The following is a 115,343-nucleotide window of genomic DNA, read 5'->3' as shown; positions in this document are numbered from 1 at the left end:
TGGCGGTTCCTTTCAGATGGGTGCCCGGTGCGGGCCTGGTCTCCCTCGCGCGGGCGGGTGCAGGACGAGTGGGAGGGTTCGTGGGGCGAGGCGGCGGCATCAGCAGCCCCTCGCGCTGATGACGGCCGGCTGGGTGACGGCGGTCGAGGGCCCCGACGCGACGCCGAGCCAGCGCTGCAGGTCGGGTCGGACCCGCCACTGGTAGCTGCGGCCCTCGCCGAGTCGGTCGTCGGTGAAGGAGGTGGCGCTCGCCGCGGGGGTCGCGACGACGATCCAGGCGCCGGGCGTCGCCCCGGCGAGCCGGCGCTCCAGCGTCCAGCCGGTGGCCCCGGGCGCCGCGGACCAGCTGACGAGCGTGCTCGGGCGGTTCGCGGTGCAGCTCGCGACGGGGGTGGCGACGACGGAGGAGCGGGTCCAGGAGCCGAGGCCGATCGCTCCGCTGGTCGTGTCGGTCCCGGTGAAGCCGCGTGGGGTGAGGGGCGCCGGATCGACGAACACGGTGATCGTGCTGCTCGCGGTCAGCGCGCCGTCGCTCACCGTGTAGGCGATCGGCACGGTCCCGGTGAAGGCGGCGGCGGGCGTGTAGGTGCAGGTCGCGCCGGCGCAGGAGAAGGTGCCGCTGCTCGCGGTGCCGACGGCGCCGAGGGTCAGCGTCGTGCCGGCGTCCTCGTCCGTGTCGTTGGCGAGCGGTGAGACCGTGACCGCGGGGCCGCCGGCCGTCGCGACGGCGCGGTCGGGGCGGGCGACGGGCGCGCGGTTCAGCGCGGTCACCGTGATCGTGACGCGGACGTTCCAGGTGCCGTACGTGCCCGAGAGCGCGTAGTCGAAGACGTCGGTGCCGACGAACGCCGCGATCGGCCGGTAGGTGCACTGGCCGCGGGTGGCGCCGCTGTCGACGCAGGTGACGGAGCCGGAGACCGGGGTCGCGGGGGCGGGCGACGCGGCGCCTCCGACGACCTTGGGGGTCGCCGAGAGCTGGGCCCGCGAGAACGTCGCGCCCGTCGCGGCCGCGCCGTCGTTGGCGAGCACGTCGACGACGACCGAGCCGCCCTGGACGACGGTCGCCGCGTCGGGCAGCGGATCGGGGATCACCGAGATGGTGACCGCGGCCGTGCGGGTGATCGCCACGCCGGTCGGCGGGGTCGCGGTGGCGGTCGCGGTGTTCGAGATCGTGCCGGCCGTGACGTCCGCCGCGGTGGTCGTGTAGGTGGCGGTCGCGGTGACGACCTGGCCGGGGGTGAGCCGGCCGGCGGTGCCGGGCCAGGTGAAGGTCAGCGCCGAGAGGCCGGACTTGGGGTCGGTGATCCCCACGCTCGTCAGCGTCGTGTTGCCGGTGTTCGTGGCGCGGAAGGTGTACGTCACGACCGTGCCGGCCGTGCTGATGAAGGCGGGGTTCGCGGTCTTGGTGAAGGCGAGGTCGGCGGCGCGGGTGAGCGTGACGGTCCGGGTGGCGGTGCTGGTGACGGCGGCGCCGGTGGGCGGGGTGCCGGTCGCGGTGGCGGTGTTGACGACCGAGCCGGAGTCCACATCGGCCTGGGTCAGCGTGTAGGTGGCGGTCGCGGTGACCGACTGGCCGAGGCCGAGCTGGCCGGCGGTGCCCGGCCAGGGTCCGTAGACCACGGTCGCCTTGGGGTCGTTGATCGCGACCGCGGTGAGCGGCACGTTGCCGGTGTTCGCGAGGGTGAAGGAGTAGGAGATCGTCGAGCCGGCCGCGGCGGCGCCGTTGAGCGTGCCGTTCTTGGTCAGCGCGAGCGACGGGGCGTAGCGGATCGGCGTGGTGGTGCTCGAGCTCGCGCTGACCGTCGCGGGAGTGGCCGCGAGGGTGCGCCCGGTGACCGTCGCCGTGTTCGGGATCGCGGTGCCGGCGTTGATGTCGGCCTGCGTCACCGTGTACGCGGCGGAGGTGAAGGTGGTCTGCGCACCGGGGGCGAGAGCGGCGCTCGCCGGGGTGATCGAGGCGACCTTGGTGTCGGTGACCGCGACGTTCTGCAGGCTCACGTTGCCGGTGTTGCGCGCGACGAAGGTGTAGACGATGCGCTCGCCGACGTCGGCCTGCGCGTTGCCGTTCGTGTCGGTGAGGGCGCCGGACTTCACGAGGGTGATCGCGGGGGCGGGCGTGGTGATGGGCGCGGTGACGCTGGCGGTGCGGCTGGTGACGGTGACCGTGGTCTGGCCCGGCGCCGTCTTCGTGGCCGACGCTGTCGCGGTGTTCACGAGGTTCCCGGCGACCGCCTCGGCCGCCGTCACCGTATGGCTGCCGGTGCAGGTGACGGAGGCGAGCGGGGCGAGCGTCGTCGTCGGGCAGGTGACGGTCGGCACCTTCGGGTCCGAGACGGAGACGCCGGTGAGGGTGCCGGTGACCGAGCCGTTGGTCACGACGAACTGGTAGGGGATGACCGAGCCCTCGGGGTAGGTCGCCGGCTGCGTGGTCGTGCGGTCGATCTGCTTGACGAGCGAGATGTCGTCGAGGTCGTTGATGGAGGAGACCGAGACGTTGCGGATCAGGTGGGTGTCGCTCGATCCGCCCGTCGATGCGGTGAAGCCGAGCTTGTAGGTGGAGGGGGCGGCGGTCGTCATCGTGAACTGCAGCGCCTGGGTCAGCGCGGAGGCGGCCATGCCGGCCGAGGCGCCGTAGTAGACGGTGACGACCGGGAAGGCGGCCGGCGAGACGGTGACGCGGATGGTGCGGCCGGCGCCGGCGCCGGGAGCGCCCGTGTCGCTGAGGTTGACGGTCGGGCGGAGGGAGGCGAGTACTCCGGGCGGGGCGGTGCCGGCGATGTAGCAGTAGCCCGTCCTGCCCTGCCCGGGGCCGCGGGCGACGATGCGGTTGGCGGCGGAGCCCGGGGGCGCCGGGGTGCAGCCTGCGCCGAGCCCGCCGCCGGAGCCGGAGAAGTTGCCGAAGACGTCCAGGCCGATGCCGAGGTAGCCGCCGTTGACGCCGTCGACGGTCGTGGACTGCCCGTAGCCGAGCGATCCGCCCGGGGCGCCCGCCGCGGTGAGGCTGCGCGAGCCGTCGGTGAGGAAGAAGCCGATGCCGTCGGCGCCCTGCAGGCCGAGGGCCGCCTGGTACTGGTACTGGTCGAACTGGACGTCGAGCCCGCCGGTCGCGGGGATCGGGCGGTTGAACACCGCGCCGCCCTTCGCGTTGGTGCGGGTGTCGGTGAGCTGCAGGAAGCCGGGGGTGGTCGCGGGTGCGGGGGCCTGCGTGCGGTTGGCGCAGACGCCGAGGGTGGAGGTGCCGGCGGGTGGGGCCACGGTGGCGCGGGTGATGCAGGCGCTGTCGAGGGCCTGCCAGGCGGGGTCGACGACGCTCGTGCCGCCGAAGCCCTCCTGGACCAGGACGGTGGCGGCCTCGGCGCGCGGGGCGGGGAGGACGACGAGGACGGCGGCGAGCAGGACGAGGATCAGCGTCAGGGCGAGGGAGCGCGGTGCCGCCGTGATCGGGTTCTGCGGGGCCGGTCGACGGTGGCGGGCGAGCGCGCGCACTTCCGTCATGATCCGATCCCTCCGGGCTGCTCCGTCGGGCCGTCCGGGTGGAGCAGGGATCAAGATACGTTTCGGGTCGGGCGCTCTTGGCCCCCGGAGTGGGGACGTTTGAGACCCATCCGATCGTGAGTTCTCAGGATGCGCTCAGGCTGCCATCAGGCGCCGGGGGTGCTCGGGGGAGCGGCGCCCGGGGCGGGGATCCGTGCCTCCCGGTCGGGGGACGTCGGCGGCGGCGGACCCTGCTGCCCGCGCCCCGGGAATCCGCGGCCGTGCGGGGGTGCGGGGGGCGTCGAGGGCGTGCGGGAGCGGCGCGCTGCGCCGGCGCCGTCCGCCCCTCACCCGCTCGCGGTGATCGCGCTCTCCCGCGCTGTCGGCCCGATACAAGCCCCACCGATGGCGGAGATCGGCAGCCCACTGGCGCCGCACGGCGGACGGCCCGGGCGGGGCGCGCGTCGCGCACCCGTCATCCTGCGCCGTCGTACCGACGGGGGTGCCGCCCGCGTGCTGATCGAGTCGCCCGCTGCGCGGGCAGCATGCTGATCGAGTAGCCCGCGGAGCGGGCGTATCGAGATCCGCCGACGTCCGGACGCGGGCCTGCAGCGCCGCCGTTCTGCACAGGGTCGGTCTCGATACGCCCCTGCGGGGCTACTCGACCAGTATGGGACGGGCGGAGCGCGCACCACCAGGCAGGAGCGGGCCGCGACCAAGCCTGCAGGAGCGGGGCGCGACGCGTCCATGCTGATCGAGTAGCCCGCCGACGGCGGGCGTATCGAGATCCCCGCCGTGGAGTGCACGCTCACCGATCATGCTGATCGAGTAGCCCGCCCCGCGGGCGTATCGAGATCCCCCACCATGGAGTGCACGCTCACCGATCATGCTGATCGAGCAGCCCGCTCGGCGGGCGTATCGAGATCCGCCGCCTCACCCGCGCCGGCGGATCCGCCGCGGCAGCGCCAGCCAGATGGCGCCGATCAGCACCGCCGTGATCGACGCCATCGTGATCGCCAGCGGCCGCGTCGTGACGACGTCGAAGATCAGCAGCACGGTGCCCGTGAGCACCAGGGCCACCGCGATCAGCGTCAGCCGCAGCAGGACGTCCGCCGCGCGCACCAGCGTCCTCTTCGCCCGGCGGCGGAACAGCTCGCGGTGCAGGCTGACCGGCGCCAGCCCGAGCATCGTCGCGAGCACGGACCCGCTGACCAGCACCAGGTACACGTCGGTCTGGAACACGTCGAGGTCCTCGAAGCGCTGCTGGAACGCGATCGCCAGCAGGAACCCGGTGAGGATCTGGGTGCCGGTCTGGATGACGCGGAGCTCCTGCAGGATCTCGCTCCAGTTGCGGTCGAGCCGCTCGTTCTCGGTCTCGTCGCGGCCGTCCCCCGGGACGTCGTCGCGGAGTTCGGCGGCGGGCTCGGGCTGCGGATCGGCGGAGGGGGTCGACACCGTTCCATTGTGCCCGGAGGCGTCCGCCCCTGCCCTGCCGCGTCCGCCCCTGCCCTGCCGTGTCCGCCCCCACCCGCGGCACCCGTTCGCCCGCTGTTCGCCGGATCGCTGCCCTCCGCTCTGGCGTTCCCGCCGAGGACGGACGAGTGTGGTCGCATGACGAAGCGGTGGTGGCTCTCCCTCGCGGCGGTGGCCGCGACCGGTCTCGCCGTGGGCGGCGCGACCCTGTTCAGCTGGACGATCAGCGAGACGCAGTTCGACCGGCCCGACCCCCGCTTCGATCGCTTGACCGCCCAGGTCGCGGACCTCCCCGGCGTCACCGCCCCTGAGTCCTCCCGCTGGGTCGAGGCGCCCGTCTTCGCGGACCCCACCTCGTGGATCGGCGTCGACGTCGACCCGGCCGGCCTCGCGGCGCTCCTCGACACGGCCTGCTCCACGGACTACGGGGACCCCGTGTCCTGGTCGGTCCGCGTGCAGACCGACGCCGGCACCACCCTCGCCGTGAACAGCCCCGCAGACGAGCGGCCCGCCGGCGCCCGGTGCCCCGACTTCGGCGTCGACCCCGCTGGTCTGCTCGCTCCGCTCGACAGCACCGTCCGCGGCCTCGAGCTGCAGGCCGCCGTCTGGCCGGACTCCGGCGGAGGCGGGCACCTCGCCCTCACGGCCCTGGAGGATCCCGCGGACATCGCCGACCTCCTGCCGCTCGTCGCCCGCGCCGAGGACCTCCGCGCCGCCGCCGGAGTCGCCGCAGGCAGCCCCGTCGAGATCAGCGGCGTCGACCTGAGCGTCCTCGTCCTGCCCGGCGAGCAGGAGCGCTACGCCGAGCTCCTCACCGAGCTGGTCGCCCGGCACGGCGTGACGGGCTACTTCGCCGGCGCCCCCGGCACGCAGATCGACGGCGTCGACAAGGTCCAGCTCGTCGCGCCCGAGAGCGAGCACGCCGCCATCGAGGAGCTGATCGGCCGCTCGGGCCTGCACGTGGCCGAGCTGCCGGTCCGCTTCCTCCCCGAGAGCTGAGGCCGAGGCGCCGCTACAGGTGCAGCAGGCTCCAGTCGATGACCACCGCGAGCGCGGTGAACAGCGCGGCGACCGCCCCCACCGCCTTGCCCGCCCGATCGAGGTCGCTGCGCGGCCCCGGCCGCATGTCCGCGACGACCCGGAGCAGCGCCCCCAGCAGCGCGATGACGGTGACCGCGAGGATCCACACCTTGAGCGAGAGGTGCGAGTCCACATCCAGCAGCGTCAGCGTCACGATCGGCACCAGCACCGCCAGCACCGACCCCACCACCAGCAGCACCCCGCGCCGCGCGAGATCGGTCGGCCCGTAGGACCCCTCGCTCAGCCACACGCGCAGCGGCCTGCGGACCGCGCCGCCCTCGGCCTGACCGTCGGCGGTCTCGACCGGCGTCGTGCTGGTGCTCACGTGCGGCGCTCCTGAGGGGACGTGCGGGAGTGGCGCTGCCGCGGACGCAGAGGGATCGCCCGAGTCTCGCAACGCCGCGCCCCCGCGCGGAAGAGCCGCAAGCGGACGTGTCCGCTTGCGGACAGGGGGGATCAGGCCAGCGGCCACAGTCGGGTACTCGCTGACGAGAGGAATGCCCGCCCGCCTTTGTTCACGGTGATGCCGAGGGCTGAGAAGCGAAGGATCGGCGAAATGAGCCGGGGTATTCGTGACGACACTCATGGATTCGATCGCGAGTGAAGGGGAATCTCTGCGGCGTCGCCTGTGTCACCATCAGGTCATGCCCGGCTCACTGCATTCCCACATCGTCGAAGGATCACGTCTCCGAGTGGATGTCGTCTCCGATCAAGGGGCGACGCTGTCCCTCGTCGGCGAGTACACGGATCTGGAACCGAGTGTCGAGATCGGCGGTGTTCTCGAGGAGAATCTCGCACTCCGCAGCAACCTGTGGGCCTATGCCAAGACCTGGCACGCGGCTCGGACGGCGTCGAATCTGGACGCACTCGGCATCGCCGATCCTGCGGAGCAGAAGGCCGCTTTGAAGGTGCTCGAGATCGAGCGGAAGACCGCGGAGAAGCGCGCGGACGAGTACGCCAAGACGGCCCAGTGGATCGCCGACGTCGCGGACGACGTCTCACTGCTGACGACCGAGCGCGGCTGGTGCTCGTCCTGCTTCTTTCAGACGGAGCACCGGAAGTCGAACCGACCCGCGGGCCAGCTCCCTGTGTACGTCTGCCAGGGCTGCGGCTCTCCGACCCTCCCGTGCATGGCTCCGGGCTGCGACAACATGGCGGTTCGGGATCGCGGTGCCCTCCGCGTCCCGCAGTTCTGCGCGGAGCACAAGCGCGAGATCCCGGGCTTCGAGAAGGCCCAGGGCTCCTTCGGCGAGCTTCACGACTACGAGGACTTCCTCAAGTACGAGAAGCCGGACCTCGATGCGATCTCGAAGATCGCTGTCGGCAGTGTCGTCGCTCTCGGCGTCGCCGCTCCGCTCGCTCTCGTCGCCGCGCCCGCCATCGGCGGAGCGCTGGGGTCACTGGGAGTGTTCGGCGGCCTGTCCGGCGCTGCCGCCAGTTCCCACGGCCTGGCGCTGCTGGGTGGAGGCACTCTCGCGGCAGGTGGGCTCGGGATGGCCGGCGGCACGGCGGTCGTCACCGCGGTCGGCGCGGCGGTTGGCGGGGCGCTGGGCGCCTCGGTCTCCAACGCCTATCTGCGCGAGGACAAGTCGTTCCGCATCGAGTTGCTCCGTCCGGGCAAGGGTGGCGTGCCGGTGATCGTCGCGAACGGGTTCCTCACCGACAGCAAGAGCGAGAAGTGGGGTGGCTGGAAGGCGATCGTCGATGCGCGCTACCCGGACTCTCCCGTCTACCGCGTCCACTGGGGCTCGAAAGAACTCGACGACCTCGGTGATCTCGTGGCGGGAATGCTGGGCAAGGCGCGCGGTGCGGGTCTCGTGAAAGCCGCTGCTGCCCTCGGCACCAAGGCCGGAGCGAAATTCTTGGGAAATGTCGTCGCTCCGGCGTTCATCGCCGCGGATCTCCTCAAGAACCCCTGGCATGTCGCGAAGAGCCGTGCGGACAAGACGGGTGTCATCGTCGGGGATATCCTGGCCCGGACCGACGCCGAGTCCTACGTGCTCATCGGGCACAGCCTCGGAGCGCGACTGATGGTCGTGGCGGCTGAGGCACTCGGCACCAAGCCCGGTGGGCCACGCATCGAAGCCGCGCACCTGCTCGGCGCCGCCATCGGGGCGAAGAGCAACTGGGACTCCCTGACTGCTGCGGTCGACGAGGCCGTCTACTGCTACCACTCCCGGAACGACGCGGTCCTCAAGTACGTCTACAGGGCGGCGCAGGCGGGCGAGACGGCTGCCGGCGTCGCGGGCTTCAGCCCGGCCTCGAGCAGACTCCAGAACATCGACGTCACGGATCAGGTCCGCACGCACTTCGACTATCAGAACGAGGTCCGCCTCCGCGCCGCTGGGTGACCGTCGGAGCCCGAAGGGCGACTGAGTCGCCCGAGAGGGCTCGTTCTCGGGGGTGGGAACGAGCCTTCTCGGGCGAGTCGGCGGCGGGCGGCGCGGAGGAGGGGCGCGCTAGGCGGGCGGCGCGGGCAGCGCCAGCGCGCGGCCGCGGCGGAGCCGCGTGCGCAGCGCGTCGGCGCCGGGCTGCGCAGCCCGCCCCGACAGGAAGACGACGTCGTCGAACGGGCCGTCGATCGACTCCGCGACGAGGAACGCGGCGAGGTGGCAGTAGGAGGACGCCCCCGCGATCCGCTCGTTGGACGCGTCCTCGAAGACGACCACGGACCCCTGCTCCGCGAGCGCGCGGACCTGCGCCTCGGCGTCGGCCCTCTCGTCCGCGGTCAGCAGCGCGACCTCGCAGACGACCGCCGTGCGCGGCGCCCGCCGCGGCGCGGCCACCGAGCCGTCCAGGAGTGACCGGTACACGGCGATCGTCGCCTCGGCCACGCCGTCCCACGTGGTGGGGATGGTGCCGGACAGCGCCCGCAGCTCGGCGCGCAGCGACTCGTCCTCGAGACCGCGACGGATGGCCGCGGCGATCGAGGCGTCGTCGTGCGGATCGAACCGCGCGGCGTCGATCGGCACCAGGTCGATCAGCGACGAGTTGTCGGACACCACCGCCGGCGCGCCGCTGACGAGCGCCTCGGCCACGGGCAGCCCGTAGCCCTCGTAGAAGGAGGGGAACACGAACAGCTCCGTGCTCCGGTACAGCGCCGCGAGCGTCTCCGACTCGACGTACCCCGTGAAGAGCACGTCGTCCGCGATGCCCAGCTCGGCCGCCATCGTCTCGTAGTGGTGCTGGGTCGGGGGATCGAGCCGGCAGACCACGCAGAGCTGGTGCGCCCGCCGGGTCTCGCTCGGCAGCAGCGCGTAGGCCCGCATGAGTCCCGCGATGTTCTTCCGCAGGTCGCTTCCTCCCGTGTACATCAGGAAGTCGGCGCGGAGGCCCTCGACGTCCGCCGCGGCGCGCTCCCAGGCGGCCTCGGCGGGCACGTCCTCGGCGAAGTGCTCCTCGACCGCGATCCCCGTGACGGCGACGCGGCGGGGATCCAGCCCGAGCCGCTCGATCGCCTCGTCCGCCGCCGCCTGCGAGATGCACAGCACGCGATCCGCCTGCCGCACCAGCTCCACGTGCGCCAGGTAGCGCGCGCGGGCCGACGGCAGCCGGAGGTACTCGTCGTCGAAGACCAGCGGGATGATGTCGAAGAGCGAGACGACGTAGGGGACGCGTCGCGGATTCAGGATCCGGAACGGGTCGTGGGAGGTGTCGAAGGGCGACGGGATGTGCCAGAGCCGCGCGTCCTGCACCTCGCCCGGCTCCCTCGCGACGACGCGGCCGGACTCCTCGAGCCCGGACGGCAGCGCCGGAGTGCCCGCGCCGGGATCGAGCACGAAGGCCTCGACGAAGCCCGGCTCGAGTGCCTCGATCGCGGCGAAGAGGCCTCGCGTGTAGACCGCGATCCCGCGCTCGGAGTGCAGAGCATCCTGCGTCGGGGTCAGGTCGACGAAGACGCCGCTGCTCACCGACCGGCCTCGTCGTCCGCGGCCGAGAGGGAGACGGCTCGCCCGAGGAGGGCGACGGAGTCGATCAGGGCCCGGTGGACCTCGGTGTTCTCGCGGGCGGTCTCCGCGATCAGATCCTCCAGGTGCCGAGCGCTCTGCTCGGTCGCGGAGGTGATCTCGGACAGCCGCGCGCCGTGGCGCTCGCCGCCGGCCTCGACCTCGGCGAGCCGGCCCTGCAGCACCTCGACCGACGTCGCCACCTCGGCGAGCCCGCGCGACACCTCGGCCAGCCGGTCGAGGACCAGCCGGTGGCGGGTCTCCTCCACCTCGGCCCGGTAGGCGCGCTCCTCCTCGGCCCGCGTCGAGCTGGGGCGGCTCGCGACGTCGTAGACGCGCACGAGTCCGCGTCCGACGAGGCGACGGCCGCGGCCGAGTCCTCGGCCGAGCGGCGAGGCGGGATCCGGACGTCTCACGGTCACCGTCCGCCCCTCTCGTCGGGGCGCGGGACCCGGTCGGTCGTGCGGTCGATCTGGTACGGAGAGGAGGACATCGTCGGAGTCACGGGTCTCGCAAACTGGTCGGGCTGGTCGTACACGCCGACGAGCGGCGCCCGGTCTGCGCAGGCGTCGGGCGTCGAACCGCCCGCGTTGCGCGTCGGAACATGATCACACGGACCGCGCGCGTCATGCTGAGCGGTTCGCCGCCGTCCGTCCCCGGGGGCCGAGTGCGGACGCTGCCACCCGCCCCCAGGGGCCGGGTGCGGCCGCCGCCGCCCGCACCCGGGAGCCGAGTGCGAACGCCGCCGCCCGCACCCGGGAGCCGAGCGCGGGCGGCCGCGAGGTCAGCGCCGGCTGGCCCAGATCGCCCGGCCGTCGCGCGAGTAGATCACGAGGTTGCCATCGTTCTGCATGACCATCCGGGCACCCGGGTTCCCGCTGCTGTTCGTCGCCCAGCGGGAGGCGCCGGTGGAGGTGTAAACGACGGCGTTGCCGTCCGACTGCATCTCGAGGCGGTTGCCCGCCCCGCTCGTGCCGGTCGCCCAGCGGGGAGTGCCGCGGGTCAGGACGACGAAGTTGCCGTCGGTCTGCATGACCGCCTCGCTGGTCCCGTCGCTCGAGCGCAGCTTCTGACCCGAGGTCAGTCGTCCGCCGCCCGGCAGGGTGTCCCCGCTCGCCGGCTTCGAGGCCGACTCGCTCGCCCAGAGGGCGCGGCCCGACGTGGAGTAGACGACGAGGTTGCCGTCGTTCTGCATGACCATCCGTGCACCGGGCTGCCCGGCGGTCTCGGTCGACCAGATCGCCCGGCCGGAGGCGGTGTAGATCACGGCGTTCCCGTCGGACTGCATGACGAGGCGGTCGCCGTCGCCCTGCGTCCCGGCCGCCCAGCGGAGGCCGCTGCGCGAGTAGACCGCGAGGTTGCCGTCGCTCTGCATCGACGCGCGGGAGCCGCCGTCCGCGGAGGTCAGCTGCTGGCCCCTGCGGAGCTCGCCCCCGGAGGTGAGGACGTCGCGGCTGGTGCTGTTGCCGCCCTGGTACTGCACGGAGGAGCAGCCGAGGTCCTTCGAGCCGGGGCCGCGGGAGTCGCCCGTGCCGACCCAGCGGTTCCAGGCGACGGAGGCGGCGCTCGCGCAGACCGTATAGGTGCCGGTCGCCGAGGCGGGGGCCGTGGCGGTGTAGCCGTGGCGGCGGCCGGCCGCCGGGTACTCCCGGGCGGAGATGTCGCCGCGGTCGCCGTCGGCGGTCACGGTGCGCACGGTCCGCGTCCCGTTGGGAGCGGTGATCGTGACGGTGGTGGCGAGCGCGGCCTGCTGCGTGGTCGGGTCGACGGTCCAGCCGTTCGCGGTCAGGGTGCCGTTGGAGATCTGCGGACCGTCGACCTGGCCGACCGGCGCGATGCCCGCGTTGGCGAGGGTGCCCGCGGGGTTCCACTCGCTGAAGAGGAACCAGAAGTTGATGTTGCCGTAGGTCGCGCAGGAGGCGTCGCCCTGCCCGTTCAGCGCGTAGCTGTTGGGCTGGTACGGCGTGTAGTAGTAGAGGTCCGAGGTGGCCTGGTTGCGCACGGTGACGGGCGAGGAGCCGCAGCGGGTGTCGGGGTAGTAGGAGATCTGCGCCGTCTTGCCGGGCGCGAACGCCGTGAAGTTCGAGCCGGATCCGGGCGGGTTGGCGTAGCGCTTGAACTGGCGGGCGGCGCTGTAGACCTGGGTGAAGAAGCCGGCCGAGCCCGGGTCGCAGGGGGCGGTGTCGGGGCAGTTGAAGCCGGTCGCCTTGTTGTAGTCGTTCGCGGTCGGCTTCGTCGTGGTGACGAGGCTGCGCTCCTTCTGCACCAGCACGACGAGCACCAGCGGGTTGATGCCGCAGGCCGCGCCGACGCGGGTGAAGATCGACGCCGCGCTCTCGCTCGCCGCTCCGGCGTAGGCGCTGCACATCGCGTCCGCGGGCTTGGAGCTCGTCCGCTGCGAGAAGTTCTTCAGGCAGGGCACGTCCACCCCGGTGGAGCAGTTGCTGCCCTTGTCGTTCAGGAGGGTCTGGACCTGCTGGGTCGTCATCGCGTCGCTGTCGAAGAAGTTCGCGTCGCTCACGATGAAATCGGCGCGGAAGCTCCTGGTCTGGCTCTCGCTGTAGACCTGGGTCGTCTGCGGCGGCAGGCCCTGATCGGCGCGGTCGAGCGACGGGTCGAGCACGCCCGTCTCGACGGACTGGGTGGTCTGCGTCGAGGTCGTCGTGTCGTCCGCGGCGGTGGCCGCCGTGACGGGGACAAGGGCACCTCCGACCCCGACGGCGGCGGCGAGAAGTGCGGTGAGCAGGCGGGACGAGCGGCGGTGATTCCCCATGATCGTGCAGCCTACAAGCGGCCGGAGACCCCGTCCGACCCCCGTCCGGCGGCCACGCGACGCACCCGCCCGTCACGTTCGCCCCACCCCGCGAGATGCCACTTGTGCACGCTTTCCACGGCGTGTCGCGTGCACAAGTGGCATCTCGCGGGGCGCGGGCTGCGGCGCGCCAGGCGGGGGTCAGGCGCGGGGTCAGGCGCGGGGGTGGGGGAGGGAGGGGAGGAGGAGGGCTGTGCAGACCAGGGCGGCGCAGAGGAGGGCGACGGCGGCCAGGGCCGCGGTGACGCCGAGGGGCGCGGCCAGGAGGGGGGTCGCGAGGACGGCGAGGGCGGCGGGCAGCACGAGGGCGGCGCGGAGCGGACGGCGCTCGCCGAGGGGGAGGTGCACCGCCCACAGCATCACCAGGAACGCGGCGACCGGCACGGCGACCGCGCCGCCGACCACCGTGTCGCTCGCCTCCAGGTGCCCGGCCGTCGCTGCGACGGCCACCTCGAGCCCGGCGCCGAGCGCGCCGAGCGCCGCGAAGATCACGAAGTGCGCGTAGCCCCAGCGGAAGGAGAGGTCCCGCCGCCGCTCGAGCAGCTCGCCCGAGGGGTGCAGGAACGACAGCCACCACAGCGCGAAGACGATCACCAGCGCGCAGGCCGCGACGACCACGAGCGGGACGCCGACGCCCGACTCCGTCACCGCCTGCTGCACCCCGTTCACGCCGGCGAGCACTCCCTCGCCGAGCAGGATGATCGTGAACAGCCCGTAGCGCTCCGCGATGTGGTGCGGATGCCAGCTCGACTCGCCCGCCCGCAGCGCCCAGAGCGGGACGGCCAGCTCCGCCAGCACCAGCACCAGGAAGCTCGGCACCCCGACCTCCTCCGGCAGCAGGAGCCGCAGCAGCCAGCCGACCTGCACCAGCGAGAACCCGCCCGCGCTCCGCAGCGCCGAGACGCGCTGCGCCGGCGTCGAGACCGCGACCCGCAGCCACTGGCTGACCAGCGCGAACCGCATGATCGCGTAGCCGACGGTGATCGCCGTGTAGTCGCCCTCCTCGAACGCCGTCGGCACACCCGCCGCGAGCACGAGCACGCCGCCCATCTGCGCGAGCGTGAGGAGGCGGTAGGGCACGTCGTCGGTGTCGTAGCCGGAGGCGAACCAGGTGAAGTTCATCCAGGCCCACCAGATCGCGAAGAAGACCATCGCGAAGGGGAGGACCGTCTCGCCGAGGTGCCCCTCCTCCGTCGCGTGGGCGAGCTGCGCGGCGATCTGCGCGATGGCGACGACGAAGGTCAGGTCGACCAGCAGCTCGAGCGGCGACGACACGCGGTGCGGCTCGTCGACGGCGCGCGGTCGCATCCGGACGCGGAGGAGGGTCATGCGCTCATCCTGCACCCGCCGTCGCGCTCGTGCCGGCGGTGCGGGAGGCGAGGCCTGGACGGCTGTCGAGGCGACCGGTGCCTGCTCCGCACGACGCCGCTCCGCACAACATCAGCTGAGAGTGGGGGGCATCGCCCCAGGAGCGACGGACCCCCTTCTCAGCTGATGTTGTGCGGCGACCCGCCCGCGTCACGAGAAGAGGCCGTCGCACGGGCTCCGTCACCAGCGCAGTGACACGCGCCGAAAGTCGGAGAACGATCATTCTCCATTCGCTTGCATCGACACCCGTCGCACGTCTACCTTGATCATCAAGCAACCCGATGCTGATTGATCTGCTGCGTGCCGACATGCTCACCCGAGAGCAGGCACGTCCCCTCATCATCACTCTCCTCCGGTGACCCGAATCGCCTGCGGAGTGTCTTCGGCGCGCCTGCCCACCCCCGAAACACCCGAAGACTGAGGATCCTGGCCTTGATCGCGCACTCCGCGGGCACCCTGCCCGCTGAGCCGCCGACCCCTGCGCGGAGCACCCCGCCGCGCAGGGGCGACGAGCTCACCACACCCCTGCCCGCCCCCTTCACCACCCGCTCCGCCGCCTCGACCGAGGCCGTGCCGATCGGCTACGCCCCCACCCGCGAGCGGTCCTGGGCGCGCACTCCGGCCCGCACCGCACCGGCCGCCCCCGCCGTCCCGGCCACCCCGCCGGCCCGCGAGGGACGCCACACCTCCACGCCCGTCGGCCGACTGGTCGCCGTCCTCCCCGCGCACAACGAGGAGGAGGGCATCGCCGCCGCGATCCTCGGCCTGCAGACCCAGACGTCGCCGCCGGACCGGATCGTCGTCGTCACCGACAACTGCACCGACCGGACCGCGGAGATCGCGATCGAGCACGGCGCCGAGGTCTACGCCACGACCGGCAACACGGCCAAGAAGGCCGGCGCCCTCAACCAGTTCCTCGAGGTCCTGCTGCTCGAGCTCGAGGACGAGGACCTCGTCCTGGTGCAGGACGCGGACTCGGCCCTCGACCCCGACTTCCTCGCGATCGCGCGCCTCAAGATCGGCATCGCGCGCATCGGCGCCGTCGGCGGCGTCTTCCGCGGCACCCCCGGGGGCGGCCTGGTCGGCCACCTCCAGCGCAACGAGTACGCCCGCTACGCCCGCGACGTCCGCCGCCTGAACGGCAAGTGCCTCGTGGTCACCGGAACGGCCGCGGTCCTGCGCGGCGCTCTGCTGCGCGAGATCAGCCGTGCCCGGCGCGACGGGCGCATCCCCGCCGGCGACGGCCGCGGCGGCATCTACGACACGACGGTCCTGACCGAGGACAACGAGCTCACCTTCGCCATCAAGCACCTCGGCTACGAGGTGCTGAGCCCGGCCGGCTGCACACTCGTCACCGAGATCATGCCGACCTGGCGCGAGCTGTGGAACCAGCGGCTGCGCTGGAAGCGCGGCGCCGTCGAGAACTGCGTCCAGTACGGACTCACCCGCGTCACCTGGCCCTACTGGGGCCGCCAGCTGCTGACCATGGCCGGCTGCTTCGTGACCTACGTCTACCTCGCGACCGTCGTCTACGCACTGGTGATGGGCGGGCTCTCGATCCAGCCGTTCTGGCTCGCCGTGACCCTGATCTTCGTCGTCGAGCGCGTCGTCACCGTCCGCGACCGGGGCTGGCGGCACATGCTGCTCGCCGGCCTGATGTACGAGCTGTTCCTCGATCTGTTCCTGCAGATCGTCCACACCAAGGCCTACCTGGACGCGCTGACACGACGTCAGCGCGCCTGGTGATCGAAGGAGAAACCCATGTACAACAACATCTCGTCCTCCGCCGGAGCCGGGGTGGGCGCCGGTGCGCTCGCCGCGACCGGGTTCGACTCGCTCTGGTGGGGTCTCGCGGCGTTCGCGCTCATCGCGGCCGGCACCGCGGTGATGCGCATCGTGCCCCGACGCCGCGGGGAGCACAGCTGACGCGCTGAGCACTGTTGAGGCCCGGAGCGCGGCCGACGCGTTGAGGCGCGCGGCCGCCCGGATCAGCGCACGACGGCGGCGGTCGCGCCCGAGGTCCGCACCGCGGTCGTCCAGCCGGTCTTCGTGCCGGTCACCGAGACGGTGATCCGGGCTCCGACCACCGAGGTCGTCGGGACGTAGGTCGCCGCCGTCGCGCCGGCGATCGCGGTCCCGCCCGCTCGCCACTGGTACTTCAGGGCGACCGGGGCGGGTCCCCAGGTCCCCGTCTTCGCGGTGAGGGTCGAGCCGACCTTCGCCGTCCCCGTGATCGTCGGAGTCGGCGCGGTCAGCGTCCCCTTCGCCACCACCGCGGTGGGCGGCGCGGTGCGGCTCTCGGCCGGGAAGCCGGCCTTCGCGCCCGTGACCGTGACGGAGATCCGCTTGCCGACGGTGCCGCTGGTCGGCGTGTACGCCGCGGCGGTCGCGCCGCTCACGGCGACTCCGTCGGCGCTCCACTGGTACGCGAGCGCGACCGGCGCGGGCGTCCACGCGCCCGGCTGCGCGGTGAGGGTCGAGCCGACCGTCGGCGACCCCAGGATCGTCGGAGTCGGTGCGCCGAGCGCGGCCGGCGCCTCGGACCGGTAGACGGCCACGTGATCGACGCTCATCGTTCCGCCCGAGGTCTTCGGCGCGCTCGCGCTGTCGCAGCCGCAGACCCCGTTCGGCAGGCCCCCGCCGATGGCGAGGTTCAGGATGAGGAAGTAGTCGTTGCCGATGGCGGCGCTCCACGCCTCGGCGCTCATGCCCGCCTGCTCGACGGTGTGCCGCACCTCGCCGTCGACGAGGAACTGCAGCCGCTCCTGCCCCGCGACCCGCCGGTCGACGAGGGCGGAGTAGGTGTGGAAGGTGCTCAGACAGCCGACGCAGTCCTGCAGCCCGCTGGTGAGGCCGTACGGCTCGTCGCACTCGCCCGCGTCGACGAGGTCGCAGTGGAAGGTCTGGATGACCTGGGACGTGCCGTTGACCGCCTCGAGGATGTCGATCTCGCCCGTCCGCGGCCAGTCGATCGCGCCGTTCTCGTCGAGGCCGAGCGCCCAGAACGCCGGCCAGTAGCCGGTCGCCTGCGCGGGGGACGGCTGGCGGATCGACGCGGTCATCAGCAGCTGGCCGCCGGCCGGGGCGGCGAAGGACTTCTCGCGCGTGATGATGCGGCCCGAGGTCCAGGCGCCCGCCTGGTCCCTCAGCGCCCGGATGCCGAGGTTGCCGCCGCCGTCGAGGAACACGTTGGCCGTGGAGTCGGTGGTGCGGTCGACGGCGCCGGTGCCCCAGGTGCCGAGCTCGTGGATCCACGCCGGGCCGACGGGGCTGCCCGCGGCGCCGTCGAAGTCGTCGGAGAAGACGGTCGTCCAGCCGTCCGCGGCGGCGGGGGCGGCCAGCGCGACGGCGGCGGCGGGCACGGGCGCGGCGCTGACGGATGCGGCGGTCGCGGTCGCGGCGGTGACGGATGCGGTGCCGGACGCGGCGGTGCCGGATGCGGCGGTGCCGGACGCGGCGGTGACAGGCGATGCGGTCCGTGCGGCGTCGGACGAGGTGCCGATCGCGCCGCCGAGGAGCGACGCGGTCAGTGCGAGCGCTGCCAGCGCGGCGGGACGGGCCTCGAGACGGCGCACGGCGACCTCCACGGGATCGGCGGAGCGGGGTGGTCCGATCGCGCCGGTCGTCAGGCTAGGAGCGGTGCCCCTGCGCTGCTCCCTCTCGCGACGGGGTCCACGGACCGAAGGAATCCTCACCTCGGGGCCCGCCTACGATGGTCCGGATGACGATCGACCAGGCGACCGCCACTGCCCGCGGCGGAACGGCACGGCGCGGCGCGACGCCGCCCGGGAGCGGCCGCGGGGTCCTCGCCCGCCGGATCGCGCTCGGCCTCGCCCTGGTCGCGGCCGCCGCGCTGCTGCGGGTCCTCTCTCCCGAGGCCGCGGGCGACGTGCTCTCCGACGCGGTCCGCGACTTCCTGACCCTCTCGATCAGCGTCGTCATCGAGTCGCTGCCGTTCGTCTTCCTCGGCATCGTGCTCTCGATCGCGGTGCAGCTCTGGGTGCCGGAGGCGGTGCTGCTGAGGATCCTGCCGAAGCGCGCCCTGCCGCGGCGCCTGGTGATCTCGCTCCTCGGCGTGCTGCTGCCGGTCTGCGAGTGCGGCAACGTGCCGCTCGCGCGCGGGCTGATCGTGAAGGGCCTGTCCGTCTCGGAGTCGATGACCTTCCTGCTCGCGGCGCCGATCGTGAATCCGATCACGATCATCACCACCTACCAGGCCTTCGGCTGGGCCGACGGGATCCTCGTCTGGCGCATCGTCGGCGGCTTCGTCATCGCGAACCTGGTCGGCTGGATCTTCAGCCGCCACACCGACCCGATGGCGCTGCTCACCCCCCGCTTCCGCGCGGCCTGCGAGGCGGGCGAGCGGCCCTCGCGCACCCTCCGCGCCAAGGCCCGCCGCAGCGTCCTGCTCTTCGCAGAGGAGACCGGCGCGATGCTGCCGGCGCTGTTCGTCGGCGCCGCGATCGCCGGCCTGATCCAGGTCGGCGTGTCCCGCGACGTGCTGACCACCCTCGGCGGCGACCCGCTCTGGTCGGTGCTCGCGCTGATGGTGCTCGCCTTCGTGATCTCGATCTGCTCCAACGTCGACGCGTTCTTCGTGCTCTCCTTCGGCTCGACGTTCCTGCCCGGCGGCATCATCGCGTTCCTCGTCTTCGGCCCGATGATCGACATCAAGATGCTCGCGCTGCTGCGCACCACCTTCTCCGCGCGGACCCTCGTGCGGATCACCGCGCTCGTGGGCCTCGCCGCCGCGGTCCTCGGCCTGGCGGTGAACTATGCGCTCTGAGCGCCTCCTCGCCCGCTGGAAGGGCGTCGTCCTCAGCCTGATCGGCGTCGTCTCTACGCTGTGGCTCGCGGCGACCGGCCGGCTCGGCCTCTACATCCACCCGCGCTACTTCGAGTTCTCGGTGATCCTGGCGGCGGTCGCGGCGGTGCTGCTGATCTGCGCCTTCGCGATCGTGCCGGGGGCGGAGGAGGAGGAGGGGCACGGGCACGGGCACGGGGATGCGGACGGCCATGCGGAGGACCGCGGTGACGACCACGTCGAGGACCACCTGCACCCGGCCCCGCGCCGGCGGTGGCGCGCCGGACTCGCCGCGCTCGGCAGCGTCGCGGTGATCGCCTGCGCGGCCGTCGCGCTGCTGATCGTGCCGCCCGCCGCCCTGACCGCCTCGACCGCGACCCAGCGCGAGGTCAACACGAGCGCCGTCGACGCCTCGGTCACCGCGCAGGCCCCCACCGGCGACACCGCGTCGTTCACCGTGCGCGACTGGGCGACGCTGCTGCGCCAGGGAGCGAGCGAGCAGTTCCTCGCCGGTCGCACCGCGACGGTCAGCGGCTTCGTCACCCCCGACGCGAGCGACCCCGAGAACGTCTTCTACGTCGCCCGCTTCATCGTGACCTGCTGCGCCGTCGACGCGCAGCCGGTCGGCGTGCCGATCCACCAGCCCGGCTGGGCCGACACCTACACCGAGGGGGAGTGGCTCGAGGTGACCGGCGGCTTCGGCGCGAACCCGAGCGTCACGAGCGCCGAGGCGGTCGTCCTCGAGCCCGACACGGTCGTCCCGATCGACGAGCCGGCGATGCCGTATGTCTACTGAGCGCCGTCCTCGCGGGCGCCGTGCTCCTGGTGAGCGGAGGGGCGGCGAGCGCGCCTTCTCCCGCGTCTTCTGGAGCGCCACCGCGGTCCTGGTCCTCGCCGTCGGCGGTCTCACCGCCGCGACGATCGGCAAGGGCCCGCGGGTCGCGTCGCTCGAGGTGAGCACCTCCGGCGTCGTCGAGCGCGACGGCGGCCGCGCCCGCGTGCACCTCGACCAGGCGGTCGAGCCCGACGCGCTCGACCGGGTCCGGATCACCCCCGAGGCCCCGCACACCGCGGAGCTCGAGGGCGGCGTGCTCACCGTCACCTTCGACGACACCCTCCGCTACGCCACCGAGTACGAGATCGCGATCGACGGCGCCCGCGGCACGGCGACCGGCGCCGAGTCCGACCTCTCCGCCGCCTTCACCACCAAGGACCCCGACCTCTACACGCTCGACCGGACCGCCGCGGACCCCGCCCAGCCCGACGCGATCCGCGTGCGCCCGCTCTCCGGCGGCGACACCCGCGTCCTCTACACGGCGGACCGGATCCAGGACTACGCCGTCGTCGGCCCGGTGCTCGTCGTCGTGACCCTCGAGCCCGACGACACCACCCTCATCCGCACGCTGACCCTCGACACCGGCTCGGAGGGCGTGATCCCGCTGCCCGGCCCCGGCGTCGTCCGCGAGCTGCACGCCTCGCCCGAGAAGGGCGTGCTCGGCTGGACCTTCACCGGCTCCGCGCCCACCGGCCCGCTCGACCGCGCGCTCTACGCCTACGACCTCACCGACCAGAAGGCGGAGGCGGTGCCGATCACCGGCGTCGACGGCGGTCCGCTGCGCGCCACCGACTGGATGTTCGTGCCCGGCACCACCTCCGTCGTCACCCACTCGCTCGACGACACGGTGCTGCTCGTCGACCTGCTCACCCCCGGCACGATCAGCCCGCTCGGCCAGCACGCCGAGCTCCGCGGCTTCGTCCCCGGCGCGAACCGCCTGGTCGTCGCCGACCCCGACTCCGGCTCCGTCATCGACCTCGCCGACGGCTCCGTCGAGACCCTCGCCCTGCCGCCCGCCGACGTCGGCCCGACCACCTCGCCCGTGCAGCTGCTCCTCCTGGACTCCTCGAGCTACATCGAGCTCGAGGCCGACTACTCGCCCGAGACCGGCACCGCCCAGTACTCCGTCGTCCGCGTCGATGCGAGCGGCACCACCGAGATCTTCCGCACCTCGCCCACCGGCCGGATCCGCAGCATCTGCCTCTCGCCCAACGGCCAGTTCGCCGCCGTCGAGGCCGTCTCCGCCGAGGGCGTCCCCGACGACTACCCCGACGTCCCCGGCTTCAGCGCCACCTCGACCGTCCTCGTCGACCTCGCCACCGGCGACTCCTCCCGCAGCGTCAACGGCGTCTCCCGCGACTGGTGCGCGTAGCCGCCCGTATCGCCCGGCTCTCGGCGGCGGCTGCGGAGAGGGCGCGGCGGCCCATCGCCATGCCGGCGCCCCTGACCTTCGGCTCGCGGTTTCACCTCCGGCTCGTGAGATCTGCTCGTTCCTGCGTGCCGGAGTGCGTTTCGCGTGCCGAACCTCCACCCCGATCACCTCCGGCTCGTGGAATCACCTTCGGCTCGCGAGAACCGGCAGATTCCGCGTGCCGGAGGCTGTTTCACGTGCCGGAGGTGACCCGCCCCGGCAGTCGCGCGTCCTTGTGTCGCAGGGCCGGCCGCTCGACCAGCCACCAGGACGCCGCCGCGAGCAGGAGCGTCACGACCGTGACCAGCGCCAGGTTCGCCGGCACCGGCAGCCGCCCGAGCACCTCCAGCACCAGCTGCTGCACCGGGTAGCTCCACAGGTACAGGCCGTAGGAGAAGTCCCCGAACCGCGCCGCCCGCCGCAGCACCGGCAGCGAGCCCAGGCCGACGACGATCACCAGCACCGGCAGCGCCACCCACAGCGCGACCTGCTGCAGCGCAGTCCCGGCCGCGAGGAGCAGCACCGCGAGCGCCGCGACTCCGGCCGGCCAGCGCAGCCACGCGCTCGGCACCAGCAGCCGCACCGCCGCGGCCGCCGCGAAGAACGCGCACAGCTCGGCGGAGGAGCCGATGGCCCCGCCCAGACCCGTCACCAACGCGAGCCCCACGAGCGCCGCCACCGCGAGCACCCCGCGCAGAGGCACCCCGCGCACAGCAACCCCGCGCACAGCCACCCCGCGCGCAGCCCCCGTCCCCACGCGCCAGCGCCCCGGCACCCACCGCAGCGCCAGCGCCCCGAGGTAGCAGCAGAACTCCACCCCGAGCGTCCACAGCGACCCGTTCACCGCCGGCCGCGCGTGCACCGCCGAACCGAAGACTCCCGGCAGCTCGTACTGCGCCAGCAGCGGCACGTTCAGCGCGTACGCCCACGTCTGCGGCGACCCGAAGTACGCCCCGACCGGCAGCGACGTCACCAGCGGACCGAGCACGAGCATGCTCACCGCGACCACCACGATCAGGGCCGGGAAGATCCGCAGCACCCGGTGCCACAGGAACCGGCCGGCACTCGGCGCGCGCTCCATGCTCCCCGCGATCAGGAAGCCGCTGACGCAGAAGAACACCGAGACGCCGAGCGAGTGCACGGGCAGCCCGAGCAGTCGCGGCGCCGGCTCGCCGAGCAGCACGGCGCCATGGCCGACGACGACCATCAGCGCGGCGACCAGCCGCAGGGCGTCGAAGTCGTTGCCGCGCGCAGTCACGCCCTCACCGTAGGGGGCATGGACGACCCGCGCGCGCGTCAGTCGAAGCGGGCGCCCTCCGGCCGCGGCGGCAGCACGAACAGGATCAGCAGGAAGACCGCCCCCGCGATCGGGATGAACAGCGCGAGGATCCACATCCCGCTGTAGTTCACGTCGTGCAGCCTGCGCCAGATCAGCGCGAGCGACGGCACCAGCGTGGCGAGCGCGATCGCCCCCGCGAGCAGGGCGACCCGCGGCGTGTCGAAGTCCAGCTCGCCCGAGCGGAACGGCGTCATCGACAGCTGCACCCCCGGACCCGTGCCGTCGAGCAGCTGCAGCACCACGTTCAGCAGGGTCACCGCGAGGATGACCCACCAGTACTCCGCGCGGCTCGACCGCCCGCGGAACCGCGCGTACTGCGCGAAGAACCGCTGCACCGCGGCGAGCGGGGGTGCGCCGTAGTAGGGCCGGCCGAGGGGAGGAGTCGTGCGCAGTTCCATCCCTCCACGCTATCCGGCACTCGTCGGGGACGTCGTCGTCCGCTGGAGGGACCCGCCTCGCTCTAGCGGACCGCCGCGGCCTGCTCCCGCCGCACCGCCGCCGACGCGCGTGCCTCGACGATCAGGCTCACCACGAGGCCGACCGCGATCATCACGATCGCGACCCACGGCAGCAGGTCGAGGCCCGCCGCGTCGATGGTCAGCCCGCCGACGATCGCGCCGCCGCCGATGCCGATGTTGAACGCCGTGGTCTGCAGCGCCGCGGCGAGGCTCCGCAGCTGGAACGACGACGTGCGCAGCATCCGCGTCTGCAGCATCGCCGGGATGCCGCCGAACGCGATGTTCCAGACGATCGCCGCGACCACGATCGCGACCGTGGCCTGCGAGCCGGCGGCCAGCCCGAGCGCGACCAGCGCGGCCACCACGGCGACCGCCGCGACGACGAAGCCGGAGCGGGGGAAGCGATCGGTCGCGAAGCCCGCGAGCACGAGGCCCACGGCACCCGCGCCGCCGAACGCGAAGAGGAGCAGCGGCACGCTGTCGGAGGAGAACGACGCGTTCTCGAGCCACGGCGTGATGTAGGTGGAGAGCGTGTTCTGGCCGATCAGCACCAGCAGGATGACGACGCAGACGCCGATGATGCGCGGCAGGCTGCGGTCCTTGCGCGCGGGCAGCCGGATCTCGCCGGTGCGCAGCGGGATGCTGTGGTCGACCGCCGGCAGGAACTTCACGACCAGCAGCGCGAGCAGCAGCACGATCGCGCCGAGGATCGCGAACGTCGGCCGCCAGCCGAACGCGTGGCCGAGCGCGGTGCCCACCGGGACGCCGAGCACGAACGCCGCCGAGCCGCCGCCCGCGGTGATCGCGGTCGCCCGGCCGAGGTGCTCCGGAGCGACGAGGTGCGCGGAGTACGCGGCGACGATCGCCCAGAACAGCCCGTGCGCCAGGCCGCCGAGGATGCGCGCGCCGACCAGGAGCGCGAAGGTCGGGGCGAGAGCGGCCAGCACGTTCGCGACGGCGATCGTGCACAGCGCGACGAGGAGCAGGCTCTTCCGCGAGAACCGCTGCGTCACGAGCGTCAGCGGCGTCGTCGCGATGACGACGGTCGCCGCGAAGATCGTCACCAGCTGGCCGGTCAGCGGGATGCTCACGCCGAGGTCCCGCGACATGTCCGGGATGAGCCCGGTCGGCAGGAACTCGCTGGTGACCGACACGAAGACGGCCCCGGCGAGCGTGAGCAGGCCGATCCAGGGGAAGGTGGCGGTGCTCGCGGGCGGGCGGCTGCTGGTGTTCTTGCTGGTGCGCTGAGGCGTGTTCACGGTGTCCTGAGGGAGGGGAGAGCGGGCGGCGACCATCAAGCCTCGCACGCCCGCGCCCCCCTCGGGTGTCCGGGGGGTTACGTCCGGACGCTCCTCCTACTTGACGACCGTCTTGGCCGCGCTCGTCTTCGCCAGCGTGGTGAAGCCGGCCTTCGTGCCGGTGACCGTCACCGTGATCGCCTTGCCCGCGTCCGCCGAGACGGTCTTGTAGGTCGCGGAGGTGGCGCCCGAGATCGCGGTGCCGCCCCGCTTCCACTGGTAGCTCAGCGCGACGGGCGCGGGGCTCCAGGTGCCGGGGACCGCGGTGAGGGTCTGGCCGACCTTCGCGGTCCCGGTGATCGTCGGGGTCGCGCCGGTCAGCACGCCGCCGGTGACGAGCGCCGTGGTGGCGCTGGTCTTGGTGGCGGGGGAGTAGCCGGGCTTGGTGGAGGTGACGGAGACGGTGACGGTCGCGCCGGCGTCGGACGCCTTCAGCACGTAGGTCTTCGCGGTGGCGCCGGAGATGTAGACGCCGTTGTTCTTCTTCCACTGGTAGGTCAGCGTCGTGCCCGCGTCCCAGGTGCCGGCGTTGGCGGTGAGGGTCGAGCCGACCTTCGTGGTGCCGGTGATCGTCGGGGTCGGCATGAGCGTCTGCAGTGCGGCCTTCGCGGTGACCGCGGCGCTGGTCTTCGTGACCGCCGTGTAGCCGGACTTCGTGCCGGTGACGGCGACGGTGATCGCCGCTCCCGCGTCCGCGGCGACGAGCGTGTAGGTGCTCGCGGTGGCGCCGCTGATCGCGGTGCCGTTGCGCTTCCACTGGTACGCGAGGGTCACGGGAGAGGGCGTCCAGGTGCCGGGCACCGCGGTGAGCTTCTGCCCGACGGTCGCGGTGCCGGTGATGGTCGGCGTCGCTCCGGTGATCACCGCGCCGTTCGTGACGGCGGCGGTCGTCGCGCTGGTCTTGGTGGCGGGGGAGTAGCCGGGCTTGGTGCCGGTGACGCTCACGGTGAGCGTCGCGCCGGCGTCCGAGGGCTTCAGCACGTACGTCTTCGCGGTGGCGCCGGAGATGTACGTGCCGCCGTTCTTCTTCCACTGGTAGGTCAGCGTGACACCGGAGTCCCAGGTGCCCGGGTTCGCGGTCAGCGTCGAGCCGACGGTGGTGCTGCCGGAGATGGTCGGCGTCGGCATCAGCGTCTGCAGGGGCAGACCGACCTGCGTGGCCGAGCTCGTGCGGGTGGCGGTCGTGTAGCCGTACTTCGTGCCGGTGACGCTGACGGTGAGCGCAGTGCCGGAGTCGGCGGAGGTGACGACGTAGCTGCTCCCCGTGGCGCCCGCGATCGCGGTCCCGTTGCGCTTCCACTGGTACGCCAGCTCGACGGGCGCGGGCCCCCAGTTGCCCGGGTTCGCGGTGAGCGTCCCGCCGACCGCGGACGAGCCGGTGACGGTCGGCACGGAGTTCGTGAGCGATCCGGCGGTGACGGTGGTGGCGGTGCTGGTGCGCTTGGCCGTCGCATAGCCGGCCTTGGTGCCGGTGACCTCGACGGTGATCGAGCCGCGGTAGTAGTCGGAGTCGGTGACGAGGTACTGCGGCCCAGTGGCCCCCTCGATCGCATAGCCGTTGTTGAACCACTGATAGCCCAGGGTCACCGGCTGCGGACCCCACGTGCCGGGCACGGCGGTCAGCGTGTCTCCGACGGCTCCGGACCCGCTGATCGTCGGCGTCGCGGGGGTGAGGGTGCCGACGTTGGAGACCTTCAGGACGAAGTCGCCCTCGTCGAAGCTGAAGTTGCCGACCTGGAGGAAGTACGTCTTACCCGCCGTGACAGCGAACTCGACGTTGGCGCGGTCAAAGGAGTAGTCGTAGCCCTGCGGTTCAGCAGACTGCTCCCCGCAGTCGAGCATGCTGCCTGGTGTGATGCCGTCCGAGTCGTAACTGGCGATGTTCATCGGCGCAAAACTCTCGCCGACGTCTGCCCGCACAGTCCCGGACGTCGTAGCGCGGTACTTGTACCAGACCGAGCCCATGAAGGGATTCCAGTCGCAGCCCTCGTATGGCTCGTACCAGTTGCTGTCGATCTTCGTGGTCGATCCTGCAACCGTGGCAGGCAGCGTCGAGATGACGGACGCCGATCCATATGTCGTATTGGGGATTGCCGCACTCGCGGAAAGAGAGAACTCCGCGGTTCCGGCCGCTACGCCGGACGAGAGGAAATCAGAGGTGACCTGGAAGTAATAGGTCCGCCCGGCCTCTGCCTGAAGGAAGTTCGCGTTCCGGAAGCCGAGCTCTGCGCAGCTGATCCGCGTGGCGTCCGTGGTCGGGCCCTCCGGGAAGGCACTGACGATCTGCGTGTATCCCGGCGAGGATCCGCTGAAGGTCAGTGTCTGCCGCTTGGTCGACGTGTACTTGAACCAGATCGAGCTGTCGCCGCCCTCGAAGTACTCGGTGTAGTCCGGGTCGGTCGTCCGGCAGGTCGAGTTCTCGCCCTCCGACAGGGTCGCTCCGACATAGGGGACGCCGTACGCGGAATACGGGAGCGTCGTCACGACGGTCGCGTTCTCGCGCAGGTCGTTCGCGGGCGGGGTCGCGGCGACCAGCGCGCGCGGCTCGACGGCCTGCGGTGCGGCCTGTCGGGCGGCCGACCGATCGGTGTGCCACTCGCCGGAGGTGGTCGAGACCGGCGCGGGCGCGGCCTCCGCGGCTGCGGCCGCCGGGGCGACGAGCAGTCCGACGCCGACGGCGAGGGCGGTGGCGAGGGCGAGGACCCGCGCGCGGGCGGGACGGGGTTCGGGCATGACGACTCCAGGACGAGCGGCGATCGGGTGCGGTGCTGCGCCTGCGAGACCCGAGCGCGGCAGAGCCACGTCCGTCGAGGAGGCTCCTCAGTGTGATGAGAGTCACAGGGAGCGGGTACCACCCTTTCGGGGCGGTCTGGAGGGAACTACTCAGTGCCGACCTGCCTGGCGGGAATCCGCCGGGCGGTGGCCGGGTGCTACTCGAGCGGGTACGCGCGCCCGTTCACGAGCAGCGTGTCGCCGGCGCCGGTGTCCGGGCCGAGGTGGTCCTCGAGCGACGCGGCGGCCGTGTCTGCGGCGGCGCCCTGGGCGGCCACTCCGGTCGAGAGCAGCAGGCCGCAGGCCAGTGCGGTGATCACGGTCGTGCGGTTGCTGGGTATGCGGTTCATCGGCGTCGTCCTTGGCGTCGTGGGGGTCGCCGTCCCGGGGGTGTGGGAGCGGTGTCAGAACGACTCGAGCCTAGGGCGCCGACCCGATGCGCCGCCTGTCACCTTTCTGGGCTTCTTCTGTGCGCGGCGGTTCGGCCGGCGGCCGTCGGGACCTCAGTTCGGAGGAGGGAATGCCTGATCGAGGCGGGTCTCGATACGCCCTGCGGGCTACTCGACCAGCATGCAGTGGCGGCGGGTCTCGATGCGCCCTGCGGGCTACTCGACCAGCACGCAGTGCCCTGCGGTTTGCTCGACGGCATGCAGCGCGCTGCGGGTTGCTCGATCCGCATGCAGTGCCCGCGGTTCGGGCGTCCCCCTCCGTTGGTCGAGTAGCCCCGCAGGGGCGTATCGAGACCCACCCGTGCAGACCGGCCGCCCCCGTCTTCAGGCGTCGGCCTCGTAGGGTGGAGGGATGACGTCCCGGGTGCGCCTCCTGCTGGCGTCGTCGCACCCCGGGCCGACCGTCACCGTCACCGTGCTGGCGACCGTGCTCGCCGCCGCGTCCGGCCATCCGCTCGGGATCGTCGTGCTCGTGGCGCTCGCCGTGCTCGCGGGACAGCTCTCGATCGGGCTGGCGAACGACTGGATCGACGTCGACCGCGACCGCGCCGTGGGCCGCACGGACAAGCCGGTCGCCCTCGGCCGGATCAGCGTCGGCGAGGTCCGGGCCGCCGCGCTCGGCACCGCGGCCGTCGCGGTCGTGCTCTCACTCCTGCTCGGGCCGGTCGCCGCGGTCGCGCACATCGTCCTCGTCGCCGCGGGCTGGGCCTACGACGCCGGGCTCAAGCGCACCGCGTTCTCGGTCGCGCCGTTCCTCGTCGCCTTCGGGCTGCTCCCCGTCGTGTCGGTCGCCGCGGGCGGCGGGCAGCTGCCGGCCTGGTGGGCGGTCGCGACGGGCGCGGTCTTCGGCGTCGCGATCCACTGCACCAACGTCCTCCCGGACCTCGTCGACGACGCCGCGACCGGCGTCCGCGGCTTCCCGCACCGGCTCGGTCTGCGCCTGTCCGGCGTCGTCGCGTTCGGCTCGCTGATGCTCGGCGCGGTCCTCGTGCTGCTCGGCCAGGTCGTCGGCGACGATCCGGTGGGCGGCGCCGGAGTGGTCCTCGCCGTCGTCGCGACCGTCGCGGTCCTCGTGCTGGCGGCGGCCGGCATCCGGCTCGTGCTCACCGGTCCACCGACCCGCACGCTCTTCCGGCTGGTGATCGCCTCGTCGCTCGTCCTCGTCGTCGAGCTCGGCCTGGCGGGCGCCCGGCTGGTCGCCTGAGCAGCGCCCCCCGAGGACAGACCCGCAGCGGCCCCTACGACCAGCGCATCGAGTACACCCGCGCGAGCACGTCCGAGGTCGGCAGCGCCAGCAGTGCCCGGAGCAGGCTCTCGCGCCCGCGCAGGCCCGCGCCCCCGGTCGGCCGCCCGGCCGCCATGTTCAGCTCGGCCTGCCGCGCCGCGCGCCGCGCCGCCCGCGTCCGCCGCCGGGCGAAGGCGGGGAACGGCCCCGCCGAGCCGCTGCGCACGGCGCCGGCGAGCAGCGGCGCGAGCTCGGCCGCGTCGAGCCAGCCGAGGTTCATCCCCTGCCCGCCGATCGGGCTGATCTCGTGCGCGGCGTCCCCGATCAGCACCACCCGGCCGACGCCGATCCGCTCGGCCGCGCGCCGCCGCACCTGGAACCCGCTGAGCATCGTGCAGGTCGCCGGGTCCGGCTCGGCTCCGGTGCGCGCCCGCACCACGGCGCTGAGCGCGAGGGCGGCGGCCGGGTCGGGCGCCGCGTCCGGGCGCCACGCGGGCGCCTCGAGGTCGTCGCCGGCGAGCGCCACGTAGCGCCGCCGCCCGCCCGGCAGCGGGAACGACTCGATCACGCCGTCCGGTCCGACGTCGACGAGCGCCGAGGCCGCGCGCGCGGGCGGCTCCGGGTCGGCGAAGTCGCCCATGACGTAGGAGTCGGGGTAGTCGCGGCCCGTGCTGCGGATGCCGAGCAGCTCCCGCACCGCGCTGCGCGCCCCGTCCGCGCCGACGACGAACGCGGTCCGCACGGTCACCGTGGCGCCGTGCTCGTCGGTCCCCGTCGCGTCGACGTGGTCGCGCTCGCGGGCGAGCCCGGTCAGCGTGAGTCCCGAGCGCAGCGCGTCGGGCGCCGCGGCGCTCAGCCGCTCGCGCAGGATCGACTCGGTGCGGTGCTGATCGAGGGTGACGACGTAGGGATGCGTGCGCGAGGCCCGCGCGAAGGACAGCGAGCCGAGGGTGCGGCGGCGGCTCACCGCGACGCCCTCCGCGACCCGGACGCCCTCGGCGAGGATCCGCTCGGTCGCGCCGACCTCGGTCATCGCGTCGAGCGAGGGGGGATGGATGCCGATGGCCCGCGACCCGGCGGGCACCGCGGCCCGCCGCTCCCACACCTGCACGTCGATCCCGCGGCTGGCGAGCAGCGCGCCCAGCAGCACCCCGACCGGGCCGCCGCCGACGACGAGCACTCCGGTGCGCGGCGGGTCCTGCTCCGGCTCGGCGCTCATCCCTCCATGCAAGCAGATGCGGGCGGTCAGCGCGCGCGCAGCAGGGCGAGGAACTCGTCGGCCATCGCCAGCTGATCCTCCAGCTTCGCCCGCCGGAGCGACGCCTCCTCCTCGAACGCCGCGAGCTGCGCGCGGATCGCCGCGGTCTCCTCCGGGGTGCTCGCCGCCTCGAGGCTGTCGACCACGCGCAGCAGCTCGGTCATCGCCTCGAGGGTGTAGCCGAGCGGCTTCATCCGGCGGATGAGCAGCAGGCGGTCGAAGTCGCGCTCGGTGTACAGGCGGAAGCCGCCCTCGGTGCGGCCGCTGGGGGTGAGCAGCCCGACCTCGTCGTAGTGCCGGATGGTGCGCAGCGACAGCGAGGACCGGTCGGCGAGCTCGCCGATGCGCATGGTCGCCTCGACCTCCTCGGCCGTCAGCTCGACTGCCCGTCTCTCCGTCATCGTCGCTCCCTGCCCGGTCAACCCTCACGTTGCGGTAGGTTTGCTGCCGAGGGTCCCGCACCATTCTCCGCGGTCGAGGGCCCGGCTCGCGCGACGCCGCGCACCTCCCCGACCGCCGCTCTCGCCGAGCCCGTCCGCCCTGGAGACCGTCGTGTCCGTCCCCACCACCCCCGCCGCCGGTCTGCCCGACGGTCCCGCGCCGGTGCACCGCGCGATCACCGTCCTCGACGCCCTCCGCTCGCCGCGGCAGCTCTCCCGCGAGGTGCTCGCCGGCATGGTGACGACGCTCGCGCTCGTGCCGGAGGTCATCTCCTTCTCCGTCGTCGCCGGGGTGGACCCGATGGTGAGCCTCGTCGCGTCGATCGTCCTCGCCCTGACGATGTCGATCCTCGGCGGGCGCCCCGGCGTGATCACGGCGGCCGCCGGCTCGGTCGCGCTGGTCATCGCGCCGCTCGTCTCCGAGCACGGCGTCGAGTACGTGCTGCCCACGGTGATCCTCGCCGCGGTGATCCAGATCGTCTTCGGCTTCGCGGGTCTCGCCCGGCTGATGCGCTTCATCCCGCGCTCCGTGATGATCGGCTTCGTCAACGCGCTCGGGATCCTGATCTTCCTGGCGCAGGTGCCGCACGTCATCGGAGTGCCGTGGATCGCCTACGCGCTCTTCGCCGCGACCCTCCTGATCATCTTCGTGCTGCCCCGCTTCACCACCGCGGTGCCCGCCCCGCTCGTCGCGATCGTCGTCGTGACGGCCGTCGTGATCCTCGCGAACCTCGCCGTGCCCGACGTCGCCGACGAGGGCCCGCTGACCGGGCAGCTGCCCGGCATCACCCCGTTCCTCGTGCCGCTGGACCTCACGACCCTCCAGCTGATCCTGCCGACCGCCCTCAGTGTCGCCTTCGTCGGCCTGATGGAGACGCTGCTCACCGCCAAGCTCGTCGACGAGATGACCGGCACCCCCTCGCACAAGGGCCGCGAGTCCTGGGCGCTCGGCGTCTCGAACCTGCTCGCCGGCTTCTACGGCGGCATCGCCGGCTGCGCGATGATCGGCCAGACCGTGCTCAACGTGAAGACCGGAGGCGCGCGCACCCGGATCTCGACGATCGTCGCCGGCGTCTTCCTGCTCGCGCTGGTCACCGGCCTGAGCTCGGTGATGGGTCGCATCCCGATGGTGGCGCTCGCCGCGGTGATGATGATCGTCGCGATCAGCACTGTCGACTGGCACAGCCTCCGCCCCTCGACCCTGCGCAGGATGCCCGTGCCGGAGACCCTGGTGATGGTCGTCACCGTCGTGGTCGTCGTCGCGACCGACAACCTGGCGCTCGGCGTCCTCGTCGGCGTGATCCTCGCGATGATCCTCTTCGCCCGCCGCGTCGCCCACGTGATCGCGGTCGAGCGCGCGGTCGCCGACGACGGGGAGTCGGTCCGCTACACGGTGACCGGCCCGCTCTTCTTCGGCAGCAGCAACGACCTCGTCGACCGCTTCGCCTACTCCGACGACCCGTCCGCCGTGGTGATCGACCTCGGCCGCGCCCAGATCTGGGACGCCTCGACCGTCGCCGCCCTCGACTCCATCGAGACGAAGTACCGCGACCACGGCGCGACCGTCGCGATCGAGGGCCTCGACGAGCGCAGCAGCGGCTTCCACCGCCGCCTGACCGGCCGCCTCGGCAGCTGACCCGGCGGTCGCTCCGGAGGCCCCGCCCGGCAGGTCTCCCGGGAGAGACCACCGGGTGCACAGGGGGCCCAACCATGCTGATCGAGCAGCCCGCGCAGCGGGCGCATCGAGATCCACCGCCGTCCGAAGTCGGATCTGCAGACCCGTCCTGCTCGTGACGGCGGGTCGCGCTACGCCCCTGCGGGGCTACTCGACCAGCATGAGGCGGGTGCGGCTCGACACAGCATGAGGCGGGTGCGGCTCGACACAGCATGAGGCGGGTGCGGCTCGACACAGCATCAGCCGAGAACGCCTTCCATCCGTGATGAGCGATGAGAGTCGCTCTCAGCTGATGTTCTGCTCGCCGCTCGCGCGAGCGGGCGTAGCCTCGCGCGTGACACCACCCACCGCAGAAGGAGCACGACCATGACCGACGACGCTCAGGGCTTCACCCTCACCCGCCTCTTCGACGCGACTCCGGAGGAGATCTGGAGCGCGTGGACCGACCCCGACGAGATCGCCGAGTGGTGGCACGCCCGCGGGCTCACCACGCCGCGCGAGTCCGTCGAGGTCGACCTGCGGGTCGGCGGCCGCTACGCCTACACGATGGTCTCCGCCGCCAGCGAGGAGACCTACCCGACCGGCGGGGAGTACCGCGAGATCAGCGCGCCCGAGCGGCTCGTCTTCACTTGGGGCGAGCCCGGCGACGCCGCGGCGCCGGTCGCGACGGTGTCGATCCGCTCGGCCGGCGAGCTCACCCGGCTGACCTTCGAGCTCGCCGGAGTCGACGGCGAGCAGGGCGACGACTCGTACTACGACGGCTGGGACCAGGCGCTCGACGCCCTCGCCGACCACCTCGATCCCGCCGCCTCCGTCGCCGGCTGACCCGCCTCTCCCTCGCCGCGCGGGGCCGTCAACCCCCTGTGGCCGACGCGGGAGCGCGGGGTTGTCTGGTCTGTCCGGGCGGTTCCGAGAGGCCCGGGGGAGACGGAGACGGCCTTGGGCCAGCACTGCACCACAGACCACGGCATCGCCGCCATCGAGACCTACGCCGACGGCGACGGCTGGGGCAACCGGATCGCGGGCGCGGCCGTTCCGCTGACCCGCCACGAGTCCCGCGAGGAGGCCGAGAGCGTCGGCGCCGAGATGGCGCAGCAGCGCGGCGGCGGGCACCGGGTGCTCGCGTGACGACCACCGAGAAGAAGGGGACGTCGCTCCGGCGCCGCATCACCGGACCGCTGCTCTACTTCTTCATCCTCGGCGACGTGCTCGGCGCCGGGATCTACGCCCTGATGGGCACCCTGTCGGCGGAGGTCGGCGGCGCGGTCTGGATGCCGCTGCTGCTCGCCCTCGGCCTGGCCCTGCTGACCGCCGGCTCCTACGCCGAGCTGGTCACCAAGTATCCGAAGGCGGGCGGCGCCGCCGTCTTCGCCCAGCGGGCGTTCAAGCGGCCGATCGTCTCGTTCCTGGTCGGCTTCGCGATGCTCGCGGCCGGGGTCACCAGCGCCGCCGGCCTGTCGCTCGCCTTCGCCGGCGACTACCTCGGCACCTTCCTCGACGTGCCCGCGGTGCCGACGGCGATCGTGTTCCTGGTGCTCGTCGCGTGCCTCAACGCCCGCGGGGTGGCGGAGTCGCTGCTGAGCAACACGGTGATGACCGTGATCGAGGTCGGCGGCCTGCTGATCGTCATCGTCTGCGTCGCGCTGATGATCGCGGGCGGCGGCGGCGACCTCGGCCGCACGGTCGAGCTGAGCTCGGAGCAGGCACCCGTGCTCGCGGTGCTCGGCGCCGCGATCATCGCCTACTACTCCTTCGTCGGCTTCGAGACCTCGGCGAACATCGCCGAGGAGCTGCGCGACCCGAGCCGGATCTACCCGCGGGCGCTCTTCGGCGCGCTGCTCACGGCCGGCGGCGTCTACCTGCTGGTCGGGCTCGCCAGCTCGATCGCGGTGCCCGCCGACGACCTCGCCGACTCGTCCGCGCCGCTGCTCGACGTCGTGACCGCGAGCGGCGTCGGAGTGCCGGCGGGCCTGTTCAGCGTCATCGCCCTGATCGCGGTGGCGAACGGCGCCCTGCTCACGATGATCATGGCCAGCCGCGTCACCTACGGCATGGCGAAGGAGGGGCTGCTGCCGGGCGTGCTCGGCCGCGTGCTGCCGAAGCGCCGCACGCCGTGGGTCGCGATCGTCGTGACGACCGTCGCCGCCGCGCTGCTGACCCTGATCGGCGATCTCGCGACCCTCGCGCAGACCGTGGTGCTGCTCCTGCTGCTGGTGTTCATCAGCACGAACGTGTCGGTCCTCGTGCTGCGGCGCGACCGGGTCGAGCACGAGCACTTCCGCATCTGGACCGCGATCCCGGTGCTCGGGGTCGCCTCGTGCCTGCTCCTGCTCAGCCAGCAGGAGCCGGTGGTCTGGCTCTCCAGCGCGGTGCTGCTCGTCGTCGGCGTGCTGCTGCACCTGATCACCCGCCGCCGGAGCGCCCGCACGGACGCCTGACTCCACCACCCACCCCTGACCCCACCATCCACCCCTGTCGAAAGGAGAGACCATGTCGACCACACCCTCCCGCGAGGACCTGCCGCTGCCCGACTGGAACGACATCCCGCTCGGCACGCTCGCCGAGCGGATCCGCCCGCTCGACGAGGACGCGCTGACCACGCTCCTCGCCTACGAGGAGGCGCACGGCGACCGCCTGCCGATCACGACGATCGTCCGCTCGCGCCTCGAGCAGCTGCGCGGCGGCGCCGAGCCCGCGGGCACGGTCGCCGAGGAGCTGCCGGAGACGTCGCAGTCGTCGTCGGGGTCGCGGGTCGGCCCGCAGACGGCCGCGGCGCCGGCCGATCCGGCGCCGCACGGGCTCGACGCGCCGCGGCAGGGCGACCGCCTCCCCGACCGGCGAGGCTGAGCGGGCCGCGCGCTGCCCAGGGCCTGCCCAGGGCCCGGTGGCAGGCTGGCGGAGCCGATGACGGCGACCGGACGAGGGAGCAGTACCCGGAGAGCGACAAGACTGACTCGGAGGAGTGAGTCGTCGTGTCCTGGATCGTCCTGATCGTCTCCGGTGTGCTCGAGGCCGTGTGGGCCACCGCCCTCGGCAAGTCCGAGGGGTTCACCCGGCTCTGGCCGACGGTGGTCTTCGGCGTCGGAGTCGTCGCCAGCCTGTCCGGCCTCGCCTACGCGATGCGCGACCTTCCCACCGGCACCGCGTACGCGGTCTGGGTCGGGATCGGTGCCTCGCTGACCGTGCTCTACGGCATGTTCTTCGGCGGCGAGGGCTTCTCGCTGGTGCGCACGCTGCTGGTCCTCGGGATCGTCGGCTGCGTGATCGGGCTGAAGCTGCTGCACTGAGCGACGACCCGTCCGCGGACCCGACGCCAGGCGCCTTCCCAGGCGACGTGGGGCGTCGGTGCATTGCAGGAGAACGAGCGTTCCCCTAGGCTCGGAATCCCAGGGAGAACGCCGGTTCCGCAGGCGCTCCCCGCCCCGAAGGAGGAACCATGCCCACTCGTTCTGCACGCACCGCCTGGAACGGCTCGCTCGAGACCGGCGAGGGCCAGGTCGAGCTCTCGAGCTCGAAGCTCGGCACCTACGACGTCTCGTTCCCCAAGCGCGCCGCCGACGACGCGAACGGATCGACCAGCCCCGAGGAGCTCCTCGGCGCCGCGCACTCCGCCTGCTACGCCATGCAGTTCTCGGCCGTCCTGGGCGAGGCCGGCGGCACGGTCGAGGCCCTCGACGTCCGCGCCGACGTCTCGCTCGGCCCGGACTCGGCCGGCGGCTTCAAGCTGACCAAGATCGCCCTCGTCGTCAGCGGTGAGGTCTCCGGCATCGACGAGGCCGCCTTCCTCAAGGCCGCCGAGGACGCCAAGAACACCTGCCCCGTCAGCAAGGCGCTCACCGGAGTCGAGATCACCCTCGACGCCACCTTCGAGGGCTGAGCCTCCTCGCACACGCACAGGAGCACCCCGTCGCGCACTGCGGCGGGGTGCTTCCGTGTCTGCACCGCGGGTCTCGATGCGCCCGCTGCGCGGCCTCCTCGCTCAGCAGGGGCGCCGTCGGCCGAGCGGATGCAGAACATCAGCCCGGAGCCCTTCTCATCGCCCATCGCGGATGAGAAGCCCTTCCGGCTGATGTTCTGCCGCCGGTGCCGCGCACAACGTCAGCGGAGAAGGGGGTCCCTCCTCCGTCGGGGGAGGGCGGGTGCTCTCAGCTGAGGTTGTGCGCGGATCTCGATACGCCCGCTGCGCGGCCTACTCGATCAGCATGGGTCGACCGCTGCGCGGGCTGCCCGATCAGCAGGCGTCGCCGCCCCGTTCATGCTGGTCGAGTAGCCCCGGAGGGGCGTATCGAGACCCACCCACCGTGCATGCCGGTCGAGGGACCCGCCCGTCACGCCTCCGCGCGGTGGCGGAAGCCGGCGCCCAGGTGCTCCTCGGGCAGGCGGTCGCCACGGCCGTGCAGCTTCTGGCGGAGGCTGCCCTCGACGTACTCGTCCGGGTAGGCGCCGCGGCGGCGCAGCTCCGGCACGATGAACTCGACGACGTCCTCGAAGGTCCCCGGCGTGATCGCGTAGGCGAGGTTGAAGCCGTCGACGTCGGTGTCCTCGACCCACTCCTGCAGGTGGTCGGCCACCTCGGAGGGCGAGCCGACGACGAACGGGCCGAGCCCGCCGATCGCGCCGAGCTTCGCGATGTCGCGGACCTTCCACTCGCTGCCGTCCTCGTTCGCCTCCTGGAAGTTGGCGACGGTCGACTGGATGGCGTTGCTCTTCACGTTGCCGATCGGCTCGTCGAGGTCGTACTGCGACAGGTCGATGCCCATCCAGCCCGACATGAAGACGAGCGCGCCCTCCTCGCTCGCGTAGGAGAGGTAGTCCTGGTGCTTGGCGTGCGCGGCCTCGCTGGTCTCGGCCGTGATGATCGTCAGCAGCGTGTAGATCTTGGCGGAGTGGCGGTCGCGGCCGGCCGCCTCGAGCGCGTCGCGGATCCGCGAGACGGTGGCCTTCAGGCCCGCCTTGGTCGAGGACGCGACGAAGATCGCCTCCGCGTTGCCCGCGGCGAAGCGGATCCCGCGCGGCGACGCTCCCGCCTGGTAGATCACCGGGGTGCGCTGCACCGACGGCTCGGAGAGGTGGATGCCGGGGACGGTGAAGTTCTTGCCGCGGTGACCGATCTCGTGCACCTTCGCCGGGTCGGTGAACACGCCGGACTCGCGGTCGCGGATCACGGCGTCGTCCTCCCACGACCCCTCCCACAGCTTGTAGAGCACCTCGAGGTACTCGTCGGCGACGTCGTAGCGGTCGTCGTGCTCGAGCTGGTCCTCGTGGCCCATGTTGCGGGCGGCGCTGGGGAGGTAGCCGGTGACGACGTTCCAGCCGACCCGGCCCTTGGTCAGGTGGTCGAGCGTCGACATGCGCCGCGCGAACGGGTACGGGTGCTCGTAGGCGGTGCCGGCCGTGATGCCGAAGCCGAGGTGCTCGGTCGCGGCGGCCATCGCCGAGACGAGCAGGATCGGGTCGTTGACGGGGACCTGCGCGCCGTGGCGGATCGCCGCCTCGTTCGAGCCGCCGTAGACGTCGTAGGTGCCCAGCACATCCGCGATGAAGATGCCGTCGAAGGTGCCCCGCTCGAGCAGCTTCGCCAGATCGGTCCAGTAGGAGAGGTCCTTGTAGCGCCAGGACTGGTCCTGGGGGTGGCGCCACATGCCCGAGGACTGGTGGGCGACGCAGTTCATGTCGAAGGCGTTGAAGCGGATCTGACGAGTCATCCCTCGATCGTGCCCAGTCGAGCCGGGATCCGGCACCGCTGTCGTCGCACGACGTCACAAAGCGACGCCCGTCGGCCGCGCCTCGGCAACCCGAATCAGCGTGCTCGTTGTTTCGGGTTAGGGCGACAACCCGAAACAGCGGCGTCCCGCCCGCCCTGCGTCCGCCCCTACGCGAGCTCGCGGGCGAGGAAGCGGACGTGCTCGCGCAGCTGGAACGTGCCGCCGCCCTCGTGGCCGTTCCAGGGGTAGACGCGCATCTCGCGCGGCCCCGCGTAGCGGTTGTAGGTGGCGTAGACGGTGGACGGCGGGCAGATGTCGTCGAGCAGGCCCACCGAGAACATCGCCGGGATGTCCGCGTGCGGGGCGAACGAGGTGCCGTCGAAGTAGGAGAGCGTGTCGAAGACGAAGGACTCGGCGCCGCGGTGGGTGCGCAGGTACTGCGTGATCTCGGCGTAGGGATTCGTCTCGACGATCCGGACGGCGTGGCGGATGTGGCTGAGGAACGGCACGTCGATGATCGCGGCGCGCGCCGACGCGGACTCGCCGAGCAGGCCGAGGATCCCGGCGACGCCGAGGCAGATGCCGCCGCCCTGGCTGCCGCCCGAGATCGCGACGCGCGCGGGGTCGACGGCGGGGTGCGCCCGCAGCACGTCGAGCGCGCGGACGGCGTCGGTGAAGACGCGGCGGTAGAAGTGGGTCTCGGGCGACTCGATGCCCTGGGTCATGAAGCCGTTGACGTGCGGGCCGCTGCCGACCGGGTCGGCGGTGACGCCGCCGCGGTGGCCGGAGCCCTGGCCGCGGGTGTCCATCACCAGGTGCGCGTAGCCGGCGGCGCTCATCCCGGTCCACTCGTCGAGCAGGCCGCGGCCGCCGCCGTAGCCGATGTAGGTGACCAGGGCGGGGAGGGGGCCCTCGGCGCCGCGGGGGAGGATCAGCCAGCCGCGGATCGGGTGGCCGCCGAAGCCGGAGAAGGTGACGTCGAAGGTCTCCAGGAGCGGGAAGCCCGCGTCGACCGGCTCGAAGACCGGCTCGGTCGCGAGGGCGCGCGCCTCGGCGACGGTCTCGCGCCAGAACGCGGCGAAGCCCTCGGGCTCCGGCAGCTCGGGGGTGTACTGCTCGAGGAGCTCGAGCGGGAGGTCGAACTGCGGCATCGCGGTCTCCGGGGTCGTTCGTCAGCGGACGCTCGAACCTATCGCGGCGGCACGCGTCCGCGGTGCCTGGATGCGGCGTGGGAGTCCTCCGCCGGACGGAATTCCTCCCCTCCGCGGGCGTTGTCGTCCCCATGACCACTTACGGAATCATCGGAGCAGGCAACATCGGCAGCCAGGTCGCACGCGCGGTCCTCGCCCAGGGCGACGAGGTCGTGATCGCCAACTCGCGCGGTCCCGAGACCCTCGCCGACCTCATCGCGGAGCTCGGCCCGAAGGCGCGCGCCGCCACGGCGCAGGAGGCGGCCGAGGCCGCCGAGGTCGCGGTCGTGACCGTGCCGCTGAAGAACCTCGAGGAGGTCCCGGTCGCGCCGCTCGCCGGCAAGATCGTCCTCGACACCAACAACTACTACTTCGAGCGCGACGGCCGCATCGAGGCGCTCGACAAGGGCGAGACGACCACGAGCGAGATGCTGCAGAAGCACCTCCCGGACTCGAAGGTCGTCAAGGCGTTCAACCACATCATGGCCGCCGACATCACGACCGACGGCACCCCGGCCGGCACCGAGGACCGCCGCGCGCTCGCGACGTCGAGCGACTACCCCGAGGCCGTTCACTTCGTCACCGACCTCTACGACCGCCTCGGCTTCGACACCGTCGCGATCACGCCGCTGAGCGAGTCCTGGCGCGTCGAGCGCGACCGCCCCGCCTACGTGGTGCGGCAGAACCGCGAGGAGCTCGAGGCCAACTTGGCGAAGGCGCCCCGCACCGTCTGACGACCCGGGTGTCCCCGTGAGGGGGGCAGCGCCTGCGACACTGGAGCGAGACCCACCGCGCACCAGTGAGCCCGCCGGCTCCGAGAGGAGAGGTCCGCGCATGCCCCCCGAACTCCCCGCCGTCCCGTTCGACCGGCCGTCCCGACGAGGCCTGTCCCGTCGAGGCCTGTCCCGCCGGGGCGCCGTCCTCGGCGGACTGGCCGTCCTGCCGCTGCTGAGCGCCTGCACCTTCGACTCCGCGTCTCCCGCCGGCGGCTCGGACGACGATCCGCAGGAGGCGCCGCGCACGCAGGCGGCCGCGCCCGCCGGTCCGGTGGCGCTCGCCGCGGACGCCGCGAGCGCGAGCGGCCTGCTGTTCACCGCGGCCCCGCTGGTCGTCGTGGTGGAGGACGTGCCCGCCTCGGTGCTGCTGGCCGCGCAGGTGAGCATCGCCTGGGGCGTGCCGCTGCTGGTGGAGTCCGCGCCGGCCTCGAGTGCGGGGTCCGCCAGCCCGTCGGCCGCGCCCGAGTCGGCCGCGTCCGAGTCCGCCGCGCCCGGATCCCCCTCGCCCGGGACGAGTGCCGCCGCCTCGCCGGTCGACGCCGAGCTGGCCCGCCTCGGCACCACGCGCATCCTCGCCGTCGGCGCCGTCGCGGAGCACGCGGGCGTCGAGACCGTGCCCGCCGCCGCGGACGCCGCCTCGATCGAGGAGGCGAGCGGAGTCGCGGTCGCGGCCCTCGACGCCGCCGCGCTCGTCGCCGTCGCTCCCGGCACCCCCGCGGAGCCGCCGTTCGGCGCGCTGCCCGCGCGAGCCGAGCTGCTCGCCGGCGTGACCGCCCTCGCGCAGGCCGCCGATGTCGCCGCCCTCGCGAACGCGCGCGCGGCCGGCGTCCCGGTGACCCTCGTCGCCGACGGCGTGACCGACCTGCTGGCCTCGGGCGACGCGGTCACCGCGATCGCCTACGCGAGCGCCTCCTGCACCCTGCTGCTCGGCACCGCGCTCGCCGCGCAGCCGCTGCCGGACTGGTCGGTGCGCGCCGCCGCGAGCGGCTGGCAGCTGCCCGGCGGCGGTCAGCGCCTGTTCGGCGGCCACCTCTACGTCGCGATCTACGGGACGCCCGGCGCGCCCGTGCTCGGCGTGCTCGGCGAGCAGGGCCTGGACGCGACGATCGCGCGGGCCGCCGCGGTCGCCGAGCCGTACCGGTCGCTCACCGATCTGCAGGTGGTGCCGAGCCTCGAGATCATCACCACGGTCGCGGCGGGCAGCGCCGGCGGCGACGGCGACTACTCCAACGAGCTCGACCCGGCGGGCATCCGCCCCTACATCGACGCGGCGGCCGCGGCGGGCATGTACGTCGTGCTCGATCTGCAGCCGGGCCGCTCCGACTTCCTCGGGCAGGCGCAGGCCTACGAGGAGCTGCTGCGGCTGCCGAACGTCGGGCTCGCGCTCGACCCGGAGTGGCGGCTCGCACCCGACGAGGTGCCGCTCGCGCAGATCGGCCGCGTCGAGGCCGCCGAGGTCGACAGCGTGTCGACCTGGCTCGCCGACCTCGTGCAGCGCGAGGGCCTGCCGCCGAAGATGTTCGTGCTGCACCAGTTCCGGCTGTCGATGCTGCAGGACCGCGAGAGCATCCGCCGCGACCGCCCCGAGCTCGAGTTCCTCATCCACGTCGACGGCCAGGGCGGCCAGCCCGACAAGCAGGCCACCTGGAACGCCCTGCACGAGGGCGCCCCCGAGGGCATCGCCTGGGGCTGGAAGAACTTCTACGACGAGGACCTGCCGATGCTCACCCCCGCCGAGACGATGGCCCGGGTCGCCCCCCTCCCCGACCTGGTCACCTACCAGTAGCCCCCCCCCTCCCTCCCTCCCGCGAGATGCCACTTGTGCACGCGACACGCCGTGAAGAGCGTGCACAAGTGGCATCTCGCGGGGAGGGGGTGGGGGTCAGCCTGTGACGAGGAGCGCGTCGAGGAGCAGGGTCCTGCCGGAGGCGGCGGGGTTGCGGTCGGCGGTGGCGCGGATCGAGAGGGTGTGGACGCCCGCAGGCAGCACCGCGCTGGTCCAGACGGTCCGCCGGTACTGCGTCGTGCTGCTGTAGCGGTCGATCCGGGCGACGCGGACGCCGTCGAGGAAGACCTCGTTGATGCCGCCGGACGGTGAGAGCCGGCTGATCCACTGGACTCCGGTGCCGGTGAACGTCATCGTCGCGGTCGCGGTGGCGTTCGTGCTGTAGGCCGAGCCGCCGCCGTCGTCGGACGCGGCCCTCAGGGTCGTCCAGGTGCCGATGGTCGTGAGGGCGGGGGACGACTCCTGGTACCGACCGGGTCCGGAGATGCCGGAGGTCGGCGTCGGCGCGGGAGTCGGCGTCGGCGAGGGCGACGGCGAGGGTGCGGGAGTCGGAGTCGCCGTCGCGGTCGGTGTCGGCGAGGTGCCGGCGGTGGCGATCGTGAAGCGGGTGGTCGGGCTGACCCCGGTGTTGCGCGCGGGATCCTTCGCCTTCGCCGTGATCTGGTACGAGCCGGGGGTGTAGCGGGTCGAGTCGAAGGGGAGCGTGTAGGTGCCGTTCGGGCCGGGGACACCGGCGCCGAGCACGGTGGAGCCGAGGTAGAAGCTCATGCTGTGGATGCCCGACGCGTCGGTCGCCGTCGCGCGGAGGGTGACGGTGCCGGAGACGACCGCGCCCGCCGTCGGAGTGAGCAGCACGACCTTCGGCTTCACGGTGTCGGCGGTGGCGGGGGGCGTCGAGGTCGGCGCGGGCGTCGGTGTCGCGGTCGGTGTCGCGGTCGCAGTGGGCGTCCGTGTCGGAGTCGGTGTCGCGGTCGGAGTCGGCGTCGGAGTCGCTCCGGCCCCGCCGCCCAGAGCGGCGATCGCGCTCCCCGCGAGCAGGAAGGCGCCGACGCAGAAGGGCGGCGAGTCCGCGAGGAGGGTGCCGACCGAGGTCGCTGTCGGCGCGGTGCGCGGGGCCGACGCGGTGTAGCTCCCGGCGGGCTGGAAGCCGACCGCCTGGCAGCCGGAGACGAAGCCGTTCGGCTTCAGCGCGACGGTCCTGAGCCCCTCCCATGCTCGGCTGACAGCGGGCAGGTAGGTCGCCCGGTCGAGGGTCCCGGAGGAGATCCCCGAGGCCAGCGCGGCGGCGAACAGCGCGGTCGAGCTCGTCTCGGGCGCGGGGAAGGCGCTGCTGTTCAGCAGGCTGGACCGCCAGAACCCGTCCGCGCCCTGCAGCTCGATGACCCGGGCGGCCATCGCGCGCAGCATGTCCCGGTACGGGACGGCCCGCGCGTCTCCCGCAGGGAGCGCGCTGATCACGTCGGCCATGGCCGCCATCGCCCAGCCGTTGCCGCGGCCCCAGAAGACCTTGTTGCCGCCGGCATCGGGCACTCCGACGTACCGGCAGTCGCGGTACCAGAGCCCTTCCGAGGCGTCGTAGAGTCCCGACTGCGGCACGGCCCTGCCCCCGCACCGGTCGCTGAGCGCCCCCTCGTCGCGCGACCAGGCGTAGAGGGCGTCCATCTTGTCGAGGTACGCCGGGTCGCCCGTCCGCTCCGACCACGACGCCCAGTTCGGCAGCCCCATGAAGAGGGCGTCCGACCAGTCGTACTGATCGAGCGGAAGGCTCGCCAGGCCCTGGGCCATGCGGGCGTCCATCGAGGCGAGCGAGGCGCGCGGATCGGACTCGTTCAGCGAGTGGTAGACCTGGCCGGCCTTGAGATCGTCGGGGTCCAGGCCGTTCGTCGCGATCTTCCAGGAGGTCAGGCCGCCCCAGGTCATCCCGTCGGCGAGGTAGGCGGGATTCCCCGAGGCCGCGTAGAGCGCGTTCTCGCCCTGGGCGAAGGTCGCCCAGGACCAGCCGGCGAGCGTCTGCTGCGGCGCGAGGGGGATCGAGGGCCGGTAGTAGTCGGCCGCCAGCGACGTCGTCGCGAGGATCGACGCGGACGAGGGCAGCGCGGGCGCGGCGGGGGGATCCGCCGCCTGCACGGCGCCCGCCGTGAGCAGGGGGACGAGGAGGAGGGCGAGTGCCGCCCGCAGAGCCGACATGGTCGCTCCAGATCGTGCGCGCCGCGAAGGGTCCGCGCTCAGGGGGAGTCCGGGGCTGGAGCCCGAAGGGAGGAGGAGTTCACGCCCGGAGTCAGAGGCTGCATCTGCGGGGATCCGGTCAAGCACGCGTCATCGAGCGGCAGCACTCGCGACAGTAGACCTCCCCCGGGCTCCACGCCTAGCCCCCTCCCGCGAGATGCCACTTGCGTACGCGACACGCCGTGGGAAGCGTGCACAAGTGGCATCTCGCGGAGGGGGGGGAGGGACGGGCGCCGGGTCAGGAGGGGGAGTGGGCGGCCTCGCGGCGGCCCTCCTCCTTGGCCTGCTGGACGAGGGCGGCGACGCGGCGGCGCGAGCGGGAGCGGCCGGCGAGGATCGCGGCCAGGATGAGGGCGATCCCGAGCAGGACCGCCAGCTGCGGGATCGGCACGGCGGCGGTGGTGGTCGACTCCGTCACCGGCGCGATCTCGACCGGGGCGAGGCCCTCGGGGGTGACGACGGTCGGGGCGACGGTGAGGTCGGTGCCGACGGCGAAGAGCGGCCAGACGTCGTCGAGCTGCAGCGTGACGGCGCGGCGGTCTCCGGGGAGCAGCTCCTGCTGGGCGGCGTCGGCGGCGACGATCGGGGTGGAGGCGCTCTGGGCGCTCGCGGTGCCGTCGAGCAGCAGTCGGACGTTGCCGGTGTTGACGATCTCGGCGTCGACGGTGAGCGAGCCGGGCTGGAAGGGGTTCCAGGAGAGGCGGTAGTCGCCGGAGAGGTTCTCGACGGCGACGGCGGGGGCGACGTCGCCGGTGACGCGGGTCATCACGCGGAAGCCGATGCGGCTCTCGACGCCGACGGAGGAGCCGCCGACATCGGTGCCGACCGAGACGAGGGAGGCGGCGAGACCGGCGGCGTGGTCGCCGGGCTCGGCGTTGTCCGGCACCGTGACGGTGAACGGCACGATCCCGGTGCCGCCGGGCTCGACCGTGACGGTCTCGGGGGCCGAGATCCAGGTGCCCGCGTCGACCGACTCCTGGTCGGAGGGGAGCATGTTGAAGCGGCCCTTGTCGGTGAAGTAGCCGTCGGCGGTGTCGATCCGGAAGGTCACCGTCTGGTCGCTGAGGTTGCGGACCGCGGCCTGCTCGTCGGCGCTCGCACCGGGATCGAGCTCGAGCTCGACCCACGAGCGTGTGTCGACGGCGCCGTCGGTCGCGGGGCTGACGGCCCAGGTGATCTGGTCGGTCGCGGCGGCGGCGAGGGCCGGGGGAGCGGCGGAGAGCGCGAGCGCGCCCGCGACGAGGGCGAGGAGCACGCGGAGCAGGGCGGACGGACGGCGCTGTTCGATCATGGGAGTCCAGGGTCTCACGGGGGGTGGGTCTCGGGGCGTCGCCGGGGGGCGGGGGTGCTCGGCGGGTGGGTCTCGATACGCCGCCGGGGGCGGCTACTCGACCAGCATGGGTCGTGTGCGGACCTCAGGCGTTCTGGTGGAGCGGTCCGCGGGACGCGGTCCTTACATGCTGATCGAGTAGCTCGCGCAGCGGGCGTATCGAGATCCACGTGTTCGGTGGGTGGGTCTCGATACGCCGCCTACGGCGGCTACTCGACCAGCATGGGCGGGGGCGCCGGAGGCGGCCACTCCGCCGGTGGGGTCACTCGAAGAGGGAGAGGGTGAGCGTGGAGCTGTAGTCGCCCGCGTCGACCGTGGTCGGCGTCTTGAGGGTCAGGGCCGCGTTCGCGGTCCAGGAGCCCTCCTCGGCGACGCCGGCCGAGTCGTTGGTGATGGCGAGGAGCTCCTGGTCGACGAGGCCGACTCCGTCGGGGCCGCCGTCGATGGCGGTGTCGACGACGTCGCCCTCCGCGACCAGGCCGGACTCGCCGCCGTCGATCAGGTTCGGGGCCCAGCCGAGGTTCTCCGCGCCGATGATGTCGCCGGTCGAGGAGGTGAAGTCGCTGGCGGTGCCCAGGACGTACCAGCCGGCGCCGTCCGGGATGTCGGCGGCGTCGCGGGTGTCGGTGACGGTGACCGTGGGCAGCGTTCCGGTGAACTGGCGGATGACGCCGGTGGACCCGTTCTCGGTCAGCGCCGTCGCGTCGCTCGCGACGGTCATCGACAGTGAGCCGGGCGTGGTGAGCGGCGCGATCTGCACGTTGACGTCGACGTCGTCGGCGCCCTGCTGCTCGTCGGCGAACGCGGTGCCGGCGACGCCGAGCAGGAGCAGGCCTCCGGCGATGCCGGCGGCGCCACGGGTGAGGAGGGATCGAGTGTGCATTCGGGTGTTCTCCGTTCTCGAGACGGCGTCGTCGCCGTCCGGTTCAGTGGATTCGTGGTGGTCGGGTAAGAGGAGGAGCAGGGGGTCAGCCGCAGCTCGCCGCCGCATAGGGCGCGGTGGCGGTGGCGGTGGCCGGCTTGCCCGCGACGAACGCGGTGGCCGTCGCGGTCGCCGAGCCGGCGGGCAGCGCGGCGGTGCGGGTCGTGAAGGCGTGCGTCACGGACTTCCCGGCCGCCACCTCCGCGAAGGTCTTCGAGCCCGAGGTCGAGGTGATGACGACCTTCACCGGGAAGGCGTTCGGGTTCGTCGCGACCACCGAGAGGACGACCTTGCCCTGCACGCAGCGCGTGCTCGCCGTGGCGGTGACCGCGATGGCCGCGGCGGCCGTCGGCACCGTCTGCGGGCTGACGCTGGTGAGGGTCGGGACGACCTTCTGCATCAGGCCGGTCGCCGGGTCGAAGGTCACCTTGTCGATGGTCGTCTCGCGGTGCTGGCCGTCGCCGCCCGGGATGGCGAAGCGGTGGTACGCGATGTACCAGTCGTCGGTGCCGGGGACGGTGATGATCGAGCTGTGACCGGTGGCGAGGATGCCCTGCGAGGGGTCCTTCTCCAGGATCACGCCGCGGTAGGTCCACGGCCCGTCGATGCTCGTCGAGGTCGCGTAGCCGACCTTGTAGTTCTCGGAGCCGGTGTCGTCGATCGAGTAGGTCAGGTGGTAGAGCCCGTTGCGGTAGTTCATGAACGCGCCCTCGCGGAAGTCGGTCAGGCCGCTGATCCGCTTGATGGTGCCCGCCTTGACCGAGAGCATGTCGTCCGCGAGCTCGGCGTACACGGGTGCGCCGTTGCCCCAGAAGAGGTAGCTCTTGCCGGTGGCCGGGTCGGTGAACGCAGCCGGGTCGATCGCCTGACCGGAGTTCACGGACTCGGCGTTGGTGATCATCGGGGACTGCTGCGCGGTGAACGGGCCCGTCGGGCTGCTCGCCACGGCGACGCCGATCGTCTTGCGGTCCAGCGCCGCGTTGTGGCCGGAGAAGTAGAAGTAGTACTTCCCGCCCTTCTCGATGATCGTCGGCGCCCAGGCGTTGCCGGTCGCCCACGGGACGTTCCCGTTCGCGCCGTCGAGGGTCAGGATCGGCTCCGCGGAGCGGGTCCAGTCGACCAGGTTCTTCGACGACCAGACGTAGAACGTCTTGCCGCCCCAGCCGGGGAAGCCGTCCGACGTCGCGTAGACGTAGTACGTGTCGCCGAAGACGGCGATGTTCGGGTCGGCGTAGAGGCCCGGGATGACGGGGCTCTTCATCTCGACGGCCTTGAGCGTCCAGGTGGTGCTCGCGCCGCCGGCGGCCGGGGTCAGCACGACGGTCTGCGGTGTGCGCAGGTCGCGGACGGTGCCGGAGGCGGGGCTCGCGGTGACGCCCGCGGCCGTGGAGTAGGTGGCGGTCAGCTTGGAGCGGTCCGTGCCGGGCTTCACCGGGAAGGTGACGGTGCGGGTCGCCTGGTCCACGATCGGCGTGGTCTTCAGCACGTCGCCCGTGAGCGTCGGGTCGGCCAGCACCGTGGTGTTGCCCGAGGAGGCGAGCACCTCGGCCGAGCTCAGCGCCCGGTTGTAGAGCGCGAACTCGCGGACCTGGCCGCGGAAGCGGTTGTCGGCGTCGTAGTTCGAGCGGCCGATGTAGTTGGCCGTGGTCGTGCCGCCGCCGATGTCCTTCGGGTCGGCCGTGACGGTGCCGCCGCCGACGCGGACGCCGTCGAGGTAGAGCGTCGCGGTGGTGCCGGAGAGCGTGTAGGTCAGCTGTGCCCACTGGCCGCGGGGCACGGCCGAGCCGGAGGAGACGGTCTGCTCGGTGGTGTAGTTCCCGGTGGTGAGGCTGGTGCGGTAGTTGTTGCCGGAGGTGAAGAGGTAGCCGTCACCCGCGCCGTTGGTCGTGTTGCCGAGGCCGTAGACGAAGTAGGCGCCGCTCTGGGCCGGATCGATCCAGACCTCGGTCTGCACGGTGACGTCGGTGACGCCGGCGAGCAGGTCGTCCGGGAGCTCGATGTAGTCGTCGGTGCCGTCGAGCTTCACCGAGCCGGTCTGCCAGGCGCCGCCCGAGACGATCGTGCCGTTCTGGCCGTTGCCGGAGACGTCCTGCACGGTCGTGCCGGAGCCGCCGTCGAAGGAGTAGCGGAGGATCTCGCCCTTCGCGTTCACCGGCTTCGGGGTCGGGCCGGCGGTGGTGCCGCCGTAGGCCGCGTTCAGGCGCGCCTCCTCGGCGCTGGAGAGCCGCAGCACCGAGCCGTGCCGGAAGGGCTTGGAGAAGGAGTAGCTGTTCGCGCCGGTGGTGCCGACGGGCAGCGCCGTGAACTGCATCGACGCGAGCGAGTCGGTGACGTAGGCGGAGTAGCCGAACGAGTCGCCCATCACGACCCAGCGGCCGTCGGGCAGCTGGTAGACGGTGAGTCCCTCGAGGTGGTCGGAGAGGCCGCGGGACGTCTCCTCGCCGCGGGCGATCACGCGGGTCCACGGGCCGGCGAGGCTCGAGGCCTTGTCGACGACCGTGCGCCAGTCGGAGGTGGAGAAGCGGTAGTAGGTGCTCCCCTCCTTGGCGATGGTGGTGTCGATGATGCTCGGGCCGCCGTTGGCCGCCGGGTTCTCGTCGAGCCAGACCTTCGGGGTCGAGAAGCTCATGAAGTCGCGGGTAGTCGAGACGTAGACGCGCTGCGCGGAGGCTCCGCCGGTCAGCGTCTTGTCGCGGGCGGCCCAGTAGACGTAGTACTGGCCGGTCACGTCGTCCCAGATCGCCTCGGGGGCCCAGACGTTGCCCGCGTCGGGGAAGCCGGCGAAGACGATGCTCTGGCTGCTCCAGGTCACGAGGTCGGTCGAGCGCCAGACGACGAGGTCCTTGCTCGCGTTGGTCTGGTCCCAGGTGCCGCCGGGCGCGGTGCCCTCGGCGTGCAGGTCGGTGCCGAGGATCCAGTACTCGTCACCGGTGGGGGAGCGGACCAGGTGCGGGTCGCGGACGCCGAGGGTGCCGCCGAGGTTGGCGAGGACCGCCTTGTCGTTGTTGAGCTTCGACCAGTGCAGGCCGTCGGCGCTGGAGCCGAAGTAGATCTTCTCGTAGTCGGTCGAGGCGAAGTGGGTCCAGAGGTAGCCCGCGTCGTAGGCGGTGTCGAGCCCGGCGGGAGCGGCGGTCACGGTGACCGGGAGCTGCCGGGTGGCGGTGGTGCCGGCGACGGTCGCGGTGAGGGTGACGGGCGTCGAGGCGGCCTGGCGCGTGACGACTCCGGTGCTGCTCACGACGGCGGGGTTCGAGGAGGCCCAGGAGACGTCGAAGGAGCCGGCCTTCGCGGGCAGCGTCACGTTGCCGCGGACGTCGCCGGCGTTGACGATGCTCAGCGCGTCGAGCGCCTTCTGCGCGTCGGCGCTCACGTTCTGCGCGGGCACGGTGGCGGTGAAGGTGCGGGTCTGCGTCGCGGAGCCGCGGGTCACGGTCGCGGTGAGCACGGCCTGGGCGCTGCCCGTGGCCGGCCGGGTGACGACTCCGCTCGAGGAGACGACGGCGGCGTTGCTGGACGACCAGGCGATCGCCGAGCCGTTGGCGCCGGTGGTCGGCAGGGTGAGGTTCGCGGTGACGGCGGAGAGGTCGCCGAGGGTCAGCGCGGCGGCGTCGCGGCTGGTGCGGGTGGCGTCGCTCGCCTGGAGGGTCGCGACGTCGGCGGCGCTGAGCGCGCTGCTGTAGATGCGGAAGTCGCGCACCGAGCCGGCGAGGAACTTGTCGCCGGTGTAGACCGAACGGCCGATCGCGTTCGCGGTGGTGCTGCCGCCGCCGATGGCGCCGGGGGTGATCGTCACGCCGGTCTGCTGCGCGACCTGGGTGCCGTCGAGGTAGAGCCGCGCGGTGTCGGAGGCGTCGTCGAGCGTGTAGGTGAGCGTCTTCCAGACGCCGCGGGCGAGGTCGGCGCCCGAGTTCACGGTCTGCTCGGTGGTCCAATTCCCGGTCGCGATCGAGGCCTTGTAGCTGTTGCCCGTCGTGTACAGGTAGCCGTTGCCGGCGCTGTTCGTCGTGTTGCCGAGGCCCCAGATGAAGTACGGGGTGCCCTGGGAGGGCTTCACCAGCACCTCGGTGCTGACGGTGATCGAGCTGAGGCCGGCGAGCACGTCGTTCGGCAGCTTCACGAAGTCGTCGACGCCGTCGAGCGTCACCCCCGCGGCGCCCGAGGCGACGGCGCCACCGGAGAGGGTGCCGTCGCGGCCCTTGCCGGAGCTGTCCACCGCGGTCGTGCCGCTGGTCGCGTCGAGCGCGTAGCGGAGGACGAGATCGTCGGCCGGAGCGGCTGCGGCGGACTGCGCCGTCAGCAGCGGGACGGTGAGTGCGAGTGCCGTCACGAGGACGACCGGTCGCAGGAAGGGCTTCATCGCACTAACTCCTGGTTCGGCATCGTTGCTGAAGGGAAAGGGTCCGGCACGCACCGGCGATGTTCACGGTAACACGATGTTGACGTCAACGCGACGCCCATTCTCCGCGGATCTCCGACCCCCGGTCGCCGCTCCGAAACGGCACGAACGGTCGCCTCGAGCGTTCCGAGGCGACCGTTCGTGACGGATCGATGGCGGGCGGGCGCGGCGGAGGCGCCCGGGCGTCAGGTCCGGTTGCGGGCCATCACCGCGCGCTGCAGGAGCACGAAGACGAGCAGGATGCCGCCGGTGATGATGGTGGTCGCCTCGGGCGGGATGCCGCCGTCGCGGGTGATCAGGACGTTCATCAGGCCGAGGACGAGCGCGCCGATCACGGAGCCGAGGACGAAGCCGACGCCGCCGGTGAGCAGCGTGCCGCCGATGACGGTCGCCGCGATGGCGTCGAGCTCCCAGCCGGTGCCGGTGATGTTCTGCGCGCTGCCGAGACGGGCGGTGTAGACCACGCCGGCCAGGCCCGCGAGGGTGCCGCTGATCACGTAGATGAGCAGCTTGGTGCGGACGACCGGGAGACCCATCAGCGCGGCCGACGGCTCGGAGCCGCCCATCGCGTAGACGGTCCGGCCGAGGCGGGTGCGGTGCAGCACGAAGAACGCGGCGGCGACGACGATCACGGCGATGATCACGCCGGGGCTGATCACGAAGTCGTTGACCTTCGGTCCGTCGATCAGCTTGATCGGCGTGGCGAGCGAGAGCACGGCCGAGTCCTCGGGGAGGCGCTCGGGGACCGTGCTCAGCATCGAGGCGAGGCCGCGGGCGAGGAACATCATCGCGAGGGTCGCGATGAACGGCTGGACGTTGAAGTACTGGATCAGCACGCCCGAGATCAGGCCGAACGCGGAGCCGATCAGCACCATCAGCAGCATCACGATCCAGGGGTTCCAGCCGCTGTTGATGAGCAGCACGCCGCTCACGCTGGTGAAGGCGATCACCGCGCCGACCGAGAGGTCGATGCCGCCGGTGAGGATCACGAAGGTGAGGCCCACCGCGAGGATGATCAGGTGCGCGTTGTTGATCAGCAGGTTCGAGATCGTGCTCGCCTGCAGGATGCGCCCGTAGGCGACCTCGCCGTAGACGATCATGCCCAGGAAGATCACCAGGGCGGCGAGGGTCGGCAGCTTGTCGAGGTGCTGGCTGAGCCACGAGGTGGCGGAGGAGCGGTTCGAGCGCGCCGGAGGGGCGGGTCGGGTCAGCACGGCGCTCATGCGGGGATCGCCTCTTTCTGCGGGACGCTGCGGCGCGCCTCGCGACGGTTCTTGAAGGCGGAGCGGACCCGCTCCGACTGCAGCAGGCACAGGGCCACGATGACGATCGCCTTGAAGGCGGGCGTGGCCGAGGACGAGACGCCGAGGAAGACGACCGTCTTGTCGAGGGTGGCGATGAGGATCGCTCCGACGGCCGCTCCCGTGATGTTGAACTTGCCGCCCGCGAGGGACGTGCCGCCGACGACGACCGCGAGGATCGCGTCGAGCTCGAGCTGGTAGCCGGTGCGCGAGACGTCGACCGTCATCACGCTCGCGGTGGCGAAGACGCCCGCGACGCCGGCGAGGACGCCGGAGCCGATGTAGGCGGTCATCAGCAGGCCGCGGCGGTTGATGCCCGCGAGGCGGGCCGCCTTCGGGTCCATGCCGATGGCCTCGATCATCAGGCCGAGCGCGCTGCGGCGCACGAGGATCCCGACGACCACGACGATCGCGATCGCGAGCAGGAAGACGACGGGGAGTCCGAAGACGTAGCCGTTGGCGAGCCAGCGGAACGGCTCGTTCGTCGCGGCGGTGTTCTGACCGCCCGTGATGACCTTCGCCAGGCCGCGGCCCGCGAGCATCACGACGAGCGTGCTGATGAAGGGCTGGAGCCCCACCACCGAGACCAGGATGCCGTTCACGGCCCCCAGCACTCCGGCGACCAGCAGCGCGAGGCCGAAGGCGCCGGCGGCGGCGCCGAGCGAGTCCGGCGCGCCCTGGGCGTTGAGGAACTCCATCGAGACGGCGCCGGCGACGACCATGATCGAGCCGACCGAGAGGTCGATGCCGCCGGTCGCGACGACCAGGCACATGCCGACCGCGATCATCAGGATCGGGGCGGCGGCGCGGGCGATGTCGATGACGTTGCCGACGAGGTAGCCCGTGGTCGGGCTGACGCTGACGCCGAGGTAGCTCGGGTCCTTGACGACGTTGACGAGCAGCAGCAGCACGATGGCGACCGCTCCCCAGAAGTACTGACGGCGGATGAGACCCGCGAGGAGTGATCCCCGGTCGGGTCGCGTGTCGCTGCTCATGATGCGGCCTCCTGCGTGGCGCCTTCGAGGACGACGACGTCCTCGTCGACGACTCCCTCTGCGGCGATGGTAGTGACGATCGACTCCGCAGTGACAGCGGGACCGTTGAGGATCTCCGCGATCACGCGGTGGTCCTTCAGGACGATGATGCGGTCGCTGAGGCGGACGACCTCGTCGAGCTCGGACGAGATGAAGATCACGGCGACGCCCTCGCCGGCCAGGGCGACGACCTTCTCCTGGATCTCGGCCTTCGCTCCGACGTCGATGCCGCGGGTCGGCTCGTCGAGAATGAGGATCTCCGGTGCGGTGGCCAGCCAGCGGCCGAGGAGGACCTTCTGCTGGTTGCCGCCGGAGAGCTTGCTGATCGGGCGGTCCGGGTCGGCCGGGCGCACGTTGAGCTCGACGAGGTACTTCGCAACGATCTCGTCCTTCTCCTTCTTGGAGAGCGGACGGGCCCAGCCGCGCTTGGCCTGGACGGCGAGGATGAGGTTCTCGCGGACGGAGAGGTCGCGGATGATGCCCTCGTCGCGGCGGTTCTCGCTCGAGAAGGCGATCTTGTGCGCGAGCCCGGCGGTCGGCGTCGGGACGTCGATCTTCTTGCCGTGCAGCGTGATCTCGCCGGTGTCGGGCTTGTCGACGCCGTAGATCAGGCGCGCGAGCTCGGTGCGGCCGGAGCCGAGGAGGCCCGCGAAGCCGACGACCTCGCCGCGGTGCAGCGTGAGGTCGGTCGACTCGATCGAGCCCTTCTTGGCGAGGCCCTTCGCCGTGTAGAGCGGGGCCTCCTTGTAGAGGTGGTCGCTGTCCGCGCGCTCGGAGTCGAGGGAGCGCAGCGCGGCGATGTCCTTGCCGATCATCTTCGAGATGAGCGAGGTGCGGTCGAGCTCGTGGGTCAGGTACTCGCCGACGTAGGTGCCGTTGCGCAGCACCGTCAGGCGGTCGCTGATCGCGTAGACCTGGTCGAGGAAGTGCGAGACGAAGAGGATCGCGACGCCCTCCTCGCGCAGGCGCCGGATCACGACGAAGAGGTTCTCGACCTCGTTCGCGTCCAGGCTCGAGGTCGGCTCGTCGAGGATGAGCACGCGCGAGTCGCTCACCGTGGAGCGGCTGATCGCGACCAGCTGCTGCATCGCGATCGAGAGCGAGGAGAGCGGGCGGCGCGGGTCGAGGTGGCCGAGGCCGAGGCGCTCGAGGGCGCGCTTGGCGGCCTCGTGGGTCGCGCGCCAGTTGATGCCGAAGGGACCGCGCACCTCGTAGCCGAGCATGACGTTCTCGCCGATGCTCAGGTTGGTGCAGAGGTTGACCTCCTGGTAGACGGTCGAGATGCCGGCCGCCTGCGCGTCCGCGGTGCCGGCGAGGCGCCGCGGCGTCCCTCCGACGACGATCTCGCCGCTGTCGATCTTGTAGACGCCGGTCAGCGCCTTGATGAGGGTGGACTTCCCGGCGCCGTTCTCGCCCATGAGGGTGTGGACCTCGCCCGGGAACAGGCGGAAGTCGACTCCGTCGAGGGCTTTCACGCCGGGGAAGCTGATCGAGATGTTCTTCATCTCGACGATCGGAGGCGAATCCGCCATGTCGCGTCGTTCCGTTCTCGAGTGGCGCAGCTCTGCGCCGGAGGACGGAGCGACCGGGACCCGCTGGGGGCCCCGGTCGCTCCTGGTGGAGTGGTGCTGCGTGGTGCTCCCGGGCCTGGTGCGGCCCGGACGCCGCCTAGAACTTGCGGTCGGGCAGGGCGGTCGCCGCGGCCTCGGGCGAGTCGAAGGTCTCGCTCGGGACGACGATCGAGGACTCGACGGTCTCGCCGGCGAGGGTCTTCTCGACGGCGTCGAGGGCGGTCTCGCCGAACAGCGGGTTGTACTCGGCGACGAAGCTGAGCTCGCCGTCGGCCAGGGCCTGCAGGGCGTTCTTGGTGCCGTCGATCGTGGCGATCTTGACGTCGACGCCCGGGGTGAGGCCGGCCTCCTGGACGGCCTGGACCGCGCCGAGACCCATCTCGTCGTTCTGGGCGAAGACCATCTGGACGTCGTTGTTGTTCGACTTCAGGACGGTCTCGAAGACGCTCTTGGCCTCCTCGGTCGACCAGTTCGCGGTCTGCGCGCCGATCTTGGTGAAGGCGGAGTCGGCGCCGATGACCTCGTCCCAGCCCTCGTTGCGCTCGTTGACGACCGAGACGCCGGCGGGGCCCTCGAGGGTGAAGTACTTGGCGCCGTCGGGGAAGCTGGTCTTCGCCCAGTCGGCGACCGAGGTGCTGACCGCGATGTTGTCCGGCGCGATGCGGGTCACGTAGAGGTCGGTGTCGTCCGGCTCGATGCCGCGGTCGATCAGGATGACCGGGATCTCGGCCTCCTGAGCGCGCTCGAGCGAGTCCTCCCAGCCGGAGCCCTCCGTGGCCGACAGCAGGATGATGTCGACTCCCTCGTCCACGAACGACGTGAAGGAGTCGATCTGCGACTTCTGGTCGCCGTTGGTGGCGGGGGCGTACTTGAGGTCGTAGCCCGCGTCGGCGGTGAACGTCTCCTCGATGTTGGTCTCGTTCGCCTGACGCCAGGCGCCCTCGGGGCCGACGGCCACGAAGCCGATGGTGGTGACGTCGTCTCCGCCGCCGCCGGCGGCGGTGTCCGAGCCGCCGGAGCAGCCGGCGAGGCCGAGCGCGAGTGCGCCGACTGCTGCGAATCCGAGGAACTGGCCGAAACGCCTCGTGTTGTACATGGATCTCCTCCTTGAGATCACGGGCACGCGGGAGCGCCCGTGGGGTGCGGGCCCAGGGGCCCGGCGGTGATGAGTGCAGCGCGGGTCTGGCGCCCGGGGTGCGGTGAGTGCAGGATGTGCGGTGGACGCCCGTCGTGCAGTGACACGTCCGGGTGCGTCCTGGGCAAAATGTTACCGTGAACAATTCTTGTGACGCAACAGCGCCCGCCCCTCTTCGGTAACGATCGTGCATTAACGCCGAAGACCCGCCGCCTCCCGGAGGGAGGGGCGGGTCATGAGGAAGCCGGTGCGCGGCTGCTCGGCCGTCGGGGTGCCCGCTTCATGCTGATCGAGTAGCCCTCGCAGAGGGCGTATCGAGATCCACCGTCGAAGGGACGTCGGTCTCGATACGCCGCTCCGCGGCTACTCGACCAGCATGAGGGGGCCGCTCCGCGGCTGCTCGGTCGTCAGGGCGCCCGCCCAATGCTGATCGAGCAGCCCTCGCAGAGGGCGTATCGAGATCCACCGTCGACGGGAAGTAGGTCTCGATACGCCGCTGCGCAGCGGCTCGACCAGCAGGGGTGCGCCCCCGCAGGGGTCAGACGAGGGCGCCGCCCGAGGCGACGAGCCGACCGCGGTGCAGGACCAGGCGGTCCGGGTCGCGGTCCATCACGGCGGCGGTGGGGGTGTCGCCCCGGAGGACGACGAGCTCGGAGGGGTCGCCCACCGCGAGTCCCGGGCGGTCGGCGACGGAGGCGAGCCGGTGCAGCCCGCCGTCGATGACCGACGCGCCGCCCCAGGTCGCGACCGCGAGCGCGTGCTCGATGTCGATGTCGTTGTCGAAGCCCTGGCCGTGGGACAGGAGGAACGCCCGCTCGAGCATGTCGCCGTTGCCCCACGGGGACCAGTAGTCGCGCTGGCCGTCCATGCCGAGGCCGACGCGCACCCCGGCGGCGAGGAGGTCGAGCAGGGGGAGCTCGGCGCCGTGGCCGGGCGCGATCGTCGTCAGCGCCACATCGAGCGACGCGAGCGTCTCGATGGCGGCGGCCACTCCCCGGGCGGGTGACGACAGGGCGAACGCGTGCGAGATCGAGACTCTGCCCTGGAGTCCGTGTGCGCGGATCCGCTCGGCGATCAGGTCCATCGAGAAGAGCCCGAGGGAGCCGCGCTCGTGCAGGTGGATGTCGAGTCCGACGTCGTGCTTCTCCGCGAGGGCGAAGACGGCGTCGAGGTGGCGGACCGGGTCGCGGTCGATCTCGCACGGGTCGATGCCGCCGATCAGGTCGCCGCCGAGGGAGAGGGCCTCGTCGAGCAGCTCGACCACTCCGGGCTCGACGAAGACGCCGACCTGGGGGAAGACCACGATCTCGACGTCGCTGCGGTCGCGGTGCGCCTCGCGGGCGGCGAGCACGCCCTCGAACTTCTCGAGCCCGGAGTCGGCGTCCACCTGGGCGTGGCTGCGGACCCGGGTCGCCCCCTTCTCGATCATCGTCCGGAGGGTCGCGGTCGCGCGGTCGGCGACCGGCGCCTCGGCGCTGCGCCAGTGCGCGCGGTCGTTCATGATCCGGCCCCAGCGTCCCTCCTCGCCGGTGCGCGGCCGGAAGGGCAGGCCGAGCCGCGTCGAGTCGAGGTGCACGTGCACGTCGGAGAAGGAGGGGATCAGGATCCCGTCACGACCTTCGATCACCGCGTCGACCTCGCCGGGTGCCCCCTCGCCGACCGCGGTGATCGCGACGATCCCGGTCTCGTCGACGACGACGTCGCGTGCCTCACCGCCCCAGGGGCGGACGTCGCGGAGGAGCGTGGAGTGCGGCATGGGCGGAGCCTTTCGGATGCGAGGAGTGGTGGTCACTGGTCAGTCGGCGAACGTCACGTCGCTCAGCACGTACTCGCCGTCGGCGCGGGGCGTCCAGTCGAGGCCGGGGGCGACCGCGTAGTCGGCGTCCGGAGTGAACAGTGGTGCGATGAAGGCGTTGTCGATGTTGGTCTGCGCGATCTCGCCGAACACCGCGGTGCGCTCGTCGCCGGTCACGGTGCGCTGCTCCTCGACCAGGGCGGCGAGCTCGGGCGACTTCGCGTAGTCGTTCTGACCGCCGGCGAAGAGGTTCGTCGCCGGCATGTCGCCGTCCATCGTCGACGGCGCCCAGGTGTTGAGGTAGAGCCCCTCGACCGAGACGGTGCCGTAGATGATGTTCGACAGGCTCGCCTGGTCGGTGCCCTTCAGCTCGACCGTCATGCCCGCCGCCTCGAGGTAGCCGCCGATCGCCTGGGCGATCTCGGACGACAGGGGGATGCGCCCCTCGGTCGCGTACTGGAGAGGGATCGTCTCGCCCGAGTAGCCGGCCTCGGCGAGCAGCGCCTTCGCGGCGTCGGGGTCGTACTCGGTGGCGTCGATGTCGGCGTAGCCCGCCACGTCCGGCGCCACGATCTGGTCGTTCGGGACCGCGCGGCCGCTGAGGACCCCGTCGACCAGGGACTGCTTGTCGATGGCCAGCCCGATCGCCCGGCGGATGCGGGGGTCGGCGAGCACTCCGGTGCTCGAGTTCATCCCGAGGAAGGTCACGCCGTTCGCCGTGCGCGAGGCGACGTCGACACCACTCCCGCTCAGCGAGTCGACCTGGTTGGGCGAGATGAGGGCGATGTCGAGGCTCCCCGACGAGACGCCGTTCAGCCGCGCGTCGGAGTCGCCGACGGTCTGGAAGGTGACCTTCTCGACCTCGGGCTCCTCGCCCCAGTAGTCGGGGTTCCGCTCGATGACGTACTCGACGCCGCGGGTGTAGCTGACGAAGCGGAACGGCCCGCTGCCGACGGGAGCGGCGGCGAAGCCCTCGGAGCCGAGCTCGGTGTAGACCGATTCGGGCACGATCGAGATCGCGGTGGTGATCGAGGGCCACGGCGAGAACGGGGCGTTCAGGGTGAAGACGACGGTGGTGTCGTCGGTCGCCTCGACGGACTGGAGGACGCCCATGTAGCCGAGGTTGTCGGAGTCCGGCGAGGCCAGGATCGTGCTGTACGTGAACGCCACGTCGCCCGCCGTGACCGGGTCGCCGTTCGAGAACGTCGCGTCGTCGCGGAGCGTGAACGTCCACGTCGTGAGGTCCTCGCTCGGGGTCCACTCGGTGGCGAGCGAGGGCTCGATCGCCCCGTCCGCATCGAGCTTCGTCAGCTGGTCGAAGACGTTGTAGTAGTAGTTGTAGCCCGCGAGCGACCCGTCCATGATCGGGTCGGGCGCGCTCTCCGGCTCCGCCACCTGGCCGATCACGAGGTCGCGGTCTGCCGAGGCGCTCGAGGCTCCCGAGCAGCCGGTGAGGGCGGCGATCGTGAGGGCGATCGTCGTGAGGGCGAGGGTCGAGGTGGCGCGGTTCCGGGTCATGAGCGGTGGGTTCCTTCGCTGAGGGTGGAGACGGGCTGAGGGGAGGCGGCCGGCGCGTTCGGCCGCTGCCGGGGATCGGAGAGGGGGATGGAGTCGAGGAGCGAGCGCGTGTAGGGGTGCGCCGGGGCGCCGAACACCTGGTCGCGGGTGCCGACCTCGACGAACTCGCCGCGGTTCATCACCGCGACCCGATCGGAGAGGTAGCGCACCACCGCCAGGTCGTGCGCGATGAAGAGGTAGGAGAGTCCGCGGGAGGCCTGCAGGTCCTTCAGCAGGTTGATGACCTGCGCCTGCACCGACACGTCCAGGGCCGAGACGGGCTCGTCGAGCACCAGCACGTCGGGCTCGAGCGCCAGAGCGCGGGCGATGCCGATCCGCTGGCGCTGTCCGCCCGAGAACTGGCCGGGACGCTTCTCCAGGGCGTCGGTCCCGAGGCCGACGTCGTCGAGGAGCGAGACCACGCGGTCGCGGGAGTAGCGGCCGGCGATGCGCAGCGGCTCCGCCACGATCTCGTGCGCCGTCAGCCTCGGGTTCAGGGCCGAGTACGGATCCTGGAAGACGAGCTGCATCCGGTTCTGCACGCCCCGTCGCTCGCGGGTCGAGAGGGCGTCGAGCCGGCGGCCGAGTACCTCGATCGAGCCGCTCGCCACCGGGTTCAGGCCGAAGACCGTGCGGACGAGGGTCGACTTGCCGCAGCCGGACTCGCCGACCAGCCCCAGGGTCTCGCCGCGCGCGAGCTCGAACGACACGCCCTTGACGGCCTCGATCACGCGGCGGGAGCGCAGGCCCGTGCGCTGGGTGAACCGCACGTGCAGGTCGTCGACCTTCAGCACGACGTCCTTCAGCGCCGGGGCGCTCACGCGGTCACCTCCGCGGCGAAGCGCGGGGTCTGCTGCGCGTAGTGGCAGGCGGCCCAGCGGTCGCCGCCGAGGTCCTCGAGCAGCGGCTCGAGCTGTGTGCAGAGCTCGGATTTCGCGGGCAGCTCGCAGCGCGGAGCGAAAGGGCAGCCGCGGGGGCGGTTCTGCGGCGACGGCGGCGAGCCCGGGATCGCGTAGACCCGGTCGCCGGAGTCGCGCTCGGCCGAGAGCAGGCTGCCGAGCAGCCCGGCCGTGTACGGGTGCGCGGGCCGGGCGAAGACGTCCCAGACCGAGCCCCGCTCGACCACGCGACCGGAGTAGAGGATGCAGACCGCATCGGCGACCTCGGCCACGAGGCCCAGATCGTGCGTGATCAGCACCATCGCCGCATCGGTCTTCGCCCGCACGGTGCCGAGGACGGTCATGATCTGCGCCTGGATCGTCACGTCCAGCGCGGTCGTCGGCTCGTCGGCGATGAGCACCGAGGGCTCGTTCGCCATCGCCATCGCGATGACGGCGCGCTGCCGCATGCCTCCCGACCACTGGTGCGGGTACTGGCGAGCACGCTGCTCCGGATCGGGGACCCCGACATCGGTCAGCAGTCCCGTCACGCGGCGGCGCACCTCGGCGCGGCCGAGCGCGCGGTCGTGCACCCGGAGGGCCCGCCCGATCTGACCGCCCACCCGCTTGACCGGGTTGAGCGCCGTCATCGGGTCCTGGAAGATCATCGCGAGCTCGCTGCCGCGCAGCCCTCGCAGCTCGGCCTCCGGCATCCCGAGGACGTCGCGGCCGCGGTAGTGCACGGTGCCGTCGAGCACCTCCAGGCCCTGGGGCAGCAGGCCGAGCACGGCGAGCATCGTGACGCTCTTGCCCGAGCCGGATTCGCCGACGAGGCAGAGCACCTCCCGCTCGTGCAGGGTGAAGGAGACGCGGTCGACCAGGACGACGGTGTCGCCGTGCTCGTCGGTGTAGCCGACGCTGAGGCTCCGGACGTCGAGGAGGACCGCGCGGTCGTCCGGTGCGGACGCGGCATCGGTCGCGGGGGTGGGGCCGGCCGCGGGGGTGGCATCGGTCGTGGTCATCGGAGGCTCCGCTTCACGGATCGTCGTGACGTGCGTCGGACAGTGGTCGCCGAGCCCTCGGCGGTGAAGCGCTGGCTCAGCAGATTGGTGCCGGCGACCGTGAGGAAGATCGCGACGCCGGGGATGATCGCGAGGTGCGGCGCCTGGCGGACGTAGTCCTGACCCTCGCTGATCATCAGGCCCCAGCTCGGCGTCGGCGCTTGCACGCCGAGACCGAGGAAGTCGAAGGAGGAGGTCAGCAGCATGACCGCGCCGATGTCGCTGGAGGCGAGGATCATCATCTGCACCGCGACGTTCGGCACGATGTGCCGCCGCACGGTCCAGAGCCCGCCCGCTCCCTGCAGGCGCGGCGCGAGCACGAAGTCGCGGTCGCGCAGCGCCATCGCGGTGCTCCGGGCGACCCTCGCGTAGCCGACCCAGTAGGTGGCGGCGAGCACCGTGATCATCAGCCAGACGCTCGGGCCGAGCGAGGCGGCGAGGGCGATCAGCACCAGGATGACGGGCATGGCGAGCTGGATGTCCGCGAGGCCCATCAGGACGTTGTCGGTCCTGCCGCCGACGTAGCCCGACCAGGTGCCGACGGCCATGCCGACGAGGCTGTTGACGACCACGATCAGCAGGACGATCCCGAGGGTGACCCGGCCGGCGAGCGCGAGCCGGCTGGCCTCGTCCCGGCCGAGCGCGTCCGTGCCCAGCCAGTGCTCGGCGAACGCACCCGGCGCGGCGAGGACCCTCGAGAGGTCCTGCGCGAACGGGTCGTAGCCGGGCAGCAGCGGGTACGCGAGCGAGAAGAGGACGATCGAGCCGACCATCGCCGCCCCGAGGACCTGCAGCGCGGGCACGCGGCGACCGCGGGCGAAGGCCGTGGTGATGCCGGCGCGCAGGGCGCCGGTGCGGATGATCTCGGTGGTGGTCATGCGAGCCTCACTCGGGGATCGATGAGCCCGGAGACGACGTCGACGAGCAGGTTGGCGAGGATGAACAGCAGGGCGACGACGATCAGACCCGACTGGACGACCGGGAAGTCGCGGGAGTAGACCGCGCCGAGCATCAGCTGCCCCATCCCTGGCCAGGCGAAGACGTTCTCGACGATGACCAGGCCGCCGAGGAACGAGCCGAGGCTGATGCCGGCGACCGTGAGCACGGGGAGGAACGCGTTCGGCAGCAGCTCGCCGACGACCACGCGGAAGCGGTTCTCGCCCCGGGCGAAGGCGGTGCGGGCGTAGTCCTGCGTCGACTGCTCGGTCAGCGCGTTGTCGAGCAGGCGCGTGTAGAGCACGAACTGACCCGTCGCGATGGTGAGCGCCGGCATGATGATCGCCAGCGGATCCCGGTTGCCGAGCGAGGGCAGCAGGCCCAGCCAGACCGACAGCACCAGCACCAGCAGCAGGCCGAAGAAGAAGTCGGGGATCGCCTGGCGGGTCGAGCCGAGGCCGAGCGAGAGGGCGCGGAGCCCGCGGGAGCGGGTGAGCTGGATGACGACTCCGGCGACCAGTGCGAGCGCCAGTCCGAGCAGCAGGCCGACCGCGCCGAGCGAGAGCGACGCGGGCAGCCGCTCGAGCACCAGCTGCATCGACGAGACGCCCGCCTGGCGGTAGGAGTCGCCGAAGTCGCCCGTGACGAGCCCGCCGAGGTATCGCAGGTACTGCTGCCAGAGCGGCAGGTCGAAGCCGAGGCGCTGGTTCAGGTCGGCGATCTGCTCGGGCGATGCGTTCTCGGTGAGCAGGAGCGCCGCGGGGCTGCCGCTGAGGCGGCCCAGGCCGAACGCGATCGTGACGACGGCGAAGATCGTCGCGAGACCCTGGGCGAGTCGTCTGACGAGGTAGGGGCCCATCGCGCCGCCTCCGTTCGAGTGAGTGTCCGTGGTGCTGTCGGTATACAGAATTGCGCCATCTCTGTTTCGTGCGCGTCTCCGGAGGTTTCCGGAATGTAAACACTTCCGCGCTTGTCTGTATCCGTATTGCCCGGAATCACGGCCTGAAAGCGGCTGTTTAGATGCTTTGTCGCTGGTTCTGGATACCGAACTCGTGACGCTTGCGACGGACCCCGGTGATGCGATCGATCGACCAGTGCATACAGAATGAGCGCAGGAGGATCACATGTCGACACGCATCATCACGTCGGAGGAGTGCGAGGCGCTCTCCGAGTGGCCCGGTCTGATCGCCGCGCTCGACGACGCCCACCGGGCGCTCGCCGAGGGCGGCGCGGTGCAGCCGGTCCCCGAGGCCCTGCGGACTCCGGGGGACGCCAGCTCCGACGGCCCCGCCGCCGTCCCGATGGTCGCCTTCGCGCCGTACCTCGGTCTCGCCTCGGTGAAGCTGCTGATCGACGCCCCGCGCAACCGCTCGCGCGGGCTGCCGCCGCAGCGCTCGACGATCTCGCTCTACTCCGCCGACACCGCGGAGTGCTTGGCGCTGATCGACGGCCGCGCGCTGACGCGCCTGCGGACGGCGGCGGTCTCGGCGCTCGCGACCTCGGCCCTGGCCCGTCCCGACTCCCGGATCCTCACCCTGGTCGGCGCCGGTCCGCTCGCCCGCGAGCACGCGCTCGCCCTCGGCTCCGTGCTCGAACTCGACGAGGTGCGGGTCTGGTCGCCGTCGGGCTCCAGCGCCACGGCGCTCGCCGCGGAGCTCGTCGCGAACGGCGTGCCGGCGACGGCGCCCGAGGATCTGGCGGATGCGGTGCGCGGCTCCGATGTCGTCTGCACGCTGACGCCGTCGGTCGAGCCGCTGCTCGACGAAGCCTGGCTCACCGACGGCGTGCACGTCAACGCGGTCGGGTCGCCGCCGCGCCACGGCTACCGCGAGCTCGGTGCCGACGTCTTCGCGCGGGCGGACCGGGTCGTGGTCGACACCCGCGGGATCGCCTTCTCCGAGTCGGACAACGTGCGCCGCTCCGGGCTCCGGCCCGCCGACGTGGCGGAGCTGGGGGAGGTGCTGACCGGCCGGACCGGCGGGCGCTCGTCACGCGACGACGTGACCGTGTTCAACAGTGTCGGCATCGGCCTGCAGGATCTGGCGGCGGGCGCTCACGTGCTCGCCCGGGCCGAGCGCGCGGCCCTCGGCGTCGAGGTCGAGACGCGGGCCGTCCGGTGACGGTCGCGCCGCCGACCCGGTTGAATAGGGGGAGCCGAGCGAAGGAGGCCCGCGTGACCGGCATCGCCCCCGAGGAGTCGCTGACGGCGCAGACCTATCGCACGCTCCGCCGCGAGATCATCCTGGGCCGGTATCCGCAGGGGTCGCGGCTGGTCGAGTCGACGCTGGCGAGCGAGCTGAAGGTGTCGCGGCTGCCGATCCGCGAGGCGGTGCCGCAGCTCGAGAACGAGGGCTTCGTGCGCACCCTGCCGCGGCGCAGCTCCCGCGTCACGGAGTGGACCACCGCCGATGTCACGGAGCTGTTCGACGTGCGCCTGAGTCTGGAGACGCTCGCCGCCCGCCTGGCCGCACGGCGCGTCGCAGAGGGCGTGTCACCTGAGCCGCTGCACGAGGCCATCGCGGCCGAGCACCGGGCGCTCGACAGCGAGGACTGGCTGCTCGTCGCCGAGACCAGCACGATCGTGCACGAGGCGATCGTCGACATCGCCGGCAGCGCGCTGCTCGGGTCGCTGATGAGGGCGGTCAGTGGGCGGATGACGTGGCTGTTCTATCTGACCTCCGCGCGCGACCAGCACCAGCAGTCCGACGAGCACCAGGGCCTGCTCGAGGCGATCCTCTCCGGCAACGACCGCCTCGCCGAGTCGATCGCCTTCACCCACATCGAGAAGGGCCGCGCCCCGTCGCTGCAGCTGCTCGGCGGCTAGGGCTGCGTCGTCACGCTGATCGAGCAGCCCTCGCAGAGGGCGTATCGCGATCCACCGTCGAAGGGACGTGGGTCTCGATACGCCGCTCCGCGGCTACTCGACCAGCATGAGGGGGCCGCTCCGCGGCGGCTCGACCGGCAAGAGGAAGCCGCTGCGCGGCTGCTCCACCATCAGGGTCCCCCTCTCGATCGAGCAGTCTGCTCCATGCTGATCGAGTAGCCCTCGCAGAGGGCGTATCGAGATCCACCGTCGAAGTGACATCGGTCTCGATACGCCGCTCCGCGGCTACTCGACCAGCATGAGGAGGCCGCTCCGCGGTTCCTCCGGCACGCGGCGCCGGCCGCTACTCGCCGTGCTGCAGGCGGCGGCGCAGCAGCAGCGCGCCTCCGCCGAGCAGGAGCGCGAGCGCCCCGAGGGGCAGCAGCGACAGGTCGACGCCGGTGGCGGCGAGGTCGCCGTCGGGCCCGGCGACGGGCGCGGGCTCGTGCGGCGCGGGCTCACCCGGCGCGGGGTCCCCGGGAGCGGGGATCACGGGCGGTGCGGTCTCGGTCGGCATCGGCACGGGCGTGCCGGTCGGCGCGGGAGTCGGCGTCGGCGACGGCACCGGCTCCGTCCCCTCCTGCGCGAGCACCGGCACGGTCGACCAGTCGATGTCGCTCGCCAGCCCGTACGAGGTGTACGACGGCTGGTTGTAGGCGGTCTGCTGGCGCGCCACCTCGACCCGGTACTGCGGGTCGTGCATCAGCGTGGTCAGCTTGCGGTCCGTCACCTCGGTGCTCGAGTAGATGCGGATCGCGCTCGAGTCCGCGGTCGGCAGCAGCAGCTCCTCGCGCCAGTCGCCGAGCACGTCCGCCACCAGCGACGGGTTGCCCTTGGTGCCGTTGTTCGTGACGGTGCCCTCGGCCGAGAGCAGCACGGTGCCGTCGCCGGTCACGATAGTCGGGGTGACGGGCGTCGCGTCCTGCATCGTCGTGCTCGCCACGATCTGCGTGGTCATGTCCGCGGCCCAGCGGATGCTCTGGTTGGTGCCGGGCTGCTGGGAGGAGTCCCCACCCGTGAGCGGCTCGCCGCTCGCCGAGAGCTTCCCGATCGCCCAGACCTCCTGGCCGGGGATCGCGGGGTCGACGTCGCCGATCATCCCGCGGCCGGTGTCCTTGCCGGAGTAGGCGCCGAAGAGCACCTCGCCGGTCGCGGCGTCGCGGAGGGCGTAGCCGTAGGGCGCGCCGACCCCGCCCTCGTGCACGGAGAAGATCTCGAGGCCGGGGTTCGCCGGGTCGATGTCGGTGACGTGCATCGCGTCGCCGTGGCCGAGCTTCGCCTCGGTACCGGGCGCGCTGCTGCCCTCGGGGAGGGTGTCGTAGGAGCTGTAGAGCAGGCTGCCGTCGTCGTCGAGGGTCGCGGAGCCGTAGACGATCTCCTGGCGGCCGTCGCCGTCGACGTCCGCGGCGCTGAGCGAGTGGAAGCCCTGGGTGGTGAGCGTCGCCCACTCCGGGCTGGTGCCCTCGCGGCCGTGCGGGGTGTCGTCGAACGGGTTGGTCAGCGGCACGTGCCCGCTGTCGGCGACCCAGCGCTGCGAGAGCGAGGTGCCGTCCCAGTCGTAGGCGACCACGACCGCGCGGGTGTAGTAGCCGCGCGCGAAGACGGCCGACTGGGTCTCGCCGTCGAAGGAGGCGACGCCCGCGAGGAAGCGGTCGACGCGGTTGCCCGGCTCGATGCGGGAGTACGCGTAGTCGCCCCAGAGCAGTCCGTCGTCACCGCGGCCCGGCTCGTAGGCGGCGGTCTGCAACTCCTCGCCGGACTCGCCGTCGAAGACCGTGAGGTACTCGGGGCCGTCGAGGATGAAGCCCTCGAAGGTGGTGAGGTCGTTGCGGTCGCTCCGGCTCGGCGCGTAGACGTCGATGAAGTAGTCGGCGAGCTCGGTCGCCCCGTCGCGGTCCAGCGGGTAGGCGTGCGTCGGCGCGATGCCGAACGCCTCCTCGAGGGTCGCCGGCCACTGGCCGCTCGTCACCTCCTCGCGGGTGCCCCAGCCCTCGAACACCCCGATCAGGTGGTCGCGGTAGCCGGCGGCCGAGAGGCGGTAGTCGTCCTCGGCGGTGACGCCGGCGGCGACGTCCTCGGGGAGGAGGGTGATCGACTGCGCGCGGGCCGGGTCGCCGCCGGGCAGGACGGTGGTGCCGGGCGCGGTCTTCGTCATGATCTCGGAGCGGCCGTCGCCGTCGAAGTCGGAGACGAGGAACTGCGTGTAGTGGGCGCCGGAGCGGATGTTCACGCCCAGATCGATCCGGTGCAGCAGCGTGCCGTCGGCCTCGTAGGTGTCGAGGTAGGTGCTGCCGGTGTAGCCCTTCTGCGAGACGTCCTTCGCGTTCGAGGGGTACCACTTCACGACGTACTCGTAGTCGCCGTCGCCGTCCATGTCGCCGACGCTCATGTCGTTGGCGCTGTAGGTGTAGGCCTCGCCGGCCGGAGTGACGCCGTCGGCCGGTTTCTGCAGCGGCAGCGTCTCGAACGCGTCGGCCGAGGCGGTGGCGGGCGCGCTCGGCTCGCCGGGGGCGCCGTCGACCAGCGGCACGACGCGGTACTCGTCGCCGGGGGTGCCGTCCGGGTCGTGCAGGTTGGTGCTGTCGGTGACGACACCGACCTGCTCCGCGCCGCGGTAGACGGCGAAGTCGGCGCCGATCATCCCGGTGCCGGAGGAGCCGGTGACCTCGGTCGCCAGCAGGCGCCAGCTGACGAAGACGCCGCCGTCGGGCGAGGCGAGCGCGACGACCCCGCGGTCGAGGTCCTCGAGCTGGGCGGTCAGGACGGGGTTCGCGGAGCCCGCCTGCGGCGCGGCCGCGGCGGTCGAGGCGCCGGTGAGGGCGAGGCCCGCGGCGAGCGCGAGGCCAAGGCCGGAGCGCAGCGCCCCGGCGGTGGAGGGCGGACGGAACGGACGTGAATTCGGCATTGAATCCCTCGGCATCGATGGTCCGGGACGCAGGAATGCGCTTTCCCCGGCGGTCCGCCCACCCTACGTGAGACGTTTCACAGGGGTCAACCACCCTCCTGCCCGCGCGAGCACGCTGGTCGAGCAGCCGCGCAGCGGCGTATCGAGACCCCGCGTGCAGTCGTCGGTGGATCTCGATACGCCCTCTGCGAGGGCTGCTCGATCAGCATGATCCCGGTGACCGCGCGATCCGAGTGGGAGCGGGGCCTCGCACGCTCATGCTGGTCGAGTAGCCGCGGCACGCGGCGTATCGAGACCCCGCGTTCGATGTCCGGTGGATCTCGATACGCCCTCTGCGAGGGCTACTCGATCAGCATGGTTGAGCCGTGCATGCTGGTCGAGTAGCCGCGGCACGCGGCGTATCGAGACCCGGATTAGTCCGGTGGGGCGCCCTCGTCCGGATCCGGCCTGTCGAAGGTCTTCTTCGACGCCGCGCGCAGGGCGACGTAGTCGCCGCGCATGAGCGCCTCGCGCTTGGCGCGGCTCCAGTTCTGGACGCGCTTCTCCCACCAGTAGGCATCGCCGATGCTGTCGAACTCCTGGTGCCAGAGCAGCGTCACCGGCAGGCGGCTCCGCGTGTAGGCGGCGCCCTTGCCCATCATGTGCGCGTCGACTCGGCGGTGCAGGGATCGAGTGCTGCCCACGTAGTAGCTGCCGTCGCCGCAGCGGAGGATGTAGAGGAATGCCATGCGGATGAGCGTGGTGCGGCGGCGAGTGCGGTGGGGCGAGCGGGCGCGCATCGGGGGAGAGATGGCCGAAGTGCCGGCTGTGGTGGATCTCGATACGCCCTCTGCGAGGGCTACTCGATCAGCATGATCGCGGCCGGCCGCGTGATCAGCGTGGACATCAGCGATCCATGTTGGTCGAGTAGCCGCGGCGCGGCGTATCGAGACCCCGCGTGCAGTCGTCGGTGGATCTCGATACGCCCTCTGCGAGGGCTACTCGATCAGCATGATCGCGGCCGGCCGCATGATCAGCGTGGACATCAGCGATCCGTGTTGGTCGAGTAGCCGCGGCGCGGCGTATCGAGACCCCGCGTTCGATGGTCGGTGGATCTCGATACGCCCTCTGCGGGGGCTGCTCGATCAGCATGGTGCGGCCGCCCGTGCGTATCACCAGGCGTCGTCGGTGCCGTCGTCGTCGTCGGTGTCGGCGGCGATCATCTCGACGATGGTGTCGACGGTGAGCCAGGGGCCGTTGCTGACCTCGCCGATCTTCTCGCGGTCCTTGAAGACGACGATGCGGTCGCTGAGGCGCACCACCTCCTCCAGCTCGGAGGAGATGTAGACGATCGAGACGCCCTCCTTGGCGAGCTGGGCGATGTGCGCCTGGATCTCGACCTTCGACGCGACGTCGATGCCGCGGGCCGGCTCGTCGAGCACCAGCAGGCGCGGTCGGGTGGCGAGCCAGCGCGCCAGCACGACCTTCTGCTGGTTGCCGCCGGAGAGGTACTTCACCGGCATGTCCGGGTCGGCCGGCGTGATGTTCAGCGCCTCGACGTAGGTGGCGACGAGAGTGTCGGTCTCGGCGGCCGACAGCGGGTGCGCCCAGCCGCGCAGCGCCTGCAGGCCCAGCACGAGGTTCTCGCGGAGGGAGAGATCGCCGATGATGCCGTCCTCGCGGCGGTTCTCGCTCGAGTGCGCGATGCGGTTCCGCAGGCCCGAGACCGGGTCGACGATGACCGCGTGCTCTCCGTCGATCAGCACCTCGCCGCTGTCCGGCCGCTCCACTCCGCTCAGCAGCGACGCGAGCTCGGTGCGCCCGGAGCCGCGCAGTCCGGCGAAGCCGACGATCTCGCCGCGGTGCAGCTCGAGGTCGGTGGGGGAGACGGCGCCCCGGCGGCCGATGCCGACCGCGCGGTAGATCGCGGGGCCGGTGGGCTGGCGCCGGTGCTCGCGGCGGTCGGAGCCGATCTGCCGCAGCGCCTCGATGTCCTTGCCGATCATCTTCGCGATCAGCTCGGCCCGGTCCATCCGCCGGGCCGGGTACTCGCCCTCGGTGCAGCCGTCGCGGAGCACGGTGATGCGGTCGCTGAGCGTGAGCACCTGCTCGAGGAAGTGCGAGACGAAGACGATCGCGACGCCCTGGTCGCGCAGCCTCCGCAGCACGGTGAAGAGCCGGGCGACGTCGCCGAGGTCCAGGCTCGAGGTCGGCTCGTCGAGGATCAGCACGCGCGGCCGGTCGACCATCGCGCGGCCGATCGCGACCAGCTGCCGGATCGCGGGCGAGAGCGAGCGGAGCGGCAGGCGCGGGTCGAGGTCCTCGAGGCCGAGCTCGGCGAGCATCTCGGCCGCGCGGGCGTGGGTGCGCGACCAGGAGATGCCGAGGCGGCCGCGGATCTCGTGGCCGATCATCACGTTCTCGCCGATGCTGAGGTTGTCGGTGAGCCGCTCGTCCTGGAAGACGGCGGTGATCCCCGCGGCCTTCGCGTCGGCGGGGCCGCTGAAGCGCCGGGCGACGCCGTCGACGACGATCTCGCCCGCGTCCGGCTGGTGGATCCCGGTGAGCGTCTTGATCAGCGTCGACTTGCCCGCGCCGTTCTCGCCCATCAGGCCGTGGATCTCGCCGGGCACCAGCCGCAGCCGCGCGCCGGACAGCGCCGGTCCGGACGAGAAGGAGACGTGGATGCCGGCCATCTCGACGATGGGCTCGCGGCGTGCGGGATCGGGGCGTGCCGGAGTCGTCTTCGACTGAACTGCCACGGGCCGTCCTCGGGTCGTGTGCGATGCGGCGCCGGGGGGCGCCGCGCCAGGGGTGCCGCCGATGATACGCGGTCGGAGCGGAGCCGATCGGGCCCTTGTGCTCGGGTTGCGCGCTCGGGCCCCGCGCTCGGCCTTGTGGTCAGGTCGCGCGGTCGGGCGCTGCGCTGCGGTGCTGCGGTCAGGCCCTCGGCGGCGCCGTCGACTCGCGCACCACGAGCTCGGTGGGGATGCGGGTGCGCTGCGGGATCTCCTGGCCGCGGATCCGCGCGTGGATCACCTCGGCGACGGTGGTGCCGAGCTTGTCGAAGTCCTGCCGCACGGTCGTCAGCGGCGGGAGGAAGTGCCGGGCCGTCGGCAGGTCGTCGAAGCCGACGACGCTGACGTCCTGCGGCACCCGGATGCCCCGCTCGACGAGGCCGTGGATGACGCCGAGCGCCATCTCGTCGTTCGCGACCACCATCGCCGTGAACTCCGGCACCGACTGCAGGCTCCGCGCGAACTCGTAGCCGGAGTCGGGCGTCCAGTCGCCGACGACGATCGGGCGCTCGCGCATTCCCCACGCCTTCGCCCGGCTGTGGAAGGCGCGCTCGCGGGCGCGCGCGTCGAGCCAGTCGAGCGGGCCGGACATGTGCAGGACGTCGCGGTGCCCGAGCGAGGCGAGGTGGTCGACGGCCTGGCTCATGCCGGCCTGCTGGTCGACCGAGACGGTGAGGAAGTTCGCGTCCTTGTCGGACTTGACGACCAGGGTCGGCACGCCGATCTCGACGGTGCGCAGCGTGGCGACGGAGGAGGAGCGCGGGGCGATCACGCAGAGCGCGTCGATCCCGAGGCCGGAGAGGTGCCTGATCGCGTCGACCGGGGTCATGTCCTGGTCGTCGCGCAGCGCGACCGAGGTGACGGAGTAGCCCTTCTCGCGGGCGGCGCGCTCGATGGCGCGGAGGGTGCTCGACGGACCGAACTCGGCGCCGCTCTCGATCATCACGCCGATGCGGTCGGTGCGCTGGGTGACGAGCGAGCGGGCCGCGATGTTGGGGCGGTAGTCGAGCTCGGAGACGGCCTCGAGGACCTTCTGCCGCGTCGACTCCTTGATGTTCGGATGCCCGCTGAGCACGCGGGACACCGTCATGTGCGAGACCCCGGCGACCGCGGCGACATGCCGGAGGTTGGGCCGATCGGCCATGGCGCGGACCTCCTCCGCTCCCCTGGGGGGAGAGCCGGGCACCCTCGGTGCGGCGGGATGACGAGGGCTCGACATCGCGGGTCCGATCAGCATAGCCAAGCGGGGCCCGGGGCACCGCAGTCGGGCGCCTCCCGGCCCGCGGCGCTCAGGGTCGCGGCGCTCGGTCCGCGACGTCCAGCACCAGCGTGCGCGCCCCGGGCTCGCGGCCGGCGGAGCGGACGGTGAGCAGGCCCGCGCCCGCGTCCCAGCTCGTGTCCCAGGCGGGCAGGCCGGCGGGGAAGGCCGTCCGCACCCGGACCGCGCGGCCGAGCAGGCCCGGGAAGGCGAGGGTCGTCTCGCCCGGCTCGTCGCCGCGGTCCCACAGCGAGAGCACGATCGAGCCCGTCGCACCCGGTGCCTGCAGCGCCGACGCGACCCAGCGGTCGGTCCAGCCGGGCAGGCCGAGCGGCCAGAGCGGCACCGAGGCGATCAGGTGCGGCCGCAGCTCCGCGGCCGTCCGCACCGCCTCCGCGACGAGGGCGCGCTGCTCCGCCGTCATCCTGTCCAGGTGGCCGGTGAGGTGGAAGCGGCCCGCGAGCCCCGTCACCAGGGTGAAGGCGATCGCCTCGTCGCTCATCTCCGGCTGCGGGCAGGCCCAGTTCGCGGCCTGCTCGGGCAGCATCGAGAGCGGTGCGGCGGCGGCGATGGCCGGAGCGAGCAGCGGATCCTCCTGGTCGGAGGTCGACTGCAGCTGCATCCGGGCGAGCAGGGCGGAGTCGGCGCGCATGGCTCCCGAGGCGCAGTTCTCGAGCACCAGCCGCGGGTGGCGGTCGAGGACGCCGTCGATCCAGTCGAGGTGCGCGCGGGCGTGCCCGAGCAGCCCGGCTCCGGCGCTCGACGCCGCGCGGTCGGTGCCCGGCCCCGGATCGATGTTGTAGTCGAGCTTGAGGTAGCCGATGCCGAAGTCGCGCACGAGGCGGTCGACCGTCTCGTCGAGGTGCGCGCGGGCCGCAGGATGGCGCAGATCGAGGTGGAACCGGCCGCTCTCCTCCACCCGGACGCCCGAGCGGGAGAGGAACGCCTCCTCCGGCAGGGTCCGCGCGAGGGGGCTGCCGGTGCCGATCACCTCGGGCTCGAGCCAGAGCCCGGGCACCATGCCGTGGCCGCGGATCGCGTCGACGACCTCGCCGAGGCCGCCGGGGAAGCGCCGGGTCGACGGCGTCCACTCGCCCACCGTGTCCCACCAGGACTCGGTGTCGGCGTACCAGCCGGCGTCGATGCAGAAGGTCTCGGCGCCGACCTCGGCCGCCGCGGCGACGAGCGGGAGGAGCCGCTCGGTGGTGGGGTCGCCGACGAGGGTGTTGAGGTAGTCGTTGTAGACGACGGCCGGCCGGCGGTCGTCGGGATGCGCGCGCCGCGCCGCCCGCTTCGCCCGGGTGAGCGCCGCGGCGGCGTGCTCGAGATCGGTGCCGACGGCGAGCAGGGCCGGCACCGAGGTGAAGGACTCGCCCGGCGCGAGGAGCTGCGACCACTGGTGGTCCCGGTCCGTGGGGCCGGAGACGGCGAGGTAGGCGTCGCCGATCTGCTCGCCGACCTCCCAGCGCCACGGCCCGCTGTGCGCGACCTCGCAGAGCCAGGTCACGTCCTGCCGCCGCGAGCGGAGAGCCGCCAGGGGGAGCGGGCCGCCGGTCGACCAGGTGCCCGTGGCCGTGCGGACGACCGACTCGCGCGGCGGCTGCGCGGTGTGCTCGGGATGCAGGTCGGGCAGCAGCTCGCGCAGCTCCCGGGCCTGCCAGCGGCCCTCGCCGAGCCACTCGCTCCGCCCCTCCAGCAGCTCCCAGTCGGCGGCGGGATCGGCGGCGGCGCCGACATCGAGCCGGGTGCCGAGGGGCATCGCCCAGCTGGTGACGGCGGTGAGCAGGATCCGCTCATCGCCCGCGTTCTCGACCTCGGTGCTCACGCGGAGGGCGCCGTCGAGGGCCTCGAGGACGGTCGTCGCGCGCACGCCGTCGGCGCTCGCCGAGACGATGCGCAGCGCGACGCCGGGCTCGGACTCGTGCGAGAGGTAGCGGAGGGAGTCGCCGATCGCGGTCTGCACGAGGCGGTCGGTCGAGGTGACGTGGCCGCGGCCGGCGGTGAGGATCCCGACGAGGGGCAGCGGACGGTCGAAGCAGATCTCCAGCTCCCCGGCGACGAGCCGGGCCAGGCTCACGGGCGCCTCGGGGGAGTGGCGGAACTCGAGCTCCAGCCGCGCGGCGCGCCAGAACAGGGGGTGCGCCGGTGCCATGCGGTCGTCTCTCTGGTCGGAGATGCTCCGCGGGGGACTCGGAGCACGAAACGTTCTCCTCGGACTCTAGGCGGGGGTGATCGCGCGATCAAGACCCGGGGGCGAAACGTTTCGACCGGGCATCCGCGGAAGGAGCCGAGGGGGGTTTGACCTTGCGCAAGCCCCGCTGTTACCGTGAACAAATTCTCGCCCCGGCTCTCTCGACCGCCCTCTCGCGGCCGTCCGGGTGCGCCCGCATCACGATCGACGACGGAGTCCTTCATGCATCTGACCGCGCCCGCACCGGGCCTGCGCCGCCGGCTGATCGCCGGCCTCCTGATCCTGCTGGCCGCGGTCCTCGCGCTGCCGCTCCTCGTCGCGAGCCCCGCCGCGGCGATCGGCGAGCCGACCTTCACCAACCCGATCGAGGCGGACACGGCCGACCCGACGATCGAGTTCCACGACGGCAACTACTACCTGGTCGCCACCACCTGGGACGACCGCGTCGTGATGCGCAAATCGCCGACGCTCGCCGGGCTCGGCACCGCCACTCCGGTGACCGTCTACTCCGACACGAACCCCGGGCGGAACGCGAACATGTGGGCGCCCGAGCTGCAGCGGCTCCAGGGCCCGAACGGCTGGCGCTGGTACCTGATGTACACGATGGGGACCGCGGGCAACTTCGACCGCCAGCACCTCCAGGTGATCGAGAGCGCGGGCGACGACCCGATGGGTCCGTACACCTACAAGGGCCGCCCGGTGCCGACCGATGCCTGGAACATCGACGGCGCCTACCTGCAGCTGAACGGCGAGCTCTTCATGACCTGGTCGGCGTTCCAGCCGGGTAACGGCCTGCAGAGCGACTACATCGCGCGGATGTCCGACCCGTGGACGATCTCGGGCCCGCAGAACGTGCTGTCGGAGCCGGTCGAGCCGTGGGAGACCATCGGCGTCCCGGTGAACGAGGGGCCGATCCCGCTGCAGAAGGACGGCCGCACCTGGATCGTCTACTCGGCGAGCTTCTGCGGCACCGAGGACTACCAGCTCGGCACCCTCGAGTACGACGGCACCGGCGACCCGGTGCTCGCCTCCTCCTGGACGAAGAGCGACGGACCGGTCTTCTCGAAGGCGAACGGCGAGTACGGCACCGGGCACAACGACTTCTTCACCTCGCCCGACGGCACCGAGACCTGGAACCTGTACCACGCGAACGACCGCCCCGACGGCGGCTGCGGCCGCGAGCGCTCGGCCCGCGCGCACCTCGTGGACTGGACCGCCGAGGGCGAGCCCGACTTCGGCACTCCGCTCGGCACCGCCGCCCGGATCCCCGTGCCCAGCGGCGAGAACGCGCCGATCACGGCACGGGTCGAGGGTGCGGCCTGGCAGCTGGTCAGCCGCAGCACCGGCCTCTGCGCCACGGTCTCCTCCGCGCAGAGCGGTGACGGCGCCGGCGTCGTGCAGGGCTCCTGCACCACGCCCCGCGCGAGCTGGACCCTGGACAGCACCGGCGACGGGCACCTGCGCGTCGTGAACGCGAGCAGCGGTAAGTCGCTCGGACCGGTCGGCTGCTCCACCGCCGCCGGCGCGGCCCTGCAGCAGTCGGCGTGGCTGACGACCGGCTGCCAGCAGTGGACGGTCGCCCCCGGCTCCGGCGGCTGGTCGACGCTGACGAACCGCACCAGCGGGAAGGCGCTCGACGCCGTCTCGGGTGCGATCCGCCAGTCGGCACCGAGCACCGCCGCCTCGCAGGAGTGGGCGCTGCGCCCGGTCGGCGCGGTCGCGGTCACCTCGCTGGTCACCGGCAAGGCCTTCGACCTGCCCGGCTGCTCCACCGCCGACGGCGCGGTGCTGCAGCAGCAGGAGTGGCTCGGCTCACCGTGCCAGCGCGCGACGTTCACGGCGGCCGCCGCCGGCGCCGTCGAGATCCACCCGGTGTCGGCCGCGGCGAAGTGCCTCGCGGTCACCGCGGGCTCCACGGCCGACGGCGCGACCGTCAGCCAGGGCGCGTGCGGGGTCACGGGCAGCAGCTGGAACCTGCGCCCCGGCAACGACGGCACCGTCGAGCTCCGCGCCGTGCACAGCGGCAAGGCGCTCGACCTGTCGAACTGCTCGGCGCAGAACGGCACCCGGATCGGCCAGTGGAGCGTGCTGAACAACGACTGCCAGCGCTTCCGCGTCTCGCTCGGTGCCCCGGCGGCGCCGGTCGCGCTGCAGCTCGCGGCCACCTCGACGGTGCGCTGCGTGGCGGGGAAGCCGGTGCTCACCACGACCGTGAAGAACACCGACGACCTGCCGGCCGACATCACCGTCACGACCGTCGCGGGCACGAAGACCTTCCCGGGCGTGGCCGGCGGCAGGAACGCCACGGCGAGCTTCACGGTGCGCCAGCCGGCGCTCGCCGCGGGCTCGGCGACGGTGACGGGCGCCGGCGTCGACGACGCCGGCCGCACCGCCCGCACGACGGCCGCCTACCCGGCCATCGGCTGCTGACACCGGGTCTCGATGCGCCGCTGCGCGGCTGCTCGACCGGCATGTGCCCCGTGCTGGTCGAGCAGCCCGCCTCTCTTGCTGATCGAGTAGCCCGCGCAGCGGGCGTATCGAGAGATCGACACCGCGGGCAGGGCGGACCGCGTCTCTCGCGCTCTTCACGACGGCGATTCTGCCGTTCACCGCCGTCGCGGATGCCGAGGCTCGGCGTCGCGAGCCGTGCGTGATCAAACGGAACGCACGCGCAGGTGCGGGAGCCGCAGAGGCGAGACGATCGATGAACGACGAAGCGGACGTGCCGGACACCGCCCTACCCAGGGTGCGGTGTCCGGCACGTCCGCGGGAACGCCCGAGCAAGTGGTCCTGCCCGGCTCGGACGTGTCTGGAGTAAGTGCTACATGCCGTCACTCAGCATGGATTGCACCAGCTTGACGTGGCGCTCGAAGTTCAGCTCGCTGAACTCGGTGTTGTAGTTGAGGCCGTAGGGGTAGAAGTGGTATCCCGAGCAATTGAGCGTGGCGTTCGGTCCGTCCCAGGTGCGCAGCAGAGCCTGGGAGGAGACCCAGCCGTTGTTCTGGCAGTTCTGGTTGAAGCCGTTCGAGGTTCCGACGCCCACGGTGTGCGCCATCTCGTGCATGGCGGTGCCCTCCACCATGTAGGTGCGGTTCGAGCCGAAGCGCATCTGGCCGTAGATGTTCGCGTCGGCCGTCGGCGTGCCGGGGCTGTAGGAGACGGTCAGCTGGCGACCGATGTTGTTGAGGCGGTTGTAGCGGGCGACAGCGCGGTCCATCGCGTCGGTGATGCGGGCGTAGGCGTCGGCCTCGTCGGCGGTCGGGTTCGCCGAGCGGTTGAGCGTGTAGGTGATCTTCTGCACGGTCGGGTCGGTCAGGGCCCAGCGCTGGGCCCTGGAGCCGGTGCAGGTCCACTGCTGGACGAGGGAGCCGTCGAGCTGGCCGAAGTCCTTGTTGTCGAGGCACAGGTTGCTGTGGCGGTTGGCGAGCTCGGCGTAGCCCCCACCGACGGAGGTGATGCGCCACTGCTGCGCGGTGCTGCCGTTGCAGCTCCACTGGCGCACTTCAGAGCCGGGCGTGGTGCCGAAGTCGAAGTTGTCGAGGCAGAGGTCGCTGTGCTTGTTCTTGATCTCGGCGTAGCCGTTCCCGAGGTCGCTGACCTGCCAGAGCTGGTTGGCTGTCTCGCCGCACGTCCACTGGCGCACCTCTGCGCCGGGCTGCGTGGCGAACTCGTAATCGTCGAGGCACATGCTGCTGTGCTGATTGCGGATCTCCTGCGCTGCTCCCGTGCCGATGGGGGCGCCGGCGGCGGAGGCGGGAGTGCTCACGCCGACTGTCGTGAGGCCGACGACGGCCACGATCAGAGCTCCGATCGTGCGCGTGGAGATTCGGGACTTCGTTGTCCGGGACATGGAGTGCCTTTCACAGACATGCGGCATCCCCGAAGGGATGCCAGCGGCGGGAGCGCGCCTCCTGATCGGCGGAGGCGGCACGAGGGAGCATCGGAGCCGTCCGGGATGGTGATCCGAAGGTTCCGTCGCGGGCCGAGCAGCGCTGGGGCTCTCTGATGGAGGCGGAGCGGCTGTTGACCGGATGTTGACGTGGACAACCATCGACCGGTCACCGACGCGGTGTCAAGGGCCGCTCGTCATGCGATCCACGCCGGGGATCCGGGTCCGGGAGGGTGGATCCCCGCCCTCGGGCGGAGAGAGCGCTTGCACCGTCCAGGCGTGCGACATCCCCGGAATTCCGCCATTGTTACCGTTAACAAAAGTCGCTACAGTGACCGAGCAGTGGTTGAGCAGCACGACGCTCCTCCCGACCCACCCCGATTCAGCGGTTCGATGACGAGCCGGAGAGGACCGTCGACGATGACGTCCCCACACCTTCCTCACGCCGGTCGGAGCACCCCTTGCCGGGGTGTCCGTCCCTACTGCCCCGACAGCGGCGGTGCCTGGACAGCGCCGGCTCCCGCTCCGCGGTAAAGACCGTCACGCTGCGCGCGCGTCACCCCTGACCTCGGCGCACTTGGTCGGTCGAGCCCGCGCAGGACATCCGCCGCGGCGATCAGCCCGCCGACGCCCGACAGAGGATCACGCCCTCCGCCTCGCCCGCCGCTGCACGCGGAACCGCTTCCCGCTGCGACCTCGCTCGCAGCACCCTTCTCTCCTCCCCGCCCCCTCACCTGAAGGACGACCCATGTCACGATCCCCCCGGCAGGAGCGCACCCGGCGCTCACGCCTCCCTCGAGCGGGCGCCGCTCTGACGCTCGCCGTCGCCTGTCTCGGCGGCGTCCTCGGCCCGATCGGCACCGCCGGCGCAGCCGAGAGCGTTCCCTCGCCCGTGCTGCAGTACTCCTTCGACGGCATCGGCGCGACCCTCGGCAGCGGAGCCGTCGTCGCCGACGCAGCACCCGGCAACCACCCCGGCACGCTGGTGAACGCCGGTGCCACCAGCGTCGCCGGGCCCTCCGGCACGTCGGGCGACCGCGCGCTCTCGCTCCCGGGCGGCTCCAACACGTCGGCCGCACCGCACGTCCGCATCGCGCCGGGCCTGATCCCCGCCGGCACCCAGGACGTCACGATGTCCGCCTGGCTGCGCTGGAGCGGTGCTCCGGACTGCACCTGGCCCTTCACCCTCGGCTCGAGCGTCGACTCGCACGTGCTCGCCACCACGAAGTGCGGGCCCGCCGGCTTCGGCGCGATCAAGAGTGGCTCCGAGGTGCGAGGCGCCGGCAACACGCCGGTCGCCGCGAACCGCTGGGTGCACATGGCGGTCGTCGTCAAGGGCGGCCAGTCGGTCTCGACCTACTTCGACGGCGCTCTCGTCGGCCAGGGGAACACCACCTACACCGCCGCCTCCGCGATCGGCACCTCCACGTTCTCCGGCTTCCTCGGCAAGTCCTTCTACGGCGGAGACGCCTACTGGGCCGGCGCCATCGACGACATGCAGGTCTGGACCTCCGCGCTCACCGCGGGCCAGGTGCAGCAGAGCGCCGCGAGCGTGCACTCCGTGCTCGCGAACCAGGACGCCGCCGTCTCGCTCGGCGACACCTCGAACGTGACCGCGAACCTGAACCTGCCCACGACCGGCGTCAACGGCTCCACGATCACCTGGACGTCGAGCGCCCCCGGCGTCGTCAGCACCAGCGGCGTCGTCACCCGGCCCACCGCAGGGAACCCGGACGCGACCGTCACGCTGACCCCGACCGCCGTCCACGGCGGCGTCACCGTCGTCGGCCGGTCGACCACCGTCTTCGTCCCGGCGTACGCCGCCGGTGACAGCGCCGAGGCCGAGCTCGCCCGGGCCGTGGCCGACGGCATCAGCAACGACCCCGCCCTCGCCGGACCGGTGCGCGGCAGCCTGAACCTGCCCTCGACCGGAGCCGATGTGGCCACCACCGCCACGCGCGCCGGCAGCTCGAGCGCCGTCGTCACCTGGACCTCGTCGAACGAGGCCGTCATCACCTCCGCCGACAAGGGCACCGCGCCTAACGTCGTCGCGAAGGGATCGCTCACGCGTCCGTCCGCCGACACCACCGTCACCCTCACCGCGACGGTGACCGTCGCCGGCACCACCCCCCTCGTGCGGACGCTCACGCGCACCGTGCCGGCCGCGGCCCCCGTCGCCGCGTCCGACCTCGACGCCTACCTGTTCGCGTACTTCACCGGCGACAGCGTCGAGGGCGAGAAGATCCGCTTCGCCACCTCCGACGGCAACGACTCGCTCAAGTGGAAGACCCTGAACGACGCTCAGCCGATCCTCACGTCGACCCTGGGCACGAAGGGTCTGCGCGACCCGTTCATCTTCCGCTCGAAGGAGGGCGACCGCTTCTTCCTGATGGCCACCGACCTCTCCGTCGGCACCACCGGCTTCGGTGGATCGACCAACCGCGGCAGCCGCTACCTCGAGATCTGGGAGTCCACCGACCTCGTCAACTGGGGCCAGCAGCGCCACGTCGAGGTCAACCTGCCGAACGCGGGCATGACCTGGGCGCCGGAGGCCACCTACGACCCCACCATCGACGCCTACGTCGTCTACTGGACCTCGGCTCTCTTCACCGACAGCACGCGCAACGTGGAGGACGGCAACGGACCGCAGATCCTCACCTCCACCACCCGCGACTTCCGCGACTTCACCACCCCCGAGGTCTGGTTCAAGGCCGCCGACGTCCCTTCGCTCAACAAGAGCAACGGCCTGATCGACGCCACCATGCTCAAGGACGGCGACACCTACTACCGCTTCACGAAGGCGACCGAGACCAGCGGCTGCCCCTCGCCCGACATCATCGGACAGAAGTCGACGAACCTGCGCGCTACCACCGCCTCCGGCGCGTGGAGCCTGATCGACACCTGCATCGGCCGCACCGCCGGAACGCCGGAGGTCGAGGGTCCCGAGATCTTCAAGACCAACGAGGGCGACCGGGCCGGGTACAAGTACTTCCTCTGGACCGACAACTACGGCGGCCGCGGCTACATCCCGCTCGGCACGAACTCGCTCGAGGGCGACATCCAGTGGACGATCCCCAGCAGCTTCTCGCTGCCGACCTCGCCGCGCCACGGATCCGTCGTCTCCATCACCGCGAAGGAGCGCGACGCGCTCGCGGCGAAGTGGAACCCGTCGCTCCTGGTGACCTCGATCGACGCCGTGGCACGGACCGTGCAGGCGGGATCGGCGACCGTCGACCTGCCCGCGACGGTGGGCGCGACCTTCAAGGACGGCCACCGCGAGACGGTCGCCGTGACGTGGGAGACCGCTGACCTCAGCACGCTGAAGAAGGCGGGGGACACCGTGCAGGTCCGCGGTCAGCTCGCCAACTCGGCCGCGACCCCCGCCATCGCCACGATCACGGCGACCGCTCCTCCTGGGCCCTCGGTGGAGGCCTCGGCCTCGAACCGCTGCATCGCCGGCAAGGTGACGGTCACCGCGACCGCCACCAACACCAGCGGCTCGACCGTCGAGATGACCGTCGCATCGCAGTGGGGGAGCAAGACCTTCACCGGCGTCGCACCCGGCAAGTCGGTCACCGCCGCCTTCAGCACCCGCGCCGCCTCGGTCACCGCGGGTGACGTGAACGTCACCTCGAAGGACTCGTCCGGCACCCGGACGGTCAGCGCACCCTACTCGGCACTCAGCTGCCGCTAGACCGAGATCCGGGAGGGGAGGAGCGCCGACCAGCCCCCCTCCCGGATCTCTCCACCCCGGAGCCCCGGCTCCCGTTCTCCGGGGAGCACGGACCGCAGCGTCCGTGCTCCCCCGGTCCCTCTCCTCGACGGAAGTAGACGAACAATGCGGTTCCGACGCACGACGGCCCTCCTGGTCGCCGCGAGCCTGACAGCGGGAGGCGCGGCGCTCAGCGCCGCCCCCGCGCAGGCCGCGGTCCCCGGTCCGATCCTCTCCTACGACTTCTCCTCGACCGCGGCCGCCGGCTCGCCCGTCACCGCGGGCACGACGCTCGTCGACTCCGCGGCGGGACGCTCCGCCACGGTCCGCGGCTCCGGAGCCACGACGGTCGTGGGACCGCGCGGCGGCACCGACCGCGCCCTGCGCCTCCCCGGCGGCGCCGCCGGGAGCTCCGCCGCCTTCGCCGAGATCGCGCCGGGACTGACCACGGCGGCGACCACCGACGTGACGATGTCCGCCTGGCTGCGCTGGGAGGGGAACCAGAGCTGCAGCTGGGCCTTCGCGCTCGGGCAGTCGACCGAGCGGTACCTCTTCAGCACCCCCCAGTGCGGCGGGAACCTCATCGGCGCCGTGAAGAATGGCTCCGAGCAGCGCGCGGTCGACACCGGCCCCGCCGCCACCGACCGCTGGACGCATGTCGCCGTCGTGCTGCGCAGCGGAGTGAGCGTCTCGACCTACGTCGACGGCCGACTCGCGCAGACCACCCCGACCTCCGCGACCGGAGCGGCGACCGTCGGCACCGCCGCCCTCTCCGGGCTGCTCGGCAAGTCGTTCTACGGCCCCGACCCCCTTTTCGCCGGTGCGATGGACGATGTGCACGTCTACTCCGCCGCCCTCACCCAGGACCAGGTGCGCGAGGACGCGGCCCCCGCCGCCGCCGCCATCGCCGCCTCCGACGCTGCAGCCGCGACCCTCACGGTCAGCGGCCCCGTCACCAGCGACCTCGCTCTCCCGACCCGCGGCGCCGGCGGCTCGACCCTCACCTGGGGGAGCAGCGACCCCTCGGTGATCGGCGCCGACGGCTCCGTCCGGCGCCCCGCGCCCGGCTCGGCCGACGCCACCGTGACTCTGACCCCGACCGCGACCTTCGCCGGATCCACGGCGACCGGCACCGCGCGCAGCGTGAGCGTCGCCGCGGACACCGAGGCCGACGCGACGGCGCGCCTGCGCACCGCCCTCGTCGTCCCCCCGACCGTCGCCTCGGGCACCGCCCTGCCCACGATCGCCGGGTACACCGTCTCGTGGAGCGCCGACGCAGCCGGCCTGTCCGGCGGCCGCCTCGTCAACGACACGACGACCGACCGGGCGCTCGCGCTCACCGCCACCGTGAAGGTCGGCGCTACGACGCTGACCAAGACCTTCCGCACCACGATCCTCAGCGCCACCACGGCGAAGACCGTCGTCTCCTACACCCGCACACCGACCGGCGAGAACAAGGCGAACCAGGACGCGATCGCCCGCAGCCTCCACCTCGCCGTGGGCTCGTCCGTCGCCGACGCAGCGCCGCTCTCCGGCAACGCGGGAATCCTCTTCGCCGACGGCGTCTTCGTCGGCACCGACAAGGCCGACGCCCGCGCCCTCACATCGCCCTCGCTCTTCACCTTCGCCGACGGCACTGTCGGCGTGATCGCCACCCGCATCCTCCAGTCGGGCGCCTCCGACGGCACCGGGACCGCGAGCGCCCTGGTCTTCAAGGCGACCGATGCCACCGCGACCGATTTCACCGAGCTCGGACTCATCGACCTCGGCACCACCGGCGGCGTCGTCTCGCCGCGGGCCGTCTACGACACCGACCAGAAGCGCTACCTCGTCTCCTGGACCGACTCGGCCGGAGCCGCGAAGTACACGACCGTCACCGACCTCGCCCGCACCGAGCTGCGGACGCAGGCGTTCTGGCCGAAGGACGGCGGACGGCGGAGCGTCGTCGTCACCGATGGGAACCGCGGAGCCGTCCTCGCCGGCAGCCCCGCCACCGTCGTCGCCCCCGATCTCTCCGGTTTCGGCGGCCGCGTCGCCGACGCCCTGCCCGGCAGCGCGCTGACGGTCTCCGCGTCCGTCGCCGAGGCGCTGATCGAGACGTTCGGCCGCACGGTCAACACCGCCTCCTCGGTCGCTCCCCAGACGATCGACCAGGGCGACACCTCGACCCTCGCCGGAGTGAAGGCGACGCTGTCCTATGCCGACGGCTCGACCGGCAGCCTCGGCGTCGACTGGAACCCGCAGCAGCTCGCGGACCTCGCCGCGAAGGGCCCGGGGACGTACGACCTCTCCGGAACCGTCCGCCAGCGGCAGTACAGCGAGCCGTTCGCCTACAACCGCGCGGACCCGACCATCTACCGCTACGAGCGCAACGGGAAGACGCAGTACCTCTTCACGGCGACCGACGACACGAACAACAACAACGTCGCCTCCCAGCACCTCCCGATCCGCGTGGCCGACAGCATCGACCAGCTCAGCGACGACAACGGCGGACGCACCCGCGAGGTCGACCTGCTCAACCGCACGACCCGGATGGACCGCACCGCCGAGGGCAAGGTGATCGCCGGCTGCTACTGGGCCCCCGAGATCCACGAGATCGGCGGCAAGCTCTCCATCCTGTTCGCCCCCTGCTTCAACCCGACGAACGACCAGTCCAACCAGGACGGCGCGTGGTTCACCGTGCAGGCGCACATCATGCAGCTGCGCGACGGGGGAGACCCCGCGAACCCCGCCGACTGGACTGCGCCGCGTGCCGTCGTGAAGAGCGACGGGAGCGCCCTCAGCCGCACCGGCACGGGACGCAACATCAGCCTCGATATGAGCTACTTCGAGTCCGGTGGAACCGCCTACTACGCCTGGTCCCAGCGCTACGTCGACAACGGCGCGAGCGACCCGGCGACCTGGATCGCCAAAGTCGACCCCGCAAACCCCACGCGCGTCATCGGCGAGCCGACCCCGATCATCGTGCCCTCGCTCACCTTCGAGGACCGCCTGGCCGAGGGCGCGTTCGCGATCCAGAGGGACGGGAAGATCACCCTCGTCTACTCCAGCAGCGCCGTCAGCCCGAAGTACATCGTCGGCGGCGCCTGGGCGAAGGAGGGCAGCGACCTGACCGACATCGCCAGCTGGACGAAGTACGACGCCCCGCTCCTGCAGAGCGTTCCGATGCCCGACGGAGTCGTCGACTACCGCACCTACGAGCAGGGACCGGGCCACGGAGCCGTCACTCAGGACGAGGACGGCAACGACCTGTACGTGTACCACACCTGGGGCAATGGAGTCGGAGGAGACGGCCGGGACACCCGCCTCACCCGCATCCACTACGCCGCCGACGGCCGACCGGTCTTCGACCTGACGCCGACCGAGGAGGTCGCGCCCGCGAACCGGACCGTGACCGCGAAGGTGACCGTCACCTCACCCCTCACCGTGACCGCGACCGCGTCCACCCGCTGCGTCAGCGGGAAGGTCGTCCTCACCACCGTGGTCAAGAACGACAGCCGCTCGAGCATCGACGTCACCACCGCCACCGCCTACGGCTCGAAGACCGTGACCGGCGTCGCACCCGGCACATCGGCGACGACCGCGACGACCACCCGCGCCGCCTCGATCCCCGCCGGATCGGTCGCCACGACGTCGACGGCCACCATCGACGGCAAGGTCGTCACCGCCCAGAAGAACGCCGACTACTCCGCGCGCAGCTGCCGCTGAGAGAAGGGGGAGCGGGAGGCACGACCGCCCGCTCCCCAGATACCCGCATCGGACATCACCACCGCTGACTCCAGCACCTTCACCGGAAAGACGAGGACCGACACCATGCAGCACCGCAGAACAACCGCGACCGTCCTCGCCGCCGGCCTTCTCTTGACGAGCGTCATGCAGTCGTCCCTCTTCACTGACCAGAACGCCGCCTTCACCGAGGCGCTGAACGATCCCACCGAGACCGCAGCGGCTCCAGGTGATCGCGACGTCCTGCTGATCAACGGAAACGCCTTCGACCTCTCCTGAGCACCGGTCATCCCCTGACAGACCGACGATGAGCGGCCCACGCCCCCTGCCGACTCCCGCCTGACGACCACGATCCTTCGGAAGTCCGATGGACTCCGCCCCGAACACCCACCACACACGCCGCGCCGGCATCACCACCGGCCGCAGAACGGACAACCCGACATGAACACTCGCTCCTTCCTCCTCCGCGGAACCGCCGGTATCGCCGGAGGCCTGCTCCTGCTCGGCGTCGCCGGCACCGCCTTCGCCGACGAGCAGCAGGGCGCCGACGACGTCGACGTCAACGTGCAGATCGCGCCCCTCACCGGGGTCGGCGCGCTCTCGATGACCGTCGCGAGCGACTCCACCGCCCTGACCGAGAACGGCTCGACCAGCACGGTCCGCCAGTTCACGGGCTCCCTGCCCACCGTCACGATCACCGACACCCGCGACGCCGCGGACATCCCCGCCGGGGCCGGCTGGTACGTGCTCGGCACCGCGAGCGACTTCACCTCGTCGACCGGCGACACGATCGGCGCGGAGAACCTCGGATGGGCCCCGAACCTGATCGACGGCGGAGACTCCGGACTCGTCGCCGAGGGCGACGTCGTCGACACCGCCCTCGACGCCGGACCGAACAACGTCGGCCTCGTCGACCAGGAGCTGCTGGCCATCACCGACAACAGCGCCGAGGTCGCCGAGGAGGGCTCTTGGACCGCCGACGCGGCACTGACCCTCAAGACCCCGACCACCGTCGACGCCGGCGATTACAGCTCCACCCTCACTCTCTCGCTCTTCGAGTGAGAGAGAGGACTCCTGTTCCGTCTCGCGGCAGCCGCCTCCTGACGGCTCTGCCTGGTCGGGCGCGGCACCCGAGAGTGTGCAGCGCCTGCACCTTCAGCGGCGACGTCGACACCTTCATCCTGATCGAGCTCGCACGAGGCGAGCACGCCGAGGAAAGCGGTCTCAGAGCAGCACTTGCGCACCGGACCGCTGGCAGCATCAGCCTCATCGCCCTGCGTGTGCACCTTCGCAGCCTCTCGAGTCGAGGTCTGGTGCTCCTGGAAGGACGCAGGAGAACCAAGGTCCTGAGCACAGAGAGTCTCTCGATCACGCGCGCTGGCAGGGCCTCCCTCGCGGCTCAGGCGCGGGCACTGGATCTCCTCACTGAGGAGATCCACGTCGCTCTCCTCGGCGGCAAGCCGACACACTGACGTGGACTCGGTCCCGGAGACGATGACTCCATCCCCACCACTGGACGAGAGCGGCGTGAGTGCGCTGCCGCGCTCGGCCCGCTCACTGTCGTGAGGGTGGACCTGCCAGGACGCGGGGCCGGCACCTCCGGTGAGGAGATCGAGTGGCTCCTCGCGTCCTTCGTGAGAGTCCTTCCCGGCGAGGACGCTGCGGTGTCCGTGCTCGGCGCTCCCACCGGCGCGCAGACGCTGGCGGCGACGAGTCGGCGAGCGGCGACGCTTGACGAAATGCAGATCGACCTCGGCGAAGGGCCCGCCTGGGATGCACACCGTACCTACCGTGCGACCGAGATGCGCATCGACGACGAGCGGCACTTCGCTGCATGGCCGGTCTTCGGTCTCTCCGCTGAGGCGGCCGGAGCGAGGGCAGCCCTCGCCGTTCCTCTGCTGGTCGGCACCTCGAACATCGGCGCCGTCACCCTCTACAGCAGCGCCGTGATGCGGCTGGATGCTCAGCAGCTGCAGCTCGCCGGTCGATTGTCGGGAACCCTGGCCAGGGCAGTGGCCGAGCAGATGATGAGTCATTCGGCTGACGGCGTGCCCGTCCGTGATCCCGCATTCTCGCGCCGAGAAGTGCATCAGGCGACCGAGATGGTGATGAGCCAGATGCGGTCGACGCCCGCGGACGCCCTGGTGATGATCCGCGCCCACGCCTTCTCGGAGGGCATCGGCGTGCGCGAAGTGGCCGCACTGATCATCGCCCGAGCGCTCGACTTCTCCCGCGATTCACCGGCCTGAACCGAGGCGTGAATTCACATGCCGGTAACACGCCAGTAACAGGCAGCTCGTGGTTGCTCTGCTTTCCTTGACGAGTCCTCGGCGAGGGCGCCCGCAGATGCAAATGCTGTCTGACGGGGAGGCACTCTCGATCGTATGCATCGATTTCTGGAGTCTAACGCGCCGGGTCGTAGGCCAGTCCTGGCCTCGCGGTCCTCTCGCTTGCGACCGCGTCATACCTGCTGAGCAAGGAGACGGGATGTCCAGCGCATTGATCGTGATCGACATGCAGAACGGTTTCATCCACCCGGAGGGATCGCTTCCGAGCCTGGGGCTGGGGATGCCCGGCGTCGAGGCCGTCATCGCCGAGAACGGAGAAGCGATCGCTGCGGCCCGTGCTGCAGGCATACCCGTCATCTACACCCGGAGCGTCTTCCGACCCGGAATGGTCGATCTGCCGATGCGCATGGAAGGCCTCCTCCCGCCGGACTTCGAGATTCTCGAGCGCGGCAGCTGGGATGCGGACATTCACTCGGACCTGACACCTCACGAGGGCGAGGCAGTCATCGACAAGAACCGCTACGACGCCTTCCTGAACACCCCGCTCGAGCAGGTTCTCCGGACCCTGGGGGCCACGTCCGTGCTGGTGACCGGAACGGTCACTTCGATCTGCGTGGAATCCACGGTGCGGTCAGGCTACATGCGCGACTTCGACATGTACGTCGCCTCAGACTGCGTCCTGGGCGCTCCGGGGCAGCACGAGGCCTCGCAGAGCATCATGGGCGCCGCGTTCGCTACCGTGCTGCCCTGGCGCGAAGCGATGGCGGCGCTCCCTGAGGCTGCCGTCCCTGCCGCATCGGCAGTGGGCGCCGACAGGCCGTCAGGTCAGTCGTCGGCGGCCGGTCGATCGGCGAGCCGCGCAGCGAGGACATCGCGATGCGGCGGCGGGCCTCGGGATCCGGCAGACGATCGGCCAGGGACTCGTAGACCCGGAGGCCGTCCGCGGCGAGGCGGGCGACGAAGCGCGCGAGCTCCGCTTCGTCAGCATCGCTGGTGGGTGGTGCGGGGGTGGGCCGACCCGAGACCTCAGCGCTCATCTCGGCTCCTGAAGGGACTTGCGCTCGACGGCGACTCGCACCACCGCTGCTCGTGGCAGGGTGAAGGGGGCCTCTTGTTACCGTGAACAATTTGCATTAGGTTCAGCGTGTCGACGAGGATCCCCCGTCCTCCCCTGCAGTTCGACAAGCGTTGCGCTCTTCGTGCTCTCGCTTCCCCCATCTCGGATTCAGAGGCGAATCCGGAGAGGAACCGTCAATGTCGACGTCCCCACGCCCGAAGAGACCCGATCCCAAGGCACTGCGGGCACTTGTCACCGCCTCCGTGGCGACGGTCGCCCTGCTGGCCTCCTGCGCTGTCCCCGCGTCCGCCGCGACAGCAGCCGATGCGGTCCCGTCTCCGGAGCAGAGCCTGCTCGCTGACCTCACCTTCGATACGGCGCCGAGCAACGGCGCGTACGTCGACCGCAGCACCCGCGCCTCCGTCCAGGGAGCGGCGAACCTGGTCCCCGGGAACACGGGCCAGGGAACAGCAGCGCGCCTCTCGTCGGCCTCGTGGCTCGACCTGACCGCCACGGACGGCAAGGCCCTCCTGGCCGGTCGGCAGAACGTGACGATCTCGTACGACAGCAAGCCCGACGCCTCGGCGAACACCGGCTGGGCCGTCTTCGCCGCCCGCTCCACCACGCGTCAGGAGTACGCCCAGGAGCACTACCTCGGCGTCCTCGACCGGACCTCCGGAATCACGGTCGAGCGGTACGACAACACGAACGGCCGGAACACGGCCGGGAACCTGGCCACGACGGCGACGAACGCCGAGTGGAAGCACGTCGATCTCGTCATCACGGAGTCGACGACGCGTCTCTTCGTCGACAAGAAGCCGGTCGCCGTCAACGGCTCCGGCGTCCCGCTGAGCCAGATCCTCGGAGCGTCCGGTGGAGTCCTTCAGGTGGGCAAGGCGAACTGGGGCGGGGGAGAGTACTTCTCCGGCCTGATCGACAACCTCCGCATCTACGACCGAGCGCTCTCCGGCACGGAGCTGGGCGCGGAGAACGCCGCGGTCACCTCCGACGCGGGCGCCGCACTGGCCGTGCCGGCCACCGTGCTCGGCGACCTCCCGTCCCGCGTCCTCGGCAAGCAGGTCACCTGGAGCGCCACCGGCGCCGGGGCGAGCCGCGTGCAGTCGAACGGAGCGATCGACACGTCGGGCCTCGGCACCGGGACCGCCGCCGTGACGCTCACCGCCACCGTCGAGGGCAGCAGCCAGACCTTCCGCTGGGACAGCCGCATCGCCGCCCCCGGCGGACGGATCGCGACCTACGTCAAGACGGTGACCACCACGGCCGGGACGAAGGACGACCCGCTGGCCTACAACGACGACCGCCGCGCTGATGCGCTGTACGCCGCGGCACTGCCCGCCGGCGGCAGCAGCTGGGAGCCGCTGAACCGCTCCCAGGCGATCCTGTACGTCGCCAACGACGGCGACCAGAACGCGAAGCCGAACGCTCAGGTCGGTTCGCCGAGCCTCTTCCGGTACGCGAACGGGGCGCTCGGCGCGGTGTCCGCGCAGAACAACGCGACCGACTCCGTCTACGTGTGGACTTCTCCCGAGGGGAGCACGTTCTCGCAGCAGCGCGCCGTGCGGATCGCTCCCGGCTCGGTCGTGACCGACCCCCGGATCGTGTTCGACGCCACGGCGCAGAAGTACAAGGTGTTCTGGACGGACCTGCTCACGGGTGAAGGACGGGTGACGGTCCTCGCGGACCTGACCACGAGCACACCTCTCGGCGTCACGTCGAAGGCTGACACCCGGGTCCTCGGCGTCCAGGGCGCAGGACTCCCGTCCTGGGCCGCGCAGAGCCAGGCGAGCGACCTCGCGGTGACGGCCGCCGAATTCGACGTCTTCTACAAGAACTACGTCGACCTCCAGAACACGGGCGTCGAGAAGATCGACGCCACCGTCGCCCAGGGAGCCGGAGCCGGTGGAGTCGCCGCCGCGCTTCCGAAGCAGGCCGTGCTGACCTACAACGACGGGTCGAAGAAGAGCATGAACGTCGACTGGCAGGACGACCTCTCCGGAGTGGACACCACCACGCCGGGCAGCTACCAGGTCTCCGGGACCCTCCAGCAGGATCCCGAGGAGATGGTCAGCGACGCCCGCGCCGATCCGCACGTCTTCTTCAACCCGGACGACGGCTACTACTACCTCACCGGTTCGCACTACGGACAGCCCTCCCTCGGACCGATCGAGGAGAGCTCGAGCTACCGCAAGATCGGCCTGAAGCGGGCCACGACGCTCGCCGGGCTGCAGGACGCGCCGGAGCAGATCGTCATCGACCCGGACAAGGGCACGCCCGGCAAGGAGGGGCAGTACCCGAACACGTTCTACGGCTGGGGCGGCTACATCTGGGCGCAGGAGTTCCACAAGATCAACGGCACCTGGTGGATCGTCGCCGGGATGAACAAGGGCTACGCACCCGTCGGCGGATGGTGTGACAACACCGTCCTGATCCCCTACACCGGCACCGACGCATCCATCGCCGCGGGCGGCTTCTTCGACCAGACCAAGTGGGGCGAGCCCGTCGTCCTCGACGGAGCCGCGTTCGACGTCAGCTACTTCGAGCGCACCGAGGCGGGCGTGCAGCAGGGCTACTGGATCATGCCCTCCGGCGGGCAGATCCTGATCGGCAAGGCGAAGACCGGACCGAAGGGCACCGTGCCCCTCGTCGACGGCGAGCTGAAGCGCGTGTACGGCGAGTCCCAGCCGTGGGAGATCGGCAAGCGGTCGCCCACACCCAGCGACACGACCGAGGGCGCCGACCAGGGGATCGTCGAGGCGCCGTTCATGGTGCAGCAGGGAGACGCGATCTCGATCACGTACTCCGGCGGTACCGTCGACAAGTACTACAGCCTCGGTCTCCTCACCACGACCGCGAGCGCCGACCTCCAGGACCCGGCGAGCTGGAAGCAGACGCCCTTCCCGGTGCTCGACACCAACGACACCTACACCGGTCGCCTCGGAGCGGACGAGACCCGCTACTACACGAAGCAGCAGGCCGGAACGGGACACAACTCGTTCGCGAAGGACGAGTCGGGCAACCTCGTGCTCGCCTACCACGCGCGCCCGTACCAGGACCCGCACCAGGCCACCGACCCGCAGAACGCCGGCGGGCTCTTCGACTCCGACCGCAACACCTGGTTCAAGGGCGTCAACGTCCGCGCCAACGGCACCCTCGACCTGTCGCTGACGAAGAACCAGGAGGTGGCGCCGGGGAACCGGACCGTCACCGCGACCGTCGTCGTCCGCGGAACGACCTCGACGGTGACCGCGACCGCCACGTCGCGATGCGTGGCGGGGAAGGCGATCGTCACCGTCGTCACCAAGAACACCGGTGCCGCCGCGGCCGTCGTCACCTGGGCGACGCCCTGGGGTGAGCGCACGCAGAGCGTGGGCGCGCAGAAGACCGCCTCCCTGGCGATCACGACCCGCGCCACCGCGATCGCCGCGGGGACGCTCACCGGAACGGCTGTTGCAGCAGGCGCGAGCACGCCTGTCACCGCGACGTATCCCGCAGCTCGCTGCGGCTAGCGCGAGCGAGGAGCGGGGCCGGCCGACGGCCGGCCTCGCTCCTCGTCGTCACGCCCACTCACCTTCGAAAATCCCCCACCGATCAGGGCCGGCACCGCTGCCTCGCCCGGACATGAAGGAGTTCCCCATGAGACTCGTCCCACGACGGCGCACTGCGCCTGTCGGCGCGCTGCGGAACCCAGCCGCCCCTCGGGCGCTCGGCCGGCCCGCCCGCCGCTCTCCCCTTCGCGCTGCCGTGGCCGCACTCGGCCTCGGGGCGGTGCTGGCCGCCGGCCTCGTCGCCCCCACCGCCACCGCGGCCGACGCGACCGCCCCCACCGCCGGCCTGCTCGCCGATTACCGCTTCAACCAGACGACCGGCGCGACCGTGCCGAACGCGGCCGGCGGCGCAGTAGGAGCCGCCCGCGTCGTGAACGGGACCGACGCGCTCTGGACCGGCACGTCACTCCGTCTCACCGGCGGCGCGAAGACCAGCGCGGCCCCCTGGGTCGAGCTGCCCGACGACCTGCTGAAGGGGACGTCGTCGGCCACGGTGACGATCGAGACCCGCGCCGACGCATCGATGCTGAACGACTTCCACTTCCTCTGGAACATCGGCAGCGACAGCACTTCGCAGTACTGGTTCGCCTCCGTGCGCGACAGGGTGCGCACCGCGATCACGACGAGCGGCGGCGGCGGCGAGAACAACGCGCGCAGCGCCTCCGGGATCGCGGCCGACCGCTGGTACAGCCTCGCCTCGGTGATCGACGGCTCGGCCGGCACGATCTCCTTCTTCGTGGACGGCGCCCGCGTCGCCTCGGCCCCCACCGCGCTCCGGCCCTCCTCCGTGGCCGACCAGTCGCTGAACACGATCGGCCGCGCGCCCTACCCCGATCCCTTCTATAAAGGCGAGGTGTCGACGTTCCGCGTCTACGACCGCGCCCTGACCGGCGAGGAGGTCGCGACCGTGTCGAGCGTCGACGCGACGCTGCACGCCTCGTCCTTCTTGCCGCTGACCGCGGCCGTGCTCGACGGGGTCGCCCCGCTCACGATCGACGACTCGACCACGAACCTGCCCGACTACGGCGGCACGGTGCGGTGGACCTCGAGCGACCCGACCCTCCGCGTCTCCGCCGACGGCCGCACCCTCACCGCCGACCGCCCGGCCGTCGGCCAGGCCGCGCGGACCTCGTCGCTCACCGCGACGGCGTCGATCCGCGGAGTCTCGCAGTCCCGCTCCGTCGCCGTCACCGTCGAGCCGCAGGTCGGCGTCGACACCCCCTACGGCTACCTGATGGTGCACTTCGTCGAGGACGCCCAGGGCTACGCCGAGAAGATCTACCTCGACGTCTCGCGCGGCGACGACCCCGAGAAGTGGGACCCGCTGAACGGCGGGAAGCCGATCCTCGCCTCCGACCTCGGCACCACCGGCGTCCGCGACCCGTACCTCACCTACAACCCCGAGACCCGGAAGTACTACATCATCGCCACCGATCTGCGGGTCTTCGGCGGCGACCAGGGCACGGGCTCCTGCACGACCTGGTGCTACTGGACCACGCAGGGCAGCACGATGATGAACGTCTGGGAGTCGACCGACCTCGTGTCGTGGAGCGACGTGCGCCAGTTCGACGTCGCGCTCGACGCGGCCGGCGCGAAGACGCTCGAGGCCGGGATGATGTGGGCGCCCGAGGCGACCTGGGTCGCGGACTACAACGGCGCGGGCAAGGGCGCGTTCGTCGTCTACTGGTCCTCCACCGTGTACCCGAACGCCACGCACACCCCCGGCACGGGCGCGTCACGGATCCTCTGGGGTGCGACGACCGACTTCACGCAGGCCACCTACTCCTACGGCGGCACCTTCATCGACACCGGCGCCGACGTCATCGACACGACGATGATCCAGGACGGCGGCACCACCTACCGGATCTCGAAGGACAACGGCACCGGTCGCGGCATCTACATGGAGTCGACGACCGCGAAGCAGTGGTGGCTCCCGTCGACCGCGTGGACGCAGCTGCAGGACCGCATCGGCGCCGTCTGGGCCGGCGGCAACGCCGGGGGAGTGGAAGGGCCCGCGGTCTTCAAGGACCACGGGGCCGACCGCTGGTACCTCTACGTCGACGTCATCCCCGCCACCGGCTACCGCCCGATGGTCACCACCGACCTCGACGCCGGCTGGACACAGCTGACCGACCCCGGCTTCTCGCTGGCGGCCTCGACCAAGCACGGCGGGATCGTCTCGCTCACCGCGGGTCAGTACGCCGAGGTCCGGGCCGCCGACGCGGCTTCCGCAGTGCGCTCCGACCTCGGCGAGGTCGGCTCCGTCGCCGCGCTGCCGGCCCGCACGGACGTGGTGCTCGCCTACGGCCGCGGCACGGCCTCGCAGCCGGTGACCTGGAACACCTCCTCCGTCGGCACCGCTCCCGGCCGCTACCCGGTCACCGGAGTCGTGCGCACGATCGGCGCGAACGACAACCAGTGGGTCGGAACGGGCGGATCGACGGCGTACAACGCGCCCGGCCGCGTGCTCTCGAGCTCGACGGCCGTGCGGGTGACGGCGACGGTCGTCGTCAGCGCGGCGACCGCGACCCTCACCGCGTCCACGCGCTGCGTGGCCGGCAAGGTCGTCGTCACGGGAGTCGTGCGGAACACGGGCACGACGCCCCTGTCCGTCGTGATCCGCTCGGCCTGGGGCACCTCGCCCACGCTGACCGCGGCCCCCGGAGCGAACGCGACGCACGCCTTCACCACGCGCGCCGCCGCCGTCCCGGCCGGCACCCTCACCGCGACCACCGGCACCGCGACGCTGCAGGCCGCCTACCCCGCCCGCACCTGCGGCTGACGCGCCCACACATGCTGGTCGAGTAGCCGCGGAGCGGCGTATCGAGACCCACGTCTGCAGAGTGGTGGATCTCGATACGCCCTCTGCGAGGGCTACTCGATCAGCATGGCCGCGCCAGCGCGTTGCCTGACAGGAGCGGCCTCCGCTCGCTATGGACGCGCAAGCGCGCTGCCTCACGAAAGCGCGAACGCGCTCCCTGGAAAGAACGGGCGCGCATAGGCGCGCACCGCAACCATGCTGGTCGAGTAGCCGCGGAGCGGCGTATCGAGACCCACGTCTGCAGAGTGGTGGATCTCGATACGCCCTCTGCGAGGGCTGCTCGATCAGCATGATGTCGGGACTCATTTGCCACCGCCGCTACTCGCTGCGCCAGTCCCGGAGGAACTCCTCCGTCGTCTTCGTCTCGAGCTCCAGCTCGATCTGCCCGAGCAGGTGGTACGGATCGCCGATGTCGGCCGGCGTTCGGATGATCTCGGCGCCGGTGTCCAGGCGGGTCACCACGAGGTCGTGCGTCGTCCAGTACCCGCCGCCGAGCAGGGCGTCCACGGTCAGCCGCAGCCAGCCGAGCGGTCGCGGCCGCAGCTCCGCGCGCAGGTGCTCCGCGGCGACCTCGCGCTCGTCGTCCTCGTCCGCAGTCACGCCGTCACCGTAACGCGCGGGCCCGCGGCGTCCGAATCAGTGGCGCGCCCGGAGTCAGTGGCGTACCTGGAACCAGCGGATCAGCTCGCGCAGCGCCGGCAGCGTGGCACTCGCGTCGACATCGGTGTCGATGTCCTCGAAGGTGGTGCGGTAGCCGGGCAGCTCGGTCGTCATCGCGTCGGTGATCGCCTCGTACGCCATGGTCCACGACGGGAACAGCCGCTGCTGCGGCCTCTCCTCGAGGAGGATCCGCAGACCCGCGTGCCGGGGGTCCTCGGCGATGATCGCCATCCGCTCGCGCACCGTCGCGTCCGGCCCCTCGAGCAGCTGCAGGAAGCGGCCGTCGCGGAAGAGCAGGATCCCGGTCAGCCCGAGGCGCTCGTTGTTGGCGCGGCACTGCTCGAGCAGCGCGGGCAGGTCCGACTCCTCGAGGCCGGCGGCGGTGTGGCTGGAGTAGACGAGGGAGCGGAGGTCGCCGTCCTCGGACGGACGATCGGCGGAGTCGGACATGGACCCATCCCATCAAAGCGCCCGCCGGCCCGGCAGCCCCTGCCGGGATCCGCATCGCGCTGCTATGCGTCGCGGCCCGGCCCCCGCGACGACCTCACAGCAGCTCGACCCCGCCCGTCCGCCGCAGCGCCCGGCGGGCCGCGGCCCAGCCGAGCAGTCCCAGCCCGAACCACGCCCCGCCGATCAGCACGACGGCAGCGGTCTGCAGCGCGAATCCTCCCGTGACCCCCTCCGCGAGCAGCGTCCGCGCGGCGTCCGTGGCCTGACCCAGCGGGAGCACCCGCGCGACCGCCGCGAGCGCCGGCGGCAGGGCATCCACCGGCGCGACGACCCCGCCGAGGACGGTCACGACCGCCGCGAACGGCCCCACCCAGGCGAGTCCGTCGCGCGAGCGCAGCCCGAGCACCCCGACCGCGAGACCGCAGCCGCTCCCGGCGAGGGCGGCGCAGCAGACCAGGACGATCGCTCCCACGGCGTGCTCCGCTCCCGCCACCGGATCGATCAGCAGCACGGCGACGACGAGGGAGACGAGCCCGGCCGGGACGCCGACGGCCGCGCCGGCGAGCACGGGCCCGAGCCAGAGGAGCGCGGCTGAGCGCGCACTCAGCAGCACGGTCGCGAGGACCTCGTCCTGCCGCATCCGGGCGAGCGCTGTCGCGACGGCGTCGACGGCGGTGAGGACGGCGAGGAGGAGGCTCGCGGTCACGCCGACCGCGAGAGGCGCCGGCCGCCCGGGCCCTGCGACGGCAGCGAGGAAGAGCAGCTGGAGGATCGGCCCGACGACGACCGCGACCAGCAGGGTCCGGCGCGTCCGGGTGGCGTCGATCGTCCGCAGCGCCACCACGACCGACGCCGGCACGACCGACGACCGCGCGACCGACGACCGCGCGACCGCGGCCCGCACGACCGATGCCCGCACGACGGAGACCACCCCGCCCGTCGCCCGCGCGATCGTCGCCACCGCGGCCGCCCGCCTCGCGATCCCGCTCACGACAGCGCCAGCGTCCCGGCCGACCGCGCCCGCCGGACGGCCACGCGGAGGATCGCGCGCGCGACCAGCGCGGAGACGAGCGCCGCGAGCAGTCCCTGCGCACTCCACACCGCGACCGCGCCCGGCGCGAGACCTCCTGAGATCCCCGCGTGCAGGACCTGCACCGCTCCCGTCAGCGGATCGAGCACCCCGAGCAGCTGCAGCGGCACGGGCAGCTGCGCGTGCTTGATCACGGCGCCGGAGAGGAGGAGGACCGGGGCGAGCAGGATCGGCTCGTAGACCGTCGCGTGCCGCGTCAGGACGACGAGCCCGGAGAGCGCGAGCGCCGTCGTCGCGCACGCGGCGGCGAGCAGGACCAGGCCGAGCGCGACGAGCGCGGGCGAGTGCGGCGCGGTCCAGCCGTCGAGGAGCCCGGCGCCGAGGACCGCGGCAGGAAGGGACAGGACGCCGACCGCGGTGCAGGCGATCGAGATCGGAGCCAGTGCGGTGCCGATCGGGCGCGGCGTCAGGGCGATCTGCTCCAGGACCCCCTGCATCCGCTGGTAGCCGAGGATCCCCACCGCCGTCGCGGTCGCGCTCCACACGCCGACCACGACGCCGTCGGCCCACAGCGCCGGACCGCCCCGTCCCGCCTGGACCCGCAGCGCGACGAGCACGAGCGGCGCGATCAGCGCGGTCTGGACGAAGTAGGCGTTCCGCAGCAGCAGCCGCAGGTGGAAGGCGCCCTCGCGCACGGCGGTCCTCACTCCCCGCCCTCCCCTCGGCTCGGGCCGTCCTTTCGGCACCGCTCGACGAGCGCGAGATAGCCCTCCTCGAGCGTCGCCCGCCGGGTGGTCCACGCTCCGGTCGGGACGCCGGAGACGGCCGCCGCCAGAGCGCGGAGGTCGGGCCGCGAGGAGTCCCAGCCGACGACGACGACGTGACGGCCGGCGATGCTGTCGGAGCGGACCGAGCGGACGCCGTCGACCGCGGAGACCGCCGTGGTGAGCTCGGCGGAGAGCGCCGGAGCGGCGAACGTGGTCACCTCGCCCAGCCCGCCCGCCGCGGCGATGTCCTGCGGCCGACCCGCCGCGCGGAGACGGCCGTCGAGGAGGACGAGGCTTCGGTCCGACAGCTCCTCCGCCTCGTGCAGGTAGTGGGTCGTGAGGACGATGCCGCGCCCGCTCCGGCGCAGCTCGCCGATCAGGGCGCGGAGCGCCTGCGCGGCCTCGGGGTCGAGCCCGACGGTCGGCTCGTCGAGCAGGAGCAGCGGCGGCTCCGCCAGCAGCCCGCGGGCGAGGTGGAGCCGCTGGCGCATCCCGCGGGAGAACTCCTCGACCCGGTCGTGTCGCCGGTCGGCGAGATCGACCGCGGCGAGCACCTCGAGGACGCGCGCGCTCCTCCTCCCGAGCGGCAGGTCGGCGAGCGAGGCGAAGTAGCGGAGGTTCTCCAGCGCGGTCGCGCGCAGGAAGAATCCGCGCTCGCCGCCGAGGACCAGCGCGAGCCGGCGCTTCGCCTCGTCCGGCCTCGCCACGGCGTCCACCCCGTCGACGCGGATCGTGCCGCCCGTCGGCGTCAGGAGGGTCGCGATCATCCGCGCGAGCGTCGTCTTCCCCGCGCCGTTCGGTCCGAGGAGCGCGACGACCTCGCCCGCCTCGACCCGCAGGCTCACGTCCCGGACGGCCCAGGCCGCCTCCGCCCCCGCGCCGAACCGGCGGGAGACGCCCTCGACGTCGAGCAGCGGCGCGGTCCCGTCCGCGGTCCCTCTCGCGCTCATCGTCCGCCCTCCCGTCGCCGTCAAGGGTTCCCCCGCGAGGCCCCGCGAGCACCATCCGTGGCGCCCGCTGCGGACGATGGCGGCGGGCGGGATCGATGGCGGCTCAGCACCTGCGAGCCCGCTCAGGCCGCGTACCGAAACCTCACCGAAAGCAAAGTGTTCACGGTAACATCACGCCCAGTACCGATCTCAACGACGAGAGGCTCCACGAATGACGACCAGACGACGGATCCCGATCGCGGCGGCGGCGGTGATGGCGCTGACGGCGGGACTGCTCGCGGTCGGCCCGACCGCGCAGGCCGCCCCGGCCACCTCCCTCGACGGCGCGAAGGTGCTCGAGCTGCCCTTCGACGGCAGCATCAGCGACACCAGCGGCCGCGGGAACGCGGTCGGGATGCAGAAGGGCACCGCCGCGTACGGCACCGGCCTCGCCGGGCAGGCCTTCGAGTTCACCGGCTCCAACGCCGTGTCGCTCGGCACCGACGCCCGCCTCCAGCCCGCCGACCTCACCGTCTCGTTCTGGTACCGGCCCACCGCCGCGATGACCGGCGAGCAGGTCTTCACCTGGAGCAAGACGGCCTACAACTCCGACGGCTGGTACCTCACCTCCGAGAGCGACGCGACCCCGCTCGCGCTCTCGATCGGCCCCTCGACCGGGCAGCCCTACAAGGTCGCGATCGACACCGCGCGCGCGGGCTTCTTCCCGGCGAACGAGTGGACCCATGTCGTCGCCACCTACGAGCGGGTCACCAAGCAGGTCGCCTTCTACCGCAACGGCGTGAAGCAGCCCACCGTCACCAAGTACGAGGCGACCGGAGCGGCCACCGGCGTCCTCGGCTCCGAGAGCACCTCGATCAAGACCATCGGCTTCAACGGCCCCCAGTACAACGGCGCGCACCTGCGCGGACTCCTCGACGACTACGTCCTCTACGGGAAGGTCGCCACGACCACCGACGTCGTCGCCCTGACGAAGGCGCACAACGCCTCCTTCGATCCCGCCGCCGTCGCGAAGGCCGACCTCGACGCCGTCACCCTCCCCGCGAGCACGAGCACCGGCTTCTCGGTGCCCGTCCGCGGCGCGAAGGGCTCCGACATCGCCTGGACCTCCTCGAACGACGCGGCGATCGCGATCTCCGGCGGCACCGCCGCGGTCACCCCGCCCACTGGCGCCGCCACGACGGTCACCCTGACCGGCTCCTCGACCTACGGTGGGAGCACCCCTGTCACGCGGACCTTCACCGTCCAGGTGCAGCCGCAGGGGGTGAAGAGCTCGAGCTACCTCCAGGAGGCCGGATTGCCGGACGTCACCGTGCAGGACCCCTATCTCGCCAACGGCGAGCAGCAGACGGTCGAGTATCTGCTCAGCCTCGACCCCGAGATGTTCCTGCACTCCTTCTACACGCAGGCCGGTCTCGCGCCGACCACGGCCGGCGGCTACGGCGGCTGGGAGCGCGAGAGCGGCACCCGGTTCCAGGGCCACTTCTTCGGCCACTACCTCTCCGGCCTCTCGCAGGCGTACGCGACCGAGCAGGACCCGGCCACGAAGGCCGCGCTGCTCGCGAAGCTGACCGCCTCCGTCGACGGCCTGAAGAAGGTCCAGGACGCCTACGCCCTCAAGGACCCGGCGAACGCCGGCTACGTCTCGCCGTTCCCGGTGAGCTACCTGCCCTCCGGCGCCGACGGCCTGCTCGTGCCGTTCTACAACCTGCACAAGGTGCTCGCGGGCCTGCTCGACGCGCACCAGTACGCGCCGAGCGCCGTGTCGTCGAAGGCGCTCGTCGTCGCGGACGGCTTCGGCAGCTGGATCACGGCCTGGGCGGGCCGGCAGGCGAACCCCGGTCAGCTGCTCAACACCGAGTACGGCGGGATGAACGAGGCGCTCTACCGCCTCTACGAGACCACGCAGAAGCCGGCGCACAAGCGCGCGGCCGAGTACTTCGACGAGACGGCCCTGTTCCGCGCGCTCGCGAACGGCGAGGACGTCCTCAACGGCCTGCACGCCAACACGACCATCCCGAAGCTGATCGGCGCGCTCAAGCGCTACACCCTCTTCACGGACGACCCGGCGCTCTACGCGACGCTCACCGCCACCGAGAAGGCGGACCTCGACATGTACCGCCGGGCCGCCGAGAACTTCTGGCGGATCGTCGACGAGAGCCACACCTACGCGAACGGCGGCAACAGCCAGTCCGAGCACTTCCACGGCGCGGACACGCTCTACGAGTACGCGACGAACGGCCAGACCACCGGCTACGGGGAGAACTCCACCTCCGAGGGCTGCAACATCTACAACATGCTCAAGCTCACCCGGGCGCTGTTCCAGGTGACGAAGGAGGTGAAGTACGCCGACTTCTACGAGAACGCCTTCATCAACGGCGTGCTCTCGGTGCAGAACCCGGAGACGGGCATGGTCACCTACTTCCAGCCGCAGACCGCGGGCTACGCGAAGGTCTTCGGCAAGGAGCACGACGAGTTCTGGTGCGACCACGGCACCGGCGTCGAGAGCTTCACCAAGCTCGGCGACTCGATCTACTTCGAGGGCCCGAAGACGGTCTACGTGAACCAGTTCCGCTCGTCGGTGCTGAGCTCCGGCGGCAGCAACCTGAAGGTCACCCAGACCGCCGACATCCCGAACACCGACACCGCGACCTTCACGATCGCCGCGCTCGGAGCGGGAGCGGTCGCCGAGGGCACCACGCTGCGCCTGCGCATCCCGTCCTGGGTCGACGGAGCGCCGACGCTCACCGTGAACGGCGCCGTCCGCGACGTCGCCGCGCTCACCGAGGCCGGCTACGCCGTCGTCCCGGTGGCGGCCGGCGACACCCTCACCTGGACGCTTCCCGCCGCGGTCGCCGCGGTGGCGAACACCGAGAACGCGAACTGGACGGCCTTCACCTACGGACCGGTCCTGCTCGCGACCGAGCTGAACCGGAGCAACGTCGGCGCCTCCTACCCGGCCGGCGTGCTCGTGCAGATGAGCGTCGCCGACAAGACGGTCAACTCGAACGTGGTCGTCGCGAACGCGGCGCAGTGGACCGCGTCGGTGAAGCAGAACCTGCTCCGCCTGCCCAACGGCGCGAACGGCAACGGGACGACGACGATGCGCTTCGGCATGACGAACGTCGACGCGACGTCCGAGGCGCGGATCTTCCAGCCGTACTACAGCCTCTACAACGCGCGCTACGCGACCTACATGACGCTGATCGCCCCGGACTCCGCGGAGGCGCAGGCGCTGATCCTCAAGCAGAAGCAGCAGCTGCGGGTGGACGAGACGACGATCGACTCGCTGACCTCGTTCGACAACAACAACTCGGAGGCCGACAAGAACTACCGGTTCAACAAGTCCGGAGTCGGGACCTGGCGCGGCGAGGGCTACCGTGACGGCGAGCGCGCGGCGGACGCGTTCTTCCAGTACGACATGATCGTCGACCCGTCGCTGCCGAGGAACTACCTCGGCGTCCGCTACTACGCGGGCGACGCGGGGCGGACGTTCGACATCTACCTGAACGATGTCAAGCTCAAGACCGAGGTGATCTCGGGGGCCGCCGGCGCGACGAGCTGGTACGTGCAGTACGACGAGATCCCGAAGGCGGTGCTGGACGGCATCGCCGCCAAGGACAGCTGGAAGCGGAACCAGGCCGGGGCCTACGTGCTCGACGCGCAGGGGAACCGGGTGCCGAAGGTGACCGTGCGCTTCCAGGGCACCGGGACGGCGAGCAACGTCGGCGGCGTCTACGGCGTCTACACGACCGAGTCGACCGGCTTCGCGACGAACGCGGAGCTCGCGACGCTGACCCCCTCGATGGGCACGCTCTCGCCGGCGCTCGCCGCCGGGGTGCGCGATCTGACGCTGACGGTGCCGGCCTCGACGACGAGCGTCGCGCTCGACCTCGACCCGGCGACGCCCAGCGGGCTGGTGCGGGTCGACGGCGTCCTGATCGACGACACCGCGGCCCGGACGGTGGCGCTCGCGGCGTCGGGGACCACGAACGTCGTGATCACCTCCTCCGCGCAGGACCACACGACGATCGCGACCTACCGGCTCGCGATCGTGCGGGCCGCTCCCGCCGCCGCGCTCGACCTGACGGTCACGGCGACGACGCGCTGCGTGGCCGGCAAGGTCGTGCTGACCACGACGGCGCGCAACGACTCGAAGGCCGTGGCCGCGATCTCGATCGCGACTCCCTACGCCACGAAGTCCTACCCGGGCATCGCGCCCGGGAAGAGCGCGACGCAGGCCGACACCACCCGCGCCGTCTCGATCGCCGCCGGCACCGCGACCGTCACCGCGACGGCCACCATCGACGGCAAGGCGGTGACGACGACGAAGGCGGCCCCCTACTCCGCCCGCACCTGCGGCTGACCCGTCCCTTCCCCCTCCGCGAGATGCCACTTGTGCACGCTTTCCACGGCGTGTCGCGCTCGTAAATGGCATCTCGCGGCGGGCGATCAGGGGTGTGGGAGAGGCGTGGGGAGGGGCGCGGGAGGGGCGCGGGCGTTATGGATTCGTTACATAAGCGACCAAACCGGCACCACACTGCTTATGGGCAGGTCAAGGGGTCAGCATGACTCCCATGGAAAAGACAGGGAAGAACAGGCGCGTGCCGACGCTGCGGTTCACCGCACTCGCGGCCGTGGCCGGCATCGTCGTCGCGGGGGTGCTGCTCGCGATCGCCGAGCTCGTCGCGCTCGTGGTCGCCAAGAACGCCAGCCCGGTGCTCGCACTCGGCGCGTTCATCGTGGACATCGTGCCGCGCCCCTTCAAGGAGTTCGCGATCGAGGCGTTCGGCGCGAACGACAAGATCTTCCTGCTCGCCGGAATCGGCGTGGCCGTGCTGGTCGCCGCCGCCCTCGCCGGCGTGCTGCAGCTGATCCGCCCGCCGCTGGGCCAGATCCTGCTCGTGATCGCCGGCGGCCTCTCGATCGCCGCGATCGTCACCCGCACCGGCGCCACCGCGCTGTCGGCCGTGCCCACCCTGGTCGGCCTGGTCGTCGCGATGATCGTGATGCACCTCACCGTCTCGCGCCTGCGCCGCTGGCGCGCCGCCACCGCAGCCGAGAGGACCGGAGCGGCGCCCGCCGCCCGCCCGGTCGGCATCGAGCGCCGCGGCTTCTTCCGCGTCACCCTCATCGCCGCCGTGGGCGCCGCCGTGATCGGCGCCGGAGCGCGCGCCGTCAACGCCGCCACGTCCTCGCTCGCCAGCGTGCGCGACGCGCTGCGCCTGCCGAGCCCCCGCAGCACCGTCACGGTGCCCGCCGGTGCCGACCTCGGGATCGACGGCGTCACTCCGCTCTACACGCCCAACGCCGACTTCTACCGCGTAGACACCGCGCTCACCGTGCCCTCGATCGACCCGTCCACCTGGTCGCTGAAGATCTCCGGGATGGTCGACCGCGAGGTCACGATGTCTCTGCAGGACATCTTCGACATGGGCCTGGACGAGTACGGCATCACCATGACCTGCGTCTCGTACCAGGTCGGCGGCGACCTCGTCGGCAACGCGAAGTGGCTGGGCGTGCCGCTGCGCGACGTGCTGAAGAAGGCCGGCGTCCAGAGCGGCGCCGACATGCTGCTCTCGACGAGCGTCGACGGGTACACCGCCAGCACACCGCTGTCCGCGGTCACCGATGAGAACCGCGACGCGATCCTCGCGGTCGGCATGAACGGCGAGGCGCTGCCCTTCGAGCACGGCTTCCCGGTGCGGATGGTCGTCCCGGGCCTCTACGGCTACGTGTCGGCCACGAAGTGGCTGACCGAGCTGAAGGTCACCACCTTCGCCGCCGACGAGGCGTACTGGACCCCGCGCGGCTACGACGCCGAGGCGCCGATCAAGATGTCCTCGCGCATCGACACCCCGCGCATCGACGCCGCGATCCCCGCCGGCGCGACGAAGATCGCCGGCGTCGCGTGGGCGCAGACCACCGGCATCGCCAAGGTCGAGGTCAGCATCGACGACGGCGACTGGCAGGAGGCCACGCTCTCGACCCCGGTCAACCTCGACACCTGGGTGCAGTGGTTCGTCGACTGGGAGGCCGAGTCCGGCGCCCACTACGTCGCCGTCCGCGCCACCGACGCCAACGGCATGCTCCAGATCGAGGACCGCGCGGGCGTCGCCCCCAACGGCTCCAGCGGCTGGCAGCGCACCCTGGTCCGCGTCGACTGACGCGCCCGGATCTCGATAAGCGCTCTGCGAGCGCTGCTCGATCAGCAGGGGTCGGCCCCGCGCCGACCATGCTGGTCGAATAGTCGCGCAGCGGCGTATCGAGACCCACCCGAACGGACCCGAGACGGGCGCCGGCACCGGAGCAGCGCCCCGCATGCGTCCACTCGAGGGCGCGGGCTCCTGCGAGTGGACCCGAAGCGGGCTCTGGGCCTCCTGCGGACCCCATCTCGGGTCTGCACGCGGGATCTCGATACGCGCTCTGCGAGCGCTACTCGATCAGCATTGGGCGGCCCGCGCCCACCTTGCTGGTCGAGTAGCCGCGCAGCGGCGTATCGAGACCCACGCGAACGGACCCGAGACGGGCGCCGGCATCGGAGCAGCGCCCCGCATGCGTCCACTCGAGGGCGCGGACTCACGCGAGTGGACCCGAAGCGGGCTCTGGGCCTCCTGCGGACCCCATCTCGGGTCCACACGCGGAGTCTCGATACGCGCTCTGCGAGCGCTGCTCGATCAGCATGCGGCGCGCCCGCCATGCCGGTCGAGCAGCCGCGCAGCGGCGTATCGAGACCCACCGCGCCGGCCGCTACTCCGGGCGGAAGCTCGCCGCGTGGTGCTCGGGCGCGAGGTGCGGCCCGGTGCCGAGCATCCGCTCGCGGAAGGTGGCGCCGGTCGGCTCGGGGTCGAGGCGGCCGCGGCGGCGCAGCTCGGGCTGCACCAGCTCGACGAAGTCGCGCATCGAGGCCAGGCCGAAGACCGCCTCGAGCATGATCCCGTCCAGGTCGGTCTCCTCCATCATCCGCTCGAGCTCGTCCGCCACCTCGACCGGGTCGCCGGTGATCGCGAAGCCGCGGGTGCCCTTGCCCTTCAGCTCGTCGAGGATCTCCCGCACGGTCGGCGCCGTGCCGTCCGGCCGGCTGAGGAAGCGGTCGATGTTGCTCGTGCCCATCTGCCCCGCCTGGTCGTCGAGCACCAGCTGCTCGGCGAGCGTGCGGTCGAGGTCGTAGGCCAGCAGATCCACGCCCGTGTTGCCGGCGTAGTAGTGCGCGGCCAGCTCGTCCGTCTGCAGCGCGTCGAACTCGGCCCGCAGCCTCGCCGCCTCCGCCGAGGTCGGCGCCACGACGATCGTCACTCCCACCATGACCTTCAGCGACGCGGGGTCGCGGCCGTTCTCGGCGGCCCGGCGGCGCAGGTCCGCGATGTCGGCCGCGACCTTGCCGTAGGTCGACCCCTGCACGAACACGCACTCCGCGTTCTTCGCCGCGAAGGCGCGCCCCACCGGCGAGGTCCCCGCCTGGAACAGCAGGGGCGAGCGCTGCGGGGACGGCGGCAGCGTGTGGTAGCCGTGCGAGCGGTAGAACTCGCCCTCGTAGGCGACCGGGCGGATCCGCTCCGGATCGGCGAAGACGTTGCGCTCGTGGTCGAGCACGATGACGTCGTCGTCGTTGCCGCCCTCCCAGAACGAGAAGGCGACGTCGACGTACTCCTGCGCGGCCCGGTAGCGCTCGTCGTGCGGGACCATCGCGGACTGGCCGAGCATCGCGGCCATCGTGTTCTGCGAGGCGCCGGTGACGATGTTCCAGCCGATCCGCCCGCGCGTGACGTGGTCGAGGGTGGAGAACTTGCGCACCGCGTGCAGCGGATGGTCGGCTCCGGTGGTGCTGGTGACCACGAAGTTCAGGCGCTCGGTGCCGACCGCGAGCGCCGGGATCAGGTACGCGCCGTCGAGCGCGAAGGTCATGCCGGCCTCGACGAGGACGTCGGAGAGCTCGCCGCGGCGCGAGGAGTAGCCGAAGGAGCCGCCGGCGAAGAAGAGGAAGTCGAACCCGGCCTCGTCGAGCAGCCGCGCCATGCGCTGCCAGTAGTCGATGTCGCGGAAGTCGCCGTCGCGGCTGCGCGGGTGCGACCAGCTGATGGTGCCGCCGACGTGCGGCGTACCCGCTTCGAACACCCCGAGGACGATCCGCTTCTTCATGCTCTCCCGCGTTCCGGCCGGCGTCCGCCGGCGCTGCTCCGGGAACCCTAGCGATCGCGCGTTTCGGGGCTGTTGCGGGGGCGCTCCGGCGTCGGCCGCGCGCCGCGGGAGGTCAACCCCTCCCCGCCCGACGGGACGCGTGGAGGGAGGGCGGCGGATACTGGAGTGCACCCGATAGCAGACAGATGTCGGACTGCGCGCAGCGCGGCCCGGCGAAGGAGGAACGGTGAAGGCCTTGCGCTACACCACCGTCGGACAGGCCCCCGAGGTCGTCGAGATCGAGAAGCCCGTGCCTGGTCCGGGCGAGATCCTGCTGAAGGTGACCGCCGCGGGCGTCTGCCACTCCGACGACTACGTGATGAGCCTCCCCGAGGAGGACTACCTCGCCCAGCACTACCCGCTGCCGCTGACCCTCGGCCACGAGGGCGCCGGCGTGATCGAGGAGTTCGGTCCCGGCGTCGAGACCGGCCTGCAGATCGGCGAGGCGGTCGCCGTGTACGGGCCGTGGGGCTGCGGACACTGCCTCAACTGCTCGCGCGGCGCCGAGAACTACTGCACCAACGCGGAGGCCGAGGGCATCCGCCCGCCCGGGCTCGGCAACCAGGGCTCGATGGCGGAGTACATGATCGTCGACGACGTCCGCCACCTCATCCCGATCGGCGACCTCGACCCGGTGAAGAACGTCTCGCTCACCGACGCCGGCCTCACTCCGTACCACGCGATCAAGCGCAGCCTCCCGAAGCTCGGCGCCGGCACCTACGCCGTCGTCATCGGCTCGGGCGGGCTCGGTCACGTCGGCATCCAGATCCTCAAGGCGCTCTCGGGCGCGACGGTGATCGTCCTCGACGTGAGCGAGGAGAAGCTCGAGCTGGCGAAGCACGTCGGAGCGGACGTCACGCTGATCAGTGACGCCTCGGCCGCCGACAGGATCCGCGAGATCACCGGCGGGCTGGGTGCGAACGCCGTGTTCGACTTCGTCGGCGCGAACCCGACCATCGCGACCGCCGTCGCGGCGGCGGCCGTCGAGTCGGACGTCACCATCGTCGGCATCGGCGGCGGGACCGCCACGATCGGCTTCGGCGCGATCGCCTACGACGCGGCCGTGCGGATCCCCTACTGGGGCACGCGCAGCGAGCTGATCGAGGTCTTCGAGCTGGCCAAGACCGGCCGGATCGACGTCGAGGTGCAGCGCTACGCCCTCGACGACGCGCCCCGGGCCTACGCGGACCTGCACGACAACTCCGTGCGCGGCCGCGCGGTCATCGTCCCGTAGGCCTTCGCATGCCGGTCGAATAGCCCCGCAGGGGCGTTCCATGCTGGTCGAGTAGCCCCGCAGGGGCGTATCGAGACCCACGTCCTGCAGAACGGTGGATCTCGATACGCCCTCTCCGAGGGCTACTCGATCAGCATGCAGGGGACCCCGCCGCCCTGCCCTAGCCTTCGAGGATGCGCTCCCGGCTCCTGCACGCCCGCGAATCGTTCTGGTTCCTGCCCACCCTCTTCGGAGTTCTCGCGATCGGCCTGGCGTTCGGGCTGATCGAGGTCGACCGGCTGCTCCTGCGCGCGGGGATCCAGGACCTCCCGCTCGTCGAGGACCTCTCCGCGACCGGCGGCCGGGCGATCCTCTCGGCGATCGGCGGCACGATGCTCGGGGTCGCCGCGACCTCGTTCTCGATCACGATCTCGGTCCTCGCGACCACGTCCTCCGCCTACGGTCCGCGGCTCGTCCGCAACTTCATGGCGGACCGCGGCAACCAGGTCGTCCTCGCCGTGCTGACCTCGACGTTCCTCTACTCCCTGATCGTCCTGCGCTCCGTGCACACGGAGGAGGACGCGACCCTCGCCTTCGTGCCGGTCGTCGCGGTGGGCTTCGCGGTGCTGCTGGCCGTCGGCGACGTCGCGGTGCTCGTCTACTTCATCCACCACATCGCGCTGTCGGTGCAGGTGACGACCCTGCAGAAGCGCGTGCTCGGCGAGCTCGAGGACGTCATCGCGGAGCTGTCGGGGGAGGGGGAGCGGGACGCGCGCGAGGAGCCGTTCCCGTCCGGCGGCGTCGTGCTGACGGCGCCCCGCGCGGGCTACATCGAGCAGCTGGAGCTCGAGCGCCTCGTTGCGCTCGGCGCGCGCCACGACGCGGTGCTGCGGATGCTCGCCCAGCCCGGCGACCATGTGCTGGCCGGCGACCCGGTGCTCGAGGTCTCCGGAGGGGGCGACGGCTCGGGCGACGGAGCGGGCGACCTCGCGGAGGCGGCGCTCGCCGCGGTCGTGATCGCCGACGCGCGCACCCCGCACCAGGACCTCCGCTACGCCGTGCAGCAGGTCGTCGAGATCGGCGTCCGCGGCCTCGCGACCGGCACCAACGATCCCTACACCGCCGTCAGCGCGCTCGACGCCCTGACCGGCGCGCTGGTCGAGTTCTGCAACGGCGACGGCCCGCGCACGCGCCTGCGCGACTCCGACGGCGTCGCCCGCCTGTTCTGCACCTGGCCGAGCGCCGCGGACCTCCTCGCCGAGGTCTACCTCGCCCTGCGCGCCTACGCGCTGGACCAGCCGCTCGTCGTCCGCGCCGGCATCCGCCTGGCGCAGCGGCTCGAGCCCGTCGCCCGCGGCGCCGCCCGCGCCGAGCTGCACCGCCAGCTCGAGGCGTTCGCGGCCGCCTACGACGCCGCCGACCGCGACCTCCTCGAGACCCCGGTCGTCCGCCGCGACCTGCAGGAGCTGCTCGAGCGGCTGTCCACGCGGGAGCGTCTGCAGAGCTGAGGCCGGGAGGTGCGGATCGCAGGATCCCGCCGCCCGGCTCTCGTCGCGGCGACGCACGGGGAGCGGTGAACTGCACAGTCCGCGCCGTTCTGCCTCCTCGGCGTCAGATCGTGGCTCCGAGAGCTCCTCGAGTGCGACCCTGTCCGGGCTCGACCCCCGAGACCAGCCGCACCCCCGAGGAGCCACCGTGCCACGTCCCCGCCTCCGCTTCCTCCGCGCCGACCGTCACCGCGCCCGGACCGCTGCCGCCGCCTCCGTCCTCCTGACCGTCGCGCTGCTCGGCTCCGCGGTGACCGCCGCCCGAGCCGCGGACTCTCCGTCGACACCGTCCGCTGCTTCCGAGGGGCGGGGCGCGCCGCCCTCCGCGGTCGCCGAGCACCCGAAGCTGGCGGTGACGGCGCGGGGGGAGATCCTGCGGGAGGTGGGCGAGAGCGTGAAGGTCGGCACCCGCGTCAGAGTGAGCTACCACGTGACCAACACCGGCGACGTCCCGCTCACGGAGGTCGGTCCGAACAGGGTCGCCCTCCCGATCGGTGAGTCGATCGACATCGTGGACGAACGAGGTCTCACGCAGGCCGAGGTCGCAAACCGCGGATACATCCTGGCCAGTGGCGCGATATCGGCGAAGACGCCGGCGGGAACCGCCTACCGGTCACCGGACTTCACCGTCACGGTCGGCACCGTGACGGCGGGCCCCCTCACTCCGGCTCAGGCCGCGGAGCACCCGGGCCTGACGGTCTCCGTCCGGGGCGGGTTCGTGCTGGAGCCCGGCGAGGAGGTCGTGGCCGGAACGCCGGTGAGGATCGTCCTCCGCACCGTCAACACGGGGGACGTGCCACTGATCGGGGTGGGCGGCGACGAGAACCTGGCGGTCGGCGCAGCCGTCGAGACGGAGGAGGAGGTGACGGTCTCCCCCGCGGATCTCGAGAGGGGCTACGTCCCGTACTACGGCTCGGTCCAGGCCACGACGCCCGCGGGATCCTTCTACGCGTCTCCCCAGTTCCTGTACGAGCTCCCGGTTCCGCCGTCCCGGACGACGCCGACGCAGCCGACACCGCCGGTGACGCCGCCCGTGGCGCCGACTCCGACCGTGACGCCGACGCCGCCCGTGACGCCGACTCCGACTGTGACTCCGACGCCGACTGTGACTCCGACGCCGCCCGTGACTCCGACTCCGACCGTGACGCCGACTCCGACTGTGACGCCGACTGTGACGCCGACGCCGCCCGTGACTCCGACTGTGACGCCGACTCCGACTGTGACGCCGACGCCGCCCGTGACTCCGACTCCGACCGTCACGACGAGCCCGACCCCGACGGCCCAGCGCCCGGCGCTGAAGGCGACGGTCACCGGCACGCTCGTCCTCGCGCCAGGGGGGACGCCGAGGGTCGGCACGACCGTCGCATGGGCAGTCACGCTGACCAACACGGGTGGCGTCGATCTGCACGGAGTGCGGCTGCGCGCCTCCGACAGGTCGGTCGATCTCCCGGTCGGCGAGTCCCGGATCCTCGTCCAGTACTCCACGGTCAGGGCGCACAACCTCGAGACGAGGCGCGTCGCGACGATCGCGCAGGTGACCGCTCGCACACCCGGCGGTGCGCTGGAGCACCTCGAGGTCCGCGGCGCTCGGCTCCTGCGCGTCCGGTAGCGGTCAGCGCAGCGGCGCCGTCGAGGCGCGCAGCACCAGGCGCGCCTGCACGGCCGTGCGCTCCTGGCGCTCGCCGGTGCGGATGCGCGCGGCCAGCATCTGCAGGGCCTTCTCGCCCAGCAGCTGGTGGTCGAGATGCATCGTCGTCAGGGGCGGCGAGTAGTAGGCGGAGTCGGGCATGTCGTCGACGCCGACGATCGAGTAGTCGCCGGGCGCGGTCCGCCCGCGCTCGGCCATCGCGCGGAGGAAGCCGAGCGCGATCTGGTCGTTCGCGGCCGAGACCGCGGTGAACGAGTCCGGATCCACCGCCCGGCCCTGGGCGGCGCCCGACTCCGCGTCCCACTCCGCGCAGCGCAGCACCGGGAGCGGGGCGACCCCCGCCTCCGCGAGCGCCGCCCGGTAGCCGCGCTCGCGGTCGACGGCCTCGTTGCGGTCGCCGGGGCCCGCGAGGTGCAGGATCCGCCGGTGCCCGAGCTCGAGCAGGTGCCGGGTGCCGAGGAAGCCGGCGCCGTAGGAGTCGGCGTAGGTGGAGTCGCCGGCGGGCCCGCCGCGCTCGGACCGCGTCACGACGGGGACGGACGCGGCGATGTACTCGACCAGCTCGTCGAGCCCGCCGTAGGGCGTGCCGACGATGATCCCGTCGACCTGGAACGAGAGCAGCTTGTCGACCGCGTGCCGCATCTCGTCGCGCGCGCCGGGAGCGTCCGGCCCGACCTCGAGCAGGGCCGTGATCAGCGAGAGCCCCTCGGCGCGCGCCGCGCGGCTGACGCCGGTGAGCAGCTCGGAGTGGCCGTAGTTGAGCGGTCCCATCGCGAGGAAGCCGACCGTGTCGGTCCGCTGCACTCGGAGATTGCGGGCGACGCGGTTGTGCCGATAGCCGAGCTCGGCGATCGCCGCCTCGATGCGCACGCGCGTCGCCGGAGCGACGTAGCCGCCGGTGAAGAAGCGGGAGACGGTCTGCGCGGAGACCTCGGCGTGCCGGCCGACGTCGGCCATGCTCGGCCGGGCGCGGGAGGGGGAGGTGCTCGTCATCGAGGCTCCTCCCTGACGGCGACCCGCCCACTCTACTGAGCGGAATCCGACCCGATTCCCGTTACCCGATCGTGACCCATCAACCGGTTGCGCGCATTGTCGGCCGAATGTGTTATCGATAACGTATCCCTCATCCACCGCCGCTTGAGCTCCAGTCCCGGCCCCGTTCGGCGGATCCGACGTCGATGTCGCGCTGCTGCGATGTCGAGCAGCGAAAGGACGCGAAGATGCGTGCTCTGACCCGATCCCGTGCTCTGACCCGATCCGCCGCCCTCGCCACGGGCGCTCTCCTCCTCGCAGGCCTGGCCGGCTGCTCCGCGAGCGGCGGCGACTCCGGCGGGACGACCGAGATCACCTGGTTCAAGCTCACCGAGTCGGCCGACTCCGCCAACGCGACGATCAATGAGATCGTCAGCGACTTCGAGGAGGCGAACCCCGACATCTCGGTCAAGGTCGAGCAGCGGGCGGTGGACGCGCACAAGGACGCGCTGCGCACCACGCTCGGCACCAGCGGCGCCCCCGACCTCTTCTTCTCCTGGGCCGGCCCCGGCCTCGGCGGCGAGTTCATCGACGCCGGCGCGAGCCTGGACCTGAAGGAGTACTACGACGAGTACGGCTGGGCGGACCGCTTCTCCGACACCACGCTCTCGACCGTCACCCAGTACGGCGGCTACGACGGCGTGCCCTACACCCAGCGCACCGAGGCGGTGTTCTACAACAAGGACCTCTTCGAGCAGGCCGGCATCGACGCCGCCCCCACGACCTACGACGAGCTGGTGGAGGACGCCGGGAAGCTCGCCGACGCGGGCATCACCCCGTTCGAGTTCGGCGGCACCGTCAACTGGCACGTGATGCGCCTGCTCGACAGCCTGCTCGAGACCGAGTGTGGCGCCGACGGCTACCAGGCCCTCGTCACCGGCGAGGCGAGCTGGGCCGACGAGTCCTGCGTGACCGACACCTTCACCGAGTTCGCGACCTGGACGAAGGACTACGTCAACGACGGCTTCATCTCGATCAACAACGACGAGTCGAGCTCGCTCTTCTTCAGCGGCAAGGCCGCCATGGCGATCGAGGGCGACTGGTTCAACCAGCAGATCCGCGACGCCGGGATGTCCGAGGACTCGGTGGGCATCTTCGCCTTCCCGACGGGCACCGACCGCATCTACGGCTTCAACGAGAACAACTACGTCTCCGCGAACTCCGAGCACCCGGACGAGGCCGCGAAGTTCCTCGACTACCTGACCTCGCCCGAGGCGCAGGCGAAGTTCATCGCCACCTTCGGCAGCCGCTCGGTCAACGTCGACGTCACCCCCGAGGACCAGAGCGCCTTCGACGCACTCTGGAACCCGATCGCCGAGGCGGCGACCGGCGTCTACATGAACAACGACCAGAACCTCTCGCAGTCGCAGACCACGGAGTACTGGCGCATCCAGAACCTCGTCGCGACCGGCGAGCTCGACCCGGCCGACGCCGGCAGCGAGTTCCAGACGTTCATCGACCAGCAGTAGCCGCCGCGGGCGGAGGGGGTCCCGCGCCTCCTCCGCCCCGTGTCCCCCGCCCGAGCCGCCCGAGCCCGAGCATCCCCGTGTCCGAGACGTCCGAGAGGTCCGACATGACGACATCCACCCCCGCCCGTCCGCGGCGGGCCGCCCCGGAGCAGCCGCGCCCGAAGCGCCCGCGCCGCCGGGCCCTCGCCCGCTTCGGCGGCACCGGCTTCCTCGCCGCTCTGCCGTTCCTGGCGCCGGCGCTCGCCGCCTACCTCGTCTTCGTGGTCGGCCCCTCGCTCGAGTCGGTGCGGCTGAGCTTCTTCGAGTGGTCCGGCTTCCAGGGCGCGCCGCAGGTCTTCGTCGGTCTGCAGAACTACGTCCGCATCTTCACCCAGGACCCGGTGTTCTGGACCGCCTTCTCGAACACCCTGATCTGGGTGGTGCTCTCGCTGTTCATCCCGGTCGGCCTCGGCCTGGTGATGGCCCTGGCGCTCAACCGGCCTCTGTTCGGCCGGAACGCCTTCCGCTCGCTCTTCTACATCCCCGGCGTGCTCGCTCCGATCGCCATCGCGAACATGTGGCGCTGGATGTACAACCCCAACTACGGCGTCGGCGTGAACCTCGCCGAGCTGCTGAACCTGCCCTGGCTGGCGGAGGTGCAGTGGCTGGGTGACAAGAACCTCGCGCTGTACTCGATCTTCGCCGCCTTCGTCTGGCAGATCGCGGGCACCAACATGGTGCTGTTCCTCGCCGGTCTGCAGAGCGTGTCGCCCGACCACGTCGAGGCGGCCCGGCTCGACGGCGCGAACGCCTGGCAGGTGTTCCGCAACGTGACGATCCCGGCCCTGCGGCCGACCACGGTCATCGTCGTGGTCCTCACGATCATCAACTCGATCAAGGTGTTCGACCTGATCGTCGGCATGACCGGGGGTGGCCCCGCACAGCAGACGCAGGTGCTCGCGCTGTGGTCGTTCCAGCAGTCCTTCAACAACCACGAGTACGGCCAGGGCAACGCGATCGCCACGGTCCTGCTCGTGATCACCCTCGTCATCGTCGTCCCGTACATGGTGTGGACGGCACGTCAGGAGAAGAACTCATGACCGTCACGAGCATCCCGACCAGCGCGCCGGGCCTGGTCGAGCCGCCGAAGCGGCAGCGCCGTCCGGTCGGCGGGCGGGACTACATCCGCATCGCCCTGTGGATCGCGCTGGTCTTCGCCGTCCTGATCTGGGCGATCCCGCTGGTCTTCATGGTCTTCACCTCGCTGAAGAGCGAGACGGACATCTTCGGAACGCCCGCCTTCGTGCCGCCGTGGTCTCCCGACTTCGGCAACTACGTCGAGGCGCTCGACCGCGGGAACCTGCTCACCGCGGGCGGCAACAGCCTGCTCATCGCGCTGATCAAGGTGCCGGTCGGGCTCTTCATCTCGGCGGCCGCCGCCTTCGCGCTGGCGCGGCTGCGGTTCCGTCGGCAGCGCCTGCTGATGGGGGTGATCGCGCTCGGCGCCATGGTGCCGATCCAGGTCGCGATCGCGCCGCTGTTCCAGGTGATCAACGGGCTCGGGCTGCTGAGCAGCAACGTCGGCATCATCCTGCCGTACATCGCGTTCGGCCTGCCGTACCAGACCTTCATCCTCTACGGCTTCTTCCGGCA

At 71.9% G+C, this 115,343-nt stretch carries 81 protein-coding genes and 1 riboswitch (2 of these 82 cut by a window edge); of the genes, 36 read left to right on the top strand and 45 right to left on the bottom strand.

Annotated elements, in window-relative coordinates; all coding sequences use genetic code 11:
- The 3 genes from HQQ82_RS12515 to HQQ82_RS12505 all read right to left on the bottom strand — a co-directional run.
- A protein-coding gene (locus HQQ82_RS12515) for a TasA family protein (protein WP_173233636.1) crosses the window boundary here: on the bottom strand, position 1 shows a 1-nt sliver of it. It extends 722 nt beyond the left edge of the window; a 1-nt sliver of its 723-nt coding sequence is all that appears in the window; the start codon is cut by the window's left edge — 1 of its three bases falls inside, at position 1; its stop codon lies off the left edge, out of view.
- A gap of 98 nt (positions 2-99) precedes the next feature.
- The gene (locus HQQ82_RS12510; RefSeq protein WP_173233634.1) at positions 100-3,495 is read right to left on the bottom strand and encodes an Ig-like domain-containing protein; all 3,396 of its coding nucleotides are present in this window, start codon (positions 3,493-3,495) and stop codon (positions 100-102) included.
- Between the two features lie 912 nt (positions 3,496-4,407).
- On the bottom strand, positions 4,408-4,929 hold the full coding sequence (locus tag HQQ82_RS12505; RefSeq protein WP_173233632.1) for a DUF6328 family protein: 522 nt from the start codon (positions 4,927-4,929) through the stop codon (positions 4,408-4,410).
- 156 nt (positions 4,930-5,085) lie between these two features.
- Here HQQ82_RS12505 and HQQ82_RS12500 point away from each other — a divergent pair, with 156 nt between their 5' ends.
- Positions 5,086-5,946 (top strand): hypothetical protein, encoded by an 861-nt coding sequence (locus HQQ82_RS12500; protein WP_173233630.1) that lies wholly within the window; start codon positions 5,086-5,088, stop codon positions 5,944-5,946.
- A gap of 13 nt (positions 5,947-5,959) precedes the next feature.
- Here the strand turns inward: HQQ82_RS12500 and HQQ82_RS12495 are convergent, their stop codons facing one another.
- The gene (locus HQQ82_RS12495; RefSeq protein ID WP_173233628.1) at positions 5,960-6,352 is read right to left on the bottom strand and encodes a hypothetical protein; all 393 of its coding nucleotides are present in this window, start codon (positions 6,350-6,352) and stop codon (positions 5,960-5,962) included.
- Between the two features lie 367 nt (positions 6,353-6,719).
- Between HQQ82_RS12495 and HQQ82_RS12490 the strand changes: the two genes are divergently transcribed.
- The gene (locus tag HQQ82_RS12490; protein WP_367947921.1) at positions 6,720-8,378 is read left to right on the top strand and encodes a DUF726 domain-containing protein; all 1,659 of its coding nucleotides are present in this window, start codon (positions 6,720-6,722) and stop codon (positions 8,376-8,378) included.
- 108 nt (positions 8,379-8,486) lie between these two features.
- Here HQQ82_RS12490 and HQQ82_RS20625 read toward each other — a convergent pair whose 3' ends face one another.
- The 4 genes from HQQ82_RS20625 to HQQ82_RS12470 form a co-directional block, all read right to left on the bottom strand.
- On the bottom strand, positions 8,487-9,938 hold the full coding sequence (locus tag HQQ82_RS20625) for a glycosyltransferase family 1 protein (protein ID WP_173233625.1): 1,452 nt from the start codon (positions 9,936-9,938) through the stop codon (positions 8,487-8,489).
- Positions 9,935-10,396 (bottom strand): hypothetical protein, encoded by a 462-nt coding sequence (locus tag HQQ82_RS12480; RefSeq protein WP_173233623.1) that lies wholly within the window; start codon positions 10,394-10,396, stop codon positions 9,935-9,937. The genes HQQ82_RS20625 and HQQ82_RS12480 overlap by 4 nt, the downstream gene beginning before the upstream one ends.
- A gap of 362 nt (positions 10,397-10,758) precedes the next feature.
- On the bottom strand, positions 10,759-12,747 hold the full coding sequence (locus HQQ82_RS12475) for a hypothetical protein (RefSeq protein WP_173233621.1): 1,989 nt from the start codon (positions 12,745-12,747) through the stop codon (positions 10,759-10,761).
- A 192-nt stretch (positions 12,748-12,939) separates the two neighbouring features.
- On the bottom strand, positions 12,940-14,115 hold the full coding sequence (locus tag HQQ82_RS12470; protein ID WP_173233619.1) for a low temperature requirement protein A: 1,176 nt from the start codon (positions 14,113-14,115) through the stop codon (positions 12,940-12,942).
- Positions 14,116-14,586: 471 nt separating this feature from the next.
- Here HQQ82_RS12470 and HQQ82_RS12465 point away from each other — a divergent pair, with 471 nt between their 5' ends.
- Positions 14,587-15,900 (top strand): glycosyltransferase family 2 protein, encoded by a 1,314-nt coding sequence (locus HQQ82_RS12465; RefSeq protein ID WP_254071432.1) that lies wholly within the window; start codon positions 14,587-14,589, stop codon positions 15,898-15,900.
- Between the two features lie 15 nt (positions 15,901-15,915).
- On the top strand, positions 15,916-16,080 hold the full coding sequence (locus HQQ82_RS12460; protein WP_173233617.1) for a hypothetical protein: 165 nt from the start codon (positions 15,916-15,918) through the stop codon (positions 16,078-16,080).
- A 62-nt stretch (positions 16,081-16,142) separates the two neighbouring features.
- On the opposite strand, the gene HQQ82_RS12455 is transcribed toward HQQ82_RS12460, so the two are convergent.
- On the bottom strand, positions 16,143-17,729 hold the full coding sequence (locus HQQ82_RS12455) for a family 16 glycosylhydrolase (protein ID WP_173233615.1): 1,587 nt from the start codon (positions 17,727-17,729) through the stop codon (positions 16,143-16,145).
- Positions 17,730-17,875: 146 nt separating this feature from the next.
- On the opposite strand from HQQ82_RS12455, the gene HQQ82_RS12450 reads away from it, so the two are divergent.
- The 3 genes from HQQ82_RS12450 to HQQ82_RS12440 are packed head-to-tail and all read left to right on the top strand — an operon-like array spanning position 17,876 to position 21,165.
- The gene (locus HQQ82_RS12450; RefSeq protein ID WP_173233613.1) at positions 17,876-18,940 is read left to right on the top strand and encodes a permease; all 1,065 of its coding nucleotides are present in this window, start codon (positions 17,876-17,878) and stop codon (positions 18,938-18,940) included.
- Positions 18,930-19,754: a TIGR03943 family protein gene (locus HQQ82_RS12445; RefSeq protein WP_173233611.1), complete on the top strand. Its 825-nt coding sequence runs from the start codon at positions 18,930-18,932 to the stop codon at positions 19,752-19,754. The genes HQQ82_RS12450 and HQQ82_RS12445 overlap by 11 nt, the downstream gene beginning before the upstream one ends.
- Positions 19,744-21,165, top strand: a complete 1,422-nt coding sequence (locus HQQ82_RS12440) for a hypothetical protein (RefSeq protein WP_173233609.1) — start codon at positions 19,744-19,746, stop codon at positions 21,163-21,165. The genes HQQ82_RS12445 and HQQ82_RS12440 overlap by 11 nt, the downstream gene beginning before the upstream one ends.
- 232 nt (positions 21,166-21,397) lie before the next feature.
- Here HQQ82_RS12440 and HQQ82_RS12435 read toward each other — a convergent pair whose 3' ends face one another.
- From HQQ82_RS12435 to HQQ82_RS12415, 5 genes are all read right to left on the bottom strand, one after another.
- Complete coding sequence (locus tag HQQ82_RS12435) at positions 21,398-22,462, bottom strand: acyltransferase (RefSeq protein ID WP_173233607.1); 1,065 nt, start codon at positions 22,460-22,462, stop codon at positions 21,398-21,400.
- 38 nt (positions 22,463-22,500) lie between these two features.
- Positions 22,501-22,941, bottom strand: coding sequence for a DUF805 domain-containing protein (locus HQQ82_RS12430; RefSeq protein ID WP_173233605.1), 441 nt, complete (start codon positions 22,939-22,941; stop codon positions 22,501-22,503).
- Positions 22,942-23,003: 62 nt separating this feature from the next.
- On the bottom strand, positions 23,004-24,260 hold the full coding sequence (locus HQQ82_RS12425; RefSeq protein ID WP_173233603.1) for an MFS transporter: 1,257 nt from the start codon (positions 24,258-24,260) through the stop codon (positions 23,004-23,006).
- A 96-nt stretch (positions 24,261-24,356) separates the two neighbouring features.
- Positions 24,357-27,032, bottom strand: a complete 2,676-nt coding sequence (locus HQQ82_RS12420; RefSeq protein ID WP_173233601.1) for a hypothetical protein — start codon at positions 27,030-27,032, stop codon at positions 24,357-24,359.
- Positions 27,033-27,229: 197 nt separating this feature from the next.
- A complete protein-coding gene (locus HQQ82_RS12415) occupies positions 27,230-27,421 on the bottom strand; it encodes a hypothetical protein (RefSeq protein ID WP_173233599.1) in 192 nt (63 codons plus the stop codon).
- Between the two features lie 451 nt (positions 27,422-27,872).
- Here HQQ82_RS12415 and HQQ82_RS12410 point away from each other — a divergent pair, with 451 nt between their 5' ends.
- Entirely contained in the window at positions 27,873-28,724 is an 852-nt protein-coding gene (locus tag HQQ82_RS12410; RefSeq protein WP_173233597.1) for a UbiA family prenyltransferase, read from the top strand.
- A gap of 34 nt (positions 28,725-28,758) precedes the next feature.
- On the opposite strand, the gene HQQ82_RS12405 is transcribed toward HQQ82_RS12410, so the two are convergent.
- Complete coding sequence (locus HQQ82_RS12405) at positions 28,759-29,964, bottom strand: NAD(P)/FAD-dependent oxidoreductase (RefSeq protein ID WP_173233595.1); 1,206 nt, start codon at positions 29,962-29,964, stop codon at positions 28,759-28,761.
- A 26-nt stretch (positions 29,965-29,990) separates the two neighbouring features.
- Positions 29,991-30,404 (bottom strand): MerR family transcriptional regulator, encoded by a 414-nt coding sequence (locus tag HQQ82_RS12400; protein WP_173233594.1) that lies wholly within the window; start codon positions 30,402-30,404, stop codon positions 29,991-29,993.
- Positions 30,405-30,606: 202 nt separating this feature from the next.
- On the opposite strand from HQQ82_RS12400, the gene HQQ82_RS12395 reads away from it, so the two are divergent.
- The 7 genes from HQQ82_RS12395 (at position 30,607) to HQQ82_RS12365 (ending at position 35,995) form a co-directional block, all read left to right on the top strand.
- On the top strand, positions 30,607-32,079 hold the full coding sequence (locus HQQ82_RS12395; RefSeq protein ID WP_367947943.1) for a SulP family inorganic anion transporter: 1,473 nt from the start codon (positions 30,607-30,609) through the stop codon (positions 32,077-32,079).
- Between the two features lie 405 nt (positions 32,080-32,484).
- Positions 32,485-32,943: an SRPBCC domain-containing protein gene (locus HQQ82_RS12390; protein WP_173233592.1), complete on the top strand. Its 459-nt coding sequence runs from the start codon at positions 32,485-32,487 to the stop codon at positions 32,941-32,943.
- Between the two features lie 114 nt (positions 32,944-33,057).
- Positions 33,058-33,246, top strand: a complete 189-nt coding sequence (locus HQQ82_RS12385; RefSeq protein WP_173233590.1) for a DUF2188 domain-containing protein — start codon at positions 33,058-33,060, stop codon at positions 33,244-33,246.
- The gene (locus tag HQQ82_RS12380) at positions 33,243-34,556 is read left to right on the top strand and encodes an APC family permease (RefSeq protein ID WP_173233588.1); all 1,314 of its coding nucleotides are present in this window, start codon (positions 33,243-33,245) and stop codon (positions 34,554-34,556) included. The genes HQQ82_RS12385 and HQQ82_RS12380 overlap by 4 nt, the downstream gene beginning before the upstream one ends.
- Positions 34,557-34,608: 52 nt before the next feature.
- A complete protein-coding gene (locus HQQ82_RS12375) occupies positions 34,609-34,965 on the top strand; it encodes a hypothetical protein (protein WP_173233586.1) in 357 nt (118 codons plus the stop codon).
- Between the two features lie 48 nt (positions 34,966-35,013).
- A riboswitch (guanidine-III (ykkC-III) riboswitch) is annotated at positions 35,014-35,077 on the top strand.
- Between the two features lie 13 nt (positions 35,078-35,090).
- The gene (locus HQQ82_RS12370; RefSeq protein ID WP_173233584.1) at positions 35,091-35,405 is read left to right on the top strand and encodes a multidrug efflux SMR transporter; all 315 of its coding nucleotides are present in this window, start codon (positions 35,091-35,093) and stop codon (positions 35,403-35,405) included.
- A 149-nt stretch (positions 35,406-35,554) separates the two neighbouring features.
- Positions 35,555-35,995: an OsmC family peroxiredoxin gene (locus HQQ82_RS12365; protein WP_173233582.1), complete on the top strand. Its 441-nt coding sequence runs from the start codon at positions 35,555-35,557 to the stop codon at positions 35,993-35,995.
- Between the two features lie 451 nt (positions 35,996-36,446).
- Here HQQ82_RS12365 and HQQ82_RS12360 read toward each other — a convergent pair whose 3' ends face one another.
- Positions 36,447-37,823, bottom strand: coding sequence for an LLM class flavin-dependent oxidoreductase (locus tag HQQ82_RS12360; RefSeq protein ID WP_173233580.1), 1,377 nt, complete (start codon positions 37,821-37,823; stop codon positions 36,447-36,449).
- A 167-nt stretch (positions 37,824-37,990) separates the two neighbouring features.
- Positions 37,991-38,974 carry an acetylxylan esterase gene (locus tag HQQ82_RS12355; protein ID WP_173233577.1) on the bottom strand — a complete coding sequence of 328 codons (984 nt, stop codon included), beginning with the start codon at positions 38,972-38,974 and terminating at the stop codon, positions 37,991-37,993.
- 131 nt (positions 38,975-39,105) lie between these two features.
- Between HQQ82_RS12355 and HQQ82_RS12350 the strand changes: the two genes are divergently transcribed.
- Both HQQ82_RS12350 and HQQ82_RS12345 read left to right on the top strand, forming a co-directional pair.
- On the top strand, positions 39,106-39,747 hold the full coding sequence (locus tag HQQ82_RS12350; protein WP_173233575.1) for an NADPH-dependent F420 reductase: 642 nt from the start codon (positions 39,106-39,108) through the stop codon (positions 39,745-39,747).
- Positions 39,748-39,847: 100 nt separating this feature from the next.
- Positions 39,848-41,575, top strand: a complete 1,728-nt coding sequence (locus HQQ82_RS12345; protein ID WP_216848537.1) for a hypothetical protein — start codon at positions 39,848-39,850, stop codon at positions 41,573-41,575.
- A 96-nt stretch (positions 41,576-41,671) separates the two neighbouring features.
- Here HQQ82_RS12345 and HQQ82_RS20380 read toward each other — a convergent pair whose 3' ends face one another.
- The 14 genes from HQQ82_RS20380 to HQQ82_RS12275 form a co-directional block, all read right to left on the bottom strand.
- Positions 41,672-43,762: a glycoside hydrolase family 88 protein gene (locus HQQ82_RS20380; RefSeq protein ID WP_173233573.1), complete on the bottom strand. Its 2,091-nt coding sequence runs from the start codon at positions 43,760-43,762 to the stop codon at positions 41,672-41,674.
- 277 nt (positions 43,763-44,039) lie between these two features.
- On the bottom strand, positions 44,040-45,092 hold the full coding sequence (locus HQQ82_RS12335; protein WP_173233571.1) for a DUF916 domain-containing protein: 1,053 nt from the start codon (positions 45,090-45,092) through the stop codon (positions 44,040-44,042).
- 301 nt (positions 45,093-45,393) lie between these two features.
- Positions 45,394-46,014 (bottom strand): hypothetical protein, encoded by a 621-nt coding sequence (locus HQQ82_RS12330; RefSeq protein ID WP_173233569.1) that lies wholly within the window; start codon positions 46,012-46,014, stop codon positions 45,394-45,396.
- Positions 46,015-46,099: 85 nt separating this feature from the next.
- Positions 46,100-50,410, bottom strand: coding sequence for a family 43 glycosylhydrolase (locus tag HQQ82_RS20375; RefSeq protein WP_173233567.1), 4,311 nt, complete (start codon positions 50,408-50,410; stop codon positions 46,100-46,102).
- A gap of 224 nt (positions 50,411-50,634) precedes the next feature.
- A complete protein-coding gene (locus HQQ82_RS12320) occupies positions 50,635-51,672 on the bottom strand; it encodes a sugar ABC transporter permease (RefSeq protein ID WP_173233564.1) in 1,038 nt (345 codons plus the stop codon).
- Positions 51,669-52,745 carry an ABC transporter permease gene (locus HQQ82_RS12315; RefSeq protein ID WP_173233562.1) on the bottom strand — a complete coding sequence of 359 codons (1,077 nt, stop codon included), beginning with the start codon at positions 52,743-52,745 and terminating at the stop codon, positions 51,669-51,671. Before HQQ82_RS12315 ends, HQQ82_RS12320 begins: the two co-directional genes overlap by 4 nt.
- A complete protein-coding gene (locus tag HQQ82_RS12310) occupies positions 52,742-54,316 on the bottom strand; it encodes a sugar ABC transporter ATP-binding protein (protein WP_173233560.1) in 1,575 nt (524 codons plus the stop codon). The genes HQQ82_RS12315 and HQQ82_RS12310 overlap by 4 nt, the downstream gene beginning before the upstream one ends.
- A 136-nt stretch (positions 54,317-54,452) precedes the next feature.
- Complete coding sequence (locus HQQ82_RS12305; RefSeq protein ID WP_173233558.1) at positions 54,453-55,451, bottom strand: ABC transporter substrate-binding protein; 999 nt, start codon at positions 55,449-55,451, stop codon at positions 54,453-54,455.
- 577 nt (positions 55,452-56,028) lie between these two features.
- On the bottom strand, positions 56,029-57,246 hold the full coding sequence (locus HQQ82_RS12300; RefSeq protein ID WP_173233556.1) for an amidohydrolase family protein: 1,218 nt from the start codon (positions 57,244-57,246) through the stop codon (positions 56,029-56,031).
- A 39-nt stretch (positions 57,247-57,285) separates the two neighbouring features.
- Complete coding sequence (locus HQQ82_RS12295) at positions 57,286-58,803, bottom strand: ABC transporter substrate-binding protein (RefSeq protein ID WP_173233554.1); 1,518 nt, start codon at positions 58,801-58,803, stop codon at positions 57,286-57,288.
- Positions 58,800-59,663: an ATP-binding cassette domain-containing protein gene (locus HQQ82_RS12290; RefSeq protein ID WP_173233552.1), complete on the bottom strand. Its 864-nt coding sequence runs from the start codon at positions 59,661-59,663 to the stop codon at positions 58,800-58,802. The genes HQQ82_RS12295 and HQQ82_RS12290 overlap by 4 nt, the downstream gene beginning before the upstream one ends.
- Positions 59,660-60,742: an ABC transporter ATP-binding protein gene (locus HQQ82_RS12285; RefSeq protein ID WP_173233550.1), complete on the bottom strand. Its 1,083-nt coding sequence runs from the start codon at positions 60,740-60,742 to the stop codon at positions 59,660-59,662. The genes HQQ82_RS12290 and HQQ82_RS12285 overlap by 4 nt, the downstream gene beginning before the upstream one ends.
- Positions 60,739-61,659 carry an ABC transporter permease gene (locus HQQ82_RS12280; RefSeq protein WP_173233548.1) on the bottom strand — a complete coding sequence of 307 codons (921 nt, stop codon included), beginning with the start codon at positions 61,657-61,659 and terminating at the stop codon, positions 60,739-60,741. Before HQQ82_RS12280 ends, HQQ82_RS12285 begins: the two co-directional genes overlap by 4 nt.
- Positions 61,656-62,576 (bottom strand): ABC transporter permease, encoded by a 921-nt coding sequence (locus tag HQQ82_RS12275; RefSeq protein WP_173233547.1) that lies wholly within the window; start codon positions 62,574-62,576, stop codon positions 61,656-61,658. The genes HQQ82_RS12280 and HQQ82_RS12275 overlap by 4 nt, the downstream gene beginning before the upstream one ends.
- Before the next feature lie 265 nt (positions 62,577-62,841).
- Here HQQ82_RS12275 and HQQ82_RS12270 point away from each other — a divergent pair, with 265 nt between their 5' ends.
- Both HQQ82_RS12270 and HQQ82_RS12265 read left to right on the top strand, forming a co-directional pair.
- Positions 62,842-63,837, top strand: a complete 996-nt coding sequence (locus HQQ82_RS12270; RefSeq protein ID WP_173233545.1) for an ornithine cyclodeaminase family protein — start codon at positions 62,842-62,844, stop codon at positions 63,835-63,837.
- A gap of 53 nt (positions 63,838-63,890) precedes the next feature.
- Complete coding sequence (locus HQQ82_RS12265; RefSeq protein ID WP_173233542.1) at positions 63,891-64,541, top strand: GntR family transcriptional regulator; 651 nt, start codon at positions 63,891-63,893, stop codon at positions 64,539-64,541.
- Positions 64,542-64,884: 343 nt separating this feature from the next.
- Here the strand turns inward: HQQ82_RS12265 and HQQ82_RS12260 are convergent, their stop codons facing one another.
- The 5 genes from HQQ82_RS12260 to HQQ82_RS12240 form a co-directional block, all read right to left on the bottom strand.
- Positions 64,885-67,485 carry a rhamnogalacturonan lyase gene (locus tag HQQ82_RS12260; RefSeq protein ID WP_173233540.1) on the bottom strand — a complete coding sequence of 867 codons (2,601 nt, stop codon included), beginning with the start codon at positions 67,483-67,485 and terminating at the stop codon, positions 64,885-64,887.
- A gap of 413 nt (positions 67,486-67,898) precedes the next feature.
- A complete protein-coding gene (locus HQQ82_RS12255) occupies positions 67,899-68,213 on the bottom strand; it encodes a GIY-YIG nuclease family protein (protein WP_173233538.1) in 315 nt (104 codons plus the stop codon).
- 423 nt (positions 68,214-68,636) lie between these two features.
- Complete coding sequence (locus HQQ82_RS12250; protein ID WP_173233868.1) at positions 68,637-70,160, bottom strand: sugar ABC transporter ATP-binding protein; 1,524 nt, start codon at positions 70,158-70,160, stop codon at positions 68,637-68,639.
- A gap of 244 nt (positions 70,161-70,404) precedes the next feature.
- Entirely contained in the window at positions 70,405-71,406 is a 1,002-nt protein-coding gene (locus HQQ82_RS12245) for a LacI family DNA-binding transcriptional regulator (RefSeq protein ID WP_173233536.1), read from the bottom strand.
- A 145-nt stretch (positions 71,407-71,551) separates the two neighbouring features.
- The gene (locus HQQ82_RS12240; RefSeq protein WP_173233534.1) at positions 71,552-73,672 is read right to left on the bottom strand and encodes a glycoside hydrolase family 36 protein; all 2,121 of its coding nucleotides are present in this window, start codon (positions 73,670-73,672) and stop codon (positions 71,552-71,554) included.
- 261 nt (positions 73,673-73,933) lie between these two features.
- Here HQQ82_RS12240 and HQQ82_RS12235 point away from each other — a divergent pair, with 261 nt between their 5' ends.
- A complete protein-coding gene (locus tag HQQ82_RS12235; RefSeq protein ID WP_173233532.1) occupies positions 73,934-76,141 on the top strand; it encodes a family 43 glycosylhydrolase in 2,208 nt (735 codons plus the stop codon).
- A 391-nt stretch (positions 76,142-76,532) separates the two neighbouring features.
- Here HQQ82_RS12235 and HQQ82_RS12230 read toward each other — a convergent pair whose 3' ends face one another.
- Positions 76,533-77,477 (bottom strand): RICIN domain-containing protein, encoded by a 945-nt coding sequence (locus HQQ82_RS12230; RefSeq protein WP_173233530.1) that lies wholly within the window; start codon positions 77,475-77,477, stop codon positions 76,533-76,535.
- 871 nt (positions 77,478-78,348) lie between these two features.
- Between HQQ82_RS12230 and HQQ82_RS12225 the strand changes: the two genes are divergently transcribed.
- The 8 genes from HQQ82_RS12225 (at position 78,349) to HQQ82_RS12190 (ending at position 94,731) form a co-directional block, all read left to right on the top strand.
- Positions 78,349-81,294, top strand: coding sequence for an immunoglobulin-like domain-containing protein (locus tag HQQ82_RS12225; protein ID WP_173233528.1), 2,946 nt, complete (start codon positions 78,349-78,351; stop codon positions 81,292-81,294).
- Positions 81,295-81,438: 144 nt separating this feature from the next.
- Positions 81,439-85,020, top strand: a complete 3,582-nt coding sequence (locus tag HQQ82_RS12220) for a family 43 glycosylhydrolase (RefSeq protein WP_173233526.1) — start codon at positions 81,439-81,441, stop codon at positions 85,018-85,020.
- Between the two features lie 105 nt (positions 85,021-85,125).
- Complete coding sequence (locus tag HQQ82_RS12215; RefSeq protein WP_173233525.1) at positions 85,126-85,317, top strand: hypothetical protein; 192 nt, start codon at positions 85,126-85,128, stop codon at positions 85,315-85,317.
- A 162-nt stretch (positions 85,318-85,479) separates the two neighbouring features.
- Positions 85,480-86,100: a hypothetical protein gene (locus HQQ82_RS12210; RefSeq protein WP_160086819.1), complete on the top strand. Its 621-nt coding sequence runs from the start codon at positions 85,480-85,482 to the stop codon at positions 86,098-86,100.
- Positions 86,101-86,600: 500 nt separating this feature from the next.
- Positions 86,601-87,287 (top strand): GAF and ANTAR domain-containing protein, encoded by a 687-nt coding sequence (locus HQQ82_RS12205; RefSeq protein WP_367948280.1) that lies wholly within the window; start codon positions 86,601-86,603, stop codon positions 87,285-87,287.
- Positions 87,288-87,525: 238 nt separating this feature from the next.
- Positions 87,526-88,449, top strand: coding sequence for a cysteine hydrolase family protein (locus HQQ82_RS12200; RefSeq protein ID WP_173233521.1), 924 nt, complete (start codon positions 87,526-87,528; stop codon positions 88,447-88,449).
- Positions 88,450-88,580: 131 nt separating this feature from the next.
- On the top strand, positions 88,581-91,910 hold the full coding sequence (locus HQQ82_RS12195) for a LamG-like jellyroll fold domain-containing protein (protein WP_173233519.1): 3,330 nt from the start codon (positions 88,581-88,583) through the stop codon (positions 91,908-91,910).
- 235 nt (positions 91,911-92,145) lie between these two features.
- Positions 92,146-94,731 carry a LamG-like jellyroll fold domain-containing protein gene (locus HQQ82_RS12190; protein WP_173233517.1) on the top strand — a complete coding sequence of 862 codons (2,586 nt, stop codon included), beginning with the start codon at positions 92,146-92,148 and terminating at the stop codon, positions 94,729-94,731.
- Positions 94,732-95,088: 357 nt separating this feature from the next.
- Here HQQ82_RS12190 and HQQ82_RS12185 read toward each other — a convergent pair whose 3' ends face one another.
- The 5 genes from HQQ82_RS12185 to HQQ82_RS12165 form a co-directional block, all read right to left on the bottom strand.
- Positions 95,089-95,370: a hypothetical protein gene (locus HQQ82_RS12185; protein ID WP_173233515.1), complete on the bottom strand. Its 282-nt coding sequence runs from the start codon at positions 95,368-95,370 to the stop codon at positions 95,089-95,091.
- Positions 95,371-95,424: 54 nt separating this feature from the next.
- Positions 95,425-95,880 carry a BLUF domain-containing protein gene (locus HQQ82_RS12180; RefSeq protein ID WP_173233513.1) on the bottom strand — a complete coding sequence of 152 codons (456 nt, stop codon included), beginning with the start codon at positions 95,878-95,880 and terminating at the stop codon, positions 95,425-95,427.
- A 94-nt stretch (positions 95,881-95,974) separates the two neighbouring features.
- Positions 95,975-96,871 (bottom strand): ABC transporter permease, encoded by an 897-nt coding sequence (locus tag HQQ82_RS12175; RefSeq protein ID WP_173233511.1) that lies wholly within the window; start codon positions 96,869-96,871, stop codon positions 95,975-95,977.
- Positions 96,868-97,617 carry an ABC transporter permease gene (locus HQQ82_RS12170; protein ID WP_173233509.1) on the bottom strand — a complete coding sequence of 250 codons (750 nt, stop codon included), beginning with the start codon at positions 97,615-97,617 and terminating at the stop codon, positions 96,868-96,870. The genes HQQ82_RS12175 and HQQ82_RS12170 overlap by 4 nt, the downstream gene beginning before the upstream one ends.
- Complete coding sequence (locus tag HQQ82_RS12165) at positions 97,614-98,627, bottom strand: ABC transporter ATP-binding protein (RefSeq protein WP_173233507.1); 1,014 nt, start codon at positions 98,625-98,627, stop codon at positions 97,614-97,616. Before HQQ82_RS12165 ends, HQQ82_RS12170 begins: the two co-directional genes overlap by 4 nt.
- A gap of 211 nt (positions 98,628-98,838) precedes the next feature.
- Here HQQ82_RS12165 and HQQ82_RS12160 point away from each other — a divergent pair, with 211 nt between their 5' ends.
- Both HQQ82_RS12160 and HQQ82_RS12155 read left to right on the top strand, forming a co-directional pair.
- The gene (locus tag HQQ82_RS12160) at positions 98,839-102,990 is read left to right on the top strand and encodes a beta-L-arabinofuranosidase domain-containing protein (RefSeq protein WP_173233505.1); all 4,152 of its coding nucleotides are present in this window, start codon (positions 98,839-98,841) and stop codon (positions 102,988-102,990) included.
- A 211-nt stretch (positions 102,991-103,201) separates the two neighbouring features.
- Positions 103,202-104,791: a molybdopterin-dependent oxidoreductase gene (locus HQQ82_RS12155; RefSeq protein ID WP_173233503.1), complete on the top strand. Its 1,590-nt coding sequence runs from the start codon at positions 103,202-103,204 to the stop codon at positions 104,789-104,791.
- 583 nt (positions 104,792-105,374) lie between these two features.
- Here HQQ82_RS12155 and HQQ82_RS12150 read toward each other — a convergent pair.
- Entirely contained in the window at positions 105,375-106,763 is a 1,389-nt protein-coding gene (locus tag HQQ82_RS12150; RefSeq protein ID WP_173233501.1) for an NtaA/DmoA family FMN-dependent monooxygenase, read from the bottom strand.
- Positions 106,764-106,989: 226 nt separating this feature from the next.
- On the opposite strand from HQQ82_RS12150, the gene HQQ82_RS12145 reads away from it, so the two are divergent.
- From HQQ82_RS12145 to HQQ82_RS19565, 3 genes are all read left to right on the top strand, one after another.
- Positions 106,990-108,036, top strand: coding sequence for an NAD(P)-dependent alcohol dehydrogenase (locus HQQ82_RS12145; RefSeq protein ID WP_173233499.1), 1,047 nt, complete (start codon positions 106,990-106,992; stop codon positions 108,034-108,036).
- A gap of 173 nt (positions 108,037-108,209) precedes the next feature.
- Complete coding sequence (locus tag HQQ82_RS12140; RefSeq protein WP_173233497.1) at positions 108,210-109,523, top strand: DUF2254 domain-containing protein; 1,314 nt, start codon at positions 108,210-108,212, stop codon at positions 109,521-109,523.
- 187 nt (positions 109,524-109,710) lie between these two features.
- Positions 109,711-111,171, top strand: coding sequence for a hypothetical protein (locus HQQ82_RS19565; RefSeq protein WP_216848536.1), 1,461 nt, complete (start codon positions 109,711-109,713; stop codon positions 111,169-111,171).
- A gap of 3 nt (positions 111,172-111,174) precedes the next feature.
- On the opposite strand, the gene HQQ82_RS12130 is transcribed toward HQQ82_RS19565, so the two are convergent.
- Positions 111,175-112,203: a LacI family DNA-binding transcriptional regulator gene (locus HQQ82_RS12130; protein WP_173233495.1), complete on the bottom strand. Its 1,029-nt coding sequence runs from the start codon at positions 112,201-112,203 to the stop codon at positions 111,175-111,177.
- A gap of 227 nt (positions 112,204-112,430) precedes the next feature.
- Between HQQ82_RS12130 and HQQ82_RS12125 the strand changes: the two genes are divergently transcribed.
- From HQQ82_RS12125 to HQQ82_RS12115, 3 genes are all read left to right on the top strand, one after another.
- Positions 112,431-113,711, top strand: a complete 1,281-nt coding sequence (locus tag HQQ82_RS12125; RefSeq protein ID WP_173233492.1) for an ABC transporter substrate-binding protein — start codon at positions 112,431-112,433, stop codon at positions 113,709-113,711.
- A gap of 104 nt (positions 113,712-113,815) precedes the next feature.
- On the top strand, positions 113,816-114,790 hold the full coding sequence (locus HQQ82_RS12120; protein ID WP_173233484.1) for a carbohydrate ABC transporter permease: 975 nt from the start codon (positions 113,816-113,818) through the stop codon (positions 114,788-114,790).
- Positions 114,787-115,343: the 5' portion of a carbohydrate ABC transporter permease gene (locus tag HQQ82_RS12115; RefSeq protein WP_173233482.1), read on the top strand. Its footprint extends 343 nt past the window's final position; 557 of the gene's 900 nt are visible here — the first part of the coding sequence; it begins with the start codon at positions 114,787-114,789; the stop codon falls past the right edge of the window. The genes HQQ82_RS12120 and HQQ82_RS12115 overlap by 4 nt, the downstream gene beginning before the upstream one ends.

The sequence above is a fragment of the Rathayibacter sp. VKM Ac-2856 genome (assembly GCF_013205055.1).
Taxonomy (GTDB): Bacteria; Actinomycetota; Actinomycetes; order Actinomycetales; family Microbacteriaceae; genus Rathayibacter.
This window is presented reverse-complemented; position numbering and strand designations above follow the sequence as displayed.

What these genes read in the sequence shown, in the direction of transcription:
- HQQ82_RS12445 (WP_173233611.1), top strand. Translation starts at nt 18,930, where the DNA reads ATGCGCTCTGAGCGCCTCCTCGCCCGCTGGAAGGGCGTCGTCCTCAGC.
- HQQ82_RS12300 (WP_173233556.1), bottom strand. Translation starts at nt 57,246, where the DNA reads ATGCCGCACTCCACGCTCCTCCGCGACGTCCGCCCCTGGGGCGGTGAG.
- HQQ82_RS12165 (WP_173233507.1), bottom strand. Translation starts at nt 98,627, where the DNA reads ATGAGCGCGAGAGGGACCGCGGACGGGACCGCGCCGCTGCTCGACGTC.
- HQQ82_RS12410 (WP_173233597.1), top strand. Translation starts at nt 27,873, where the DNA reads ATGACGTCCCGGGTGCGCCTCCTGCTGGCGTCGTCGCACCCCGGGCCG.
- HQQ82_RS12280 (WP_173233548.1), bottom strand. Translation starts at nt 61,659, where the DNA reads ATGACCACCACCGAGATCATCCGCACCGGCGCCCTGCGCGCCGGCATC.
- HQQ82_RS12420 (WP_173233601.1), bottom strand. Translation starts at nt 27,032, where the DNA reads ATGCCCGAACCCCGTCCCGCCCGCGCGCGGGTCCTCGCCCTCGCCACC.
- HQQ82_RS12450 (WP_173233613.1), top strand. Translation starts at nt 17,876, where the DNA reads ATGACGATCGACCAGGCGACCGCCACTGCCCGCGGCGGAACGGCACGG.
- HQQ82_RS12310 (WP_173233560.1), bottom strand. Translation starts at nt 54,316, where the DNA reads ATGGCGGATTCGCCTCCGATCGTCGAGATGAAGAACATCTCGATCAGC.
- HQQ82_RS12400 (WP_173233594.1), bottom strand. Translation starts at nt 30,404, where the DNA reads ATGACGGAGAGACGGGCAGTCGAGCTGACGGCCGAGGAGGTCGAGGCG.
- HQQ82_RS12225 (WP_173233528.1), top strand. Translation starts at nt 78,349, where the DNA reads ATGTCACGATCCCCCCGGCAGGAGCGCACCCGGCGCTCACGCCTCCCT.
- HQQ82_RS12200 (WP_173233521.1), top strand. Translation starts at nt 87,526, where the DNA reads ATGTCCAGCGCATTGATCGTGATCGACATGCAGAACGGTTTCATCCAC.
- HQQ82_RS12270 (WP_173233545.1), top strand. Translation starts at nt 62,842, where the DNA reads ATGTCGACACGCATCATCACGTCGGAGGAGTGCGAGGCGCTCTCCGAG.
- HQQ82_RS12440 (WP_173233609.1), top strand. Translation starts at nt 19,744, where the DNA reads ATGTCTACTGAGCGCCGTCCTCGCGGGCGCCGTGCTCCTGGTGAGCGG.
- HQQ82_RS12345 (WP_216848537.1), top strand. Translation starts at nt 39,848, where the DNA reads ATGCCCCCCGAACTCCCCGCCGTCCCGTTCGACCGGCCGTCCCGACGA.
- HQQ82_RS12215 (WP_173233525.1), top strand. Translation starts at nt 85,126, where the DNA reads ATGCAGCACCGCAGAACAACCGCGACCGTCCTCGCCGCCGGCCTTCTC.
- HQQ82_RS12320 (WP_173233564.1), bottom strand. Translation starts at nt 51,672, where the DNA reads ATGAGCGCCGTGCTGACCCGACCCGCCCCTCCGGCGCGCTCGAACCGC.
- HQQ82_RS12305 (WP_173233558.1), bottom strand. Translation starts at nt 55,451, where the DNA reads ATGTACAACACGAGGCGTTTCGGCCAGTTCCTCGGATTCGCAGCAGTC.
- HQQ82_RS12120 (WP_173233484.1), top strand. Translation starts at nt 113,816, where the DNA reads ATGACGACATCCACCCCCGCCCGTCCGCGGCGGGCCGCCCCGGAGCAG.
- HQQ82_RS12430 (WP_173233605.1), bottom strand. Translation starts at nt 22,941, where the DNA reads ATGGAACTGCGCACGACTCCTCCCCTCGGCCGGCCCTACTACGGCGCA.
- HQQ82_RS12260 (WP_173233540.1), bottom strand. Translation starts at nt 67,485, where the DNA reads ATGCCGAATTCACGTCCGTTCCGTCCGCCCTCCACCGCCGGGGCGCTG.
- HQQ82_RS12470 (WP_173233619.1), bottom strand. Translation starts at nt 14,115, where the DNA reads ATGACCCTCCTCCGCGTCCGGATGCGACCGCGCGCCGTCGACGAGCCG.
- HQQ82_RS12330 (WP_173233569.1), bottom strand. Translation starts at nt 46,014, where the DNA reads ATGCACACTCGATCCCTCCTCACCCGTGGCGCCGCCGGCATCGCCGGA.
- HQQ82_RS12235 (WP_173233532.1), top strand. Translation starts at nt 73,934, where the DNA reads ATGCATCTGACCGCGCCCGCACCGGGCCTGCGCCGCCGGCTGATCGCC.
- HQQ82_RS20375 (WP_173233567.1), bottom strand. Translation starts at nt 50,410, where the DNA reads ATGAAGCCCTTCCTGCGACCGGTCGTCCTCGTGACGGCACTCGCACTC.
- HQQ82_RS12350 (WP_173233575.1), top strand. Translation starts at nt 39,106, where the DNA reads ATGACCACTTACGGAATCATCGGAGCAGGCAACATCGGCAGCCAGGTC.
- HQQ82_RS12180 (WP_173233513.1), bottom strand. Translation starts at nt 95,880, where the DNA reads ATGTCCGACTCCGCCGATCGTCCGTCCGAGGACGGCGACCTCCGCTCC.
- HQQ82_RS12475 (WP_173233621.1), bottom strand. Translation starts at nt 12,747, where the DNA reads ATGGGGAATCACCGCCGCTCGTCCCGCCTGCTCACCGCACTTCTCGCC.
- HQQ82_RS12295 (WP_173233554.1), bottom strand. Translation starts at nt 58,803, where the DNA reads ATGACCCGGAACCGCGCCACCTCGACCCTCGCCCTCACGACGATCGCC.
- HQQ82_RS12285 (WP_173233550.1), bottom strand. Translation starts at nt 60,742, where the DNA reads ATGACCACGACCGATGCCACCCCCGCGGCCGGCCCCACCCCCGCGACC.
- HQQ82_RS12335 (WP_173233571.1), bottom strand. Translation starts at nt 45,092, where the DNA reads ATGATCGAACAGCGCCGTCCGTCCGCCCTGCTCCGCGTGCTCCTCGCC.
- HQQ82_RS12510 (WP_173233634.1), bottom strand. Translation starts at nt 3,495, where the DNA reads ATGACGGAAGTGCGCGCGCTCGCCCGCCACCGTCGACCGGCCCCGCAG.
- HQQ82_RS12155 (WP_173233503.1), top strand. Translation starts at nt 103,202, where the DNA reads ATGGAAAAGACAGGGAAGAACAGGCGCGTGCCGACGCTGCGGTTCACC.
- HQQ82_RS12460 (WP_173233617.1), top strand. Translation starts at nt 15,916, where the DNA reads ATGTACAACAACATCTCGTCCTCCGCCGGAGCCGGGGTGGGCGCCGGT.
- HQQ82_RS12250 (WP_173233868.1), bottom strand. Translation starts at nt 70,160, where the DNA reads ATGGCCGGCATCCACGTCTCCTTCTCGTCCGGACCGGCGCTGTCCGGC.
- HQQ82_RS12360 (WP_173233580.1), bottom strand. Translation starts at nt 37,823, where the DNA reads ATGACTCGTCAGATCCGCTTCAACGCCTTCGACATGAACTGCGTCGCC.
- HQQ82_RS12150 (WP_173233501.1), bottom strand. Translation starts at nt 106,763, where the DNA reads ATGAAGAAGCGGATCGTCCTCGGGGTGTTCGAAGCGGGTACGCCGCAC.
- HQQ82_RS12140 (WP_173233497.1), top strand. Translation starts at nt 108,210, where the DNA reads ATGCGCTCCCGGCTCCTGCACGCCCGCGAATCGTTCTGGTTCCTGCCC.
- HQQ82_RS12220 (WP_173233526.1), top strand. Translation starts at nt 81,439, where the DNA reads ATGCGGTTCCGACGCACGACGGCCCTCCTGGTCGCCGCGAGCCTGACA.
- HQQ82_RS12405 (WP_173233595.1), bottom strand. Translation starts at nt 29,964, where the DNA reads ATGAGCGCCGAGCCGGAGCAGGACCCGCCGCGCACCGGAGTGCTCGTC.
- HQQ82_RS12415 (WP_173233599.1), bottom strand. Translation starts at nt 27,421, where the DNA reads ATGAACCGCATACCCAGCAACCGCACGACCGTGATCACCGCACTGGCC.
- HQQ82_RS12390 (WP_173233592.1), top strand. Translation starts at nt 32,485, where the DNA reads ATGACCGACGACGCTCAGGGCTTCACCCTCACCCGCCTCTTCGACGCG.
- HQQ82_RS12355 (WP_173233577.1), bottom strand. Translation starts at nt 38,974, where the DNA reads ATGCCGCAGTTCGACCTCCCGCTCGAGCTCCTCGAGCAGTACACCCCC.
- HQQ82_RS12365 (WP_173233582.1), top strand. Translation starts at nt 35,555, where the DNA reads ATGCCCACTCGTTCTGCACGCACCGCCTGGAACGGCTCGCTCGAGACC.
- HQQ82_RS12255 (WP_173233538.1), bottom strand. Translation starts at nt 68,213, where the DNA reads ATGGCATTCCTCTACATCCTCCGCTGCGGCGACGGCAGCTACTACGTG.
- HQQ82_RS12315 (WP_173233562.1), bottom strand. Translation starts at nt 52,745, where the DNA reads ATGAGCAGCGACACGCGACCCGACCGGGGATCACTCCTCGCGGGTCTC.
- HQQ82_RS12240 (WP_173233534.1), bottom strand. Translation starts at nt 73,672, where the DNA reads ATGGCACCGGCGCACCCCCTGTTCTGGCGCGCCGCGCGGCTGGAGCTC.
- HQQ82_RS12210 (WP_160086819.1), top strand. Translation starts at nt 85,480, where the DNA reads ATGAACACTCGCTCCTTCCTCCTCCGCGGAACCGCCGGTATCGCCGGA.
- HQQ82_RS12275 (WP_173233547.1), bottom strand. Translation starts at nt 62,576, where the DNA reads ATGGGCCCCTACCTCGTCAGACGACTCGCCCAGGGTCTCGCGACGATC.
- HQQ82_RS12160 (WP_173233505.1), top strand. Translation starts at nt 98,839, where the DNA reads ATGACGACCAGACGACGGATCCCGATCGCGGCGGCGGCGGTGATGGCG.
- HQQ82_RS12500 (WP_173233630.1), top strand. Translation starts at nt 5,086, where the DNA reads ATGACGAAGCGGTGGTGGCTCTCCCTCGCGGCGGTGGCCGCGACCGGT.
- HQQ82_RS12375 (WP_173233586.1), top strand. Translation starts at nt 34,609, where the DNA reads ATGTCGACCACACCCTCCCGCGAGGACCTGCCGCTGCCCGACTGGAAC.
- HQQ82_RS20380 (WP_173233573.1), bottom strand. Translation starts at nt 43,762, where the DNA reads ATGTCGGCTCTGCGGGCGGCACTCGCCCTCCTCCTCGTCCCCCTGCTC.
- HQQ82_RS12245 (WP_173233536.1), bottom strand. Translation starts at nt 71,406, where the DNA reads ATGGCCGATCGGCCCAACCTCCGGCATGTCGCCGCGGTCGCCGGGGTC.
- HQQ82_RS12130 (WP_173233495.1), bottom strand. Translation starts at nt 112,203, where the DNA reads ATGACGAGCACCTCCCCCTCCCGCGCCCGGCCGAGCATGGCCGACGTC.
- HQQ82_RS12125 (WP_173233492.1), top strand. Translation starts at nt 112,431, where the DNA reads ATGCGTGCTCTGACCCGATCCCGTGCTCTGACCCGATCCGCCGCCCTC.
- HQQ82_RS12195 (WP_173233519.1), top strand. Translation starts at nt 88,581, where the DNA reads ATGTCGACGTCCCCACGCCCGAAGAGACCCGATCCCAAGGCACTGCGG.